This is a genomic window from Actinomadura chokoriensis, assembly GCF_039529475.1.
GTDB lineage: Bacteria > Actinomycetota > Actinomycetes > Streptosporangiales > Streptosporangiaceae > Spirillospora > Spirillospora bangladeshensis.
This window is the reverse complement of record NZ_BAAAMW010000031.1, coordinates 1-83,225: the sequence shown is the minus strand read 5'-3', so window position 1 is coordinate 83,225 and position 83,225 is coordinate 1. Positions and strand designations below refer to the sequence as shown.

The following is an 83,225-nucleotide window of genomic DNA, read 5'->3' as shown; positions in this document are numbered from 1 at the left end:
GGCAGCCTGCTGCACTGGACCCGCAAAATGATCGAGATCCGGCAGCGCCACCCCGTCTTCGGCGTCGGCTCCTACGTCGAACTGTCCGCCTCCAACCCCTCCGTCCTCGCCTTCACCCGCGAGATCAACGGCGGGGACACCAACCAGTGGGGGGGCATGGACACCGTCCTCTGCGTGAACAACCTGTCGCGCTTCCCCCAGCCGGTGGAACTGGACCTGAGGCGCTTCCGGGGCTCCGCGCCGATCGAGTGCATGGGCGGCGTCCAGTTTCCGGCGATCGGCGAACTGCCCTACCTGCTCACGCTCCCCGGGCACGGCTTCTACTGGTTCCTGCTTCCGCCACCGCCCGAGGACGACCCGGGCGAAGGAGTGATGTAGCCGTGCCGCCGCCCGACCCTTCCCTCGTTCGGCTCCTGTCCGACTGGCTGCCCCGGCAGCGGTGGTTCGGCGGCAAGGACGGCCCCATCGACGACCTGTCCATCGGCACCGCCACCGAACTGCGCACCGGCGACCCCGCCCTCCACCACCTCGTCCTCGACGTCCGCCAAAACGGCACCGTCGACCACTACCAGCTGCTCCTCGGCGTCCGGCGCGCGCTGCCCGAGCGGCTGCGGCCCATCGAGATCGGACGGGCGGACGTCGAACCGGGGCTCACCGGGCACGTCTACGACGCCGTCCACGACCCGGACCTGACCGCGATCCTGCTCGACCTCATGGCGGACGAGACCGCGGTCGGGCCGCTGCAGTTCCGCCGCGCCCCCGGCACCGGCATCCGCACCGGCCTGGAGGGCCTGCCGACCTCCGCCGAGCAGAGCAACACCTCGCTGATCTTCGACGACGCCTACATCTGCAAGCTGTTCCGGCGCCTGTCCCCCGGCGTCAACCCCGACCTGGAGGTCAACCTCGCGCTGTCCCGGCAGGGCTGCGAGCACATCCCGGCCGTGCACGGCTGGATCGAGCTGGTCCCCGGCACCGGCGACTCCGGCGAGCCGGTCACGCTCGCCATGCTGTCGGAGTTCCTGCGCACCGGGACCGACGGCTGGCAGCTCGCGCTCACCAGCGTCCGCGACTGGTTCGCGCAGCCGTCGCCGCCGGGACCCGCCGCCGAGTTCACGACCGGCGACGCCGGCGACGCCGGCGGCGACTTCGCCGCCGAGGCCGAGCGGCTCGGCGCGGCCACCGCGCAGGTGCACCGCGACCTCGCCGCCGCGTTCGGCGTGACGCAGACGCCGCCCGAGGTGCTGCGCGACATCGTCTACGGGATGAACGAGCAGCTCGACCAGGTCACCGCCGCCGTCCCCGAGCTGCGCCCGCACGCGCACGCGATCCGCGAGGCGTTCGACCGGGTCGCCGCCGACGCGGCGCCGCTGCCGTTCCAGCGGATCCACGGCGACTACCACCTCGGCCAGGTCATGCGCACCGACGCCGGCTGGTTCCTGCTCGACTTCGAGGGCGAACCGGCCCGCGACCCCGCGGCGCGCCGCGCCCTCGGGCACCCGCTGCGGGACGTCGCCGGGATGCTGCGCTCCTTCGAGTACGCGGCGCGGTTCCTGCTCGCCCGGGACGGCGGCGGCCTGCCCGCCGACACCGCCGGCACGCTGGAGCAGCGCGCGCAGACGTGGGCGGAGCGCAACCGGACGGCGTTCTGCGAGGGCTACGCGGCCGCGGGCGGGCCCGACCCCGCCGCGCACGCGGCGCTGGTGCGGGCCTTCGAGCTCGACAAGGCGGTCTACGAGGTCCGGTACGAGGCGCGCAACCGCCCCGCCTGGCTGCCCGTCCCGCTGCGCTCGCTGGCCCGGCTGGCCGGCTGACCCGCGGCCCCGCCGGGGTCACAGGTCGATCGAGTAGTCGAGGACGACGCGGTCGGCGGGCAGCACGATCTCCCGGCAGACCTCCATCACGCCGTCGCGCGCCAGCATCCGGCGGGTGATGCCGAGGACCGGCACGCCGCCGGTCATCCGGAGCGTCTCCGCCTCCTCGGGCGTCGGCATCCGGGACCGGACCGACTCCTCCACCCGGACCGGCGGATGCCCGAGGTAGGCGAGCTGCGCGAGCGTCCCGCCGGGCCACGGCTCGCGCGCCGGGTCGGACACGGGCGTCTCGCCGACGAGGTCCCACGGCAGGTAGTTGACGGAGATCTGCTGCGGTTCGCCGCGCGCGTGGAAGACGAACCGGCGGCGCAGCAGCTCGGTGCCGGCGGGCAGCTCGAACAGCGCGCCCAGCTCGTCGTCCGCCCGCACCCGGGTGAACTCCTTGTCGAGCCGGTACTCCGCCCAGGTGATCTTCTGGTCGCGGGTGAAGGTCGTCTCGGGGACCGCGAGCGGCCGGGTCACCGCGCGGTACCGGTCCATCGCGACGCGGCGCGCCGGCGGGACGACCTTGACGAGGGTGCCGCCGCCGCGGCGGGTCTCGACGAGCCCCTCACCGCGCAGCAGCGCGACCGCCTGCCGGACGACGATCTCCGAGACGCCGTGGGTCTCGCACAGCTCCGCGATCGTCGGCAGCCGGGACCCCTGCGGCAGGCTGCCGTCCCGGATGCCCCCCCGGAGCGTGTCGGCGATGCGCAGGTAGGCGGGGCGGTCCGGCACCGGCGTCACCTCCCAACTCGGTTACGCCGCGTTCGAACCGCGTTCGACCCGGCGTTCGATCCTGGTTCGTCCCTCCCGGTCATCCATACCTTCCACGCGCTATCCGCGAGGGCACGGTCCGCTTACGGACAGCTTGACACCTCTTAGACCAAGTAAGACTTTTGTATACAGAAGAACGGCCTCGGGGAAGGGACGACCTTGATGGGCGACTTCGAGGACTTGAAGGCGGCCATCGAGGGAGAGTTTCCGGGCTGGCAGGTGTGGCGCAGCGACGCGGGCCGCTGGTACGCGACCCGCAGCGGCGACCTCACCAACGCCGAACTCCAGGCGGGATGTGCGATGACGGTGGCGGCGGACGACTCCGCGGGGCTCCGGGGGCTGCTCGCCGAGCAGGCGCGCGGGGGACGCGAGGAGAGGTGAACGGACGCCATGGGGAACGGCGCGGCCCGGTCCGCGAGCGGGGGCGGACCGGGCCGGGGCGCTCCGGTACGGCAGGTACCTGTGTCGCCCAGGTGACACAGGAATGGATCCCTGGGCGGTGGGGTCGATGTCACCCCTGGGGCGAGGCGGCCGTTCCCCGGAGGGACGGCGCCCGGTAGACGTGGCCGCACGGGCGGCGCCATTCGGTGCGACCCCAACGACGAAATGTCGAACCGCCCGTGCGACCGCAACCCCGTCCTCCAGCCCTCCCCTCGACCACCGCCCGCCACCGTCCACCGGAGGAGCGCTGCTCGGAGGCCAGTGGCGATCTTGAACGTCAAGCTCGTGGAAACAGGTCGGCGCGGTATGTGAGAGCGCCTCGTCTCGGGGCACCTCTACAGAGGTAAAAGCTCAGTGACGGGAGGCCATGAGGTCATGGCACGGGTGACGCGCGCGGAGATCGACCGGCTCGTCGGCGGCGACCACCACGATCCGCACGGCGTCCTCGGGGCGCATCCGGGCAAGGACGGCGTGACGGTGCGGGCCCTGCGGCCCCTGGCGGAGAAGGTCGAGGTCGTCCTGCCCAACGGGGACAGGCACGCGCTCCGGCACTTCCACCAGGGCCTGTTCCGGAGCACGCTCCCGGCGGACGCGTCGTTCGCGGACGGCGACGAGCGGACGGCGCCGCTCGCCGTCCCCGACTACCGCCTCGCCGTCACCTACGGGGACGGCGTCGAGACGATCCAGGACGACCCCTACCGGCACCTGCCGACGCTCGGCGAACTCGACCTGCACCTGATCGGCGAGGGGCGGCACGAGGAGCTGTGGCGGGCGCTCGGCGCGCGGACCCGCTCCTACGCGTCCGCGTTCGGCACCGTCCACGGGACGGGCTTCGCGGTGTGGGCGCCGACGGCGCGCGGCGTGCGCGTGGTCGGCGACTTCAACCACTGGGACGGCCGCGCCCACCCGATGCGGTCGCTCGGCTCCACCGGCATCTGGGAGCTGTTCGTCCCGGGTGTGGGCGACGGCATGTGCTACAAGTACGAGATCCTCGGCGCGGACGGCGTGTGGCGCACCAAGGCCGATCCCATGGCGCAGTGGACGGAACGTCCCCCGGCGACGGCGTCGCGCGTGTTCACCTCGTCCTACGAGTGGGGCGACGGCGAGTGGATGGACGGCCGCAAGGAGCACGACTGGCTGCACGAGCCCATGAGCGTGTACGAGGTGCACCTCGGGTCGTGGCGGCCCGGCCTCGGCTACAGGGAACTGGCGGAAGAACTCACCGAGTACGTGCGCGACATGGGCTTCACGCACGTCGAACTGCTGCCGGTGACCGAGCACCCCTATGGCCCGTCCTGGGGCTACCAGGTCACGTCCTACTACGCGCCGACGTCGCGGTTCGGCGGCCCGGACGACTTCCGCCACCTCATCGACCGCCTCCACCAGGCGGGCATCGGCGTCATCATGGACTGGGTGCCGGCCCACTTCCCCAAGGACGAGTGGGCCCTGGCGCGGTTCGACGGCACCGCCCTGTACGAGCACGACGATCCAACGCGCGGCGAGCACCCCGACTGGGGGACGCTGGTGTTCAACTTCGGGCGCGCCGAAGTCCGCAACTTCCTCGTGGCGAACGCGTCGTTCTGGCTGGAGGAGTTCCACATCGACGGCCTGCGCGTGGACGCCGTGGCCTCGATGCTGTACCTCGACTACTCGCGCAACGAGGGCGAGTGGTCGCCGAACATCTACGGCGGCCGGGAGAACCTGGAGGCCATCTCCTTCCTGCAGGAGATGAACGCGACGGTCTACAAGCGCAACCCCGGCATCATGACGATCGCGGAGGAGTCGACGGCGTGGCCGGGCGTGTCGCGCCCGACCCACCTCGGCGGGCTCGGCTTCGGGTTCAAGTGGAACATGGGCTGGATGCACGACACCCTCGAATACCTGCGCCACGAGCCCGTGTTCCGGCACTACCACCACAACGAGATCACGTTCTCGCTGGTGTACGCGTTCTCGGAGAACTACGTCCTGCCGCTGTCGCACGACGAGGTCGTCCACGGCAAGGGGTCGCTGCTGAGCAAGATGCCGGGCGACGCCTGGCAGCAGTTCGCGGGGCTGCGCGCCCTGCTCGCCTACATGTGGTCGCACCCCGGCAAGCAGCTGCTGTTCATGGGCCAGGAGTTCGGGCAGGGCGCCGAATGGGCCGAGGAGCGCCCGCTCGACTGGTGGCTGCTGGAGAACGCCGCCGAGGGCGCCAACCACCTCGGGCTGCAGAAGCTCGTCCGCGACCTGAACCGCGCCTACCGGGCCGAGCCCGCCCTGTGGACGCGCGACAGCGACCACGAGGGGTTCCGCTGGATCGACGGCAACGACGCGGGCGGCAACACCCTCTCCTACCTCCGCTACGGGACGCCCCAGGGCGACGGTGAACCGCCGGTCATGGCGTGCGTCGTCAACTTCGCCGGGAACCCGCACGAGGGGTACCGGCTGGGCCTCCCCCGCGCGGGCGGCTGGCGCGAGGCCGTCAACACCGACGCCTACGAGTACGGCGGCAGCGGCGTCGGCAACATGGGCCGCGTCGAGGCGTCCGGCGACCCGTGCCACGGGCTGCCCGCGTCGGCGGTGCTGCGCGTCCCGCCGCTGGGCGCGGTCTGGCTCGTCCCCGAGTAGGGGCGGCGGCTGGCTAGGGTGAGCGCATGCAGCGCCTCCACATCGTCCCCGGCCAGTTCACGGTCGAGCACCTGCCGCACGCCACGTTCCCCGAGGACGACGAGTGGATCGCGCTGGTGCGCGCCCCAGAGGGCCTCACCATCGTCCGGGACGCCTCGCCCTACACCGAGGCGGAGCGCTGGGTCGGCTTCTACGGCGACGCGGGCCACGGCCTGGACGTGCCGGGGATGCTGGCCGCGATCGTGGGGCCGCTCGCCGACGCCGGGGTACCCGTCTTCGTCGCGTCGACCTACCACGCCGACCTCGTCCTCGTGCCCGAGCACCGGTCGGAGGACGCGGCGGCGGCGCTGCGCGGCGCCGGCCACCGGGTGGACGTGTAGCGGAGCCGGGCTAGAGGCGTTCGAGCAGCCAGCGCGGGCCGGTCACGGCCGCGCCGGCCTCCTCGCAGCGGGCGCGCAGCTCCCGGTCGGCCGTGACCACCAGGTGCGCGGTGTCGGGCCCCGACCGCCGGACGAGGTCGACGATCTGGTCGTCGCCGCTGCCGGGCGCCGCCACGACCTTCACCCCGTCGGACGGCTCGTCCGCGACCCGGCGCGCCGCGCCCTCCACGACCATGACGACCTCGGGGAAGCAGCGGTCGAACGGGACGACGCCGGCGGGCAGGCTCCGCACGCCGCCGTCCAGTGCCTTCAGGTCGTCGCGGAGCCGCGCGTTGGCGCCCGCGCGGTCCTTCCACCAGCCGTCGGCGCGGGCGCCGACGACGTTCGCCGCGTCCACGACGAGGACGAGCTGCTTCATCGCGTCCTGCAGGAGCGGCCACGACCGGGCGAACGGCTCGAACAGCTTGCGGTCGGTGACCTCTTCCAGCCGCACCCATTCGGCCCTGCGCGTCTCCCGCGACGCGGCGTCCACGGGGACGCGCTCGGACAGCGACCCCATCACCGACGTGTACATCCAGCCGCCGTGGTCCTCGACGCGGGTACCGTGCACGTTCACCACCGCGGTGTCGAGCGTGCACTCCTCGGAGGTCTCGCGGAGCGCGCCCGTGACGGCGTCCTCGTGGCTGTGCAGGGCGCCGCCGAACATGCCCCACGTCCCGCCGCCGATGCCCCACCACGCGCGCTGCTGGAGCAGGATCCACACCTGGCCGGCGGGGTCGCGGTGGTAGGCCAGCAGGCCCGCGGCACCGAACCGTCCCCAGTGCGTGTGGCCCTGCCCGCAGCCGGCCCAGCCGTCGCCGTCACCCATGCCTCCGACCCTAGCGCCGGACGCTCGTGACGAACGGCATAGTGCCCGCCGCCCGCGCACCGAATACCATTCGAAGATCACCGTGACCAGGGAGAGTGAGTTGAGCGTCGACGCGAGCGCGGAGGCCCTGCAGGAGGCCGCCGACCTGTGGAACACGCTGTCCGGCGCCGGCTTCATCCAGGCGATGGTGGACCGGAGGGTCCCGGAGATCTCCGACATCAGCGAGTACATCGGGCAGGCCGTCAGGTCCGTCGAGCCGGGCCGGGTGGAGATCGCCTGGACGCCCGGGGACAAGCTCTGCAACCCCGGCGGCACCGTCCACGGCGGCTACATCGCGATGATCCTCGACAACGCGGTCTGCCTCGCGGCGAGCAGCACGTGCGAGCACTTCATGCCGATGCTCACGCTCAACCTGAACGTCGACTACCTGCGCGGCGTCCAGTCCGGCCGGACCTACACGGTGACGGGGACGTGCCTGCACCCCGGCGGCACCCGGATGGTCTCCAACGCGCTCATCACCGACACGGCCGGGCGCCCGGTCGCGCAGGCGTCCGCGAGCGTGATCCCGAACAAGGCGTTCGCCCGCTAGCCCCTCCCTCCTCCTTTCGTCGGAGAATGGCTGGACTCAGGGCGCAAGAAGGCCCGGGGACGAACACATAGGCTGGTGCCATGGTGGATCCCGGCACAGTCGTCAACATGATCAGGCAGGCCCGCGACCGGCGGACCGCCCCGCTGATCCTCGAACTCGACCTCACCGAGGGCCTCGTGGAGACGCCGCCGTCCGACCCGGTCTCGGCGATCCTGTCCATGCGCCGGACGAACCTGCGGGACGTCCTGGACGGGCTGCGCCGCGCCCGCTCCGACAGCCGGGTGCGCGCCCTCGTCGTGAAGGTGTCCGGGGGCATCGGGCTGGCGCTCGTGCAGGAGCTGCGGGAGGCCGTCCAGGCGCTGCGGGACGCGGGCAAGCTCACCGTCGCGTGGGCCGAGACCTTCGGTGAGGGCGGCCGCGGCACCGTGCCGTACTACCTGGCCACCGCCTTCGACAAGGTCTACCTGCAGCCCACCGGCGAGGTCGGGCTGACCGGCGTCGCCCTGGAGGAGCCGTTCTTCGCGGGCGCCCTGGAGAAGGCGGGCATCCAGCCGCGGTTCGCCAAGCGGTACGAGTACAAGACCATGGCGAACACGTTCATGGAGAAGACCTACACGCCCGAGCACGAGGAGTCGTCCAAGCGCCTCGTCACCTCGCTCGGCGAGCAGATCGCCGCCGGGATCGCCGCCGCCCGCGGCCTGACCGAGGACACGGTCCGCGCACTGGTCGACCGCGGCCCGTTCCTGGCCGGCGAGGCCCTGGAGGAGAACCTCGTCGACCGCCTCGCCTACCGCGACGAGGTCTACGCCGACCTGCGCGCGGAGTTCGGCGGCGAGGCGCAGCTGCGCTTCGTCGCCCGCTACAACCGCGCGCACGGCCTCGCGAGCCGCCTCCCGCAGCCCGGCCGGCAGGACATGGTCGCGCTGATCAACGGGCACGGCCCGATCCGGCTCGGCCGCAGCGGCCGGGGCGGCCCGCTGCCGAACTCCGGGCCCGCGATGGGCTCCGACACGATCGGTGCCGCGTTCCGCGCCGCCGTCAAGGACGAGCGGGTCAAGGCCATCGTGTTCCGGGTCGACAGCCCCGGCGGCTCCGCCGTCGCCTCCGACGCGATCTGGCGCGAGGTCGTCCTCGCCCGCCGCGCCGGCAAGCCGGTCGTCGTCTCCATGGGCAACGTCGCCGCGTCCGGCGGCTACTACGTGTCGATGGCCGCGGACACGATCATCGCGCAGCCGGGCACGCTCACCGGCTCGATCGGCGTCGTCGTCGGCAAGGCCGTGGTGAGCGGCCTGCTCGACCGCGTCGGCATCGGCCTCGGCGCCGTCGCCGACGGCGACCACGCCCGCATGCTCAGCGCCACCAAGGACTTCAGCGACTCCGAGTGGGAGCGCGTCAACGCCTCCCTCGACCGGATCTACGACGACTTCACCGCGAAGGTCGCCGAGGGCCGCGACCTGCCCCGCGAGCGCGTCCACGAACTGGCCCGGGGCCGCGTCTGGACGGGCGCGGACGCCAAGGCCAACGGCCTCGTCGACGAGCTCGGCGGCCTCGACGCCGCGCTCGACCTGGCCCGCAAGAAGGCGGGCCTGGCGTCCGACGCGCCGATCCGCGTCTACCCGCACACCTCGCCGCTGGAGCGGCTGCGCCCGCCGGAGTCCAGCGAGGACCGCACCGCCGCGTCCGCCCGCTTCGACGGCTGGGGCTCCCTCGGCGGCCTCGCCGCCCGCCTCGGCCTGCCGTCCGCGGGCCCGCTGACCCTGCCCGGCACCTGGGAGATCCGCTGAACGCCGACTTCGTCGAGGCCGTCGCCGGCTTCGCCACGGGCGTGGTGGTGCTGACCGTCCGCGACGGCCGCGACGACCTCGGCACCACCGTGACCTCGTTCATGTCGGTCTCGCTGGGCCCGCCCATGGTGCTGGCGAGCGTGGCGGCGTCGTCCTACCTCTGCGAGGTCCTGAACCGCCGCCCGCGCTGGGCCGCGACGATCCTGTCGTCGTCCCAGCGCGCGCTGGCGGGCCGCTTCTCCGCCGAGGGCCGCCCGAGCGCCCGCATCCTCCTCGCCGCCGAACCCCACCACCGCGGCGAGCACTCGGACGCCCTGATCCCCGAGACCGGCGTCTCCGCCCTGGAATGCGAGACCCGCCAGACCATCGAGGCCGGCGACCACACCCTCTTCGTGGCCGAGGCCCTCACCACCGACTACATCGTCCGCGACCGCACCCCTCTGATCAGGGTCAACCGCCGCTACCTCACCCCGCCCTAGCCCACGGCGGCCCGGGCTGTCCGCAACCGGCCGCCGGGCACGTGATCACTCACCGCCGGCTCGATTACCGTCGAACGCATGAGCGAGCGGAAGCGGTCCATCGCCCGGACGCGCGCGCAAGGCGTGCTCCTCGCCGTCCTGGCCGTCGTCCTGGCTTTCGCCGCGGTCGGTTCCGGCTGGCTGTTGTACGAAGTCCACACGTCGGGGATCGAGACCTCCGCAGTGATCGTCGAAGACCCCATGCTGTCGGACAACGTGACCGTCGAGTTCCAGACCGTGGACGGCCGGACGATCCGGACCGAAATACCCGAAGCCGATCTGGGCTGGGGTTCTGGGGACACCGTGCGCGTCCGCTACCTGCGCGACGATCCGTCCGTCGCCACCGGCACGAGCCCCTTCGGCATCGTGATGAACTCCTGCCTGACGGCCATCGCCGCAATGGGGTCGGTGACCGCCGCCAGGGCCGCTCACCGCCGCCTCCGCCGCCGGCCGTCCGGCTGACCCGGGTCAGGTCGTCTTCGGGAGGCGCTCCAGGAGGCCGCGGAGGTCGTCGGCGTGCTCCTCCTCCTGGGCGAGGATGCGCTCGAAGACGCGCTTGGTCGTCGGGTCGCCGTCGCCCAGCCACTGGACGATCTCGGTGTAGGAGGCGATGGCAATGCGCTCGGCGACCAGGTCCTCCTTGATCATCGCGACGAGGTCGAGGCTGGCGTCGTACTCGGCGTGCGCGCGGGTGGTGAGCGTGTCGGGCGAGAAGTCCGGGTCGCCGCCGAGCTGGACGATCCGCTCCGCCAGCATGTCGGCGTGCTGCTGCTCCTCGGCCGCGTGCTCCAGGAACTCGCCCGCGACGGCTTCGGCGTGGATGCCGGTGGCCGTGTAGTAGTGCCGCTTATAGCGCAGCGTGCAGACGATCTCGGTCGCGAGGGCCTCGTTGCACACCTGGATCACGCGGTCGACGTCCGCGCCGTACGCCTCGGTGATCGGTCCTTTGTCGATCTCCTGCCGGGCACGCTCACGCAGGGTCTTGATGTCCGTCAGGAATTCCGCCATAGGGGGCCTCCGCAGTCGATTGATGCGGACCCTCTACCCGGCGGCCCGCCTTCCACACGGCGTGGGTCTGCGGGACGCCGGGGCGGTAGGCGAGGTGGATGTGGGACGGGGCGTCCAGGACGTGGACGTCCGCGCGGGCGCCGACGCCGAGGTGGCCCACGTCGGTGCGGCGGAGGGCGCGGGCGCCGCCGGCGGTGGCGGACCAGACGGCCTCGGCCGGGGTCATGCGCATGTCGCGGACGGCCACGGCGACGCAGAACGCCATGCTGGAGCTGTAGCAGGAGCCCGGGTTGCAGTCGGTCGCGAGTGCGACGGTCGCTCCGGCGTCCAGGAGGCGGCGGGCGTCGGGGTAGGGCTGGCGGGTGGAGAACTCGACGCCGGGCAGGAGGGTCGCGACCGTCTGGGACGCGGCCAGTGCGTCGATGTCGGCGTCGCTCAGGAAGGTGCAGTGGTCGGCTGAGGCGGCGTCCAGTTCGACGGCGAGTTGCACGGCCGGGCCTTGGGTGAGCTGGTTCGCGTGAAGGCGGGGGCTCAGGCCCGCCTTGATGCCCGCTTGGAGGATGTCGCGCGTCTGGTCGGCATCGAACGCGCCCTCCTCGCAGAAGACGTCCACCCAGCGGGCGTGCGGGGCGCAGGCGGCGAGCATGTCGGTCGCGGCCAGGTGCGCGTAGGCGGAGGCGTCGTCCTTGTACTCGGTGGGGACGACGTGGGCGCCGAGGTACGTCACCTCGTCGGCGAGTTCGGCGGCGATGCGCACGGCGCGTTCCTCCTGCTCGACCGTGAGGCCGTAGCCGGATTTGCATTCGACCGTGGTGGTGCCCTGGAGGGCCATCTCGCCGATGAGGCGGCGCAGGTTCGCGCGCAGGTCGTCGTCGGACGCGGCGCGGGTGCGTTCCACGGTGGTCCTGATCCCGCCGGCGGCGTAGGGGCGGCCGCTCATGCGGGCCGCGAACTCCTCGGCGCGCTCGCCGGCGAAGACCAGGTGGGCGTGGGAGTCCACGAAGCCGGGGAGGACGGCCCGTCCGGCGGCGTCGAACGACGCGTCGGCGGCGGGCGCGGACGAGGCCGGGCCCGTCCAGGCGACCCTGCCGCCGTCCATCACCAGGGCGGCGTCGCGGACGATGCCGAGGCCGGCGCCGATGGCGGGGTCGTTGGTGACGAGCTCCCCGATGTTCGTGATGACCGTGCTCAAGCGGGCTCCTCCCGGGTGGCGGCGGTGACGGCCGCGGCGAGGGCCGCCGGGACGTCGTCGATGAGCAGGTGGCGGCCGTCGTGGACGATCGGGCGGCCCGAGACCACGACGTGCCGGACGTCGGCGGCGGTCGCGGCGAAGACCGCCGCCTCGGCGGCGTAGCCGGGCGCGGCCCCGGCGGTGCGGACGGAGCCGAGGTCGACGGTGACCAGGTCCGCGTACGCGCCCGGTTCCAGGCGTCCCGCCTCGGGCCAGCCGAGCCCGTAGTGGCCGTTGGAGGTGGCGGCGGCGAGCAGTTCGCCCGCCGTCCAGTGGCCGCGGGACCGGGTGCGCAGGCGCTCGTCCAGCTCGACGGCGCGGGCCTCCTCGAACAGGTCGATGACGGCGTGCTGGTCGGAGCCGAGGCAGATCGGGACGCCGGCGTCCGCGAGGGCCCGGGCGGGGCCGATGCCGTCGGCGAGGTCGCGTTCGGTGGTCGGGCACATGCACACGCCGGTCAGGGTCGTCCCGAGGAGGCCGATGTCCTCGTCGGTGAGGTGCGTGGCGTGGACGGCGGTGGTGAGCGCGCCGAGCGCCCCCGCCTCGGCGAGCAGGCGGGCGGGCGTCATGCCGTAGGCGTCCCGGCACGCCTCGTTCTCGGCGGGCTGCTCGGACAGGTGGACGTGCAGCGGCGCCCGGTGCTCCTTCGCCCAGGCCGCGACGGCGCTGAGCTGCTCGCGGGGCACCGCCCGGACGGAGTGGATCGCGGCGCCGACGCGGGCGTGCAGCCGGCCCGCCTTGTCCGTCTGCTCGTAGAGGGTGTCGACGCGGCGCGCCCAGTTGCCGGCGGTGCCGTCGCCGAAGCGCAGCTGCGGGCCCGTGAGCGGGCGGCCGATGCCGCCGGTGAGGTAGCAGGTGTCGAGGAGCGTGATCCGGATGCCGGCGTCGGCGGCCGCGGCGATCAGCGCCTCGCCCATCGCGTTCGGGTTGGAATAGGGGGCGCCGCCCGGTTTGTGGTGGAGGTAGTGGAACTCGCCGACGCAGCTGATCCCGGCGAGGGCCATCTCGGCGAACACGGCGGTCGCGAGGGCGCGGTAGGAGTCGGGGTCGAGCCGGTCGGCGACCTTGTACATCTGCTCCCGCCACGTCCAGAACGTCCCGGAGTGGGCCTGGACGCGGGAGCGGAGCGCGCGGTGGAAGGCGTGGGAGTGGGCGTTGGCGAGGCCCGGGAGCGTGAGGCCGGGCAGCCGCTGGGCGTGGGGGGCGGACGGGACGCCGGCCTCGATGCTCGTGATCCGCTCGCCGTCGGCCTCGATGAGCACGTCGGCCGCCACGCCGTCACCGAGCCAGGCGAACTGGGCATGCCACTGCATATCCGGATCCTTACCCGCGCGCCAGGTCGTCCAGTACCGCGGTAAGGGCCTCCACGCCCGCCAGGCAGTCCGCCGGTTCGGCGAACTCGGCGGGCGCGTGCGAGACCCCGGTCGGGTTCCGGACGAACAGCATCGCGGTGGGCAGCCGGGCCGACAGGACGCCCGCGTCGTGCCCGGCGCCGGTCGGCAGGACGGGCACGCCGCCGAGGGCCGTCGCGACCCGGTCGCGCAGCGCGAGGTTGAAGTCGACGATCTCGGTGTAGGACTCCTCGGCGAGGTCGACGCTCACCCGGTGCGGGCGCGCGGCGACGCGGGCGGCCTCGTCGACCTCCTTCACGGTGCGGCGGACGGCGTCGTCGGCCGGGCCCCGGGCGTCCAGCCAGGCGGTGACGGACGAGGCGATCGCGTTCACCCCGCCGGGCACGACGCCGACCTTCCCGATGGTCGCGACCGTGCCGTTGCGCTCGGCGGCCTCGCGGGCGGCGATGACCATCCGGGCGAACGGGAGCATGGGGTCGCGGCGGTCGGCGAGCGCGGTCGTCCCGGCGTGGTTGCCCTCGCCGGTGAACCCGAACCGCCACCGCCCGTGCGGGACGATCGAACTGGCGACCCCGACCGGCACGTCCAGGGCCCTCCCCTGCTCGACGTGGAGTTCGACGTAGCACGCGATGCGTCCGAGGAGGCCGTCGTCGGGGCCGATCGCCTCCGGGTCGAGGCCGGCGTTGTGCATGACCTCGGCGAACGTGTGGCCGTCGCCGTCGGTCAGGGCGCGCGCCCGCGCCGGGTCGATCGCCCCGGCGAGCAGGCGCGACCCCAGGCAGGCGACGCCGAACCTCGCGCCCTCCTCCTCGGCGAACGCCCCGATCCCGATCGGCCGGGCGGGCCGGACGCCCCGCTCCCTCAGCCGGTCGACCGCCGCGAACGCGGACACGATGCCGAGCGGCCCGTCGAACGCTCCCCCGCCGGGGACGGAGTCGAGGTGGCTGCCGGTCAGGACGGCGTTGCCCCGCGTCCCGTCCTCGGGGAGCCACCAGGCGAACATGTTGCCGTTGGCGTCGTGCTCCACGTCGAGGTCGCGGCGGCGCGCCTCGTCCAGGAACCAGGCCCGGCACTCCAGCTCGGGCGGCGTCCAGGCGAACCGGTGGTAGCCGCCGGTCGCCTCGTCCCGCCCGACCGGCAGCAGCGCCGCCCACATCTCCTCGAAACCCACGCCATTCCTCCGTTCACTTGCGGCGTGTTGTTGTTATGCGGGCCCGCATAACAACAACACGCCGCAGCTCAACGCATCGGGATGCGGACGCCGCGGTCGTCGGCGACCTCGGCGGCGCGGTCGTAGCCCGCGTCCACGTGCCGCATGACGCCTGTGCCGGGGTCGTTGGTCAGGACTCGCTGGAGCTTCTCGCCGGCTAGCGCCGTCCCGTCCGCGACGCAGACCTGGCCCGCGTGGATGGACCGGCCGATCCCGACGCCGCCGCCGTGGTGGATCGACACCCACGTCGCGCCGGACGCGGTGTTGAGCATGGCGTTCAGCAGCGGCCAGTCGGCGATCGCGTCCGAGCCGTCCTTCATGCCCTCGGTCTCCCGGTACGGGCTGGCGACGGAGCCGCAGTCGAGGTGGTCGCGGCCGAGCACGATCGGCGCGCTGATCTCGCCGCGCGCGACCAGGTCGTTGAAGACGGCGCCGGCCTTGTCGCGCTCGCCGTAGCCGAGCCAGCAGATCCGGGACGGCAGGCCCTGGAAGTGCACCTTCTCCCCCGCCATCCGGATCCAGCGGGTCAGCGGCTCGTTGTCGGGGAACAGGTCGAGGATCGCCTTGTCGGTGCGGGCGATGTCCTTCGGGTCACCGGACAGCGCCGCCCACCGGAACGGCCCCTTGCCTTCGCAGAACAGCGGCCGGATGTAGGCGGGCACGAACCCGGGGAACTCGAACGCCCGCGCGTACCCGGCGAGCTGCGCCTCGCCGCGGATCGAGTTGCCGTAGTCGAAGACCTCGGCGCCCGCGTCCTGGAACCCGACCATCGCCTCGACGTGCGCGGCCATGGAGGCGCGGGCCTTGGCGATGAAGCCGTCCCGGTCCTTGTCGCGCTCGGCGGCCATGTCCTCGAACGCGACGCCGCTCGGCAGGTACATCAGCGGGTCGTGCGCGCTGGTCTGGTCGGTGACGATGTCGATCGGCGCGCCGCGCCGCAGCAGCTCGGGGACGAGGTCGGCGGCGTTGCCGAGCACGGCGACCGACAGCGGGCGCCGCGCGGCCCTCGCCTCCTCGGCGAGGCGCAGCGCCTCGTCCGGCGAGCCGGCCGCGACGTCGCAGTACCGGTGCGCGACGCGCCGCTCGATCCGGGACGGGTCGCACTCGACGCAGATCGCGACGCCGCCGTTCATCGTGACGGCGAGGGGCTGCGCGCCGCCCATCCCGCCGAGCCCGGCGGTCAGCGTGACGGTCCCCGCGAGGGTGCCGCCGAACCGCTTCTCGGCGACGGCCGCGAACGTCTCGTAGGTGCCCTGGAGGATGCCCTGCGTCCCGATGTAGATCCACGACCCGGCGGTCATCTGCCCGAACATCGTCAGGCCGAGCGACTCCAGCCGGCGGAACTCCTCCCAGGTCGCCCACTGCGGGACGAGGTTGGAGTTCGCGATGAGCACGCGCGGCGCCCACTCGTGCGTCCGGAAGATCCCGACCGGCTTGCCGGACTGGACGAGCAGCGTCTCGTCCCCCTCCAGGTCCGCCAGGGACCGGACGATGCCGTCGAAGGCGTCCCAGCTCCGGGCGGCCTTCCCGGAACCGCCGTAGACGACCAGTTCGTCCGGGTGCTCGGCGACCTCGGGGTCGAGGTTGTTCTGGATCATGCGGAGGGCGGCCTCCTGCGGCCAGCCCTTCGCGGTGAGCGCGGTGCCGCGCGGCGCGCGGACGGGTCGGGGACCGGACATCTCGGGGTGCTCCTTAGGAGAGGGGGCCGGTGACGGCTTCGGCGGCGGCGATGAGGGAGCCGTCCCGCACCAGCGCGGTGGCGGCGGCGATCTCGGGGGCGAGGTAGCGGTCCGGGCCGGGCGGCGGGACGGCCTCGCGCAGCTTCGCGACGACGGCGCCGGTGGCGGGGCCGGGGCGCAGCGGGGTGCGCAGGTCCAGCGCCCGCGCGGCGGTGAGGATCTCGATGGCGATCACCTGCGCGAGGCCGTCCACGGCCCTGCGCAGCTTGCGGGCCGCGTTCCAGCCCATCGAGACGTGGTCCTCCTGCATGGCCGAGCTGGGGATCGAGTCGGCGCTCGCCGGGGCGGCGAGCCGCTTCAGCTCCGACACGATCCCGGCCTGCGTGTACTGGGCGATCATGTGCCCGGAGTCGACGCCGGGGTCGTCGGCGAGGAAGGCGGGCAGCCCGCCGGACCGCCCCTTGTCGAGCATCCGGTCGGTGCGCCGCTCCGACATGGACGCGACGTCGGCGACCGGCACGGCGAGGAAGTCGAGCACGTAGGCGATGGGCGCGCCGTGGAAGTTGCCGTTGGACTCGACGCGCCCGTCCGGCAGCACCACGGGGTTGTCGATGGCGGACGCCATCTCCCGTCCGGCGACCAGCTCGGCGTGCTCCAGTGTGTCGCGGGCCGCGCCGTTCACCTGGGGCGCGCAGCGCAGCGAGTAGGCGTCCTGGACGCGGGTGCAGTCGGGCCCGCGGTGCGATTCCATGATCTCGGACGCGGCGAGCAGCGCCCGCAGGTTCGCGGCGCTCGCGGCCTGCCCGGGGTGGGGCCTGAGGGCCTGCAGGTCGGCGGCGAAGACGCGGTCCGTCCCGAGGAGGGCCTCGACGGTCATGGCGGCGGCGACGTCGGCGGCCCGGAGCAGCCTCCGCAGGTCCTCCATGGCGAGGACGAGCATGCCGAGCATCCCGTCGGTGCCGTTCAGGAGGGCGAGCCCCTCCTTGGCCGCGAGCTTGACCGGCGCGATCCCGGCCGCGCCGAGCGCGTCGGCCGCGGGCTGCAGCTCGCCGCCGGCGTCCCTGACCGACCCTTCGCCGATCAGCGCGAGCGCGACATGGGCGAGCGGCGCGAGGTCCCCGGAGCAGCCGAGGCTGCCGTACTCGAAGACCTGCGGGGTGATGCCGGCGTTGAGCAGGGCGGCGAGCGTGCGGGCCGTCGTGGGCTGGACGCCCGTCCGCCCGGTGGCGAGCGTCCGCAGCCTGAGCAGCATCAGCGCCCGGACGACCTCCCGCTCGACCTCGGGCCCCGACCCGGCGGCGTGCGACCGGACGATGTTGAGCTGCAACTGGTCGCGCATCTCCGGCGCGATGTGCCGCGTGGCGAGCGCCCCGAACCCGGTCGACACGCCGTAGACGGGTGTGGGACGGGCCGACAGCTCCTCGATATGGGCCCGCGCCTCCCCGATCAGCTTCAGCGCCTCGTCGGTCAGCACGACCCGCGCACCGTCCCGCGCGACGGCGACGACCTGCGCGAACGTCAGCGCCTCCGGCCCGACCTCAACCATAGGAACACCCATACCCACCATTGGACCCGGTCGCCGCCGCCGGTCCCACCCCCGTGCGCCGCCATGTGTCTCGGATACGAGACAATGGGCCCATGCCCCAGGTCCCCGCCGCCCGCCGCGCGCTGGCGGTGCTCCGCCTGCTGGCCGCCGCCCCCGGCCCGCTCCCGGCGTCCTCGATCGCCCGCGCGCTGGACCTCCCCCGCTCCAGCACGTACCACCTGCTCACCGCCATGGCGGAGGACGGCTTCGTCACCTCGATCCCGGAGGAGCGGCGCTGGGGGCTGGGCGTGGCGGCCTTCGAGATCGGCTCGGCCTACCTGCGCCACGAGCCCCTGGAACGCCTGGCCCGCCCCCTGCTCCGCCGCCTGGTCGACCAGACCGGCGAGATCGCCCAGCTGGGCGTCCTGCACGGCGCCGAGACCCTCTACCTCCTGAAGGAGCAGCCGCGCCGGCACGCCACCCTGGTCACCGACGTGGGCGTCCGCATGCCCGCCCACCTGACCGCGAGCGGCCTGTCCCTCCTCGCGCACCTGCCGCCCGCGCAGGTGCGCGCCCTGTTCCCGGGCCGCTTCGTGAACCGCACGGGCCTCGGCCCCACGTCCCTGCGCGAACTGCGCCGCACCCTCGCCGACGGCGCCCGCCGCGGATGGTCGGTCGAGGACGGCCACATCACCGAGGGCTTCGCCAGCATCGCCGCCTGCGCCTTCGACCACACCGGCCACCCGACCGCCGCGATAACCGTGACCTTCCGCCGCGAAGACCACCCCCCGGAAAGCTGGCCGGCCCTGGCGGCCCGAATCCAGACCACCGCGACCACCCTCACCACCCGCCTGACCGGCCGCCGCCCCGAACCCCGGTAGAACGCATCGGCCCCCACGGGCCGTCTGATCAGGCCGATGCTGTCGAAAGGCAGGGGTAAGGGGTGGCGTTCGGGCGGTGCGGGCGGGGGTGGCGGGTTTCTAGGTTCGGTCACGTCATGGGCGGACGATCGGGCGGGAGACCCTTTGATCACGTTGCGGGGACTGACGAAGCGGTACGGGGACAAGACCGCGGTGGACGGGCTGACTCTGGAGGTGGCGGCCGGGAAGGTCACCGGGTTCCTCGGGCCGAACGGGGCCGGGAAGTCCACGACGATGCGGATGATCGTCGGGTTGGACCGGCCGAGCGCCGGTGAGGCGCTGGTCGGCGGGCGGCGGTATGCGGGGCTGCCGCGCCCGCTGCGGGAGGTCGGGGCGCTGCTGGACGCCGGGTTCGTCCATCCCGGGCGGCCGGCGCGGGCGCATCTGCTGGCGATGGCGCGCAGCAACGGCATCGACCGGGCGCGGGTCGAGGAGGTCCTCGGCCTGGTCGGGCTGGAGGCGGTCGCGGGCAAGCGGGTCGGGTCGTACTCGCTCGGGATGCGGCAGCGGCTCGGCATCGCGGGCGCGCTGCTCGGCGATCCGCCGGTGCTGATGTTCGACGAGCCGGTGAACGGGCTCGACCCGGACGGGGTGCTGTGGGTGCGCGGGCTGATGCGCGGCCTGGCGGCGGAGGGCCGCACGGTGTTCGTGTCGTCCCATCTCATGAGCGAGATGCAGCTGACCGCGGACCGCCTCGTCGTGATCGGACGGGGCCGCCTGCTCGCGGACGCACCGATGAGCGAGGTCATCGCGGGCGGCTCGGGCAACGCGGTCCGGGTGCGCACGCCGGGCGCGGACGCTCTCGCGGCGCGCCTCACCGCCGTCCGGGCCGACGTCAGGCGGGTGGACGAGGACGAGCTGGAGGTCCGCGGCGTGCCGGTCGACCGGGTCGGGCTCATCGCCTACGAGGCGGGGGTGCCGGTCCTGGGGCTGCGCGCCGTCGAGGCGTCGCTGGAGGAGGCGTACATGGAACTGACCGGGGCGAGCGTGGAGTACGGGGTGGGACGATGAGGCGCGGCGGCTTCCCGGGGGCGCTGGCGGCGGAGTGGACGAAGCTGTGGTCGATCCGCTCCACGTGGTGGGGCCTGGCCGGCGCGGTGCTGCTGATGGCGCTGATGTCGGTGATCCTGGCGCAGGGCACGGTCGCGAACAACACGCACCCGCCCGCGGGCGAGGAGCCTCCCGGCGTGGTGTCGGTGAGCGGGATCGCCACCGGCTCGGTGGACATGGTGCAGTTCGTCGTCCTCGCCCTCGCCATCCTGATGATCACCGGCGAGTACGCGACGGGCAGCATCCGCGCGACGCTCCAGTGGGTGCCGCCGCGCACCCGGATGCTGTCGGCGAAGGCGGCCGTCGCGATGGCGGTCATGTTCCCCGCGGGCGTGGCGCTGGCCCTGATCGGCACGGCGGCCGCCTACCCGATGCTCGGGAAGTGGGGGCGCCTGGACGCCGGCGACGCCGTCCGCGACGCGCTGCTGACGGGCGTGTACCTGGCGGTGATGAGCGCGTTCATCCTGGGCGTCGCGGCGATGCTGCGCAGCACCGCGGCGACGATCACGACGGCGTTCCTGTTCGTCCTCGTGCTGCCGATCACGCTCGCGAACGGGCCGTCGGAGCTGATGAAGGACATCGCCGACGGGCTGCCGAGCACCGCCGGCCGGCACCTGCTGGACGGCGGCGGCCCCTACCCGGCGGCGGTCGCCCTGCTGATCATCGCCGCGTGGACGGCGGCGGCGCTGTGGGGCGGGATCACCGTCCTGCGCCGCCGGGACGCCTGACCCCGGCCGGCCATCGGCCCGGGGCGGGCGTCAGCCGTCCGCCCCGGGCTTGGTGATGGTGCCGTAGTCCAGTCCCCCGTGGCTGTGGGTCGGGACGAGCGGCCACTGCCGCTTCCAGTCCGCGCACTCCGACGACGGGATGATCTGCAGCCACCTCGGGTCGCGCGGCGACGGCGAGGCCAGGGTCTTCTCCTTGACCATCGAGTCGTACTGGTCCAGGGAGTCCTCCAGCGTGTTGGCGTTGAGGACGACCTCGCGCCCGTAGAAGGACGCCTGCTGCCGCACGCCCGGGATCCTCGACAGCTCGGGCTGCCAGTTGTCGGCCGCCATGCCGTTCTCCGACGACACCCAGATCCCGTCCGGGGTGTTGAGGACGAGGGAGTGGTTGCCGTCGGTGTGACCGGGCGTCCACAGCAGGCTGACGCCGACGCCGAGCTCCACGTCGCCGTCGAAGACCTCCAGCCGCTCCGCCGGGACGCCGTCCATGCCGCCGTCGACGTACCAGGCCCACTGCATGGGGTGCATGGACTCGAACGTGCCGAGCTCCTTGCGGTGCACGAGGAGCCTGGCGTTCGGGAAGAGGGGCTCGCTCGGCGCCGTCTCGCCCCCGATCGGCGTGTCGCTTCCCATGATCATGCGCACGTCCTGGACGTGCAGGTGGTCGAAGCTGACGTAGTCGATGTCGGCGTTGCTCAACCCGAGGCCGGGCAGGACCTTGTCCGGGTCGTTGTAGTACTTGACGAACAGGCGTTCGGCGCGCATCCGGCGGGAGAGCGCCTGCAGCTTGCGGTAGAACGGCGCCTCCGCGGAGCCCGCGGCCACGGTCGGCTCCCAGACCAGCGTCTTCATGCGCCCGTCGAAGCCGTCGAACTGGATGACGAACATCCGGTTGATGATCGTGATCAGCGGGTTGAGGTTGACCGAGTAGCCCTGGAAGGCGAACCGCGCGGGATAGGGCGCTGCGGCGATGTCGATGCTCTTGACCGCCCTGACCGTCCCCTGCCCGGCGAACCGCTCGCGGTAGCGCTCGGCGGCCGCGCGGACCGCGTTGAGGCGCTCGCCGCGCGGCCAGATGCCGTGCACCCCCTCCAACTCGGGGATGGGCCGGACGGCCTGCCGCGCCGGCAGCGTGTCAGTCATCGTCTCCTCCGGTCAGGTTGCGTGATTCGTAGGCCCGCCGGGCGGACGTCCCCGACACCGCCCGGACCTGGTCGGGCACCAGGAAGCGGAACAGGAGGTCGCGGGCCCGCTGCGGCAGGACGTCCGCCCAGTCGGCCAGCGGCCCGACGTGGCCGGGCACCGACACCTGGAACCGCGGGCGCTCGATCACCGCGACGACGGCGCGCGCCACGTCGGCGGGCTTCAGCAGCCCGACCGCGCCCGTCGCCGTCCCGGCCGCGAGCTCGGTGTCGACCACGCCCGGCATGACCACCGAGAGCCGGACCCCGGTGCCGCGCAGTTCCGCCCGGACGCCCTTCAGGTAGCCGTACACGCCGTGCTTGGTCGCGGCGTAGGTCGCCTCGCCGGGCGGGGAGAGCTTCGAGGCGGCGGACGCGATCGTGACGATGTGGCCCCGGCCGCGCTCCCGCATCCGGGGCGCGGCCAGCTTCACGCCCCTGATCACGCCGTGCAGGTTGACGTCCAGCTGCCGGGCGGTGGCGGACTCGGGCTCGTCGGCGAACCCGCCGACCCACATCACGCCCGCGTTGTTGACGAGCACGTCGATGCGGCCCCAGCGCTCCTCGACGGCGTCGAGGAAGGCGGCGAACGAGGCGGAGTCGGTGACGTCCAGCACGAACCCGGCCGCGTCGTCCGGCAGCTCGGCCGCCGCCGCCCGCGCCCCGTCGGCGTCGCGGTCGCCGACGGCCACGCGCGCGCCGGCGAGGGCGAGCCGCCGGGCCGTCTCCCGCCCGATCCCGTGCGCGCCTCCGGTCACCGCGACCACCCGGCCGGCGAGCCGTCCCGCCATCGTGCACCTCCATTCTGACACGCCCATATGTCAGATCTTTCCCTAGACTGCCAGGCGGGGAGGGGACGACGCAAATGGTGCAGACGCAGAACGAGGGGCGGCGCTACTCGGGGGTGGCTCCGGCCGAGCGCGCCAGAAGGCGGCACGAGGCGTTCCTCGCCGCCGCCCTGGAGCTGTTCGGCACCGACGGCTACCCGCCGACGCCGGTCAAGAAGATCTGCAAGGAGGCGGGGCTCACCGAGCGGTATTTCTACGCCTCCTTCCGGGACCGCCACGACTGCCTGGTGCAGCTCTACACCGAGCTGACCGGCGGCCTGCGGACCGCGACGCTGGCCGCGATCGACCGGGCCCCCGGCGCCGACCTCGACGCCGTCGCCGAGGCCGGACTCGCCGCCTTCATCGGCCACTTCACCGAGGACCCGCGCCGGGCGCGCGTGGTGCTCGTCGAGGTGGTCGGCGTGTCCGACGAACTGGAGGAGCGCCGCCACGGCGTCCTCCGCGAGTTCGCCGACCTCATCACCACGGTCTGGACGGCGGAGAGCGCACCGACGGAGGCGCAGCGGCTGACGGCCATCGGCCTGGTCGGAGCCGTCAACCACCTGCTGGTCGACTGGCTGCTGAGCGGGCGGAGGACGCCGCCGGAGACCCTCGCCGCCGTCTGCTCCGCCCTGTTCTCCGCGGCGCGCGAGAGGACGATCTGACCGGAGACGATCCCCAGTTCATCTCCGGAACATTTCGACACGACTTCCGGACAAATGGACGCTTGTTTTCGACCCGCCCGCCTCTCTTTCACCGCCGGACTTGACCGCGCGCGGCCGGAACCTGCCGATCTGGACGGACGTCTAACCGTTCCAATCGGGAATCGCTATGATCTTCCGGATATCGACCATGTTTCGGGGAGCGGTCCAGTGCAACCTCCACCTCCGCCGCCTGGCGGTCGTCCGCCCTATGGTCCTCCCGGCGGCCCTCCCGGTCCCCCCGGCCCGCCGGGATGGGGACAGCCGCCGGCAGGCCCTCCGGGATGGGGGCCGCCCGGCCCGCCGCGGCGTTCGGGCGGCAACGGCCCGATCATCGCCATCCTCGCCGTGGTGGCCGTCCTCGTGGTGATCGGCGCCGGCGTCTTCCTGGTGGCGGCCGGCGGCGACGACGATGACCCGCCGATCAGGCCGCTGGCCGCGACGCCCACCGGCGCGGACCTGCCGACCACCACCTACAGCCCGCCGAGCCTGCCCACCTCGGAGCCGACGCTCCCGGAGCCGACCACTCCGGAGCCGACGTACTCGCCGCCGCCGAGGAACTACGGCGCCATCGCCGTCGGCAGCAACGGCGCCATCGGCAAGGCATGGGACTACGACACCGCGGCGGCCGCCAAGCGGCGGGCGCTGAACGAGTGCCCGACCTCCGGCTGCAAGGTCCTCACGACCTTCGTGAACGGGTGCGGCGCGGTCGCGTACAACTCCGCGACCAACAAGTACTGGGGCGGCCACGGGCCCACGAAGGCCGCGGCCCAGCGGAACGCGATCTCCAACGCCGGCGGCGGCCGCTGGATCACCTGGGTCTGCACGACCCGCTAGGCCCACCGCGCATCTCTTCCCCCGCAGCGGACCGGACAGTCGGCTCAGCCGTGCCGGTCCGCACGGGGGAACGTGGCACGGATGGTGCGGGAGCCGGGGGTGCCCGCCCATGACCAGGTGGCGGCGAGGGCGCTCACCGTGAGCAGGCCGCGGCCGCCCTCGGCGAGTTCGGCCAGGTCGCGCAGGCACGGCTCCCCCGGCCCGCCCTGGTCGGTCACGTAGACGATGACGCCGGCGACGTCCATGTTGATGTCGACGGTGAAGCGGCCGCCGTCCTCGCCGGAACGGGTGTGCTGGACGGCGTTGACGGCCAGCTCGTCCAGGACGAGGAGGACGTCGTCCAAAGCCGGGAAGTCGGCCAGCAGATGCGCCGCGAATGCCCGGACGAATCGGACTTCTTCCGGCTTTCCGCGAAACTCGCGACGCCAGTACATCGGGGCCTCGTGCGCCGGTGGGACGCCAACGGCGAGCAGCATTGATCACCTCTCGGAACGGTCTGTCATGAGCCGTTCCATCTTCAGTAACCGCGCGAATCCGGTGGGGAAAAGGACGAGGTCGGCGACCCGTCCGCCACCCCGGCACGCCGCACTCCCGTTCGTCCGCCGGCGCCGACTCGCCACCGAACTCCGGACGCTCCGCGAGCAGAGCGGCATGACCGCCGACGAACTGGCGGGCCGCATCTACCGCTCCCGCATGACCGTGTCCAAACTCGAGAACGCCCGCACCCGTCCCGACGTCCGCGACATCGTGCAGATGCTGCGCATCCTCGGCGTCACCGGCGAGAAGTTCGACGAGATCTTCAAGATCGCCTGCGACGCCGCCGACCGAGGCTGGTGGGACTCCTACGGCGACGCCATGGGCCCCCGCCAGCGCATCTACGCCGACCTCGAATCCGGCGCGGCCACCATCCGCGGCTACAACCAGTTCGTAGTCCCCGGTCTCCTGCAAACCCCGGAGTTCATAAGGGCACTCGTCAGCCTGGACGAAGCTGATGGCCCTTTGAACTACGTCCCGGAACGGATGTTGGAAGCCCGCCTCATACGTCAATCAACCGCTCTCCGTCAGGGTGGCCCAACCTACGAGATCGTCATGGACGAGTTCGTCATACGACGCCTGGCCGTCCCTCCGAAGATCATGTCAAGCCAGCTCCACGAGTTGGTCTCAGCGGTCACAAGAGAGCCGCGACTCAAGATCTATGTTCTGCCAGTCAATGCCCGCATCCAGGGAGGATTCTCCGCCAGGTCCTCTTTCACGATCTACACGTTCCCCGACGCAGAGGATCCGGTGATCGCGCTGGCGGACACGGCGAAGGCCGATGTCGTCCACATCGATCCGGCCGACGTCACGCGCTACGTCGAGATGTACGAGCGCCTTCGAGCTGCCTCTCTCTCAGCCGTCAGGAGCCTTACTCTTCTTGAAGAGACAGCATGCGAACTGGCAAACCTGGCAGGATCGTAGGCATGGGCACCCACTACGTACACTGGCGCAAATCCAGCCACAGCGCTCCCGATGGTGAGTGCGTGGAGATAGGTCGGTCCTCAGTAGGCAACATTGGGGTACGTGACACCAAGCAGCGCGGAACCGGCCCCATCCTCGATTTCACTCCGCGAGAGTGGGCCACCTTCCTACAGGCCGTACGGTCGCGCGGCTGGAAGAGGTGAGGCAAGCCGAGCCTGCTGGGCAGGCTCGGCTTCCAGCCACTACGTGACATGGTCGAACCATGAGCACGAACTTCCAGTCCTGGCGCAAGTCCAGCCACAGCGCCCCGAACGGTGACTGTGTCGAAGTCTGCCGCTTTCCCATTGGTGACATCGGCGTGCGTGATAGCAAGCAGAAGGACACCGGCCCGGTCCTTGTCCTCACGCGGCGTGAGTGGGGCGCGTTCGTGCGGGATCTTCGCTCCAGCACCTAGAAACCCCAGGACCACTGCCAGTGGACGCGCTTCGGGCCGGATGCCCTGCTGATCTCCAGCAGCGACATGGCCGTTCGTCTCCTTCTTCGCGGTGGGGACGAGACCCGGGTCACGCGGGAGGGGCTGGTTTTTCAGTTTTTACTAGTGGACACTGAAAAAACCGAGCCTCCGGGCCGCCGTCATCGTTCGAGGAGGGACGCGATGGCCTACGTCGTCTACGGGGACTACAACTGCCCCTACTCCTACCTTGCGAGCCTGCGCGTGGACGAGCTCGTCCGGCGGGGCGGGTCCGGCGTCGAGTGGCGGGCGGTCGAGCACGATCCGCGGCTGCCGCTGACCGGATCGCCCAGCGGTGCCGCGGCGGACGAGTGGGCCCGTGAGCTGCGGCAGATCGCCGGCCTCGCGCGGCCCGGCGAGGCGGTGCCGGACGCGCCGCCGCCCGTCGTCAGCAACACCGGCGCCGCCGTGGCGGCCTATGCCGAGGCGCTGACCGACGGCCTCGCTCACGAGGTGCGGCGGGCGCTCTTCCGTGCGATCTGGGTGGAGGGGCGGCATGTCGGCAGCCCTTACGAGATCCGCCGCATCGTCGCGGAGCTGATGTACCCGCGGACCCTGCCGGACGGCCACCGGTACGGCCCCGACCTGCCCATGCCGATCGACGCCGGACGGGCCGCCGCCGGAACCGAGCGGCGTTTCGGCGCCACCGTCAGCGTCCTCGGCGGGCCGCTGACCGTGACCGGCCAGCGGCGCGTCGAGCGGTGGCGGGCGGAGTGGCGGGCCCTCACGCCGGTGGTCCCGGCCGTCGTCTGCCCGGACGGCACCGTGCTCCCCGGACTCGACGGGCTGGCCCGGCTCGCCGACCTGCTGGACGGGCCGCTGCCCGCCGCCACCGCGCCCGTCAACGCGGAGCGGGGGCTCGCCCGCGCTGCGTGAAGGCGCCCGCGTCCGTCCGGCCGAACCGGCGGGGCCACCAGTTCCACGCGCCGAGCAGCGCCATCAGGGACGGCAGGACGAACACGCGGATGACCAGCGCGTCGATCAGGATGGCGGCGGCCAGGCCGACGCCGAGCTGCTTGAACTCGACCATGCTGAGCGTCCCGAAGACGGAGAACACGCCGACCATCACGATCGCGGCGCTGGTGACGACGCCCGCCGAGCGGGTGATGCCCTCGCGGACGGCGTCCCTGGTGGGCAGGCCGTGCTCGGCGGCCTCGCGGATGCGGCTGACGACGAACACGTGGTAGTCCATCGACAGCCCGAACAGCATCACGAACAGGAACAGCGGCAGCCACGACACGACCGCGCCCGAGGACGTGAAGTCCAGGAGGTCCTCGGCCCAGGTGTGCTGGAAGACCGCCACCAGCACGCCGAACGCGGCGCCCGCCGACAGCAGGTTGAGCAGCGTGGTGGAGACGGCGATCGCGGGCGAGCGGAAGATGAGGCCCATCGTCGCCAGCGTCAGCAGGAGGACGAAACCCACCACGAGGGGCAGCCGCCGTTCCAGGTGGGCGGTGAAGTCGACGCCTTCGGCGACCTTCCCCGTGACGCCGTACTCCGCGCCGGGGACGGCACCGACCGCCTGCGGCACCCAGGCACGCAGCGTCTCCAGCGAGCGGCGCGCGCCGTCGCTCTTGGGCGTGTGCGGTGTGGCGATGTCGATCACGTGGACCCGGCGGTCGGCCGACGTCTTGACGGCCGGACGCCGGTCGTGCGCGAAGAGGGGGTCGGCGGACGTGCGGCGGGCCAGGGCGGCGAGGGCGTCCTCCACGTCACTCGCCTGGTCGGCCGGCGCGCGTACCGCGACCTGGTGGACGGTCCCCTCGCTCGGGAACGCGCGGGTCAGCCGGTCCATCGACTGGACGACGGCGATGTCGCGCGACAGGTCGTCCGAGCCCGGCTGCTTGAGGCGCATGTCGAGGGCCGGGACGGCGAGCAGGACGAGCAGCCCCGCCGAGACGGCGAGGGTCGCCGCCGGGTGGTCGAGGGCCGGGCGCAGCAGGGCGGGCCACAGCCGCGACTCGCCCGGCCTCATGCTGAGCCGCCACAGCACCGGGACTCTCGGGCGGTCCGTCCAGCGTCCGAGCTTGGCCAGCAGCGCGGGCAGCACGGTGAGGGACGCGAGCACGGCGGCCGCCACCACGATGATCGCCCCGGTGGCGAGGGAGGAGAACGTCGCCTCCCCGGCCAGGTAGAGCCCGGCCAACGCGACGATCACCGTCACGCCCGACACGACGACCGTGTGCCCGGACGTCTCCGCCGCGATCTCGATCGCGTCCGGCCGGCCCCGGCGCCGCTCCTCCCGCTCGCGTTTGAGGTAGAAGAGCGAGTAGTCGACGCCGACCGCCATCCCCATCAGCAGGATCACGTTGCTGATCGCGCTCGTCGCGGGCAGCACGTGCGAGACGAGCGCGGACAGGCCCATCGCGGCGGCCACCGACGACAGCGCCAGCGCCACCGGCACGCCCGCGGCGATCACCGCACCGAACACCACCAGCATGATCAGCAGTGTGAGCGGAAGGCTGATGAACTCGGCCCGCTTGAAGTCGTCGCCGAGCGTCTCGCCGAGCCCCTTGGCCATCGATCCCGTCCCGACCTGCTCCACGCGCAGGCCCGGGTGCGCCGACTGCACCGCCGCGCTCTGCTCCAGCAGCGGGTCCACGCGCCGGTCGGCGGTCTCGGTGTCGCCCTTCATCGTGACCGGCACGAGCACCGCCGTGCGGTCCGGCGACCGGACGGGACGTCCCACCGCCTCGACCTCCGGCAGCGCCTTCATCCGCCGGACGACGTCCGCGGCCGCCGTGCGGGCCGTCCGGGCGTCGAGCCTCCCGCCCTCGGTCCGCGTGATGAGGACGCTCTCCTCGGGCTTCTCGGGGAAGTGCCCGGACGCCGCGATGCGTCCGGCCCGTCCCGACTCCCCGACGCCCGACTCCGCGTCGCTGATCTTGTCGGTGCCGGCCGCACCGCCCAGCACCAGGCACAGCCCGACGAACAGGACCCACAGGCCGATCGCCGTCCAGGGCCGCCGCGCGCTCCACCGCGCCACCCGCACCGTCACCGGTTTCTTGATCTTCACCCGGACGACGCTATTTCCGCGCCGTTCCGCGTCCCATGCGGCAGACCATCGGATTCCGCCGCGTCACCGCACTCCCCGTCCTGGGGAAATCCGCAGGGCTCGCGCCCGCGGATGTCGGAGGCGGGCAGTACGGTGCGGCCATGATCGATGACGGCGCCGAGGTCGAGCGGATCCTGGACGGCCCGCCGGGCAGGCTCGCGTTCCGGGCGCTCTGCGCCGCCGTCGGCCGCGCGGGCGCCTCGGAGAAGCTCGTCTCGTCCTGCGACGAGCGGCTCGCGTCGTGGCCCGACGAGGTTCGCGAGGCGCCGTGGTCCTGGCTCGCCGCGCTGGACGCCGGCCACTCCAGGCCGGGGTGGCCGCTCGTCCGGTCGCTCGCGCCGGGCTCGGCGCGCTGCGGCCTGCGCGATGCCGCCCTGCCCGACCCGCGCCGCCGCCCCGAAGTGCGCGGCGTGACCCACCTCGACCTCGGCCTGTTCGCCACCGACCAGCTCACCGCGCTGGTCGAGACCATCGAGCACTGGGACGGGCTGCGGTCGGTCAAGGTCGGCCACCTCACCGACGGCGACGCGGACCTGGTCGCGAGGCTCGCCGCCGCCCCCGCCGTCGCGCGGCTCGAATCGCTGAGCCTGCTGACCGTCCGGGAAGACATGTGGCATTTCGGGAAGCCGCCGTTCCGCCCGGACGCCGGAGCGCCGTGGCGGCTGCGGCACGCGGGCCTGCGGGCTCCCGACCTGGTCCATCTGATGCGTTCGGGGCTCGTACCCGGCCTGCGCTCCGCCGAGGTGCTCGTCTGCACCACCGAGGAGGCGCGCGACCTCGCCGGCTGCCCGGAGCTGGCCCGGCTCGACCGCCTCGCGATCGGGTTCCGCTGCGGCAAGGACGGCCGCCAGCCGCTCTGGAAGCCGTACTTCGGCAACGTCATCGCGCAGGACGACGAGGCGTGCGAGGAGTTCTTCGCGCGCGCCGATCTCGCGAGCCTGCGCGCCCTCACGGTACGGGGCACGAGCATGGGGCTCGGCCGGGAGGGGCTCGGCGCACGCGGCGTGGACGCCCTCGTCGCCTGCGGCGTGCTGGGCCGGCTGACCGAACTCGTCCTCGAACTGCTGCCGGTCGGCGACGCGACCATCGCGGGAGTCCTCAAAGGCGTCGATCCCGGCCGCATCGAGAAACTGACCCTCGCGGATCTCGTCGCCACGGACAGGACCGCCGAGGCGTTCGCCGCCGCCGGCGCCTTTCCGCGCCTGCGTCACCTCGATCTGAGCAGGAACCGCCTCGGCGCGGCAGGGGCACGGCGGCTGGCGGACGACGTCCGCATGCCCTCGCTCGCGCACCTCGGCCTGAGCGGCCGCGCGGGAGGCTCCCCGTACTACGGGCGGCCCGCCGTCCAGCCGGTCGGGGATGCCGGCGCCGAGGCGTGGGCCTCGTCGGACAACGCCATCCATCTCACCCACCTGGGCATGTGCGCGACCGGGCTCGGCGTGGACGGTCTCGTCGCGCTGATGACGTCCGAGCGGCTGCGGAAGCTCGGCACCCTCGATGTGTCGCACAATCCGGTGGGCGGCTGGCCCGCGCCGCTGAAGGACGCGCCTGTCTGGCGAACGCTGCGGACGTTGAACGCCGATGAGTGCGGCCTCGATGACGACGACATCGCAGCCATGGCGGCGGTGCCCTCCGCGCCCCGCCTGCGCGGCGTCTCACTGGACTACAACGGCGTCGGGTCGCACGGTGCGCGGACGCTGGCCTCGTGGGCGGTGCTGCCGCAGCTCTGGCGGCTGAACCTGCACGACCACGTCATCGGGGACGACGGCCTGATCGACCTGGCCGCGTCCGGTACGGCCCGGCGGCTCCTGGAACTCGACCTCGAACAGGACTGCTGGAACCCGCGCAAGCGCCGGTACGGCGCACCGCTTCCGGACGAGGTCATCGATCCGGCGTCGTTCCCCGGCCTCGACGCGGTGTTCCTCGGCATCGTCGACGAGTACCACGGCGCCCGCTATTCGTGCGGGTTCCCCGAGCACATCTGGACGCACCTCGCGTCGGCGAGCACGACGCGTCCCGAACTGGCCGCCTTCCTCACCCACCTGGACGTGGAAGAACTCGACGACACCGACGACCCCGATCAGGCACCGTCAGCGCTGACCACGACTTCCGCACCGAGCGCACCGCGCACCACGCCGAATACCTGGACGAGGCCAGGGAGTTCGCCCAGCGCATGATCGACGGCGACATCGGCCGGCCCCCACCGGCCTCCTGACCCGCGACCGGGTCAAGCCGAGATGAAGCGGACGCCCCGGGCCGATCAGCGCTTCGCAGCCCGATGATCAAGGACGGGGTGTCGTCCGCCCGGCGGGCGGCGTCCCGGTGAGGGTGGTCGGGCGCCGCCGGACGGCACCGGCGCGCAGGTCAGCGAACCGGTTCCGATCCCGAGGGAAGCATGCGCGTCACCAGCGCGGCGGCGGCCGTCCTCGCCGCCGCGGTCCTGCTCGTCGCCCGGCCCGCGCCCCACGCCGGCGCGCGGGAGGAGGGGACGCCGCTGGGCAAGTCGAACTTCGCCATGGCCCTCGGCGGGCTCGACCCGGAGTCGAGGGACAACTGGGTCCGCCTCGGCGAGTACACCTTCACCGCGGACGGGGACGTGCTGGAGGTCCACTGGACCTGGCGGCAGCCGGTCCGCGTCCGGCGGGCGTCCACCGGGAACCGCGCCTGGGGCTGCACGGGACGGGACTGCACGGTGCTCACCGCGTCCGGCTGGCAGTCGGCCGGTGCGGCACGGGCACTGACGGGCAGGTACAGCGTCCGCGACGGTGAACTCCACATCGCGTGGGACGACGGCCACTGGGAAGACTGGACGCTCACCTCCCTCGCGGGCGGCGAACTCGCCGGCGTCGAACTCGCCGCCACCGACCTCGGTGCCACGCACGGCTTCGGCAACGGCAGCAACGCGCCGTGGACCGCGCGCGTCCCGGCGGCCACCATCGCCGCCGCAGACCATGCCGCGTTCGTCCACCGCTACTACCTGTGGAAGACCCGTTCGGGCTCGCCGTACATCGACCACGGTGACGGCTCGCCCTTCTGGGTCACCCGCTGGAAAGTCTGCGCGGACGGCCGGTGCCTGGGCGCGCGGACGCACCGCGAACGCGACCCGGCGCACACCGTGTACTACATCGCTCCGGCGAACACCGCGCCCGCCCACCGGCGCGACACCCTCTGGCACTGGCGGACCACCCTCGCCGACGGGCGCGGGGAGACCTGCTACACCGGGAACTCGCACGTGAAGCCCATGATCCAGGTCGTGGACGACGACGGCGGATTCCACGGCTGGGTGGGCGTCGAAGCGTCCCTGAACCAGACCACGTCCGAGGGACGCGACGCCGACGACATCGGCGTCTTCCGCATCCTCGGATGACGCCTGCGGGCCGGTGCCCGTATCGAGCGGCCGCACCGCCCATCCGATCGTCCGGGGCCCATGCGGATCGGCCCATTGTCGGGGTCGGGTCGCCGGATTTCGACCGGGAACACCCGGTAGTCCAGCGCACAAGGCGGGCGCGGCGCCGCCTGTTGTGCATGGTCGCGGTGGCACTGCTGGTCGTCGCGGCGGGGTCGTTCGAGATATACCGGTTCGAGTCCGGCCATGATGGCGATCCGGGGTTCCTGTCGATCGTGACCCCGATCGCATGGATTCTCGGGCTGGCCGCCACCGTTGTCCTGAGTTTCCGCTGGCACCAGGAAGACGGCGTCCGCATCGCCGCACAGCCGGCACCGGGCGCAAGGCACGAGTTGCTCCCGTTCGTTCGCTGAGCCGGGCCGGGCCGGAGCGGCCGGCCCAGCCGCAGGAAGCCGGTCTACGTATTTCGTCACGGTTATCCTCTATGCGGCGGGAGGGGAACGATGCTCGGACGCGTCCGACGCCGGCGCTGGTTCTGGCCGCTGGCCGCCGCCGCTGCGGCGGTGCTCGTCTCCGGTTTCCTCCTCGCCGCGCCGAGGGCGGACGACGACGGGACGGTCCGCGTGATGACCTACAACCTGCGCGGCGTGAACGACCCGCCCCCGAGGGACTGGAAGACCCGCCTACCGCTCGTCGAGCACCTCCTGCGCCGCCACCGGCCCGACCTGCTCGGCGTCCAGGAGGCCCGCTGGTACCAGGTGAAGGACCTGGCGCGGGTGCTGACGGACTACGGCTGGGTCGGTCTCGGCAGCCAGGGCGGCACCCGCGATCAGTTCCTGGCGGTCTTCTACCGCCGGGACCGCTTCGAGGTGCTCGACTTCGACCACTTCTGGCTGTCCGACACCCCGTCCGTCATCGGCTCGGCCACCTGGGGGAACCGGTACGTCCGGATGGTGACCTGGGCGAAGCTCCGCGACCGCCGCACCGGGGCCGTCCTCTACCAGGCCAACACGCACCTGGACAACATGTCGGCGGACTCGCGGGTGAAGAGCGCCCGGCTGATCCTCGACCGCGTCCGCGCGTTCGACGCGGGCGTGCCCGTGGTGCTCACCGGCGACTTCAACGCCGCCGCCGGCGCCTCGCCGGTCTACGCGATCCTCACCGGCGCCGACGGCTTCCGCGACACGTGGACGACGGCCGCCCGCCGCGGCCCCCAGTACCGCACCGAGAACCACTGGGAACCGCCGCAACCCGACGGCAAGCGCATCGACTGGATCCTGACGCGCGGCAACATCCGCACGACCTGGACGGAGATCGACCCCTACCGCACCAAGGACGTCTACCCGTCCGACCACGACCCCGTGATCGCCCACCTGAAGATTGCCGCCCGCTGACCTCGCGGAGCGTCAGCGGGTCACGGTCGCCTCGCCCCATGCCGCGCGCCCGGCGTGGCTGCAAAGGCCCATGTCACCTTTCACGAATGACATGCGCATCTCGAGTTCCTGCATGTTCGAGACGTCGAAGTCGACCGGTTCCGACTTGAACTTGGACGTCTTCCGCTCCGGGCCGATCTGCCGGTTGTCCACAAAGAACTTGTAGTAGATCTCCGTATCCGGCTGCGAGTCGCTCGTCACCCCCACCACCGTGTGGAAGCTGCGCCATTCTCGATTCAGCGCGTAGGTGACGGTCGCCTTCTGCTTGCAGCCGCCCACCCTCAGGGTGAGCGAGTTCGTGTAAGTCTGCCCGTTCAGCGTCACCGAGTCCTCAGTGGGAGAGGTGTTCCGAGACGTCGGTTCCATCTCGGACAGATACCGCGTCTCGCCCGCGCCCGACGCCACCGTCACCGGCGGCGAGTCCAGCGGCGAGCCGGGCGGCGAACTCGCAGGCGAACGCGCAGGCGGGTCGGCCGATGCCGAGCCCCCAGCGGACGCCTGTCCCCCTGAGCCGTCCTGCAGAATCGGGACCACGACCTGTACGACGGCGGCCGTGACGCCCCCGATGGCGGTGATCAACGCGGCGATGACCGCCACGTCTTTCCACAACGGCCGCTTTTGCCGGTCGCCCCGATCGCTTTGATCATTCGTGGTCATTCGCCCCGCCGTCCACGTTCGTCCCCGGTCCCGCCGCCGCTGCGGCCAGTGGCGGGAACACTACTCCGCCGCAACCCGAATAGGAGGGGCGCCAAAGAATATTCCGGGTTTCCCCGGTTCCGGGTTTCCCCGGAGAAGCCTGCGGGCGTGGCGTGTGAAAGGCCCGCGCGGCCCCTCCCATTACGGGACGGGCCGCGCGGGCCTTTTCGGGGTGGCGGGTCAGGCGAGGCCGGACTTCTTCAGCCAGTCTTCGGCGACCTTCTCCTGGTCGTCCTTGTCGATGGCGATGCGCTTCATCATGTCCAGGAGGTCCTGGGTGGTGAGCTTGACGGAGACGGCGTTCAGCGCCGCCTTCGCCTGGTCGTTCACCGCCTCCTTGTTGACCAGCGGCGTGACGTTCTGGGCGCTGAAGACGTTCTTCGGGTCTTCCAGGACGACCAGCTTGTTCTGCTGGATGGTCGGGTCGGTGGTGAACAGGTCGGCGGCCTGGATCTTGTTCTCGGTGAGGAGCTTCACCAGGGTGGCCTGCGCGCCGGCGTCGAACGGCTGGAACTTCTTGAACTCCAGGCCGTAGACCTTCTGCAGGCCGACGAGGCCCTGCTGGCGGGTCTTGAACTCCGAGGGGCCGGCGATAGTGAGGTCCTTGGCGACCGGCTTCAGGTCGGCGATGGACTTCAGGTTGTACTTCGCGGCCGTCTGCGGGTTGACGGTGACGGAGTCCTTGTCCTCGGCCGCGGCCGAGTCCAGGATCTCGACGGACGGCGGCAGCTTCGCCTTGAGGGCGGCGTTGATCTCCTCGGTGGTCGCGGCCGTGCTGGCCTTGTCGACGGACGTGGTCAGCAGGGCGCCGTTGTACTCGGGCATCACGCTGATGCCGCCCTTGACGACCTGGTCGTAGTAGATCTCGCGGGCGCCGATGTCGAACTTGCGGGTGACCTTGATGTCCTTGGCCTCAAGGGCCTGGGCGTAGATCTCGGCGAGCAGGTTGCTCTCGGGGAAGTTGGCGCCGCCGACGGTGATCGTGCCGCTCTTGCCGCCGCCGGCGAGCGGGTTCTTGTCGTCGCCGGAGTCCCCGCCGCCGCAGGCCGACAGCGCCAGGGCGGCCACGAGGCCGATCGCCGCGCCACGGATGAGTTTCTTCATGGTCGTTGTCCTTCGGTCAGGAGGAACGGGCGGAGCCGAGCAGGCCCGGCGAGATCACGACGCGGCGCAGCGCCGCGAAGACGAACTGGACGATCAGGGCGAGCAGCACGACGAGCACGGTCCCGCCGATGACGAGCTGGTAGTCGTTGCGGGCGAGCCCGTCGATGATGTAGCGGCCGAGGCCGCCGAAGCCCGGGTAGGCGGCGATGGTCGCGGTGGCGACGACCTGGATCGCGGACGTGCGGAGCCCGAGCAGGATCAGCGGCAGCGCCATCGGCAGCTCCGCGTGCCACAGCACGCCCCAGCCGGTCATGCCCATGCCGCGCGCCGCGTCCTTCGCGTCGGCGTCGACGCCGCGGACGCCCTCGTAGGTGTTCACCAGGATCGGCGGGACGGCCAGCGCCACCAGCGCGATCAGCACCGGCGTGATGCTGTACTCGATCACGACGATGAACAGGATGAGCCCGAAGGTGGGGATGGCGCGGGCGAAGTTCGCGAGGGTGATCGCGAGGAAGCCGCCCCGGCCGGTGTGCCCGATGAGCAGGCCGAGCGCCAGCCCGATCACGGCGGCGGCCAGCAGCGACACGCCGCTGTAGTAGAGGTGCTGGACCAGCCGGTGCGGGATGCCGTCCGCGCCGTGCCACTGGGACGAGGCGGTCAGCCAGCTCCAGAACAGGTCGATCTGGTTCCACAGGCCGTTCACGCGGACGCTCCCCGGGCTCGGGCCCACGGGGTGAGCACGCGCTGGACCAGGACGAGGATCGCGTCCGTGGCGAGGGCCAGCAGGATGATCAGGGCCGTCGCCGCGACGATCTGCGTCTGGAACTGCAGCTGGTAGCCGCGGATGATGTCGGCGCCGAGCCCGCCCTGCCCGATCAGCTGGCCGACGGCGACGAGGCTGATGGACGAGACGGCGGCGACGCGCGTCCCGGCGATGACGATCGGCACCGCGATCGGCAGCTCGACCTGCAGCAGCCGGCGCAGCGGCCCGAAGCCCATCGCGGTGGCCGCCTGCCGGACCGGGTCGGACACCGACGCCAGCCCGTCCACCACGTTCGGGACGAGCACCGACAGGCTGTAGAGGGTCAGCGGGATCATCACCGTGGACGGGTTGAGGCCCGTGTAGTCGATGAACAGCATGAACAGCGCGAGCGACGGGATCGCGTACATGATGTTCGCGACCGTCAGCGCCGGCGGGTACAGCCAGCCCCAGCGGCGGCACGCCACGCCGAGCGGCAGCGAGATGAGCAGCCCGAACAGCACCGGCAGCAGCGCGAGCCGCAGGTGCAGGACGGCGTGCTCGCCGAGCGAGTCGGTGTGCTCGCCGATCCAGCCCCAGTCGATGTCCATCAGCCGCCCTCCTTCGCGAGGGACGGCGCGTCGGCGGCGCCGGGTTCGAGGCCGGGGCCGGAGCGGGCGATGGCGGCGCTCAGGTCGTGCTGGTCGGCGACGCCCACGAGCCGCCCGGCGGCGTCGACGCTCACGGCGCGGCCCGACGGCGACAGGATCGCAGCGTCGAGCGCGGCCCGGACGGAGTCGGACCCGGTGTCGAAGGTGTGCCCGATCGGCGCGAGCCGCGCGTCGCCCAGCACGCCGGACGAGGGCAGGACGTCCGCCGAGGCCCAGCCGAGCGGGCGGCGGTCGCCGTCCACGACCAGGACCCAGCCGTCGGACGGCGCCTCCGACACGGGCGTGTCGGACGGCAGGACGCCGCGCTCGTTCAGCGGCACCGCCGAGGACGGGACGAACGACAGCCGCCGGATGCCGCGGTCGTGCCCGATGAAGCCGGCGACGAAGTCGTTCGCCGGGCGGGCCAGCAGGTCTTCGGGGCTGTCGATCTGGACGAGCTTGCCCCCGGTCTGGAACACCGCGATCCGGTCGCCGAGCTTGATGGCCTCGTCGACGTCGTGGGTGACGAACACGATCGTCTTGTGCAGCTCGTCCTGGAGGCGGAGGAACTCGTCCTGCAGCTCGCCGCGGACGACGGGGTCGACGGCGCTGAACGGCTCGTCCATCAGCATGATCGGCGGGTCGGCGGCGAGCGCCCGCGCGACGCCGACGCGCTGCTGCTGGCCGCCGGACAGCTGGAACGGGTAGCGCCTGGCCATCGACGGCTCCAGCCCGACCCGCTCCATCAGCTCCAGCGCCCGCTCCCGCGCCTTCTTCTTGCTCCACCCGACCAGGTAGGGGACGGTGGCGATGTTGTCCTGGACGGTGCGGTGCGGGAACAGCCCCGCGTGCTGGATGACGTAGCCGATGCCGCGCCGCAGCTCGGCGGGCTTGCGCTCGCGGACGTCCCGCCCGTCGATGAGGACCCGGCCGGAGGTCGGGTCGACCATCCGGTTGATGGTCCGCAGCGCCGTGGTCTTGCCGCCGCCGGACGTGCCCACGAACACGGTGATGCGGCCCGTGGGGCATTCGAGGCTGACATCGTCCAGGGCGACGGTGCCGCCGGGGTAGCGCTTGGTGACGCCCTCAAAGGTGATCAACGATTCACGTCCTCGTTGGGCGCCCGTGACGCCGATGATCGATTTCGGCCTACTACCCAACCGTAACCAATGGGTACGGTCACCTCGGTGTCCCAGCTTGTCCGGAACGTGAGATGTCGAGGATAACTACCGGTAAACCGGGGAAAGTAGCGCCGCCGCGTGGAGAACAGCCGAATCGTTATCGACGGAACCGCGCTCACCTGCGCCCACGTCGTCCGCGCCGCCCGCGAGGATGTGACAGTTGCCATATCTCCGGACGGCACTGAATTCGCCCGCGCCGCCTGGCGGGCCGCCCGCGAGATCGCCGCGTCGCAGCCGGTGTACGGGCGGACCACCGGCGTCGGCGCCAACCGCGTCGTGGACGTGGAGTGGGAGGACGCCGACGCGCACGGCCTGCGCCTGCTGCGCAGCCACGCGGCCGGCGCCGGGCCGCTGGTCGCGCCGGAGATCGTCCGGGCGATGCTGACGGTCCGGCTGAACCAGATCGCGGCGGGCGGGTCGGGGGTGGAGCCGGGCGCGCTGCAGGCCCTCGCGGACGTCCTCAACCTGGGTCTCCTTCCTCCGGTGCCGGTGTACGGGGCGATCGGCACCGGCGACCTGACGGCGCTCGCGTCGACCGCGCTGTGCCTGCTCGGCGAGCGGCCGTGGCTGGCCGAGCAGGAGGAGGCGCCGCCGCGCGGGCCCGGCTACCGGCTGCAGTCCGCCGACGCGCTCGCGTTCATCAGCTCCAACGCCGCGACGCTCGGCGAGGCGGCGCTCGCGGTCGCCGACCTGCGCGAGATGCTGCGCGCGTCCACGGTCGTCGCGGCGCTGTCGCACTTCGCCGTCCGGGGGTCGGGCGAGCCGTACGCGCAGCCGGTGCAGGACGCGTGCCCGCACCCCGGCCAGCAGGACGCGGCGGCGGCGATGCGGGCGCTGCTCGCCTTCGACCAGCCCGTGCCGATGCGCATCCAGGACCCGTACGGGTACCGGGCGTTCCCGCAGGTGCACGGGCCGGCGCTGGAGGCCGCCGGGTACGCCGAGGAGGTCGTCACCCGCGAGATCAACGCCGCCGCCGAGAACCCGCTGGTCGACGCCCCCGGCCGGACGGTCTGGCACAACGGCAACTTCCACACCGCGTACGTCGGCCTCGCCCTGGACTCGGCGCGCGCCGCGCTGTTCCAGACGATGGCGCTCGCCGCCGCCCGGCTCGGGACGCTCGCCGAGCCGTCGTTCACCGGCCTCTACCCCTTCCAGGGCGCCACGGAGGCGTCGTCCGGGATCATGATCCTGGAGTACGTGGCGCATTCGTGCCTCGCCGACGTCCGGCGCCTGGCGACCCCGGCGGCGCTCGGCAGCGCGGTCCTGTCGCGGGGCGTCGAGGAGCACGCGGGCTTCTCCACCCAGTCGGCGCGCGCGACGACCGACGCCGTCGCCGCCTACCGGCTCGGGCTCGGCTGCGAGCTGGTCGCGGCCGTCCGGGCGCTGCGGATGCAGGGGCGCGCGCCGTCCGGCGGGCCGCTGCGCGCGGCGGTCGACCTGGCCGGGACCGTCCTCGACCCGCGCGTCGAGGACCGCCCGCTCGACACCGACATCGCGGCGGCGGCGGACCTCCTGCCCCGGCTGGCCGGGCTGCATCCGTGACGTCCCCTACCCCGGCGCGCCGCCCGTGGACGCGCGGACGCGCAGCGACGGCTCGCGCACCACGCGGCGCTTGCGCGGCTTGCCGTCGATGACGTCGACGATCAGCCGGACGGCGGAGTGGACGATGCCGTCGATGTCCCAGTCGACGGTGGTCAGCGGCGGGGTGAGCAGCGCCGACATCGGATGGTTGTCGTACCCGCAGACCGCGACGTCGCCGGGCACGTCCAGCCCCAGCTCGCGCGTCGCGGCGTAGACGCCGTAGGCGATGGAGTCGGCGAAGCAGAACACCGCGGACGGGCGGCCCGGCCCGCCGAGCACCCGCAGCGCGACCTCGGTGGCCTCGCCGAGGGCCTGCGGGACGACGACGAGGTCGACCCGGAGCCCCAGCCGCTCGGCCTCGGCGTTGACGTGCACGTCGGCGGGGCGGTCGGGGGTGCTCGCCCCCGTCGGGGTGAACACGGTGACGCGCTGGTGCCCGAGGCCGCGCAGGTGCTCCAGCGCGAGCGTGACGCCGCGCCGGTTGTCGAACACGACCTCGCCCTGCGCCTGCCCGCCGTGCAGCGCGTCGCCGATCGACACGACCGGGACCGCCGCGGCGAGCTCCGACCAGAGCGCGGCGGACGGGTCGAGCGGCTGCACGATCAGGCCGTCCACCCGCTGGTCGCGGAGCCGGCGGGCGAGGGCCAGCTCCCGCTCGGGGTCGCCGCCCGCGTCGACGATGAGGGCGTAGCGGTCGCGGGCGAGCAGCGCCCGGCCGATGCCGACCGCGAGGGACTGCTGCCAGTAGTCCTCCAGGGAGCCGCACAGCAGCCCGACCTGGCCGGTGCGGCCGCTGGCGAGGGCGCGCGCGATCGGGTGGGCCTCGTAGCCGAGCTCGTCCGCCGCGGCGCGGACCCGCTCCTGCGTCTCCTCCGAGGTCTGGATGCCGCGCAGCGCGTACGACACCGCGGCAGGCGACAAACCGGTCGCCTGCGCCACTTCCCGGATGGTCGCGCGCTTGCGCTTCTCCGACATCCCTCCAACCCTAGAGGCCGCCGCCGACAGAGCAACGGCCCCGCCCTTGACGGCGCGAGCGCTGAAGCGGTTCACTGAAACGGTTTACTGATGCGGTTCAGTCCCCCCTGCGCTGCGGCTTCGCCGCGCCCGGAACCGCGTCCGGCAACAGAAACGGAAAGGAATGGAACCGTGTCTTCGGAGGTCCTGCCCCGCGCCGCCGGCTTCGAGAACCTGCCCGGCCGCCCCCTCGACGAGCGCGAACTGCGGGAGCTGGTCGACGACCTGGCCGAGCGGCCCGGCCTGTGGCGTCAGCACGTCGCCTTCCCCGAGGGGCGCCGCCACTACGCGTCCCTCCACCGGGACGAGCACGTCGACGTCTGGCTGCTGTGCTGGACACCGGAGAACGACACGGGATGGCACGACCACGACGTCTCCTCGGGCGCCGTCCGGGTCGTCGCCGGGGCCATCGAGGAGAACAACCCGCGCATGGGCGGCGAGCCGCGGCGGACGGTCGTCAGGGAGGGCGAGTCGTTCGCCTTCGGCCCCGACCACATCCACCGGCTCACCGGCGTGGAGGACGCGAGCGTGTCGATCCACGCCTACTCGCCGCCGCTGTGGCGCCTCGGCCAGTACTCGGTCGACGAGTCGGGCGTGATGCGGCGCCTGTCGGTGAGCTACACCGACGAACTGCGTCCGCCGGACGACCCCGCCTGACCCGTTTCCGGCGGGACCGTTCCCGGTCGGGTGCCTCCGGCGGGCCCGACCGGGGGATGCGGGCCCGCCAGAGGGAACGCGTCCGGCCGATGCCCGCTCACACCGGCCGGACGCTCACATTTCCTTCAGCGCCGGACATCCCGGAAGTGTCACACCGACACAACGGCCCGGCGGCGGGCGAGCCACCGGTCGGTCACCGAGCACACGGCGACGGCGGCGGCGAAGGCCGCACCGGCCGCTCTGAGAAGGCCCGCTTCGTAGTAGGCGTCCGTCACGAGCTGGAGGGCGGCGTACCCGGCCGCGGCCCCGGCGAGGAGCGCGACCGCCGCCTGCGCCGCCCACACGGCGGTTCGGGTCGTCCCGGTGCCCGAAAGCGTCTCCCTCAGGGCGAATATCGCGGCGGCCAGGCAGACGGCGAGGCCCGCGGCCGCCGCGAGCAGCGGAGCGCCGAAGTTGACGCCGTACCGGACGGCCAGGGCCGGGACGAAGAAGAGCAGCAGCGCCCACCGCAACCCGGCGACGACGGACGACAGCGCGACGCCGGCCTCACCGTCCGGAAGGCGGGACGACGCCACGCGCGCACCCACGAGGACGCACAGCGCGACCAGCGTGCTTGGCAGACGTCCGCCCACATGGCCCAGGTTGTAGAGCAGCGCGGTCTCGTAGACGAACAGGACGAGGTGCCCCAAGGCCCAGGTGGATACGGCGAAGAGAAGCATCTGCGCGAACGAGGCGCGCTCGGCACCCTCCCCCTCCTGCCTGGCCAGCCACTGGAGAAGAACAGGGGTGAGCAAGGCGGAGCCCACCCGGATCACGATGTCGTCGACCGTGTAGGGGTTGCGCAGCTCCCACTCGACCACGCAGAAGACGAACATGTAGGAGAACGACGCCGCCCACACCAGCCAGGAACTCGCCAGGCGCCGGTACAGGCCGCGATCCAGCCAGCGGACAACCGTCACGTAGGCGAGGAGGGCGAACGGCAGTTCAAGGAGCGCCTGCACCCGCAGCAGGGACGGCGCGAGCAGTTCGGGCTTCGGGAAGTGCTCGGCAAGGCCGCGCATGGCCGAGCCGTCCGCGAGAGCGAAGTACCCCTCCGGCAGGTACTTCGCGATGAAGGACGCGTCCCCGCCGTGGACGCGCAGCCGCCGCGGGGTCAGCTGTGCGCCGCGTCCACCGGGGTGCGGCCGCGAGGCTGATCAGGGTTGAGATCAGGACCGCGCCATCCACCATGATCGGCAAATCTAGACGGTTCCGTCCGGTGTCGCAGGGGCTCCAGCGATGCGCGCAGGCGGGCGCGCATCCACGCCGCCCCCGGGCGCTCGACCAGCCGGTGGACGGCATAGGCGCCCAGCAGCGACGCGGCGACCACCAGGCCCAGCGCCGTCCATCTGCCGGCGGCCGGGTACAGCGCGTCCAGCAGCGGCAGCGCGAGCTGCGAGTGGACGAGGTAGAGCGGATACGTGAGCGCCCCGAGGACCGTCAGCCGGGACCACCGCAGCCGCCGCAGCCGGCCCGTAGCCACCAGGATCATCACCGCGAAGATCCCGGTGATGATGCCGCTGACCGCGATCTCGTCCGCGCCCCGGAACACGTGCTCGGCCCGCCAGGCGCCCCAGTGCAGCGCGATCAGGTAGGACACGGCCACGTACCCCCATAGCAGCAGCGTCGGCCCGAACCGGTGGATCATGTAGAGCGCCATGCCCGCGATGAAGTAGCAGCTCCAGGTCGGGATCAGCATTACCTGGAGCAGATTGTTGCCGGCCTCATCGGCGTACACCCCGGCGAACAGCCACACGGCCATGAAGACGAGGCATGACCGGTAGGTGATGCCGATGCTCGCGAGCACGGCGATGAGCACGTAGAAGTGGAGCTCGACCCAGAGCGTCCAGTAGACGGCGTCCACGTTCTTCAGCCCGAGCCCCCCTTGCAGCATGGTCAGGTTCGGCAGGACGAGGCCCGGCACACCGTTCCCCTGCCGGAACACCGCGTACACGACGGCGCCGAGTAGCACGCTCACCCAGTACGCCGGCATCAGCCGGACGAGCCGCGACACCCCGAACTCGCCCGGTCCGCGCCCCCACGCGCTCATCAGGATCACGAACCCGCTGATCATGAAGAACAGGTCGACGCCGAGGTACCCGAACCGGGTGACCGCCGCGACGCCGGGGAACACCTCGCGCGCGGGCGTGGGCCAGGGCCCGGCTCCGCCGAAGCCCGTGAAGTGGTACAGCACCACCGCCAGCGCCGCCGCGAAGCGCAGCAGGTCGAGTTCGCTCAGCCGTTCCCGCCGGGTCACCGTCACCGCGGCACCCTCCCGCCCCCGGGTGGCCCGCCGCGATCCGCGGGGTGAGCCCGCGGTGAACGGAGGATGGAGACCGCGGCGCGCGGCCGGTGAACCCGCGACGAGCCCCGTCGGGGGCGGCGGATCAGTAAGATGCGGGGTGCATCCCCTGGAACGTTTGGGTGGTCCTCCATGACTTCTCGCCGCGCCCGACGCGGCGCGGCGACTTCGGTGCTGTGCCTCTGCCTGGTGGCGGTCCTGTCGGTCGCCGGCTGCTCCGTGCTCGCGGGGTCGGTGCACAAGCCGGCCGCGGCCGACGGCCCGGGGAAAGGGCCCGCGGCCGGCTCGGTGAAGGGCGCCGCGAAGGACGGCGGGGCGCGCACGCCCCCGCCCGTGGTGATGTTCCTCGGCGACAGCTACACGGTCGGCGACCGGGGCGTCCAGCCGGAGTCGACGTACGCGTCCGCGACCGCGCGGCTGTTCGGCTGGCAGGTCGTCGTCGGCGGCCGCTCCGGCACCGGGTACGTCGTGAAGGGGCGCGGGACGCAGGCGTTCCTCAGCCTGTTCGAGAGCCAGCTCGGCTGGCGGCCCGCGCCGGACATGCTGATCGTGTCCGGCGGCCACAACGACTGGCGGGTCCCGGCGCCGCAGGTCGCGGCGGCGGCGCACCTGCTGCTCGAGCGCGTCCGGCAGCGCTGGCCGGGCACGCGCCTCGTGCTGCTCGGGCCGCTGTGGGGGACGGGCGCCCCGGTGCCGGGCGTGGTCGCGGTCCGGGACGCGCTGAAGGCCCTCGCCGCGCAGCTCGGCATCCCGTTCATCGACCCGATCGGCGAGCAGTGGATCACCGGTGACCGGCCGGCGGGCACCGGCAACGCGGCGTACTTCATCAAGGCCGACCGCACCCACCCGACCCCGGCGGGCCACCGGTACGTGGCGACCCGCCTGGCCGCGGACATCAAGCGGCTGGGCCTCGCCCACCCGGTCCGGACGGGCTGACGCTCAGCCGGCCGGACGGGCGAGGGTGAGGGAGAAGTCGCCGTTCCCGTCCGTCCAGAACTCGGCGATCTCCATGCCGGCCGCGCCGAGCTCGGCCGCGAGGCGGTCGCGGCGGAACTTGGCGGAGATCTCGGTGCGCATCTCCTCCCCCGCCGCGAACGACACGCCGAGGTCGAGTCCGCCGACGCGGACGTCCTGGTCGCGGGTGGACCGCAGCCGCATCTCGATCCACTCCTCCGCCGCGTTCCACACGGCGACGTGCTCGAACGCCTCCGGGTCGAAGTCGGCGTCCAGTTCCCGGTTGATGACGTAGAGGACGTTGCGGTTGAACTCGGCGGTGATGCCGGCCGCGTCGTCGTAGGCGCGGACGAGGCGCCCCTCGTCCTTGACGAGGTCGGCGCCGAGCAGCAGGAAGTCGCCGCCGTCCATGGTGGCGCGGACGCCGCCGAGGAACCCGATCCGCTCGGCGGGCGGCATGTTGCCGATCGTCCCGCCGAGGAAGGCGATGAGCCGGCGCTCGCCGCCGGGCAGCAGCGGCAGGTGCTGCTCGTAGTCGGCGACGACCGCCCGGACGGCGAGGTCCGGGTGGTCGGCGGCGATCCCGGCGGCGGCCTCGTCGAGGAACTCGCCGCTCACGTCCACCGGCACGTAGGACCGGAGCGTGCCGGAGAGCGCGTCGAGCAGCAGGCGCGTCTTCTCCCCCGATCCGGCGCCGAGTTCCAGGAGGGTCTTGGCTCCGGTGGCCGCGGCGATGTCGGGCGCGTGCGCGACGAGGATCTCCCGCTCGCGCCGGGTCGGGTAGTACTCCTCCAGTCTGGTGATCTCCTCGAAGAGCGCGCTGCCGCGCTCGTCGTAGAACCACTTGGGCGGCAGGGTCTTGGGCGTGCCGGTGAGCCCGTCCCGGACGTCCTGGCGGAGCGTCTTGGCGAGGTCGTCGGCGGTCAGGAACCGATCCACGAGTGGTTCTCCTTCACAGGGAGTCGATGTCACAGGGAGTCGATGCGGACGCCGGTGCCGGGTCCGGCGGTGACGAGGGAGCGGTCGGGCACGTGCCGCCAGCCGGGGTCGTCGTCGAGCGGCTCGGACGCGATCAGGACCGCGTCCGCGCCCTCCCGGACGAACAGGGAGTCGCCCCAGGTCGTGGCGGCCAGCGACGTGCCGTCGGAGGCGAGCAGGTTGTAGCGGCCGGGAGCCAGCGCGGTGATCGCGGTGACGGCGGCGGCGAGGCCGTCGCCGAGCGGCAGGCCGTCCCGCCAGTGCCGGACGGCGAGCGCGAAAAGCGGCGCCGAGTCGACCGGGGCGCGGGCGTCGGGCATCCCCTCGCCGAACGACTGGGCGACGTCGCCGGCCAGCTCGCGGAGCTTGGCCTCGACGCCGCCGAAGCCCTCGACGATGCCGTTGTGGCTGAACAGCCAGCGTCCGGCGCGGAACGGCTGCGCGCAGGACTCGTCCACGGGGAACCCGGCCGTCGCCGACCGGATCGCCGCGACCGCGCACGACGCCCGGACGGCGCCGGCGACCTCGCGGAACGACTGGTCGGTCCACAGGGGCTGGGCGCGGCGGAACCGGACGGGCGCGCCGTCCTGGTACCAGCCCACGCCGAACCCGTCGGCGTTCAGCAGGTTGCCCTGCGTCATGCGCGGCGCGTACGCCTGGGTCTCCAGCGAGTGCTCGCCGTCGTAGACGAGCGAGTGGAGGGTCCGCTCAGGCCCGAGGTAGCCGAGATGGCGGCACATTCAGCGGGCCTCCCCCGGCGTGCGGGCGCAGCGGAAACCGGAGAAGATCTGCCGCCGGACGGGGTAGTCCCAGTTGCGGAACGATCCGCGTACGGCGAGCGGGTGCGTCGCCCAGGAGCCGCCCCTCAGCACCTTGTAGTCGGGGCCGAAGAAGACCTCCGAGTACTCCTTGTAGGGGAACGAGCGGAAGCCGGGGTAGCCGTGGAAGTCGGTTGACGTCCACTCCCACACGTCCCCTAGGAGGCGCCTCACGCCGTAGGCCGAGGCGCCCGACGCGTAGGAGCCGGTCTCGGACGGATGCAGCGTGCGCTGTCCGAGGTTGGCGCGCCCCTCCTCGTACACCTCGCCCCAGGGGTAGCGCCGTGAGTGCTGCGCGGCGGGGTCCCAGCGGGCGGCCTTCTCCCACTCGGCCTCGGTCGGCAGGCGCTTGCCCGCCCACCGCGCGTAGGCGTCGGCCTCGTACCAGCACACGTGCTGGACGGGCTCGCCGGGCGGGACGGGCTCCGTCCGTCCGAACCGGCGCCGCACCCACTGCCCTCCTTCGCGCGTCCAGAAGGCGGGGGCGCGTTTGCCGCTGCCGTTGCGCCAGTCCCATCCGGCGGGGTCCCACCAGCGCGGGTCGTCGTAGCCGCCCGCCTCCATGAACGCGATGTAGGCCGCATTGGACACCGGCTCAACGTCGATGTAGTACGCGGGCAGGTCGACGAGGTGCACGGGGCGTTCGTTGTCGTACGCCCACGGGTCGTCGGAGGTGCCCATCAGGAACGGGCCCGCCTCGATGAGCACCTCGTCCGCCACCGCGGCCTCGGCCGGCTCGTGCAGCGGCTCGGCCAGAGGGTCGAGCAGCGCGGGAGCGCCCTTCCGGAGCTGATGGGTGGCGAGCATGGTCTCGTCGTGCATGTGCTCGTGCTGGACGACCATCCCGTAGACGAACCCGCCCGACGTGAGCGGGTTCTCCGTGTCGAACCGCGCGGACGGCAGCGAGTCGAGGACCTTGGCGCGGACCGTGCCGATGTAGGAGCGTGCCTCCTCCGGTGACAGGAGCGGCAGGGTCGGCCGTTCCGCGCGCGGGTGCTCGAAAGCGTCGTACAGGTCGTCGATCTCCGGGCGCATCGCCTCCCGGCCCGCCGCCGCGCGCAGCAGCCACAGCTCCTCGTAGTTGCCGACGTGGGCGAGGTCCCACACGAGCGGCGACATCAGCGGCGACACCTGCGCGGTGAGGTCGTCCGCGGCGAGAACGTCGGTGGTGAGGCCGAAGCTGCGGTCCCGCACCGTGCCGAGTTCATCGGCGATGAGTTCCTTGAGCGCGTCCTCGTCGTGCATGCCGATGGGGACCGGGGAGTTCGTCAGGGCCATGTCTGCTCCTCCTCGGGCAGGGGTGATGGTGCGTCGTCGGCGGGGCTGCGCCCCCGGTCGACGTAGCGGCGGGCGTACTCCTCGACCAGCGGGACGAGCCCGGACGCGCCGAGCCGCGGCAGCGCGTCGAGGGCGGCGGTGAAGCAGGCCCGCGCGGCGGCGGCGAGCGGCGCGTCCGACAGCCCGCACCGGGCCGCCTCCGCCCACCGCGCGGCGACCGGTTCGACGGCGGCCTCGGCGGCGAGGGACGCGGCCGGGTCGTCCAGCAGCGCGGTCGCGACGGCGACGGGGACGGCCCAGTACCGGCCGGGCGGCGCGTCGATCATCCGCAGCTCCAGCCAGCCGCGCGGCCGGACCGGCGGGAACAGCGTGGACAGGTGGTAGGCCAGGTCGTCCTCGCCCGGCTCGCCCTTGGCGAGCCACTCCAGGAACGACATGCCGGGGTCGGACACCCACTCGCCCTCGGCGGTGTGGACGAGCATGACCCGGGCGTCGAGCGCGTACCGCGTCCACGCCTCGGCGGGGTCGCCGTCCGCGCCGTCCCGCAGGACGGGCAGGGTGCGGCAGGGGTCGAGCTCGGTCCAGATGCCCTGCCGGGACGAGCGCATCCCGGTGCGGCGGCCGGCCCGCAGCGGCGAGTTGGCGAACGCGGCGACGAGCACCGGCCCGAGCGCGTGCGCGAGCCGCCAGCGGCGGGACGCGTCCGGGTCGTCGGCGCCGATGTCCAGGTTCACCTGGACGGACGCCGTCGAGCACATCATCGCCAGGCCCGCGTCGGGGAAGCCGCCGGCGCGGAAGTAGTCGCGCATGCACGAGTAGCGGGGATGGTCGGCCTGGAAGCGGGGCCGCCGGACGGGGTCGACGCCGTGCCCGGCGAGCGCCAGCCCGTCGGCGGCGAGCGCGTCCCGCACGTGCGCGATGTCGCGGCCGAGCGCGCCGTGCAGCGGGCCGAGGCCGCGGAACGGCGCGGAGCTGAGCTCGAGCTGCCCGCCCGGCTCGTAGGTGATCTTGCTTCCGCCGGCCGGCGGGCCGGCGCGGTCGACCAGCCCGCGCACCCGTCCGGCGGGGACGTGCGCGGCCGTGTCGGCGGCGTCCACCACGAACCACTCGGTCTCGGCGCCCACCGTCCCGGGCGGGCCGGTCTTGAAGCAGACACCGCGAATGTGCTGGTAGACACCATCAACCGTCAGGCGCGTCACCGTTGACTCCTCGGGTAAATCGATAACGGGTTCGAATCCTTCCCTGCTGAACCGCATCAGGAATCCGCCGAATTTCGGGAACTTCCTTAAATCTCCGTGAACATCACCGTCCGCAGGGGGCCCGGCTACCTTCCGTGCTATTCGACATACCGTCCGATCTCGGACTTCTCAGTCATGGACCTGAGGCGCTAGAGTCCCGTTGATCTGCTGTATGAACCATTTGTCAGCCGATCAGTCGGATGGCCGGACGAGGCGGACGGGAACGGGAGGGCACATGCGCGGGGACCTGGGCTCGCTCTACGACGCGCACGCCGACCGCCTGTACGCCTACTGCTGGTCGCTCGTCGGCGACCAGCTGGCGGCCGCGGCCGTCGGCGACACGTTCAGCGCGGCCGTGCACCAGCCGCCGCGCGGCGACAGCGTGCTCTGGCTGTACTCGCTGTCCCGGACGGCCTGCGCCGAGCGCGGCGCCTTCACCGGCGAGCCCGGCGCCCGGGGCGGCATGCTGTTCGCCGACCCCGACCCGCTGCTGCGCGCCGCCGCCGGGCTGCGCTCCGACCACCGCGAGGTCCTGCTGCTGTGGGCGGGCGAATGGCTCGAACCGCACGACATCGCCCGCGTCCTCGGCATCGCCCCCGACACCGTCCTGCAACTGCTCGCCGCCGCGCGGACGCGGCTGGAGCGGGCCGTCCTCGACATCCTGATGCGCGGCACCGCCCAGCCGCAGCTCGACCTGATCGCCGCGTTCGAGAAGGGCCGGCTGCCGCGGCTGCTGGCCCGCCGCGCCCCGGCGCACGCGCCCGGCTGGCTGCGCGATCGCGTCCTCGCCGCCTGCGAGGAGGAGGCCGCCCGGCCGCTGCCGAGCGTCGCCGCGCCGAGCCCGCTCGTCGTCATCGGCGGGGAGCGCGGGCAGCGCCCGAAGCGCGGCCTCTCGGGCGGCATCTCCAAGGGCCTCGGCGCCGCCGCGGGCGTCGCCGCGTCGGCCGCCGCCGTGATCGGCCTCCTCGCCTCCTGGCCGACGGCCAAGGGCGGGGGCGGCACCGCCTCCATCGTGCCGTCGGCGAGCAAGGGGCAGACGCATCCGGCGTCCGCGCAGACCAGCGGCGTGCCGCAGAACCCGCTGCCCGGCACCACCGGGTCCGAGCGGTCGGCGGGCGTCGCGCCGAGCGCGTCCGGGAACCCGGTGACCAGCGCCTACGACGACCCGCCGCGGCAGGCGGGCGGTACCCCGGGTGGAACGGCCCCCGCGCCGACGCCGCCCTCCGGCAAGCCGTCCCCGGACAAGAAGCCCGTGTCGGACACGCCGTCGCGGCCGGAGAAGCCGTCCACCACGCCGGGCGACCCGGCGACCACTCCCCCGGCGAGCCCACCGCCGTCCACCGACCCGGCGACGCCGCCGGACGACGGTTCGACGCCGCCCGCCACGCCGCCGACGGACACCCCGTCGACCCCGCCCTCGGACGGCTCCGGCACGGCGAGCCCGAGCCCGACCGCCAACCCCGCCCCGGAGCCGGGGCAGGGCTGACCGGAGGTCAGGCGCCCGCGACCCGTCCGGGCCGGGCGATGCCGGCGGCCGCGGGCACCGCGGTGCGGCGGCGCTCCAGCAGCAGGAGCAGCCCGCCGATCAGCGCGCCCGCGAGCATCGCGGTCAGGTGCCCGACGGCGGCGACCTGCAGCGCGAGCAGGCCGTCCAGCAGGACGGGCACGAGCGCGCACCAGCCGGCCAGCGCCAGCAGCCGCCGCACCCGCCCGCGCCCGTACAGGAACGCCGCGACGAGCGCCGCGCACAGCACGTAGGACGGGCCGACGTCCGGGATCGTGCGGACCGAGTCCGACAGCAGGCCGGCCTCCAGCCGCACGAGCGCGATGCCCTGGCTGACCAGGGTGCCGAGGACGTGCGAGGCGGCGACGAGCACCACGGCCCGCAGGTTCCCGAACCGGCGGGTGAGCGGGAACAGCCCGATCGCCGCCGCCACCATCAGCACGCCCTGCGCCCCCTCGGCGACGAACGCCGAGGCGACCATCGTCCCGACCGGGTTGACCGCGAGGTTGGACAGGTTGGTGCTGGCCCAGGCGATCAGCGCGTGCCGGGCGTCCGGCGGCAGGACGAGGGCCTGCACCGTCCACACCGCGGCGAACAGCCCGAGGAACGCCAGCGGCATCGCGTACCGCCGGGCGAACGCGGCCATCGCACCCGCGCGCTTCACGCCCGCACACCTCACGCCCGCACCCCTCACACCGGCAGCCTAACCCCGCCCGCTCAGACGGCCGCGGCGCCGTCGACCGGGGAGTTGCCGCGCCGCACGAGCAGCGCCGCGAGGACCGCGGCGAGCGCGACCGCCGCCGCGACGCTCAGCGACTCCTGGAAGCCGTCCATGAACGCGAGGTGGCTTCCGGTGGTGATGGCGTCCGCGGTTTGACCCGGCGTGCCGGGCGGGACGGGTGCCACGCCCTGCGACACGAGCCCGCCCGCTCCCTCCAACCGCTGGGCCGCCGGCGCCGGGACTCCGGCGTCGGTCAGCCGCCCGAACAGCACGTCGCCGACCTTGGTGGACAGCAGCACCCCGAGCACGGACGTGCCGAGGACGCCGCCGACCTGCGAGGCGGTCTGCTGGAGCCCGCCCGCGACGCCCGCGAGGTGGGCGGGCGCGTTGCCGACGATGGCCTCGGTCCCGGCGACGAGCACCATCCCGAACGCCAGGCCGATGAGGATGAACCACGGCCAGAGCTGCACGTAGGCGGCGTCGACCCCGATGCGGGACAGGCCGAACATCGCGACCGCGGTGAACACCATCCCGAGGACGAGCGGCAGCCGCGGCCCGAACCTGCTGGTCAGCGCGCCCGCGATCGGGGAGGCGACGATGAACACGGCGGTCATCGGCAGCAGCCGGACGCCGGCGTCCACCGGGCTCATGCCGTGCACCTGCTGCAGGTAGAGGGTGAGGAAGAAGATCGTCCCGAACATCGCGAAGAAGCCGAGGACGATGAGGCCGGTCGCCGCCGACAGCGACACCGAGCGGAACAGGCCGAGCGGCAGCAGCGGGCTCTCCGCCCGCTGCTCGTTCCAGACGAACACGGCGAACAGCACGGCGGACACGGCGAAGGAGACCAGCGGGACGGCGTCGCCGAACCCGTGCTCACCGGCCTTGATCAGGCCCCAGACCAGCGCGAACAGCGCACCGCTGAGCAGCGCGACGCCGGGCAGGTCGAACGAGCCGGCGGCCCGCTCGTCCCGCGACTCGCGGATCACCCAGAGGCCGACCAGCAGCGCGACCAGCCCGAGCGGGCCGTTGAGGAAGAACACCGACTCCCAGTTGACGTTCTCGACCAGCAGGCCGGCGACGATCGGGCCGCCCGCGATGGAGACGCCGAGCGTGCCGCCCCAGATGCCGATCGCGGCGTTGAGCCGCTCGGCGGGGAAGGTGTTGCGCAGGATCGCGAGGCTGGCGGGCTGCAGCAGCGCCCCCGCGAAGCCCTGCACGACGCGCCAGAAGATCACCATGCCGAGCCCGCCGGACAGCCCGATCAGCAGCGAGGACACGGCGAACCCGACCACCCCGGCGAGGAACGTCCGCTTGCGCCCGAACCGGTCGGCGATCTTCCCGGCGGGGATCAGCGTGACGGCGAGCGCCAGCAGGTAGGCGTTGGTCACCCACTGCAGCCCGGACAGGCTCGCGTCGAGGTCCCTGGCGATCGCGGGGTTGGCGATGGACACGACGGTCGCGTCCAGGCCGACCATCATCACCCCGAGCGCGACGGCGGCCAGGGTGAGCCATGGATGCCCGTGCCCGCGCCTCGATGGTCGGGCCCGCACCCCGTGGCGCGGCGGGACGTCGGCGGCGCCGTTCTCCAGGATGTCGGCGCCTTGCGAATGAGTCATCTGCGACCTCCGGCTTGGTAGGGGTTCAAAGTGTCATGGCATGACACTTGTCGTCAACTGCCTGAGGTCACACAAGGACAGGATTCAGCTTACGACAGAATTCGTCGTCCGCCACTTGGCGCGCGTTCACCCGCTGGTTACACTGCGCCCATGACCGCGACCGCCCCCGAGACAGGCCCCGAGACAGGCCCAGGGAACCCGCTCTGCCTCGGATCCCGGCCCCCGGGCAGGCGCGAGCGCAAGAAGCAGCGCACCCGCGAGGCGCTCATCGACGCCGCGTTCGCCCTCTTCGCCGAGAAGGGGTTCGACGCCACCACCGTCGAGGAGATCGCCGACGCCGTGGACGTCTCGTCCCGAACCTTCTTCCGCTACTTCGCCTCGAAGGAGGACGTGGCGCTCACCTTCCAGGAGGAGCAGGTCCAGGCCGTGGCGGCGGCGCTGGCCGCGCGACCCGCCGACGAGCCGATCATGACCGCGCTGCGGCGCACCGTGGTGGAGATCGCCCGCGCCTGCGAGGCGGGCGAGCTCGGCTTCGACCCGGGGCGCTTCGAGTGCATGCTGACGCTGGTGAAGGACAGCCCCACCCTGATGGCGGGCAGCCTGGAGCACGCGCAGCGCAAGCAGGCGCTGCTGACCGACGTCGTGGCGCGGCGGATGGGCCTCGACCCCGCGAGCGACCTGCGCCCGCACGTCGTCGCCGCCGCCGCGCACTGCGGCTTCCAGGCCGCCTCCGACGCCGTCGGCCGCATGGACGGGACGTTCACCGCGCTCTCCGACGCGGTCGACCAGGCGTTCGCCATCCTGGAGAACGGCCTCAACGACCCGGTGGACCCGGCCGGCTAGCACCCGGAGGCACCTGCCTCAACGACCCGGTGCACTCCGCCGTGCCGCCCTCCCGCGGCCGCGTGTGGTGCCGGGCGGCGGGGGTAGGTGCGCCGCATGGCCCTGAAGCATCCGCACCGCACCGGGAGCGGCCGCCGCGACCTGGAGGTCAACCCGATCTTCAGCCGCGAGCCGCTGACGATCCCCCGCTACGAGCTGCCCGCCGGGGAGCTGGACCCGGGCACCGCGTACCAGGTCGTCCACGACGAGCTGATGCTGGACGGGAACGCGCGGCTCAACCTCGCCACGTTCGTGTCGACGTGGGCCGAGCCGGAGGCGGCGCGGCTGATGGCCGAGTCCGCCGACAAGAACATGATCGACAAGGACGAGTACCCGCGCACCGCCGAGCTGGAGATGCGCTGCGTGCACATGCTCGCCCGGCTGTGGCACGCCCCGGACCCGCGCCGCGCGGTCGGCTGCTCGACCACCGGGTCCAGCGAGGCGGCGATGCTCGGCGGGCTGGCGCTCAAGCGGCGCTGGCAGCGGCGGCGGCGCGCCGCGGGCGGGCCGGCCGACCGGCCGAACATCGTCATGGGCGTCAACGTGCAGATCTGCTGGGAGAAGTTCGCGAACTACTTCGAGGTCGAGCCCCGCTACGTGCCGATGGAGGGCGACCGCTACCACCTCGGCGCGCGGGAGGCCGTCGAGCTGTGCGACGAGAACACCATCGGGGTCGTCGCCGTCCTCGGGTCGACGTTCGACGGGAGCTACGAGCCCGTCGCGGAGATCGCGGCCACGCTCGACGACCTGGAGCGGCGCACCGGCCTGGACGTGCCGGTCCACGTGGACGGCGCGTCCGGCGCGATGGTGGCGCCGTTCCTCGACCCGGACCTCGTCTGGGACTTCCGGCTGCCGCGCGTCGCGTCCGTCAACACCTCGGGCCACAAGTACGGGCTGGTCATGCCGGGCGTGGGCTGGGCGCTGTGGCGGGACGAGGAGGCCCTGCCGGAGGACCTGGTCTTCCGGGTGAACTACCTCGGCGGCGACATGCCGACGTTCGCGCTGAACTTCTCCCGGCCCGGCGCGCAGGTCGTCGCCCAGTACTACAACTTCCTGCGGCTCGGCTTCGACGGGTACCGCCGCGTCCAGCGGACGTGCCGGGACGTCGCGACGCGGCTGGCGTCCGAGATCGGGCGGCTCGGCCCGTTCGAGCCGATCACCGACGGCGGCGACATCCCGGTGTTCGCGTTCCGGGTGCGGGAGGACGTCCGCGCCTTCACGGTGTTCGACATGTCGGCGGCGCTGCGCGAGGCGGGCTGGCTCGTGCCCGCCTACACCTTCCCCGAGAACCGCACCGACCTCGCCGTCCTGCGCGTGGTGGTGCGCAACGGGTTCGGGCACGACCTCGCCGACCTGTTCCTGGACGACCTCCGCCGCGCCCTGCCCCGGCTGGAGGCCCAGCGGGAGCCGAGGCGGGGCGCGGACGGCACGACCGGTTTCGCGCACGGCGCCGAGCCGAAGAGGACGCCGGCGGCGAAGACCTCCTGACGGTCAGCGCGGGGCCCGCGGCAGGCCGAGGCCGATCATCGCGATCAGCTCGCGCTGGATCTCGTTGACGCCGCCGCCGAACGTGAGCACGAGCGCGCCCTTGGCGAGCCGGTCGAGCGAGGCCGTGAAGGCGGCGGTCTCCGGGTCGCCGGGGTCGCCGTAGCGGGCGAGGACGTCGCCGACGATGCGGCCGACCTCCTGCATCCGCTCCGAGGAGTAGATCTTCGTCGCGGACGCGTCGGCGGCGCCGAGCCAGCCGAGGTCCTGGTTCGCGGCGACCTGCCAGTTGAGGATCTCGTTGACGCGCAGGTAGGCGTGCACCTGGGCGAGCGCGCGGCGGACGGCGGGCTCCTCGATGAGCGGGCGCCCGTCGCGTCCGGGGGTCTCGCGCGCCCAGCGCTCGAACCGGATGCGGGTGTGCCCGATGTTGCCGGCCGGGCCGAGCGTGACCCGCTCGTGGTTGAGCTGGTTGACGATGAGGTCCCAGCCCTTGTTCTCCTCGCCGATGAGCATGTCCGCCGGGACGCGGATGTCCTGGAAGTACGTCGAGTTGGTGTGGTGCGCGCCGTCCATCGTGATGATCGGCGTCCAGGAGAAGCCCGGGTCCTCGCAGTCGACGATGAACATCGAGATGCCCTTGTGCTTCTTCGCGGACGGGTCGGTGCGGGCCGCGAGCCACACGTAGTCGGCGTAGTGCGCGCCGGACGTGAAGATCTTCTGCCCGTTCACGACGTAGTGGTCGCCGTCCTTCACCGCGGTCGTGCGCAGCGCCGCGAGGTCGGTGCCGGCGCCGGGCTCGCTGTAGCCGATCGCGAAGTGGCACTCCCCCGCGAGGATGCGCGGGATGAAGAACTCCTTGTGCGCGTCCGACCCGTACTGCAGGATCGTCGGCGCGACCGAGTTCAGCGTGATCAGCGGGTAGGTGACCTCGGCGCGGGCGATCTCGTTCGCGAAGATCGTCTGCTCGACCGGGCCGTAGCCGCGGCCGCCGTACTCCTTCGGCAGCGCGACGCCGAGCATCCCGTCGCGGCCGAGCCGCTTGCAGTGCTCCATGTAGGCGGTGCCGAACGGGTCCGCGGCGATCGCGGCGCGCTGCTCGCCGGTCAGGCAGTTCTCGAAGTACTCGCGCAGCTCGGCGCGGAGCCTCTTCTGCTCGGCGGTCAGGTCGATGAACATTCAGGCCTCCTGGGCGATGAGCGCGCCGAGCGCGTCGAGCCGGTCTTCCGCGCCGCCGAGCAGGTGGCCGCAGTGCTTGCCCCAGGCGAAGTAGCGGTGCAGCGGGTAGGTGACGTCCAGGCCGATGCCGCCGTGCAGGTGCTGGCAGGTGTAGAGGGCCTTGATGACGGGGTCGCACGCGTTGTAGGACGCGACGGTGAGGACCTCCTCGGCGTCGTCCGCGCCCTGCGCGAGCCGCCACACGCCCGCCCAGACGGCGACGTCCAGCGCGCGCTTGGCGATGTAGACGTCGCCGATCTGCATCGTGACGGCCTGGAACTGCGCGAGCGCCCGGTCGAACTGCTCGCGGGTCTTGGTGTACTCCTTCGTCAGCTCCAGCGCGCCCTCGATGACGCCGGAGGAGATCGCGACGGCGCCGGCGACGGCCGAGCGGCGGAGGGTGTCCCAGGCGGCGCCGTCCGCCGTCCCGCCGAGGAGCGCTCCGGCGCCGACCCGCGCGCCGTCCAGCGCGACCCGCGACAGCGGTTCGCTCGTCGCCGACGGCTGCCCGGTGATCGTCACGGCGCCGGGCTCGACCAGGAAGACCCCGACGCCCTCGCCCTCGACCCGCGCGGGGACGAGGATCAGCGACGCCTCGCGCGCGTACGGGACGAAGGTCTTCACGCCGTCGAGGACGTAGCCGTCGCCGTCCCTGCGCGCCGTCGCGGCGATCTCGCCGGCCGGGCCGACCTCGCGGTAGGCGCCGGTCAGGACCGTCGCGCCCTCGGTGAGCGGGGCGAGCAGGGCGCGCTGCTCCGGGGTGCCGTGCGCGCCGATCGCGACGGCCGCGAGCGCGAGCGAGGCGTACACCGGGACGGGCGCGGCGTGCCGCCCGACCTCGCGCAGGATCACCGCCAGCTCGACCGGGCCGAGCCCGGCGCCGCCGGCGTCCTCGGGCAGGACGATGCCGAGCAGGCCCGCCTGCGCGAGCGCCTTCCACGCCACGTCGTCATAGGGGGCGCCGCTCTTCTCGAACGCCTCCAGCCGCTCCTGCGCGGCCTCGCGCGCGAGCACTCCGGCGGCGAGGCCCTTGATCTCTTGCTGGGTCTCGTCGAGGTTGAAGTCCACTCATCCGCTCCCTTCCAGGAGGTGCAGCCGGCCGCACCGCTCGAACTCGGCCCGCAGGCGGGCGGCGTCCTCGGCGGTCAACCGGCGGTAGGCGAGGTCGCGTCCCGGCCGCCACCACACCGGGTCTTCGGTGCGCCAGCCGTCCCTGGCCAGCCGGCGCTTGAGGATCTTGTTGGACGCGGTCGCGGGCAGGTCCCGCGCCACCCGCACGTAGCGCGGCACCCACTTGGGGCTCAGGTCGGCGCGCCCGCGCAGGTGGTTCGCGAACGCGCCGGGGTCGAAGCCGTCGGCGGCGACGGCGAGCATCACCTGGTCGCCGGACGCCGCGTCCGGGACGCCGTACACGGCGAGCTGCCGGACGCCGGGCAGCTCCGCCAGCACGCGCTCCACCTGGACGGCGCCGAAGTTCTCGCCGTCCACGCGGAGCCGGTCGGCGCTGCGCCCGGCGAAGTAGACGTAGCCGTCGCCGTCGGCGTAGGCGAGGTCGCCGCTCCAGAACCTGCCATCGCGGAGCCGGTCGGGGGCGTCCTCTTTGTAGTAGCCGTCGAACAGGCCGAGGTCGCCGAGCTTGACCAGCTCGCCGATGGCCTCGTCGCCGTTGACCACCCGTCCCGCTCCGTCGAACACGGCGGGCGGGCAGGGCTCGCCGGTCGCCGGGTCGAGGATCGCGACGCCGTCGGGGAGCCTCCCGAGCGCCCCGGACGGCCCGAACGGGTCGGGCGACAGCGAGATCGCGGTCTCGGTCGATCCGTAGCCGTCGATGACGAAACAGCCGAAGCGCTCGCCGAAGCTCTTCTGCTCCAGCGGCGCGGCCTCGTTCCCGAACGCGAATCGCAGCGGGTTGTCGGCGTCGTCCGCTGCGGCCGGGGTGGCCAGCACGTACGACAGCGCCTTGCCGACGTAGTGCAGGTAGGTGCAGCCGTGCGCGCGCACGTCGGGCAGGACGCCGGACGCCGAGAACCGCGCCCGCAGCACCAGCTCGGCGCCGGCCGCGAGCGCGGGCGCGTACGCCGCCATGACCGCGCCGGAGTGGAACAGCGGCATGGGGCAGTAGACGACCGACTCCCCCGACAGCATGCGCTCGGCGAGCATCTCCCCCGGCACGACCATCTTGCGGTGGGTGACGCGGACGGCGCGGGGCCGTCCCGACGTCCCGGACGTGAAGATCAGCATCAGCAGCGAGGCGGGCCCGATCGCCGAGGTGTCCGGCGGCGGCGCCCCCGCGAACGGGGCCAGTTCGGCGGCCAGGGCGTCCGCGTCGTGGACCGGAATCCCGAGGGCGGCGGCCTGCTCGGCATGGCGCGACTGGGCGACGACGAGATCGCAGTCGGCGCGTTCGGCGTCGCCCGCCAGCTCGGCCGCGCTCCGGGTCGGGTTCAGCGCGACGAGCACCGAGCCGGACAGGGCCGCGCCCCCGAGCAGGAAGACCATCTCCGGCAGGTTGTCGAGGAGCACGCCCACGTGGACGGGCCGCTCCGCACCCCTCCGGTCCGCCATCCAGGCGGCGCGGACGGCGCATTCGGCGACGACCTCGCGCCACGTCCAGGCGCGGCCGTCGTCGGCGGAGCGCAGCCCCGGCCGGTCGTCCCCGGCCCGCGCCTCCAGCAGTGCCGCGACGCTCAGCATGACCACCTCCCGGACGCGCCCACGGCGAAAAAGTAGAACAGATTCTAGTCTGTGTCCAGAGGCCCGATCATTGCGATTCACCTGGCCCGTACCCTGCTGGGGCACGGCGGATCGAGCGAACCGGGGACCGCCCGCGCACGGCCGCAGTCGGTCGATCAGATAACACGTTCTCGCAAGGCTGTACGCTGGAGGGCGACGCGTCGGGCGACCGAGCCCGCACAGAAGGGATGACGACCGTGACCGCAGAGCCGACAGTGACCGGGGACGGGACCCGGGGTCAGCCGGCGGGACAGGCGGCCGGCCCCGCGAGCGGGCAGGGCGTGCGCTCCCGCAGCCAGCACCAGCGGCGCAAGCGTATCGTGCAGGCGGCCGCGGCGCTCGCGTCGCGCGGCGGCATCGAGGCGATGCAGATGCGCACCGTCTCCGAGCGGGCCGGGGTCGCGCTCGGGACCCTCTACCGCTACTTCCCGTCCAAGATGGACCTGGTCGTCGCCGTCGTCAGCGAGGAGATCGACCTCCTCGAAGGCAGCATCGAGCGCCGCCCGCCCCGCGGCGGCGCCGCCCCCGAGCGCGCGGTCGAGGTGCTGATGCGCGCCACCCGCGGCCTCATGCGCGAGCCCGAGCTGGCCGAGGCGCTGATCCGCTCGCTGCTGCTGTCGGACGTCAAGACCGACTTCGGCGAGCGGATGAGCGAGCTGCTGCTGCGCGCCGCGTCCGGCCCGCCGGAGGACATCCCCGACGGCGACCCGCGCCGCCTCGCGGCCCGCGCGCTGTCCGGCATCTGGACCATGGAGATGATCGAGATGCTGCGCGGCAACGCCACCGCCGAGGAGATCCAGTCCCGGCTGGAGATCACCGCCGCCCGCCTCCTCATCGATCCCTGACCGTCGCCGGACCGTTCCCCTGTGTCGCGGCCCCGTTCCCCACTAGCCTTGGACCCCGACAGGAGCCGGCGAGAAGAAGGTGTGCCAGTGACCGAGCAGGAACCGATCCTGAGCGACGGGGTCATCATCGAGTTCATCGATGGCAAGGACGTCCCCGTCCAGCACAAGGACTTCGGTGAGCGGGCCGTCGTGATGCGCGACGCCAAGAACCCCGAGGGCCCGATCCTCTACTTCACCGAGGCCGAGTGGGACGCCTTCATCGCGGGCGTCAAGGACGGCGAGTTCGACGACCTCCTGGAAGAGGACCCCACCGAGGCCCCCTGACCCGTGCACGACAGCGCCCCCGACCTCCCGCCGGGGGCGTTCTCGTGTCGCGGTGACCCTCTCGGTCACGGGCGGGACGGCTGCACCACCAGGCGGCTCGGCCGGTAGCGGACGAAGGCCGAGGCGTCCAGGGAGAGGGACGCGGCGGCCCGGTTCAGGGCCGCGGCGCTCGTGCCGGGCCAGCGGCCGGTCTCGACGCGCTTCTCCAGGGCCTGGAGGGACGCCACGTACTCGGACGCCGTGAAGTTGCAGTGCCCGGTGCGGTGCACATAGGACTGGCGCAGGAGATTGGTGCGGCCCGCGGCGCGGACGGCCCTGGCGTACTCGTTCTGGTGCTCGACCGGGACGAGCTGGTCGGAGACCGTGTGGACGGTCAGGGTCGGGACGGCGAGGCGCCCGGTGGGCTCGGAGGTGCGCGTCATCCAGGCGAGGGGGCCCGGCTCGACCTGCTTCGCGGCCGTCCTGGTGAGCGTGGAGAGGTCGTCCTTCAGACTCAGGCCCGCACTCTTGTAGAGGGCGTTGACCTGGCGGAGGTTGGCGGACGTCCGGAGCAGGCGCGAGTAGTCCAGGCCCTTGTTCCAGGCGCTGTCGCCCCCGGCGGCCTGGCCGATGGAGTAGCGGCCGCCGAAGATGAAGCCGAGGACGCCCGAGGTCAGCTATCGGTACTGCTGCACCTCCTGGGCGGCGTAGTCGCGGCGGGGCGGTGCGGTGTCGCCGTCGAACCAGGACGACTGGTTGAGGAAGGCGGAGGCGAGCGCGATGCGGGCGCGGCCCGCGGGGGTCGCCTGGGCGTTCTGCACGGCCAGGGTGAGCTGGGCGCCGGCGACCGCGCCTTCGACGGGTGAGGTGTAGTCGGTGAGCTTGATGTCCTCGGACGGGGCGAGCAGGGTCGCGATGGCGTGGCCCGCGTTGAGCTGGTAGTTGTTCAGGTCGACGCCGCCGCCGACGATGCCGCAGGTGGTGAGGGCGCCGTCCACGGCGCGGGTCTCGGCGAGCTCGGCGCTGACGAGGCCGCCCATGGACTGGCCGAGCGCGAGGGTGCGGCGGGGGCTGCCGATGATCCGCGCGACGGCCGCGCCGGTGCCGATCTGGTCGCGGACGGCGCTGCCGAGCGCCCAGAGGGAGCCGTCCGGGTCGTAGGACGAGCCGGCGAGCGCGTAGCCGCGGTCGAGCAGGGCCTTCCCGGCGGCCTCGCTCGGGCGGTTCGCGGGGCTGAGCGGCCCGAACCCGTGGCTGAACAGGACGAGCGTGCCGTTCCAGCGGGCGGGGACGTCCGCGATCCAGGTCGCGCCGTCGGGGAGCGTCCCGGTGTAGTGCGCGGGGCCCGCGGACGCGTGGGCGGTGGCGGGTGCGAGAGCGACGGGCGCCGCCAGGACGGCGGCGAGGATACCTGCCTGGAGTCGTGTCATGGGGGTCCTCCCGGGCCGGGATTTCAGAATGCCCAAGTCACGGGCGTCATGATTTTGTCGAGCATTGCGGCCTGCCGATGCGCCTCGGGATGGGCGGAGTGCTCAGAATGTAGGCAGATTTCTGGCGACGGTCAATACTTTGCCGAATGTTGAGTGAGGGCGGTGTAGCGGGCGGCCAGCTCCTTGGCGCCGTCCGGGGTCATGTCGCCGAGGAGCCGGAGGCGGGCGATGCCGCCGTCCGGGTGGATGTCCAGCCGGACGTGGGTCACCTCGGGCGTCGTCAGGCGGAACCGGTGCCGGGTGTCGGGCAGGAGGCCGGTGCGCGGCAGGAGGGGGCGCCAGGCGTCGAGGGGGGCGGTGCGGGCGTCGAGGCCCTGCAGCGCCGCGGCGGCGGGCGCGTTGAACTTCAGGTTCGCGGTGTCGATCTCGGCGAGCCTGATCACGCCGGGTGCGGCGAGCCGGATCACCGCCCAGTCGTGGCCGCCGTCGCGGCGGCGGGCCGTCTCCCAGCCCTCGGCCTGGTTGCGGGCGAGGCCGGGGAACAGCATGTTGTCGGGCGAGGAGTAGAACATGTCCGAGCACTCGATGACGCGGGCGCCGTTCTCCAGGGCGGCCAGGTCGACCGTCAGACCGGCCAGGACGCGCGGGTCGGGGACCACCTCGCCGTGGACGCGGAGCCGGGCGATGCCGCCGTCCGGGATCATGTTCAGCCGGACGTGGGTGAACAGCCGTTCCGCTCGGGTCGGGAAGAGATGTGCCGTATCGCCCTTCAAGGGGCTTTCCGGGACGATCTCCACCCAGTCGGCGCCGGAGAGGTCGGACGGGTAGCCCTCCACGGCGCAGGCCTCGACGGACGCGCGCGGCGGGTAGTTGCCCTTGAACCAGGCGGTGTCGATCACGACGCCGCGGACGACGCCGGGCAGGCCGAGCCTGACCAGCGCCCAGTCGTGGCCGCCGGCGCGGCGCCGGGCGGTCTCCCAGCCGTCGTAGACCTGGCCCTTCGGCCCGAAGGTCCCCGGCGCGAACGCCGGCGCCCACGGGTTGACGAGGTTCTCCTTCTCGGCGAAGGACTCGTCGCTCGCCGCGACGACCGAGCCGCCGAGGGTGCGGACGGCCAGGTCGGGCAGGGACGTGAACTCGGTCATCTCGCCTCCCGCGCGAGGAGCCGTCCGGCGGGCCGCTCCCCGACGGGGGCGCCGCGCAGCCATGTGGTCTCGACCGCCCCCGCCAGCGTCCGGCCCGCGTAGGGCGTGACGGGATGCCGGTGGTGGAGGGCCGCCGGGTCGACGGTCAGGGTCGCGTCCGGCGCGAAGGCGACCAGGTCGGCGTCGTTGCCGACGACGATGCCGCCTTTTCCGGGGACGCCGGCCAGGGCGGCGGGCGCCTCGGACATCCACCGGACGACGTCGGCCAGGCCGTGCCCGCGTTCACGCGCGGCCGTCCACACCACCGGCAACCCCAGTTGGAGCGACGAGATACCGCCCCACGCGGTCGCGAAGTCGCCGCGCTTCAGTTCGGGTGTGCAGGGCGAGTGATCGGTGACGACGCACGAGATCACCCCGGAGGCGAGCCCCTCCCAGAGCCGGTCGCGGTTGGCCGCGTCGCGGATGGGCGGGCAGCATTTGCAAGCAGTACTACTGGCGTCTTCGGCGTTGAGCGTCAGGTAGTGGGGGCATGTTTCGGCGGTGACGGGGAGGCCGTCGGCCTGGGCCTTCGCGAGGACGTCCAGGCAGTCGGCGGCGGACAGGTGCAGGATGTGGGCGCGCACGCCGGTCTCCTCCGCCAGCCGGACGACCCGCTCGACGGCCCGGCGCTCGGCGGACGGGGGCCGCGACGCGAGGAACTCCGGGTAGCCGCCGCCGGTGGGCGCGCTCAGCGCGGCCGGGTCCTCGGCGTGGACGATGACCAGCCCGCCGAACGAGGCGATCTCCCGGAACGCCTCCCCCATCTCGCCGTAGGGCAGCGGCGGGAACTCCGGGACACCGGAGTCGGAGGTGAAGCACTTGAACCCGAAGACGCCGAGGTCGTGCAGCGGGCGCAGCTCGGCCCGGTTGCCGGGGACCGCCCCGCCCCAGAAACCGACGTCCACGGCGCACGCGCCCTCGGCGGCCTCCCGCTTCACGGCCAGCGCGGCCGGGTCGACGGTCGGCGGCAGGGAGTTGAGCGGCATGTCGATGAGCGTGGTGACACCGCCCGCCGCGGCGGCGCGGGTCGCGGTGGCGAACCCCTCCCATTCGGTGCGGCCGGGCTCGTTGATGTGGACGTGGGTGTCGACGAGGCCGGGGAGCAGCGCCACGTCGCCGAGGTCGACCGAGGCGGTCGCGGGCCCGCCGCCCGTGTAGCCGGAGATCGCGGCGATGCGGCCGTCCCGGACGGAGACGGCGGCGGGTCGCTCGCCGCCGGGCAGGACGGTCCGGCGCGATCTGATCAGGAGGTCGTCCACCCGAACTCCTCCGCCGACGGGCCCCGCGGGACGTATTCGAGGGAGATCCGGCCGCCGTAGCCGATGTCGTCGAGGACGGCGAAGACGCGGCCGAAGTCGACGGCGCCCGTGCCGGGGCGCCCGCGGCCGGGCGCGTCCGCGATCTGGACGTGGCCGATGTCGGCGGCGTGCTCCCGCGCGGCCTTCTCCAGGTCGTCGCCGTTGGTCGCCAGGTGGAACGTGTCGAACAGGAACCGGACATTGTCGGCTCCCGCCGCCCGGACGCGTCCCAGCACCTCGGCGACGTCGGCCGCGGTCTCCAGCGGGTAGGCGCCGTTGAGGCCGCGTGCCAGCGGCTCGACCAGCAGCGTGCCGCCCAGTTCGCCGACCCGTCCGGCGGCGTGGACGAGGTTCGCGGTCGCGACCCGGTCCTGCTCGGCCGGGTCGGCGCCGTCCAGCCGCTGCCCGTAGAGCGCGTTGAACGACCGGGTGCCGAGCCGCTCGGCGATCCGGACCAGCACGTCGAGGCTGCGGCGGAACTCCTCGACGCGGGACGGGTCGGACAGCACGCCCCGCTCCCCCGCCGCCATGTCCCCCGCGTACAGGTTGAGCGCGATGAGCCGCACGCCGGCGTCCTCGACCGCCCGGCAGAACGCGTCCACGTCCGCGTCGGACGGCACCGGCTCACCGTTCCACGGCCACCAGGACTCCACCTCCCCGAACCCCGCGGCCCGCGCCGCCGCCGGGCGCTCCAGCGGCGGGAACTCGGTGAACAGGATCGAGCAGTTGACCGCGAACCGGCGGGTCACGGCGCTTCCCCGACGATGTGCTCGGGCCGGACCGGGACGCGGGTGAGGGGGCGCCCCGTCGCGTTCCGGATCGCGGCGACGATGGCGGGCGTGGACGACAGGGTCGGCGGCTCGCCCGCACCGCGCAGGCCGTACGGCGCCTCCGGGTCGGGGTTCTCCAGGATGTCCAGTCGCATGGGCGGCATGTCCAGGATGGTAGGGATCAGGTAGTCGGTGAACGACGGGTTCTGGACGAGCCCGTCGGCCACCACGATCTCCTCCATCACGGCGAGGCCGAGCCCCTGCGCGGAGCCGCCGTGGATCTGCCCCTCCAGCGACAGGCGGTTGATGATCCTGCCGACGTCCTGGACGGCGGCCAGCTCGACGACCTTGACGAGGCCGAGGTCCACGTCCACGTCGACGACGGCCCGGTGGACGCACAGCGCGAGCTGGGTGTGGCTGCGGCCCTGCCCGGTGGCCGGGTCCATGCGGGCGGTGGGCCGGTGGTGGTACTCGCGGGTCTGCTCGATCACCTCGGAGCCGAGGACGTCCTCGATGGTGCCGAGGACGCCGTCCGCCCGCGACACGATCTTGCCGCCGGCGACGTTCAGGTCGCGTCGCCCGAGGCGGCGCGCCGCGAGCGCGAGGAGTTCGGCGCGCACCGCCTCGCAGGCCGCCTTCACCGCGCCGCCCGTCATGTACGTCTGGCGGGACGCGCTGGACGAGCCCGCGTCGCCGACCCCGTTGTCCGCCGGAGCGATCACGACCCTCTGGACCCCCAGCTCCGTCCGGGCGACCTGCGCCTGGACGGTGACGAGCCCCTGCCCGACCTCGGCCGCCGCCGTGTGGACGAGCGCGGTCGCCTCGCCGCCGATGACCTCCAGCCGGACCCGGGCCGTGGACAGGTCGTCGAAGCCCTCGGAGAAGCAGATGTTCTTGATGCCGACGCCGTAGCCGACACCGCGCACGACGCCCTCGCCGTGCGTCGTCTGCGACACGCCGCCCGGCAGGTTGCGGAGGTCGGCCGTGTCCGGGCCGGCGGGCATCGGCATCGCCTCCAGCCGCGCCAGCATCGCGGCGAGCGGCGCCGGCGACTCGATGACCTGGCCCGTCGCGAGCCTCGACCCCTGCGAGACGGCGTTGCGGCGGCGGATCTCGACCGGGCCGAGACCGCAGGCGTCGCCCAGCGCGTCCATCATCGACTCGTAGGCGAAGCACGCCTGGACGGCGCCGAACCCGCGCATCGCCCCGCACGGCGGGTTGTTCGTGTAGACGCCGTACCCGTCGATCCTGATGTTGGGGATCTCGTACGGCCCGACGCCGAGCGAGGCCGCGTTGCCGACCACGTTCATGGTGGACGACGTGTACGCGCCGCCGTCGAGGATGATCTCGACGTCGGCGTAGAGGAGGCGGCCGTCCGACGCGGCGCCGTACTCGTACCGCATCTGGGCGGGATGCCGGTGGACGTGCCCGAAGAACGACTCGTACCGGTTGTACGACATCTTCACCGGCCGGCCGGTGTGCAGCGCGAGCATGCCCGCGTGGATCTGCATCGACAGGTCCTCGCGCCCGCCGAACGCGCCGCCGACGCCCGCGAGCGTCATGTGCACCTGGTCCTCGGCGAGGCCCAGGCAGGGCGCGATCTGCTTGAGGTCGTTGTGGATCCACTGCGTCGAGACGTACAGGTCGATGCCGCCGTCCTCGGACGGGATGGCCAGCCCCGACTCGGGCCCGAGGAACGCCTGGTCCTGGATGCCGACCTCGTACTCCCCCGACACGACCACGTCGGCGGCGGCCTTCGCGGCGTCCACGTCCCCGACCCGGACGGGCTGGTACCGGGTGATGCCGCCCCGGTCCTGGACCTTCAGGCGCTCCGGGTCGGCGATCACGGCGCGCGGGTCGGTGATCGGTTCGAGGACCTCGTACGCGACGGCGATCCGCTCCATCGCGCGGCGCGCCGTCTCCGGGTGGTCGGCGGCGACGAGCGCGACCGGCTCGCCCTGGTGCCGGACCTGGTCGACCGCGAGGACGGGCTGGTCCTCGGTGTGGTCGATGCCGAACACCTTGCGGCCCGGCACGTCCTCGTGGGTGAGGACGGCGCGGACGCCGGGCAGCGCCAGCGCAGGCCCGATGTCGATCGACCGGATCAGCGCCCGGGGGTGCGGGCTGCGGAGCGTCGCGCCCCACAGCATCCCGTCCATCCACAGGTCGGACGCGTACGCGAACTCGCCCGCGACCTTGAGCGTCCCGTCCGGGCGCAGCGGGCTCTCCCCGACCCCGCCGATGCCGGGCGCGGCGACATGACCGGGGCTCTTCACCGGCGACGCCCGGTCCAGCGGCGATGTCATCGGAGCACCTCCTCCGCGAGCCGCATGAGGCGGCGGTGGGCGGCGGCGCCGCGCCGCGCGGCCTCGTCCTGCGGGACGGTCGCGAGCGCGTCGCCGTCCACGACGGTGCGCCCGCCGACGAGGAGGCGCTCCAGCGGCGGCACCGGACCGAACGCGAACGCGACGACCGGGTCGTCGATCGCGGCCTGGAAGCCGTCCATGCGCCACAGCGCGATGTCGGCGAGCTTGCCGGGTTCGAGGGAGCCGATCTCGTCCTCGCGGCCGAGGCAGCGGGCGCCGCCGAGGGTCGCCATCTCCAGCGCCTGCCGGGCGGTGAGCGAGGTCGGGCCGTGGCGGGCACGCTGCATGTAGAGGGCCTGCCGCAGCTCCCCGGCGAGCGGGACGAGTTCGGCGGACGCCGGCCCGTCCACCCCGAGGCCGACCGCCGCGCCCTCCGCGAGCAGGTCCGACACGCGGGCGATCCCGGCGCCGAGGCGCGCGTTCGAGCTCGGGCAGTGGGCGGTGCCGGTGCGGGTCTCGGCCAGCCGCTTGACGTCGGTGTCGTGGAGGTGGACGCAGTGCGCGAGCCACACGTCCGGGCCGAGCCAGCCGATCGAGTCCATGTACTCGGCCGGCGTCATCCCGAACTGCTCCCGGGTGTGCTCCTCCTCGTCCAGCGTCTCCGCGAGGTGGGTGTGCAGCCGGACGCCCTTGTCGCGCGCCAGCCGCGCCGACTCCACCAGCAGCTCGCGGGTGACGGAGAACGGCGAGCAGGGCGCGACGGCGACGCGCAGCATCGAGCCGGGCGAGGGGTCGTGGTACCGGTCGATCGCGTCCGCGGTCGCGGCGAGGATCGTGTCGAGGTCCTCGACGACCTCGTCGGGCGGGAGGCCGCCCTGCGACGCGCCGCGGTCCATCGAGCCCCGGCACGGGTGGAAGCGGACGCCGATCTCGCGCGCCGCCTCGATCTCCGCCGCGAACAGGTCGCCGCGCCCGCTCGGGAACAGGTAGTGGTGGTCGGTGGACGTCGTGCAGCCCGACTTGGCGAGCCAGCCCAGGCCGGCGGTGGCCGCGCCCGCGACCACCTCGGCGTCCATCTTCGCCCACGGCTTGTAGAGGGTGCTCAGCCACTCGAAGAGCGTGCCGTCGGTGACCATGCCCTGGCTGGCCCACTGGTACAGGTGGTGGTGGGTGTTGACCAGGCCGGGTGTCGCGAGGCAGCCGCGGGCGTCGACGCGCTCGGAGTCGCCGTCGGGGTCAGGGGCGGGGCCGGGCCCGACGGCCGTGATGCGGTCGCCGCCGATGACGATGTGGCCGTCCGGGTACTCGTTCCCGGCGACGGTGACGACGTGCGCGTTCTCGATGATCATGTGGCGGCCCTCCGGCGGGCGGCGAGGCGCACCGCGTCCAGGATCTTCTCGTAGCCGGTGCAGCGGCACAGGTTGCCGGCGAGCGCCTCGCGGATCTCGGCGTCCGTCGGCGCCGGGTTCCGCGCGAGCAGGTCGTGCGACTGGACGATCAGGCCGGGCGTGCAGAACCCGCACTGGACGGCGCCCGCCTCCACGAACGCCTCCTGGACGGGATCGAGCCGCTCCGCACCGGGCGGCCCCTCGGCGAGGCCCTCGACGGTGACGACGTCCCGGCCCTCGGCCTGGCCCGCCGCGACCAGGCACGCGCACACCGGAACGCCGTCCAGGTAGACGGTGCACGAACCGCATTCGCCCTGTTCGCAGGCGTTCTTGGAGCCGGGGAGGCCCATCCGCTCGCGCAGCATGTAGAGGAGGCTCTCGCCCTCCCACACGTCGTCCACGGTTTCGGCGGAACCGTTCACGGTCACGTTCACGCGCATCACGACGCCCTCCTTCCGGACGTTCCGGTCCTGTAGTCGTCCCATGCCCAGGTCAGCGTGCGGCGCGCCATCACCGACAGCGCGTGCCGGCGGTAGCCGCCCGTGCCCCGGACGTCGTCGATCGGGGACGCGGCCTCCCCGACCAGGTCCGCGAAGCGCCGTACGGCGGTGTCGGCGAGCGGGCCGCGGCCGTCCCAGTCGAGTTCGTGCGAGATGAACGTCTCGGCCTCGGCGGCGCGGCGCGGGGTCGGCGCGGCGGAGCCGAGGCCCGTGCCGACGCGGCGCTCCTCCGGGTGGAGGGCGAGCGCGAACGAGCAGACGGCGATCACCATCGCGTTCCTGGTGCCGATCTTGGAGAAGTACTGGGGGCCGGACGCGGGGACCGCCCAGAACGCGCGGATCAGCTCGTCCGGCGCGAGCGCGTTGCTCTTGACGCCGGTGAAGAAGTCGGCGGCCCGGATCATCCGCACGCCGCGCGCGGCGGACTCGGCCTCGATGACCGCGTCCCCGGCGAGCAGCGGCGGGTGGGCGTCCCCGGCGGGCGAGGCGGCGCCGAGGTTGCCGCCGACCGTGCCCCGGTTGCGGATCTGCGGCGAGCCGACCGTCCGGGACGCCTGCGCGAGGCCCGGCAGGTGCTCGCCCAGCTCGGTGATGAGGCGCGCGTAGGGGACGCCGGCGCCGACGCGGAGGCGCCCGTCCGCCATGTCCCATTCTGCGAGCGCGGCGATCCCGGTGAGGTCGAGCAGCGCCTCGGGCCGGTCCCGGTCGAAGTTCATCTCGACCATGACGTCGGTGCCGCCCTGGACGGGCCGCGCGCCCGGCCGCTCCGCCTTGGCGCCGAGGGCGTCCTGCCAGGTCGTGGGTCGGAGGAAGTCCATGGCTGCTGAGTCCTCAGTTCCAGGCGGACGGTGCGTCGGGCGCGTCGTCGGTGAGGACGGTGCCCTCGATGAGCCCGTACGGGCGGTCCGCCGCGAAGTAGACCTCGTCGTCGTTCTTCAGGCCGAACGGCTCCAGATCGACCAGGAAGTGGTGCTTGTTGGGCATCGACAGCCTGACCTCGCAGATCTCGCCGCGTTCGGCCAGCACGCGGCGTCCCATCTGGAAGAGCGTCTGCTGGAGCGACAGGCTGTGCGTCTCGGCGAACGCCCGGAGGAGGGCGTCGCGGGCGGCGCGGTACGAGTCGTCCCAAGGCGCCTCCGTCGTCCTGTGCCGCCATTGGGCGGTCACGGCCGTCGCGAGGATGCGGTCGTCGGTCGGTTCGAGCGTCGTGTACTCGTCCTGCGCGAAGCCGTGGAACTCGCTGCCGGTCGAGTTCAGGACGACCAGGTCGGTGAGGCCGGACACGACCGTCTCCGCCTCCGCGCCGCTGTGGACCAGCGCCGTCCTGACCTCGCCGCCGTCCCGGACGAACGAGTGCCCGCCCGTGATCCGGCTCCAGCCGTACTCGCGGATCTCGACGCGGGCGTGGGTGATCGCGGGCTGCGAGGCGACGAAGTGCCGGGCGAGCAGGAGCCCGAAGTCCTCGATCGCGCCGATGCCGTGCTTCTTGGCGAACGCGAACACGGTGTTCTTCTGGCTGTCGGTCGGCAGGACGGCCGCGTTGTCGCCGGTCAGGTGCACGTCGTGCATCGCACCGGACAGGGAGACGCTGACGTTGACGTCCTTGAGCCGGTGCGTGGCGCCGTCGCGGGCCACGCGGACGACGCGGGTCTCCGCCTTCCCGTAGCGGTTGGGTCCGAGCACGATGGCCATCGCCGCTAGCTCCCCCGGTAGGTCGAGTACGCGAACGGGCTGATCAGTAGCGGGACGTGGTAGTGGCGCCCGGGATCGTCGATCGTGAAGGCCACGGTGACCTCGGGGTAGAAGTCCGACAAGCCACTGGTCTCGAACGTCAGCCGGTGCACGCCCCTTCCGGGGTCCGCGCCCCACTCCTTGATCCGGCCGTCGGCGTCGGTGCGGGCCTCGGCCAGCGTCGTCCAGCCGTCTCCGTCCCCGTCTCCGTCGCCGTCGCGCCGGTCGAGCCGGACGGCCACGCCCGCGGCCGGCAGCCCCTTCGCCGCGTCCAGCACGTGCGTCGACAGGCTCATCCGCCGTTCTCCCTCGCCAGTCGCGCCAGCCGCAGGTCGACGATCGCGGCCAGCTCCCTCCGGACGACGTCCCGTTCGGTCTCCACGTCATTCCCCAGCCGCTCCCGAAGATCCGCGAGCATCTCCGGGCCCGACCGCCCGGACGCGCAGATCAGGAACACATGCCCGAAACGCTCCTCGTAAGCCCGGTTGTCGTCGGCGAGCGCGTCCCTCAGCTCCGCCGCCGCGCCGTCCATCCCGGACTGCTCGCCCCGGGACCAGCCGGCCTCCCGGCCCTGCCCGCGCGCCCGCTCCCCGATGCGCGGGTGCGCCGCGAGCGCCTCCTCGACGTCGGGCCACTCCAGCTCGTCCAGCACGCGCTTCGACGCGGCCAGCAGCGCGCCGAGGTCGCCGTGCCCGGAGACGGCCGCGACCCAGCGCCGGGACGCGCAGCACGCCAGGAGATCGGCCTCGCTCAGCTCCACATCTGCCAGTAGACACAGCCGCTCCAGGGCGGGTCGAGGCACAGGACGTCCGAACTGTGGTCCCGGTCACGCACGTCCTTTTGTAGCTTTCTCCATATGAGGTTGCGTTCCCTGCTCGCCATGCCCGAACTGCGACTGGAGGTCGTCACCGGGGCGGACGAACTGGACCGCGCGATCAGATGGGTCGTCACCACCGACCTGCTGGACCCGGGCCGCTACCTGCGCGGCGGGGAACTCGTGCTGACCGGCCTCGTCTGGCGGACCCGCCCCGCCGACTCCGAGGCGTTCGTGCGCGCCCTCGCCGAAGCGGGCGTGTCGGGCCTCGCCGCCTGGGACCTGACGCTCGGCACCATCCCGGGCGACCTCGTCGACGCCTGCCGGCGCCACCGGCTCCCCCTGTTCAAGGTCCCGGAGGACGTGGCGTTCGCGACCGTCACCGAGGAGGTCGTCCGGAACCTGTCCGGCGCCCGCGCCGCCGACCTCGCCGCCGTCCTGGACCGGCACCGCCGCCTCGTCGAGGGCACCGGGCTGGGCGCCGTCCTCGACCTGGTCGGCCACTGCCACGTCCTCACCCCGACCGGCCGCGTGGTCGCGGGCCCGCCCCCGCCCGACCCGGCCGCCCTCGCCCGCGCCTTCCTCACCGCGCCGAACCTGCCGCACCACGTCCCCGCCCTCGGCGCATCGCTCTTCCCGGTCGCCGCGGGCACCCCCCGGATCGCCGACTGGTTCATCGCCTTCGAGGGCGACTTCACCGACTGGCCCGCCGAGCGCCGCGCCCTCACCGCCGAACTCGCCGCGATCACCGCGCTGGAGCGGGCCCGCCTGGACGCGCCGCGCACCACCGACCTCCGCACCGCCTCCCCGGAGGACCTCGGCCTGCCCGCCGGCGCCCCCCTCGTCGCCGTCGCCGCGTCCGGCCGGGGCACGCTGCGCCCGGCCGACGTGCGCGCCGTCCTCATCGAGATCCTCCCGTCCCCGGTGATCGGCCCGCTGGAGGACGAGCTGCTCGCACTCGTGCCGTCCGCCGGGAACGACGTCGCCGCCGAGATCCAGGCCGCACTGGACTTCCTGGCCCCCGGACTGTCCGGAGGCGGACTCGCGGTCGGCGTCAGTGACGCGGTCGCGGGCAGCGGCCTGCGCGGCGCCGTCGAAGAGGCCCGCCACGCCCGCCGCCTCGCCGCCGCCCGCCCCGCGCCCGTCTGCGTCGTCCGGCACGACGAACTGGCCACCCACGTGCTCCTGCTGGCGAGCGTCCCGGACGACGTCCGCCGGATGTTCAAGGTGCGCCTCCTCGACCCGCTGCACGACTACGACAGGACCCACGGCGCCGACCTCGTCCGCACTCTGGAGACGTTCCTGCGGAACTCCGGCAGTTGGACGCGCTGCGCCGAACAGCTCCATCTGCACGTGAACTCCGTCCGCTACCGGATCCAGCGGATCGAGGACCTGACCGGGCGGGATCTCTCCCGCCTGGAAGACCAGGTCGACTTCTTCCTCGCGCTTCGCCTGCCCTGATCCCCGCGCGCCGGGATCAGGGGGCCAGGGCGGGGGGTTCGCCGGAGAGCGGGGCAGGGCCGGGGCGGCGCAGTCCGTCCAGGACGATCTGGAGGTTGCGCTCCCACTGGCGGGCGCCCGCCCGGAGGCCCAGGGTGTGGGGGCCGGTCGAGGACGCGGCGACCATGAGGAACGCCACGTCCTCCCAGGTCGCGTCCGTACGCATGGCACCGGCCCGCTGGGCCCGCTCCACCAGGTTCCGGATGCGGTCCCGCAGTTCGGCTCGGGAGGGTCCGAGGACGTCGCCGAGGCGCTGGTTGACGTCGCACAACTCGTTGCGAAGGCGGATGTAGGAGAAGGCGAAGGCCGTGAACCCCGCCCAGGGGTCGGGATCGGCCATCCCCTCGTCGCCCTTGGCGGTGATCTCCTTCCTCAGCTTCGCCGCGCTGCTGATGCTGGGCGGCGGGCTGGCGACCCGGTTGGGCGCGAGGCGGGTCTACCTGTGCGGCATGGGAGTCTTCGGTTTCGCGTCGCTGGCCTCCGCGCTGGCACCCGGCATCGACGTGCTGATCGCGGCGCGGCTCCTGCAGGGGGCCGGAGCGGCGCTGTTCATGCCGAGTTCGCTCGCGCTGCTGGTGCGGGCCTTCCCCGACGCCCGGGAACGCGCGAAGGTGCTCGGCGTCTGGTCGGCGGTCGTCTCGTCGTCCATGGCGCTGGGTCCGACGGTCGGCGGCATCATGGTCGGCGCGTTCCGGTGGCCGAGCGTCTTCCTGATCAACGTGCCGATCGGCGTGGCGGGCATGCTCCTCACCCGCCGGCACATCGCCGCCGCGGAGGGCGACGCGCTGCCCCTGGCGGTCGCCGGGCACAGCGCCGTCATCGTGCCGTCCAGCAGGTCCGCGGGGCGACCCCGCTCCAGGCCGGGCTGCAGCTCCTGCCGCTCACGGTCTTCATCCCGATCGGCAACATCGTCTTCGCCCGCATCTCCGGACGCGTCGCGGCCGGTCCGCTCCTCACCCTCTCCCTGCTGGTCGCGGGCGCGGCCTCGCTCTGCCTCATCGCCCTCTCCCCCTCGACCCCGTGGTGGCTGCCGGCCGTCGCGTTCGGCCTCGTCGGCGCCGCCTACCTTGCCGGGGCGCTGGTCGCCTGGCGCCTCATCCGCGGCGTGGAGGCCGTCCCGCCGCCCCGTCCCCGTTCACCGGTCCCGCTCAGGAGGTGTGGCGGAGCAGGGCGGGGATGACCGTGTCCCAGGTTCGGCTCGGGAGCCCGCCGCCGCCCGTGCGGGGCAGGACCAGCAGTTCGGCCTTGGGGATCTCGGCGGCCAGGGCCTCGGCGTTGCCGACGGGGAAGAACGGGTCGTCCTCGCCGTGGACGACGAGGGTCGGGGCCGTGAGGCCGGGGAGGCGTTCGCGCCAGCGGGGGCCGCAGTCCAGGGCGGCGAACTGGACGCCCATCTGGTCGACGCGGTGGGTCGCGCCGTCGTCGCTCGGGAGGGTGCGGTCGTGGACGCGCCCGATGTTCGCGCGGGCCTCGTCCTCGTCGAAGTCGCGGCCGCCCATGTGCCGGGCGTTGTTCACCTGGAACGCGACGATGGACTCGCGGTCCGTCCAGTCCACCTCCGGCGGGCTCATGAAGTGCTCCATGAGCTCGGGCGCGTGGTCGGGGAGGTCGGGGTCGGCGGGGCCGGGGGCGGTGGGCCGGGTGCCGACCAGGGTGAGGGTGGCGACGCGGCCGGGGTGGTCGAGGGCGAGGAGCTGGGCGATCCAGCCGCCGGGGCCGGCGCCGACGACGTGCGCCCGGGGCAGGCCGAGCGCGTCGAGCAGGGCGGCGGCGTCCGCCACCAGGTCGCGGAGGGTGTAGGACGGTGCCTCCGGGTCGCCGGCCGCCGAGCGGCCGGTGCCGCGCAGGTCGTAGCGGACGACGAAGCGGCGCAGTGCCGCGAGGCGCTCGCAGAGGGCGTCGGGCCAGGTGAGCATCGTGTTCCCGATCAGCAGCACCGGGACGTCGGCGGGGTCGCCGAAGGTCTCGGCGCAGAGGTCGACGCCGTTGGCGGTGATGAGCTTCTCCATGCCCCTACCGACTCCGGCGGCGCCCGGAACTCATCGGGCGCCGCCGTTCGGGCGTTCAGCCGTTCTGTCCGGCGGTCAGCGCGGCCAGGGCCGCGGTGATGTCCGCTTCGGCGGCCGCCTTGTCTATGCCGGCCTCGGAGAGGATGCCGGTGCCGTTCTCGTGTTCGAGGAGCGCGAGGAGGATGTGCTCCGTTCCGATGTAGTTGTGGCCGAGGCGGAGGGCCTCGCGGAAGGTGAGTTCGAGGGCCTTCTTGGCGTCCTGGTCGAAGGGGATGAGCGCCGGGAGGTCGTCGGACTCCGGCGGCAGCGCGGCGGTGGCGGCCTGCCGGACGGTGTCCAGCAGGACGTCCTGCCCGGTGATCGCCTTGGCCGCGAGCGCCTCGGGCTCGGAGAGCAGGCCGAGGACGAGGTGGGCGGGGGTGATCTGCGCGCTGCCGGCGGCGCGGGCCTCGTTCTGCGAGGCGATGACGACGTTGCGGGCGCGGGTGGTGTACCGGGAGAAGCCCTGGGACGGGTCGAGGTCCGGAGAGGCGTCCTTGGGGACGAAGCGCTTCTGCGCGGCCTGCTTGCTGACGCCCATGCTCGTGCCGATGTCGGTCCAGGACGCGCCGGAGCGGCGGGCCTGGTCGACGAAGTGGCCGATGAGGTGGTCGGCGACCTCGCCGAGGTGCTCCGCGGCGATCACCGCGCTGCTGAGCCGCTCGAGGGCGTCGGTGTGGACCTTCTTGATGGCGTTGATCAGCTCGTCCAACCGGACCTGGCCGACCGCCTGGGTGGGTTCCGTCATGCGTCAACCTTAGGTTGACGATTCACGATCGTCAACCCGAGGTTGACGATTACCAGCCGGCGGCTCCGGCGAAGGTCGTCGCGTGCGGGTCGAAGCCGAGGGCCGTGCGCGCCGCCTCGATGTCGAGGGTGCGCTCCACGGCGAGATGGCTGATCGCGTACCGGGTGATGCGCGGGGGTTCGGGACGGCGGGCCAGGAGGAACGCGCCCTCGGCCGCGGCGGCGAGCGGGCGGGCGACGGCGGCCGGGATGTAGACGGGCCTCGCCTCGATGCGGCGCTCGCGGAGGATCTCCCGGAACGCGTCGTCGATCACCACCGGGGCGGCGTCGGCGATGTTGAAGACGCCCGAGGCCACCGGGCCCGCGGCGGCCAGCAGGCAGGCCTGGACGAGGTTGCCGACCGAGGTCAGGCTGATGCGCTGGCGGCCCGTCCCGACGGCGGGCAGCAGCGGGCCCCGGACGGCCGAGAGGACGCGCGGCAGCAGGGTCGTGTCGCCCGGCCCGTAGACCGCGTGGGGCCGGAGGACGATCGCGCCGCGGTCCAGGGCCAGGCGTTCGGCGGCGGCCTTCGAGGCGCCGTAGGCGTTCATGTAGCGGGACACCGGGGCCTCGTCCTCGCGGGCCATGACGCTCGGGCGGAACGGGTCGTACACGCTGGCCGTGCTGACGTGGACGAACCGGGCGTCCGGGAAGGCGGCGAGGGCGTTGCGGGTGCCGGTGAGGTTGGCGGCGAAGATCATGCGGGCGGGTCCCCAGTCGGTGGCGCTGCCCGCGCAGTGGACGACGGCGTCGACGCGGGGGGCGTCCGGGACCGGGCCGCGGGTGAGGTCCCATGACCGGTAGAGAGCCCCGCCCACATGGGCCTCGGGTGTGGACGGACGGCGGCCGAACGCGTACGTCGTGACGCCCTGGGCCGCCAGTGCCCGGCACACCGCGCCGCCGACGAAGCCGGATGCCCCGGTCACGGCGATCCTCACGGCGTCACCAGGGCGCGGAGCCGGTCGCGGTCGAGCTTGCGGGTCCGGCCGGCGCGCGGCAGTTCGTCCAGGACGACGATGCGGTCGGGCAGGGCGTCGTGGTCGATCACGTCCGGGAGGGTGCGGTGCAGGCGCGCGTCGAGTCCGGGCGGGCCGACCACCGCGAGGACGACCTCCTCGTCCCCGGTCCGCGGGTCGGGGACGCCGACGATGGCCGCTTCGGCGACGCCGGGGAGCGCGGCGACCGACGGTTCGTACAGGCCGGGGTACAGGTTGAACTTGCCCCTGATCAGCATGTCCTTCTTGCGTCCCATGAGGACGAGGCGTCCGCCGTCCAGGCGGGCCAGGTCGCCGGTCGGGAGCTCGGTGCGGGGGTCCGCGCCGAGGTAACCGCGGCACAGGTTGGGGCCGGACAGCAGGAGTTCGCCGTCCTGCGCCAGGCGCACGCCCACTCCGGGCAAGGGCGCGCCCAGGAGGTCGCCCGCCCCCGACTCCGTGTGCGCGAGCTTCTCCTCGGCCGACGCGATCGCCACCGGGAGGATCTCCGTCATCGCGTACACGGACAGGACCTCGGCGGACGGCGCCGCCGCGATCGCCCTCCGCAGGATCGGCGCGGGCGCGGGCGCCGCACCGAGCAGGACATGCCGGACGGACGGCGGCAGCTCCGGGACGGCGTCCAGGATCTCCGCCAGATGGACGGGGACGCAGAACGTGTGCGTGGCGCCGCGCTCGCGCATCAGCCGGGCGAAGCCGGCCGGCGAGCAGAACAGCGGCGGCATCGACCAGCGGGCGCCCGCGATCAGCGTGGGCAGGCCGAGCATGAGCTGGTCGGTGTGCACGACGTCGCCGGGGCCGAGGGGCAGCCGGGCCCGGAACAGGTCGAGCGCCGCGGCGAGCGACGCCTGGGTGTGGACCACCGCGCGCGGGTCCGCCGTCGTCCCCGAGGTGAAGATGACGGCGGCGGGGGCGTCCGGATCGGTGTCCCGGTCCGGCTCGGGAGCCGCGCCCCGGACCAGGCGGGCGAAGGACAGCGCGCCGCGCGGGACGCCCGGCAGGCGGCGGCCCACGTGGACGTGCCGCATCGGGCCCTCGCCGGGGATCCGCAGGTCGGCGAGGTTCGGCAGGAGCAGCCCGCGCCGCCGGGCGTACGCCCGGACGGGCCGCAGCCGGCTGCCCGCGTACAGCACCGACTCCGCCGCCGACCAGCGCGGACGCGCCAGCCGCAGCCGCGCGGTGAACATCTCGGGCCCGGCTCCCGGGTCGGCGAAGACGACCACTCCCCCGGCCGCGACCACGCCCAGCGCCAGGACGAGCGACTCCGGCGACGGGCGCACCGAGAACAGCACCCCGTCGCCCGCCGCGAGACCGCTCGACAGCAGCCCGTGCCGGACGGCGAGGACCTGCCGCCGGAGGTCGCCGTACGTCAGTTCCGCCCCGTCCCCGGCGATCAGCGCGACGGCGCCGGGGGTCTCGGCCGCCTGGTCGAGCAGCCTCCGGACGAGCGTCATGCCGCCGCCTCCGATCGGACGGCCAGGTACCGGTAGGTCGGGATCAGCACGCCGCGCGCCGCCGCCCGCCGCGTGACGGCCAGGGGCGCGGCGGTGAGGAGGGTCCGGGCGGCCAGCCGGATCTGCGCCATCGCCAGCGGGTAGCCGATGCAGAAGTGCGGCCCCGCACCGAACCAGAGGCGGCGCAGCTCGGGTGGGTGCGGGCGGTCGAGGTCGAACGGGCCGTACGCGCGGCAGCAGGTGTGCGTGGCGATCAGCACCCGGTCGCCGGGGCGGATCGCGACGCCCGCGACGGCGGCGGGCCGGTGCACGCTGCGCAGCATGACCGGTGTCGGCGTCGTCACGCGCATGGCCTCCTCGATGGCCCGGTCGAGCAGGGAGAGGTCTCCCGCGACGCGCGCCAGCTGCCCGTGGTCGGCGAGGAGCGCGATCAGGCGGGGCAGCAGCGTCGCGACGGTCTCGGTGCCGGTCAGGAAGAACGCGCCGGCCGCGCCGCGCGCCTCGTCCTCGGACAGGCCGAGCGCCCGCATCCGTCCCATGACCGTGGACTCGTCGCCGGCCAGGTACGCCTTCGCCGCGATGTCGCCGAGCGGGTCGAGGACGCCGCGGGCGCGCCGCACCTGCGCCGGGGAGAGGCGGCGCGTCCGCAGCGACACCATCGCGACGATCCGCTCGCCCTGCTCGAACAGGTCGCGGTAGGCCGCCTCGCCGCCGCCCTCCAGGCCGATGACCTCGCCGATCACCGTGCCGGCCATGACGCGCGCGAAATCGACGAGGTCGACGGTCGCGCCGCGCGCGAGGCGGTCGGCGAGCCGGTCCAGGGGGCCGGCCAGCACCCGTGCGCACAGCGCCTCGGTGTAGGACGGGACGAACAGGTCGGTGAGGCGGCGCCGGAGCGCCCGGTGCGCCTCGCCCTCCATGTTGAGCAGGACGGACGGGCCCAGCACCGGCGTCCACAGTTCGCCGGGCGAGCCGGGGCCGTCCTTGCGGAACGTCTCGCCGTCCATCAGGACCTCGCGGGCCGCGCGGGCGTCGTTCACCACCACGCCGACGCCGGGCACGCGGACGACGGGGCCGCGCCGGGCGACGGCGCGCAGCAGCGGGTACGCGAACGGATGCGCGGTCGTGTAGAGCCGCTCCTCCCAGTTCACCGGATGTCCACGACGGCCGGGCGGTAGCGGTGGTCGGCGTACCAGCCGAGCGTCCTGACCAGGCCGAACGCGCGCAGCCGCCGCACCGACCCGTAGACGGTCACGTCCTTGCGCAGGCCGTAGGCGTCGGTGAGGTAGCGGACGCGGTTGACGAGCGCGCGGTCCTCGTGGACGTCCTCGATGCGGGTGCGCGGGAAGCCGCCCGACCGCTCGTACAGGTCGGCGGTGATGGCGACGTTGCAGCCCGGCATCATCACGTACGGGCCGAGGTAGAGCGGGTCCTGGTTGCCGGGGCGGAAGCGTCCGAAGAGGGCGGCGAGGTCGATGACGGCGGGCAGCAGGCGCCGCTCCCAGAACTTTAGCGCGAACTCGTCGGTGCGGGGCAGCAGCGGCCCGGACACCATCTCCAGCCCGTCGCCGAACGCGCGCTTGACCGCCGCGATCCAGCCGCGGTGGGGCAGGCAGTCGGCGTCGGTGCGGGCGACGTGCGTGGCGCCGGCGCGGATGGCGTGCCGGAAGCCGGTGTCGGCGGCGGCGCCCGTCCCCTTCTCCGGCTCGTGGACGATCCGGACGTTGAACGCGGGGTTCCCGGCGGCGAACTCCTTGACGACCTGCACCGTCCCGTCGGTGCTGGCGTTGTCGACGACGACCAGGGAGAACGCGGTGTCGGTCTGCTCGGCGAGGCGGCGCAGCGTCGCGCCGACCGACCGCTCCTCGTCGTAGGCGGGGATGACGACCCAGAGGTCCATGGTCACAGCTCCGCGAACATGACGCCGAGGCTGACGCCGCCGGCGAGGCCGATGAGCGCGACGCGGTCGCCGGGGCCGCAGCGCCCCTGCGCGCGGGCGGTCGCGATCTGCAGCGGCAGGCTCGCGGACGCGACGTTGCCGTGCTCGGGGAGCGTCACGACGAGCCGGTCGGCCGGGATGCCGAGGATCGAGCGCAGCACCTCCAGATACGGCAGCGTCACCTGGTGGACGGCGACGACCGCGAAGTCGTCCCAGGTCAGGCCGGTCTTCTCCAGGGCGGTCGTGAAGATCTCCGGGCCGTTGGCGACGAACGCGTCCTTGAGCCGCCGCCCGTCGCCGCTGAAGTAGGTGTAGTCGGGGTCGCGGGGGTGCATCGAGCCGCCCGCCGGGAGCGTCCCGACCTGCCAGGCGCTGGAGACGGCGGCGAAGTCGCGGTAGAAGATCCCGCCGTCGGGGGCGGCCTCGACGAGCATCGCGGCGCCGCCGTCGGAGAGCGTGTAGCCGGCGAACGCGTCCACGAACTGGGCCCGGTCGCGGACGTTCCAGCGGATCGCGCGGGACGGGCTCTCGCCGGTGCAGACCAGCACGCGCTCGTGCTGCCCGGTGCGGATCAGCGCGTCCGCCATCTGCAGGCCGTTGAGGAAGCTGTTGCAGGCGTTCTTCACGTCGAACACCGGGCAGGCCGCGCCGAGCTTGGCGGCGACGATGTGCGCGGTGGCGGGCTCGATGAGGTCCTGCGACGCCGAGCCGAAGACCAGCAGGTCGACGCCGGCCGGCGCGACGGCGCGCTCGGCGAGGACGCGGCGGGCTGCGGCGACGGCCAGGTCCGACGCCTGCTCGTCGTCGCGCATGACGTGCCGGGCGCGGATGCCGGTCATCCGCTCCACGATCGTGGGGTGCGGCCGGTACCCGGCGCTCTCGGCCGCGACGCGGGCCTCGACCTCGGCACTGGTGACCGTCCGCTCCGGCAGGTGCGCCGCGACGGCGGTGATGCGGGCTCTCATGGGCTGGGGTCCCCCGGTTCCTCGTGCTCGGTGTCCGGCAAGCCTCGCCGGGGCCGGGCGCCTCCGGTGAGGGGAACCCTACGGAACAACCGCCGGGCGTTGTACCCGGTTCGCCGTGAGTACCGCCACTCACCCGGATTGAGTAGTACCGCCTTTTCGTCCAGATTCCCAACCCGGCACAATCACGGCATGACCAGCACAAAGATCCCCGCACCGGCCCGTATGGCCGCACGGTACGCGGCGCGGCATGAGGCACGGCTGCTGTGGGAGGCGAACCCGTGGCTGTTCGCGCTGCTGGAGGCCGCGCGGCACACCGGGCCGATCGCGCGGGTCCCCCGGCTCGGCTGGGTGGTGACCGATCCCGTGCTGGCCCGGCAGGTCCTCAACGACCACGCCGCGTTCGGCATGAACGGCGAGGGCGGCGTCGGCCACCTGTGGACGCAGTTGTTCGGGGACGAGATGGGGCAGTTCTTCGGCGGCGCGCGGCACGCCGAGGTCCGCACCCGCGCCCGCGACCTGTTCACCGAGGACGCCGCGCGGGCCCTCGTCGAGCGCTCCCAGGGCCGGTACCACGCCGCGCTGGCCCACCGGCTCGCCGACGGCGGGGCCGTGGACGTCGCCGACGCCGCCCGCGTCCTCGCCGGGCGGATGGTCGCCGACCTGCTCGGCCTGCCCGCCGACCGGGGCGACGCCGCCTACCGCGAGCTGTTCGGCGCCGGGGAGCGGCTCGCCCGGCTGGCGCTCGGCACCACCGCGTCCACCGGCCTCGACGCGGCGGTCGTCGCGCGGGCCCGCGGCATCGTGGACGAGATCACCGCCGGCGTCCCGCACGCCTACCGGACCGCCGGGCCGGACACCCTGCTCGGCCGCTGCCGCGGGATGGACCTCGGCCTGCCGCTCGCCCGCGGCCTCGCGACCCTGCTGGTCATCGCGGGGACGGAGACCGGCGCGTCCGGGACGGTCCGGACGGCGGCGCTGCTGCACGACACCGGCCGGCAGCGGGCGCTGCTGGACGACCCGTCCCTCATGGACAACGCCGTGCGCGAGGGCCTGCGCGTCGCGGCCCCGGCGCCGGTGATCGGGCGGCACGTCAGCCGGGACGCGACCGTCGGCGGGCGGCGGCTCCGCGCGGGCGAGCGGGTGCTGCTGCTGACCTACCGGGCGACGAACGGCGCGGGACCGTTCGACATCCACCGGGAGTACGTCCCCGAGACGCGGCAGCTGTGGTTCGGCGGGGGCCGCCACCTGTGCCTCGGCGCGTCCGTCGCGCGCACGCAGGTGGCGCGGATGCTGGCGACGCTGCTGTCCGGCGGGCGCCCGTACCGGGTGGTGTCGCGGCGCGCGGCCCGCCGCGTCCTCGTCCCCGCCTACGCGGAACTGGCGGTGCGGCTCGCCTAGGGAGGACTCGCCCAAGGCCCGCCCAGGCACGGCTCGCTCAGGGGCGGCTCGCCTAGACCTCGGGGATCACGACGGTCGGGGGCGCCTGCGTGGCGGGGGCCGTCGGGGTCGGGGCGGGCTCCGGGGAGTGCGTGATCGTCGGGCTGACCGGGCGGACCGGCTCGGCGTCGCGCGGCGCCGAGTTCCACCACCAGAGCCCGAAGGAGATCGCGAACAGCACCAGCACGCCGCCGATCAGCTGGAGCACCGCCCGGCGGTGGCTCGGCTCGCGGTCGCGGCGGCGCCGCGCGCCGGCCCCGTCGCCCCGCGCCCGGCGGGCGGCG

The 83,225-nt window shown here is 73.3% G+C and carries 81 protein-coding genes and 2 pseudogenes; 33 read left to right on the top strand and 50 right to left on the bottom strand.

Features of this window, described 5'->3' with window-relative positions; translation table 11 throughout:
* Window positions 1-378 (top strand): alpha-glucosidase C-terminal domain-containing protein (locus tag ABFX46_RS38815; protein ID WP_346048994.1); only part of this gene is annotated, 378 nt, incomplete at its 5' end.
* 2 nt (window positions 379-380) lie between these two features.
* On the top strand, window positions 381-1,811 hold the full coding sequence (locus tag ABFX46_RS38810) for a maltokinase N-terminal cap-like domain-containing protein (RefSeq protein WP_346048993.1): 1,431 nt from the start codon (window positions 381-383) through the stop codon (window positions 1,809-1,811).
* An 18-nt stretch (window positions 1,812-1,829) separates the two neighbouring features.
* On the opposite strand, the gene ABFX46_RS38805 is transcribed toward ABFX46_RS38810, so the two are convergent.
* Window positions 1,830-2,588 carry a GntR family transcriptional regulator gene (locus tag ABFX46_RS38805; protein ID WP_346048992.1) on the bottom strand — a complete coding sequence of 253 codons (759 nt, stop codon included), beginning with the start codon at window positions 2,586-2,588 and terminating at the stop codon, window positions 1,830-1,832.
* 201 nt (window positions 2,589-2,789) lie between these two features.
* Here ABFX46_RS38805 and ABFX46_RS38800 point away from each other — a divergent pair, with 201 nt between their 5' ends.
* The 3 genes from ABFX46_RS38800 to ABFX46_RS38790 all read left to right on the top strand — a co-directional run bounded on the left by ABFX46_RS38800 (window position 2,790) and on the right by ABFX46_RS38790 (window position 6,055).
* On the top strand, window positions 2,790-3,008 hold the full coding sequence (locus tag ABFX46_RS38800) for a hypothetical protein (RefSeq protein ID WP_346048991.1): 219 nt from the start codon (window positions 2,790-2,792) through the stop codon (window positions 3,006-3,008).
* A gap of 435 nt (window positions 3,009-3,443) precedes the next feature.
* Complete coding sequence (glgB, locus tag ABFX46_RS38795) at window positions 3,444-5,675, top strand: 1,4-alpha-glucan branching protein GlgB (RefSeq protein WP_346048990.1); 2,232 nt, start codon at window positions 3,444-3,446, stop codon at window positions 5,673-5,675.
* Between the two features lie 26 nt (window positions 5,676-5,701).
* A complete protein-coding gene (locus ABFX46_RS38790; RefSeq protein ID WP_346048989.1) occupies window positions 5,702-6,055 on the top strand; it encodes an ACT domain-containing protein in 354 nt (117 codons plus the stop codon).
* A 10-nt stretch (window positions 6,056-6,065) separates the two neighbouring features.
* Here ABFX46_RS38790 and ABFX46_RS38785 read toward each other — a convergent pair whose 3' ends face one another.
* A complete protein-coding gene (locus ABFX46_RS38785; RefSeq protein WP_346048988.1) occupies window positions 6,066-6,923 on the bottom strand; it encodes an NUDIX domain-containing protein in 858 nt (285 codons plus the stop codon).
* Between the two features lie 82 nt (window positions 6,924-7,005).
* Here ABFX46_RS38785 and ABFX46_RS38780 point away from each other — a divergent pair, with 82 nt between their 5' ends.
* From ABFX46_RS38780 to ABFX46_RS38765, 4 genes are all read left to right on the top strand, one after another.
* The gene (locus ABFX46_RS38780; RefSeq protein WP_346048987.1) at window positions 7,006-7,512 is read left to right on the top strand and encodes a PaaI family thioesterase; all 507 of its coding nucleotides are present in this window, start codon (window positions 7,006-7,008) and stop codon (window positions 7,510-7,512) included.
* Between the two features lie 80 nt (window positions 7,513-7,592).
* Entirely contained in the window at window positions 7,593-9,296 is a 1,704-nt protein-coding gene (gene sppA / locus ABFX46_RS38775; RefSeq protein ID WP_346048986.1) for a signal peptide peptidase SppA, read from the top strand.
* Window positions 9,281-9,775 (top strand): flavin reductase family protein, encoded by a 495-nt coding sequence (locus ABFX46_RS38770; RefSeq protein WP_346048998.1) that lies wholly within the window; start codon window positions 9,281-9,283, stop codon window positions 9,773-9,775. Before sppA ends, ABFX46_RS38770 begins: the two co-directional genes overlap by 16 nt.
* A gap of 78 nt (window positions 9,776-9,853) precedes the next feature.
* Window positions 9,854-10,276, top strand: coding sequence for a hypothetical protein (locus tag ABFX46_RS38765; RefSeq protein WP_346048985.1), 423 nt, complete (start codon window positions 9,854-9,856; stop codon window positions 10,274-10,276).
* Between the two features lie 6 nt (window positions 10,277-10,282).
* Here the strand turns inward: ABFX46_RS38765 and ABFX46_RS38760 are convergent, their stop codons facing one another.
* The 6 genes from ABFX46_RS38760 to hutH all read right to left on the bottom strand — a co-directional run bounded on the left by ABFX46_RS38760 (window position 10,283) and on the right by hutH (window position 17,852).
* A complete protein-coding gene (locus tag ABFX46_RS38760) occupies window positions 10,283-10,822 on the bottom strand; it encodes a ferritin-like domain-containing protein (protein WP_163063834.1) in 540 nt (179 codons plus the stop codon).
* A complete protein-coding gene (gene hutI, locus ABFX46_RS38755; protein ID WP_346048984.1) occupies window positions 10,785-12,014 on the bottom strand; it encodes an imidazolonepropionase in 1,230 nt (409 codons plus the stop codon). Before hutI ends, ABFX46_RS38760 begins: the two co-directional genes overlap by 38 nt.
* Window positions 12,011-13,366 (bottom strand): formimidoylglutamate deiminase, encoded by a 1,356-nt coding sequence (locus tag ABFX46_RS38750; RefSeq protein WP_346048983.1) that lies wholly within the window; start codon window positions 13,364-13,366, stop codon window positions 12,011-12,013. Before ABFX46_RS38750 ends, hutI begins: the two co-directional genes overlap by 4 nt.
* A gap of 10 nt (window positions 13,367-13,376) precedes the next feature.
* A complete protein-coding gene (locus ABFX46_RS38745; protein WP_346048982.1) occupies window positions 13,377-14,576 on the bottom strand; it encodes an allantoate amidohydrolase in 1,200 nt (399 codons plus the stop codon).
* 68 nt (window positions 14,577-14,644) lie between these two features.
* Window positions 14,645-16,294: a urocanate hydratase gene (gene hutU / locus ABFX46_RS38740; protein ID WP_346048981.1), complete on the bottom strand. Its 1,650-nt coding sequence runs from the start codon at window positions 16,292-16,294 to the stop codon at window positions 14,645-14,647.
* Between the two features lie 13 nt (window positions 16,295-16,307).
* Window positions 16,308-17,852 (bottom strand): histidine ammonia-lyase, encoded by a 1,545-nt coding sequence (gene hutH / locus ABFX46_RS38735; protein ID WP_346048980.1) that lies wholly within the window; start codon window positions 17,850-17,852, stop codon window positions 16,308-16,310.
* Between the two features lie 80 nt (window positions 17,853-17,932).
* Here hutH and ABFX46_RS38730 point away from each other — a divergent pair, with 80 nt between their 5' ends.
* From ABFX46_RS38730 to ABFX46_RS38720, 3 genes are all read left to right on the top strand, one after another.
* The gene (locus ABFX46_RS38730; RefSeq protein WP_346048979.1) at window positions 17,933-18,700 is read left to right on the top strand and encodes an IclR family transcriptional regulator; all 768 of its coding nucleotides are present in this window, start codon (window positions 17,933-17,935) and stop codon (window positions 18,698-18,700) included.
* Window positions 18,701-18,844: 144 nt separating this feature from the next.
* Window positions 18,845-19,750: an ABC transporter ATP-binding protein gene (locus tag ABFX46_RS38725; protein WP_346048978.1), complete on the top strand. Its 906-nt coding sequence runs from the start codon at window positions 18,845-18,847 to the stop codon at window positions 19,748-19,750.
* A complete protein-coding gene (locus ABFX46_RS38720; protein WP_346048977.1) occupies window positions 19,747-20,517 on the top strand; it encodes an ABC transporter permease subunit in 771 nt (256 codons plus the stop codon). Before ABFX46_RS38725 ends, ABFX46_RS38720 begins: the two co-directional genes overlap by 4 nt.
* A gap of 30 nt (window positions 20,518-20,547) precedes the next feature.
* On the opposite strand, the gene ABFX46_RS38715 is transcribed toward ABFX46_RS38720, so the two are convergent.
* A complete protein-coding gene (locus tag ABFX46_RS38715; protein WP_346048976.1) occupies window positions 20,548-21,657 on the bottom strand; it encodes an MBL fold metallo-hydrolase in 1,110 nt (369 codons plus the stop codon).
* A complete protein-coding gene (locus tag ABFX46_RS38710) occupies window positions 21,650-22,486 on the bottom strand; it encodes an SDR family oxidoreductase (protein ID WP_346048975.1) in 837 nt (278 codons plus the stop codon). The genes ABFX46_RS38715 and ABFX46_RS38710 overlap by 8 nt, the downstream gene beginning before the upstream one ends.
* 74 nt (window positions 22,487-22,560) lie before the next feature.
* Here ABFX46_RS38710 and ABFX46_RS38705 point away from each other — a divergent pair, with 74 nt between their 5' ends.
* Complete coding sequence (locus tag ABFX46_RS38705; RefSeq protein WP_346048974.1) at window positions 22,561-23,187, top strand: TetR/AcrR family transcriptional regulator; 627 nt, start codon at window positions 22,561-22,563, stop codon at window positions 23,185-23,187.
* Between the two features lie 387 nt (window positions 23,188-23,574).
* Window positions 23,575-24,060 carry a DUF4189 domain-containing protein gene (locus ABFX46_RS38700; RefSeq protein ID WP_346048973.1) on the top strand — a complete coding sequence of 162 codons (486 nt, stop codon included), beginning with the start codon at window positions 23,575-23,577 and terminating at the stop codon, window positions 24,058-24,060.
* A 44-nt stretch (window positions 24,061-24,104) separates the two neighbouring features.
* Here the strand turns inward: ABFX46_RS38700 and ABFX46_RS38695 are convergent, their stop codons facing one another.
* Window positions 24,105-24,536 carry an ATP-binding protein gene (locus tag ABFX46_RS38695; protein WP_346048972.1) on the bottom strand — a complete coding sequence of 144 codons (432 nt, stop codon included), beginning with the start codon at window positions 24,534-24,536 and terminating at the stop codon, window positions 24,105-24,107.
* Between the two features lie 61 nt (window positions 24,537-24,597).
* Between ABFX46_RS38695 and ABFX46_RS38690 the strand changes: the two genes are divergently transcribed.
* From ABFX46_RS38690 to ABFX46_RS38675, 4 genes are all read left to right on the top strand, one after another.
* Entirely contained in the window at window positions 24,598-25,518 is a 921-nt protein-coding gene (locus ABFX46_RS38690) for a helix-turn-helix domain-containing protein (RefSeq protein WP_346048997.1), read from the top strand.
* A complete protein-coding gene (locus ABFX46_RS38685; protein WP_346048971.1) occupies window positions 25,488-25,721 on the top strand; it encodes a DUF397 domain-containing protein in 234 nt (77 codons plus the stop codon). Before ABFX46_RS38690 ends, ABFX46_RS38685 begins: the two co-directional genes overlap by 31 nt.
* 59 nt (window positions 25,722-25,780) lie before the next feature.
* Window positions 25,781-25,972 (top strand): DUF397 domain-containing protein, encoded by a 192-nt coding sequence (locus ABFX46_RS38680; protein ID WP_346048970.1) that lies wholly within the window; start codon window positions 25,781-25,783, stop codon window positions 25,970-25,972.
* A 201-nt stretch (window positions 25,973-26,173) separates the two neighbouring features.
* Complete coding sequence (locus ABFX46_RS38675; RefSeq protein WP_346048969.1) at window positions 26,174-26,905, top strand: DsbA family oxidoreductase; 732 nt, start codon at window positions 26,174-26,176, stop codon at window positions 26,903-26,905.
* Here the strand turns inward: ABFX46_RS38675 and ABFX46_RS38670 are convergent.
* A complete protein-coding gene (locus ABFX46_RS38670; RefSeq protein WP_346048968.1) occupies window positions 26,871-29,045 on the bottom strand; it encodes an MMPL family transporter in 2,175 nt (724 codons plus the stop codon). The genes ABFX46_RS38675 and ABFX46_RS38670 overlap by 35 nt on opposite strands.
* Before the next feature lie 140 nt (window positions 29,046-29,185).
* Here ABFX46_RS38670 and ABFX46_RS38665 point away from each other — a divergent pair, with 140 nt between their 5' ends.
* The 4 genes from ABFX46_RS38665 to ABFX46_RS38650 all read left to right on the top strand — a co-directional run bounded on the left by ABFX46_RS38665 (window position 29,186) and on the right by ABFX46_RS38650 (window position 33,824).
* Entirely contained in the window at window positions 29,186-31,261 is a 2,076-nt protein-coding gene (locus tag ABFX46_RS38665; protein WP_346048967.1) for a leucine-rich repeat domain-containing protein, read from the top strand.
* A 218-nt stretch (window positions 31,262-31,479) separates the two neighbouring features.
* Complete coding sequence (locus ABFX46_RS38660) at window positions 31,480-32,451, top strand: hypothetical protein (protein ID WP_346048966.1); 972 nt, start codon at window positions 31,480-31,482, stop codon at window positions 32,449-32,451.
* Window positions 32,452-32,618: 167 nt separating this feature from the next.
* Window positions 32,619-32,843 (top strand): hypothetical protein, encoded by a 225-nt coding sequence (locus ABFX46_RS38655; RefSeq protein WP_346048965.1) that lies wholly within the window; start codon window positions 32,619-32,621, stop codon window positions 32,841-32,843.
* Between the two features lie 90 nt (window positions 32,844-32,933).
* On the top strand, window positions 32,934-33,824 hold the full coding sequence (locus ABFX46_RS38650; protein WP_346048964.1) for an endonuclease/exonuclease/phosphatase family protein: 891 nt from the start codon (window positions 32,934-32,936) through the stop codon (window positions 33,822-33,824).
* A gap of 12 nt (window positions 33,825-33,836) precedes the next feature.
* Here the strand turns inward: ABFX46_RS38650 and ABFX46_RS38645 are convergent, their stop codons facing one another.
* The 5 genes from ABFX46_RS38645 to ABFX46_RS38625 form a co-directional block, all read right to left on the bottom strand.
* Window positions 33,837-34,520 carry an NPCBM/NEW2 domain-containing protein gene (locus ABFX46_RS38645; protein ID WP_346048963.1) on the bottom strand — a complete coding sequence of 228 codons (684 nt, stop codon included), beginning with the start codon at window positions 34,518-34,520 and terminating at the stop codon, window positions 33,837-33,839.
* A 219-nt stretch (window positions 34,521-34,739) separates the two neighbouring features.
* Window positions 34,740-35,663, bottom strand: a complete 924-nt coding sequence (locus ABFX46_RS38640; RefSeq protein ID WP_346048962.1) for an ABC transporter substrate-binding protein — start codon at window positions 35,661-35,663, stop codon at window positions 34,740-34,742.
* Window positions 35,664-35,679: 16 nt separating this feature from the next.
* Complete coding sequence (locus ABFX46_RS38635; RefSeq protein WP_131938551.1) at window positions 35,680-36,366, bottom strand: ABC transporter permease; 687 nt, start codon at window positions 36,364-36,366, stop codon at window positions 35,680-35,682.
* The gene (locus ABFX46_RS38630; RefSeq protein ID WP_346048961.1) at window positions 36,363-37,013 is read right to left on the bottom strand and encodes an ABC transporter permease; all 651 of its coding nucleotides are present in this window, start codon (window positions 37,011-37,013) and stop codon (window positions 36,363-36,365) included. Before ABFX46_RS38630 ends, ABFX46_RS38635 begins: the two co-directional genes overlap by 4 nt.
* Complete coding sequence (locus ABFX46_RS38625) at window positions 37,013-38,152, bottom strand: ABC transporter ATP-binding protein (RefSeq protein ID WP_346048960.1); 1,140 nt, start codon at window positions 38,150-38,152, stop codon at window positions 37,013-37,015. Before ABFX46_RS38625 ends, ABFX46_RS38630 begins: the two co-directional genes overlap by 1 nt.
* A gap of 159 nt (window positions 38,153-38,311) precedes the next feature.
* Between ABFX46_RS38625 and ABFX46_RS38620 the strand changes: the two genes are divergently transcribed.
* A complete protein-coding gene (locus ABFX46_RS38620; protein ID WP_346048959.1) occupies window positions 38,312-39,775 on the top strand; it encodes an aromatic amino acid ammonia-lyase in 1,464 nt (487 codons plus the stop codon).
* 6 nt (window positions 39,776-39,781) lie between these two features.
* Here the strand turns inward: ABFX46_RS38620 and ABFX46_RS38615 are convergent, their stop codons facing one another.
* On the bottom strand, window positions 39,782-40,789 hold the full coding sequence (locus ABFX46_RS38615) for a LacI family DNA-binding transcriptional regulator (protein WP_346048958.1): 1,008 nt from the start codon (window positions 40,787-40,789) through the stop codon (window positions 39,782-39,784).
* 171 nt (window positions 40,790-40,960) lie between these two features.
* On the opposite strand from ABFX46_RS38615, the gene ABFX46_RS38610 reads away from it, so the two are divergent.
* Entirely contained in the window at window positions 40,961-41,485 is a 525-nt protein-coding gene (locus ABFX46_RS38610) for a cysteine dioxygenase (protein WP_346048957.1), read from the top strand.
* A 149-nt stretch (window positions 41,486-41,634) separates the two neighbouring features.
* Here the strand turns inward: ABFX46_RS38610 and ABFX46_RS38605 are convergent, their stop codons facing one another.
* Both ABFX46_RS38605 and ABFX46_RS38600 read right to left on the bottom strand, forming a co-directional pair.
* On the bottom strand, window positions 41,635-42,546 hold the full coding sequence (locus ABFX46_RS38605; protein ID WP_346048956.1) for a hypothetical protein: 912 nt from the start codon (window positions 42,544-42,546) through the stop codon (window positions 41,635-41,637).
* Between the two features lie 92 nt (window positions 42,547-42,638).
* A complete protein-coding gene (locus tag ABFX46_RS38600; RefSeq protein WP_346048955.1) occupies window positions 42,639-43,787 on the bottom strand; it encodes an acyltransferase family protein in 1,149 nt (382 codons plus the stop codon).
* A gap of 171 nt (window positions 43,788-43,958) precedes the next feature.
* Here ABFX46_RS38600 and ABFX46_RS38595 point away from each other — a divergent pair, with 171 nt between their 5' ends.
* A complete protein-coding gene (locus ABFX46_RS38595; RefSeq protein ID WP_346048954.1) occupies window positions 43,959-44,762 on the top strand; it encodes an SGNH/GDSL hydrolase family protein in 804 nt (267 codons plus the stop codon).
* A 3-nt stretch (window positions 44,763-44,765) separates the two neighbouring features.
* Here ABFX46_RS38595 and egtD read toward each other — a convergent pair whose 3' ends face one another.
* The 4 genes from egtD to egtA are packed head-to-tail and all read right to left on the bottom strand — an operon-like array spanning window position 44,766 to window position 49,053.
* The gene (gene egtD / locus ABFX46_RS38590) at window positions 44,766-45,719 is read right to left on the bottom strand and encodes an L-histidine N(alpha)-methyltransferase (protein ID WP_346048953.1); all 954 of its coding nucleotides are present in this window, start codon (window positions 45,717-45,719) and stop codon (window positions 44,766-44,768) included.
* A 29-nt stretch (window positions 45,720-45,748) separates the two neighbouring features.
* Entirely contained in the window at window positions 45,749-46,498 is a 750-nt protein-coding gene (gene egtC / locus ABFX46_RS38585; protein ID WP_346048952.1) for an ergothioneine biosynthesis protein EgtC, read from the bottom strand.
* On the bottom strand, window positions 46,499-47,854 hold the full coding sequence (gene egtB, locus ABFX46_RS38580; protein ID WP_346048951.1) for an ergothioneine biosynthesis protein EgtB: 1,356 nt from the start codon (window positions 47,852-47,854) through the stop codon (window positions 46,499-46,501).
* Window positions 47,845-49,053: an ergothioneine biosynthesis glutamate--cysteine ligase EgtA gene (egtA, locus tag ABFX46_RS38575; protein WP_346048950.1), complete on the bottom strand. Its 1,209-nt coding sequence runs from the start codon at window positions 49,051-49,053 to the stop codon at window positions 47,845-47,847. The genes egtB and egtA overlap by 10 nt, the downstream gene beginning before the upstream one ends.
* Window positions 49,054-49,327: 274 nt before the next feature.
* On the opposite strand from egtA, the gene ABFX46_RS38570 reads away from it, so the two are divergent.
* Window positions 49,328-50,578, top strand: a complete 1,251-nt coding sequence (locus tag ABFX46_RS38570; RefSeq protein WP_346048949.1) for an RNA polymerase sigma factor — start codon at window positions 49,328-49,330, stop codon at window positions 50,576-50,578.
* A gap of 7 nt (window positions 50,579-50,585) precedes the next feature.
* On the opposite strand, the gene ABFX46_RS38565 is transcribed toward ABFX46_RS38570, so the two are convergent.
* Together ABFX46_RS38565 and ABFX46_RS38560 are read right to left on the bottom strand one after the other, a co-directional pair.
* Window positions 50,586-51,260, bottom strand: coding sequence for a rhomboid-like protein (locus ABFX46_RS38565; protein WP_346048948.1), 675 nt, complete (start codon window positions 51,258-51,260; stop codon window positions 50,586-50,588).
* 37 nt (window positions 51,261-51,297) lie between these two features.
* Window positions 51,298-52,906, bottom strand: a pseudogene (locus tag ABFX46_RS38560) (MFS transporter); the annotation flags it as partial.
* 177 nt (window positions 52,907-53,083) lie between these two features.
* Here ABFX46_RS38560 and ABFX46_RS38555 point away from each other — a divergent pair.
* Window positions 53,084-53,776, top strand: a complete 693-nt coding sequence (locus ABFX46_RS38555; protein WP_346048946.1) for a TetR family transcriptional regulator — start codon at window positions 53,084-53,086, stop codon at window positions 53,774-53,776.
* A 96-nt stretch (window positions 53,777-53,872) separates the two neighbouring features.
* Window positions 53,873-55,303, top strand: a complete 1,431-nt coding sequence (gad, locus tag ABFX46_RS38550) for a glutamate decarboxylase (RefSeq protein WP_346048945.1) — start codon at window positions 53,873-53,875, stop codon at window positions 55,301-55,303.
* 3 nt (window positions 55,304-55,306) lie between these two features.
* Here gad and ABFX46_RS38545 read toward each other — a convergent pair whose 3' ends face one another.
* From ABFX46_RS38545 to ABFX46_RS38535, 3 genes are read right to left on the bottom strand one after another with little or no spacing between them, the layout of a single operon-like run.
* Complete coding sequence (locus ABFX46_RS38545; protein ID WP_346048944.1) at window positions 55,307-56,479, bottom strand: acyl-CoA dehydrogenase family protein; 1,173 nt, start codon at window positions 56,477-56,479, stop codon at window positions 55,307-55,309.
* Window positions 56,480-57,586: an acyl-CoA dehydrogenase family protein gene (locus ABFX46_RS38540; RefSeq protein ID WP_346048943.1), complete on the bottom strand. Its 1,107-nt coding sequence runs from the start codon at window positions 57,584-57,586 to the stop codon at window positions 56,480-56,482.
* Complete coding sequence (locus ABFX46_RS38535) at window positions 57,587-59,212, bottom strand: AMP-binding protein (protein WP_346048942.1); 1,626 nt, start codon at window positions 59,210-59,212, stop codon at window positions 57,587-57,589.
* Window positions 59,213-59,448: 236 nt separating this feature from the next.
* Between ABFX46_RS38535 and ABFX46_RS38530 the strand changes: the two genes are divergently transcribed.
* Both ABFX46_RS38530 and ABFX46_RS38525 read left to right on the top strand, forming a co-directional pair.
* The gene (locus ABFX46_RS38530) at window positions 59,449-60,096 is read left to right on the top strand and encodes a TetR family transcriptional regulator (protein ID WP_428831361.1); all 648 of its coding nucleotides are present in this window, start codon (window positions 59,449-59,451) and stop codon (window positions 60,094-60,096) included.
* An 87-nt stretch (window positions 60,097-60,183) separates the two neighbouring features.
* Window positions 60,184-60,420 carry a DUF397 domain-containing protein gene (locus ABFX46_RS38525; protein WP_067633630.1) on the top strand — a complete coding sequence of 79 codons (237 nt, stop codon included), beginning with the start codon at window positions 60,184-60,186 and terminating at the stop codon, window positions 60,418-60,420.
* 65 nt (window positions 60,421-60,485) lie between these two features.
* Here ABFX46_RS38525 and ABFX46_RS38520 read toward each other — a convergent pair whose 3' ends face one another.
* From ABFX46_RS38520 to uraD, 12 genes are all read right to left on the bottom strand, one after another.
* The gene (locus ABFX46_RS38520) at window positions 60,486-60,842 is read right to left on the bottom strand and encodes a hypothetical protein (protein WP_346048941.1); all 357 of its coding nucleotides are present in this window, start codon (window positions 60,840-60,842) and stop codon (window positions 60,486-60,488) included.
* A gap of 234 nt (window positions 60,843-61,076) precedes the next feature.
* Entirely contained in the window at window positions 61,077-61,829 is a 753-nt protein-coding gene (locus ABFX46_RS38515; protein WP_346048940.1) for an alpha/beta fold hydrolase, read from the bottom strand.
* A gap of 131 nt (window positions 61,830-61,960) precedes the next feature.
* The gene (gene alc, locus ABFX46_RS38510) at window positions 61,961-62,974 is read right to left on the bottom strand and encodes an allantoicase (protein ID WP_346048939.1); all 1,014 of its coding nucleotides are present in this window, start codon (window positions 62,972-62,974) and stop codon (window positions 61,961-61,963) included.
* Window positions 62,971-64,272, bottom strand: coding sequence for an allantoinase AllB (allB, locus tag ABFX46_RS38505; protein WP_346048938.1), 1,302 nt, complete (start codon window positions 64,270-64,272; stop codon window positions 62,971-62,973). Before allB ends, alc begins: the two co-directional genes overlap by 4 nt.
* A complete protein-coding gene (locus ABFX46_RS38500) occupies window positions 64,257-65,060 on the bottom strand; it encodes a hydroxypyruvate isomerase family protein (protein WP_346048937.1) in 804 nt (267 codons plus the stop codon). Before ABFX46_RS38500 ends, allB begins: the two co-directional genes overlap by 16 nt.
* Window positions 65,057-67,387 carry a xanthine dehydrogenase subunit D gene (gene pucD, locus ABFX46_RS38495; RefSeq protein WP_346048936.1) on the bottom strand — a complete coding sequence of 777 codons (2,331 nt, stop codon included), beginning with the start codon at window positions 67,385-67,387 and terminating at the stop codon, window positions 65,057-65,059. Before pucD ends, ABFX46_RS38500 begins: the two co-directional genes overlap by 4 nt.
* Window positions 67,384-68,736, bottom strand: a complete 1,353-nt coding sequence (locus ABFX46_RS38490; protein WP_346048935.1) for an 8-oxoguanine deaminase — start codon at window positions 68,734-68,736, stop codon at window positions 67,384-67,386. Before ABFX46_RS38490 ends, pucD begins: the two co-directional genes overlap by 4 nt.
* Complete coding sequence (locus ABFX46_RS38485) at window positions 68,733-69,215, bottom strand: (2Fe-2S)-binding protein (RefSeq protein ID WP_346048995.1); 483 nt, start codon at window positions 69,213-69,215, stop codon at window positions 68,733-68,735. The genes ABFX46_RS38490 and ABFX46_RS38485 overlap by 4 nt, the downstream gene beginning before the upstream one ends.
* Complete coding sequence (locus tag ABFX46_RS38480; RefSeq protein ID WP_346048934.1) at window positions 69,215-70,093, bottom strand: FAD binding domain-containing protein; 879 nt, start codon at window positions 70,091-70,093, stop codon at window positions 69,215-69,217. The genes ABFX46_RS38485 and ABFX46_RS38480 overlap by 1 nt, the downstream gene beginning before the upstream one ends.
* Before the next feature lie 13 nt (window positions 70,094-70,106).
* Window positions 70,107-70,967: a factor-independent urate hydroxylase gene (gene pucL, locus ABFX46_RS38475; protein WP_346048933.1), complete on the bottom strand. Its 861-nt coding sequence runs from the start codon at window positions 70,965-70,967 to the stop codon at window positions 70,107-70,109.
* 5 nt (window positions 70,968-70,972) lie between these two features.
* Window positions 70,973-71,302, bottom strand: coding sequence for a hydroxyisourate hydrolase (gene uraH, locus ABFX46_RS38470; protein ID WP_346048932.1), 330 nt, complete (start codon window positions 71,300-71,302; stop codon window positions 70,973-70,975).
* Window positions 71,299-71,808, bottom strand: coding sequence for a 2-oxo-4-hydroxy-4-carboxy-5-ureidoimidazoline decarboxylase (uraD, locus tag ABFX46_RS38465; RefSeq protein ID WP_346048931.1), 510 nt, complete (start codon window positions 71,806-71,808; stop codon window positions 71,299-71,301). The genes uraH and uraD overlap by 4 nt, the downstream gene beginning before the upstream one ends.
* A gap of 54 nt (window positions 71,809-71,862) precedes the next feature.
* On the opposite strand from uraD, the gene ABFX46_RS38460 reads away from it, so the two are divergent.
* Entirely contained in the window at window positions 71,863-73,281 is a 1,419-nt protein-coding gene (locus ABFX46_RS38460; RefSeq protein WP_346048930.1) for a PucR family transcriptional regulator, read from the top strand.
* A gap of 16 nt (window positions 73,282-73,297) precedes the next feature.
* Here the strand turns inward: ABFX46_RS38460 and ABFX46_RS38455 are convergent, their stop codons facing one another.
* Window positions 73,298-73,660 (bottom strand): SbtR family transcriptional regulator, encoded by a 363-nt coding sequence (locus ABFX46_RS38455; RefSeq protein ID WP_346048929.1) that lies wholly within the window; start codon window positions 73,658-73,660, stop codon window positions 73,298-73,300.
* Between the two features lie 52 nt (window positions 73,661-73,712).
* On the opposite strand from ABFX46_RS38455, the pseudogene ABFX46_RS43655 reads away from it, so the two are divergent.
* Window positions 73,713-74,009: pseudogene (locus ABFX46_RS43655) on the top strand (MFS transporter); the annotation flags it as partial.
* Between the two features lie 459 nt (window positions 74,010-74,468).
* Here the strand turns inward: ABFX46_RS43655 and ABFX46_RS38445 are convergent.
* From ABFX46_RS38445 to ABFX46_RS38415, 7 genes are read right to left on the bottom strand one after another with little or no spacing between them, the layout of a single operon-like run.
* Window positions 74,469-75,329: an alpha/beta fold hydrolase gene (locus tag ABFX46_RS38445; RefSeq protein ID WP_346048927.1), complete on the bottom strand. Its 861-nt coding sequence runs from the start codon at window positions 75,327-75,329 to the stop codon at window positions 74,469-74,471.
* A gap of 55 nt (window positions 75,330-75,384) precedes the next feature.
* Entirely contained in the window at window positions 75,385-76,116 is a 732-nt protein-coding gene (locus ABFX46_RS38440) for a Clp protease N-terminal domain-containing protein (RefSeq protein ID WP_346048926.1), read from the bottom strand.
* A 49-nt stretch (window positions 76,117-76,165) separates the two neighbouring features.
* Window positions 76,166-77,080 carry an NAD-dependent epimerase/dehydratase family protein gene (locus ABFX46_RS38435; protein ID WP_346048925.1) on the bottom strand — a complete coding sequence of 305 codons (915 nt, stop codon included), beginning with the start codon at window positions 77,078-77,080 and terminating at the stop codon, window positions 76,166-76,168.
* Window positions 77,081-77,088: 8 nt separating this feature from the next.
* Window positions 77,089-78,600, bottom strand: a complete 1,512-nt coding sequence (locus ABFX46_RS38430; protein WP_346048924.1) for a class I adenylate-forming enzyme family protein — start codon at window positions 78,598-78,600, stop codon at window positions 77,089-77,091.
* Window positions 78,597-79,751, bottom strand: a complete 1,155-nt coding sequence (locus ABFX46_RS38425; protein WP_346048923.1) for a cytochrome P450 — start codon at window positions 79,749-79,751, stop codon at window positions 78,597-78,599. The genes ABFX46_RS38430 and ABFX46_RS38425 overlap by 4 nt, the downstream gene beginning before the upstream one ends.
* Complete coding sequence (locus tag ABFX46_RS38420) at window positions 79,748-80,500, bottom strand: glycosyltransferase family 2 protein (protein ID WP_346048922.1); 753 nt, start codon at window positions 80,498-80,500, stop codon at window positions 79,748-79,750. The genes ABFX46_RS38425 and ABFX46_RS38420 overlap by 4 nt, the downstream gene beginning before the upstream one ends.
* 2 nt (window positions 80,501-80,502) lie before the next feature.
* Window positions 80,503-81,504 (bottom strand): 3-oxoacyl-ACP synthase III family protein, encoded by a 1,002-nt coding sequence (locus ABFX46_RS38415; RefSeq protein WP_346048921.1) that lies wholly within the window; start codon window positions 81,502-81,504, stop codon window positions 80,503-80,505.
* 189 nt (window positions 81,505-81,693) lie between these two features.
* Between ABFX46_RS38415 and ABFX46_RS38410 the strand changes: the two genes are divergently transcribed.
* A complete protein-coding gene (locus ABFX46_RS38410; protein ID WP_346048920.1) occupies window positions 81,694-82,902 on the top strand; it encodes a cytochrome P450 in 1,209 nt (402 codons plus the stop codon).
* A 52-nt stretch (window positions 82,903-82,954) separates the two neighbouring features.
* Here the strand turns inward: ABFX46_RS38410 and ABFX46_RS38405 are convergent.
* A partial coding sequence (locus ABFX46_RS38405; RefSeq protein ID WP_346048919.1) for a hypothetical protein occupies window positions 82,955-83,225 on the bottom strand: 271 nt, incomplete at its 5' end.

Coding starts and splice junctions, on each gene's coding strand:
- ABFX46_RS38445 (WP_346048927.1), bottom strand. CDS start 75,329: ATGGAGAAGCTCATCACCGCCAACGGCGTCGACCTCTGCGCCGAGACC.
- ABFX46_RS38630 (WP_346048961.1), bottom strand. CDS start 37,013: ATGGACATCGACTGGGGCTGGATCGGCGAGCACACCGACTCGCTCGGC.
- ABFX46_RS38705 (WP_346048974.1), top strand. CDS start 22,561: ATGGTGCAGACGCAGAACGAGGGGCGGCGCTACTCGGGGGTGGCTCCG.
- glgB (WP_346048990.1), top strand. CDS start 3,444: ATGGCACGGGTGACGCGCGCGGAGATCGACCGGCTCGTCGGCGGCGAC.
- ABFX46_RS38420 (WP_346048922.1), bottom strand. CDS start 80,500: ATGGACCTCTGGGTCGTCATCCCCGCCTACGACGAGGAGCGGTCGGTC.
- ABFX46_RS38675 (WP_346048969.1), top strand. CDS start 26,174: ATGGCCTACGTCGTCTACGGGGACTACAACTGCCCCTACTCCTACCTT.
- ABFX46_RS38490 (WP_346048935.1), bottom strand. CDS start 68,736: ATGATCATCGAGAACGCGCACGTCGTCACCGTCGCCGGGAACGAGTAC.
- ABFX46_RS38515 (WP_346048940.1), bottom strand. CDS start 61,829: ATGACACGACTCCAGGCAGGTATCCTCGCCGCCGTCCTGGCGGCGCCC.
- sppA (WP_346048986.1), top strand. CDS start 7,593: ATGGTGGATCCCGGCACAGTCGTCAACATGATCAGGCAGGCCCGCGAC.
- ABFX46_RS38615 (WP_346048958.1), bottom strand. CDS start 40,789: ATGTCGGAGAAGCGCAAGCGCGCGACCATCCGGGAAGTGGCGCAGGCG.
- ABFX46_RS38710 (WP_346048975.1), bottom strand. CDS start 22,486: ATGGCGGGACGGCTCGCCGGCCGGGTGGTCGCGGTGACCGGAGGCGCG.
- ABFX46_RS38520 (WP_346048941.1), bottom strand. CDS start 60,842: ATGACGCGCACCTCCGAGCCCACCGGGCGCCTCGCCGTCCCGACCCTG.
- egtC (WP_346048952.1), bottom strand. CDS start 46,498: ATGTGCCGCCATCTCGGCTACCTCGGGCCTGAGCGGACCCTCCACTCG.
- gad (WP_346048945.1), top strand. CDS start 53,873: ATGGCCCTGAAGCATCCGCACCGCACCGGGAGCGGCCGCCGCGACCTG.
- ABFX46_RS38460 (WP_346048930.1), top strand. CDS start 71,863: ATGAGGTTGCGTTCCCTGCTCGCCATGCCCGAACTGCGACTGGAGGTC.
- ABFX46_RS38535 (WP_346048942.1), bottom strand. CDS start 59,212: ATGCTGAGCGTCGCGGCACTGCTGGAGGCGCGGGCCGGGGACGACCGG.
- pucD (WP_346048936.1), bottom strand. CDS start 67,387: ATGACATCGCCGCTGGACCGGGCGTCGCCGGTGAAGAGCCCCGGTCAT.
- ABFX46_RS38720 (WP_346048977.1), top strand. CDS start 19,747: ATGAGGCGCGGCGGCTTCCCGGGGGCGCTGGCGGCGGAGTGGACGAAG.
- ABFX46_RS38440 (WP_346048926.1), bottom strand. CDS start 76,116: ATGACGGAACCCACCCAGGCGGTCGGCCAGGTCCGGTTGGACGAGCTG.
- ABFX46_RS38485 (WP_346048995.1), bottom strand. CDS start 69,215: ATGCGCGTGAACGTGACCGTGAACGGTTCCGCCGAAACCGTGGACGAC.
- ABFX46_RS38455 (WP_346048929.1), bottom strand. CDS start 73,660: ATGGCCGATCCCGACCCCTGGGCGGGGTTCACGGCCTTCGCCTTCTCC.
- ABFX46_RS38650 (WP_346048964.1), top strand. CDS start 32,934: ATGCTCGGACGCGTCCGACGCCGGCGCTGGTTCTGGCCGCTGGCCGCC.
- hutU (WP_346048981.1), bottom strand. CDS start 16,294: ATGTCCGGTCCCCGACCCGTCCGCGCGCCGCGCGGCACCGCGCTCACC.
- ABFX46_RS38665 (WP_346048967.1), top strand. CDS start 29,186: ATGATCGATGACGGCGCCGAGGTCGAGCGGATCCTGGACGGCCCGCCG.
- ABFX46_RS38410 (WP_346048920.1), top strand. CDS start 81,694: ATGACCAGCACAAAGATCCCCGCACCGGCCCGTATGGCCGCACGGTAC.
- ABFX46_RS38790 (WP_346048989.1), top strand. CDS start 5,702: ATGCAGCGCCTCCACATCGTCCCCGGCCAGTTCACGGTCGAGCACCTG.
- ABFX46_RS38645 (WP_346048963.1), bottom strand. CDS start 34,520: ATGACCACGAATGATCAAAGCGATCGGGGCGACCGGCAAAAGCGGCCG.
- ABFX46_RS38570 (WP_346048949.1), top strand. CDS start 49,328: ATGCGCGGGGACCTGGGCTCGCTCTACGACGCGCACGCCGACCGCCTG.
- ABFX46_RS38605 (WP_346048956.1), bottom strand. CDS start 42,546: ATGCGCGGCCTTGCCGAGCACTTCCCGAAGCCCGAACTGCTCGCGCCG.
- ABFX46_RS38430 (WP_346048924.1), bottom strand. CDS start 78,600: ATGACGCTCGTCCGGAGGCTGCTCGACCAGGCGGCCGAGACCCCCGGC.
- egtB (WP_346048951.1), bottom strand. CDS start 47,854: ATGGCCCTGACGAACTCCCCGGTCCCCATCGGCATGCACGACGAGGAC.
- ABFX46_RS38730 (WP_346048979.1), top strand. CDS start 17,933: ATGCCCCAGGTCCCCGCCGCCCGCCGCGCGCTGGCGGTGCTCCGCCTG.
- ABFX46_RS38760 (WP_163063834.1), bottom strand. CDS start 10,822: ATGGCGGAATTCCTGACGGACATCAAGACCCTGCGTGAGCGTGCCCGG.
- ABFX46_RS38695 (WP_346048972.1), bottom strand. CDS start 24,536: ATGCTGCTCGCCGTTGGCGTCCCACCGGCGCACGAGGCCCCGATGTAC.
- ABFX46_RS38750 (WP_346048983.1), bottom strand. CDS start 13,366: ATGCAGTGGCATGCCCAGTTCGCCTGGCTCGGTGACGGCGTGGCGGCC.
- ABFX46_RS38555 (WP_346048946.1), top strand. CDS start 53,084: ATGACCGCGACCGCCCCCGAGACAGGCCCCGAGACAGGCCCAGGGAAC.
- ABFX46_RS38680 (WP_346048970.1), top strand. CDS start 25,781: ATGAGCACGAACTTCCAGTCCTGGCGCAAGTCCAGCCACAGCGCCCCG.
- alc (WP_346048939.1), bottom strand. CDS start 62,974: ATGACCGAGTTCACGTCCCTGCCCGACCTGGCCGTCCGCACCCTCGGC.
- ABFX46_RS38595 (WP_346048954.1), top strand. CDS start 43,959: ATGACTTCTCGCCGCGCCCGACGCGGCGCGGCGACTTCGGTGCTGTGC.
- ABFX46_RS38545 (WP_346048944.1), bottom strand. CDS start 56,479: ATGTTCATCGACCTGACCGCCGAGCAGAAGAGGCTCCGCGCCGAGCTG.
- pucL (WP_346048933.1), bottom strand. CDS start 70,967: ATGGCCATCGTGCTCGGACCCAACCGCTACGGGAAGGCGGAGACCCGC.
- ABFX46_RS38415 (WP_346048921.1), bottom strand. CDS start 81,504: ATGAGAGCCCGCATCACCGCCGTCGCGGCGCACCTGCCGGAGCGGACG.
- ABFX46_RS38715 (WP_346048976.1), bottom strand. CDS start 21,657: ATGACTGACACGCTGCCGGCGCGGCAGGCCGTCCGGCCCATCCCCGAG.
- uraH (WP_346048932.1), bottom strand. CDS start 71,302: ATGAGCCTGTCGACGCACGTGCTGGACGCGGCGAAGGGGCTGCCGGCC.
- ABFX46_RS38640 (WP_346048962.1), bottom strand. CDS start 35,663: ATGAAGAAACTCATCCGTGGCGCGGCGATCGGCCTCGTGGCCGCCCTG.
- hutH (WP_346048980.1), bottom strand. CDS start 17,852: ATGGGTGTTCCTATGGTTGAGGTCGGGCCGGAGGCGCTGACGTTCGCG.
- ABFX46_RS38480 (WP_346048934.1), bottom strand. CDS start 70,093: ATGGACTTCCTCCGACCCACGACCTGGCAGGACGCCCTCGGCGCCAAG.
- ABFX46_RS38685 (WP_346048971.1), top strand. CDS start 25,488: ATGCGAACTGGCAAACCTGGCAGGATCGTAGGCATGGGCACCCACTAC.
- ABFX46_RS38765 (WP_346048985.1), top strand. CDS start 9,854: ATGAGCGAGCGGAAGCGGTCCATCGCCCGGACGCGCGCGCAAGGCGTG.
- ABFX46_RS38800 (WP_346048991.1), top strand. CDS start 2,790: ATGGGCGACTTCGAGGACTTGAAGGCGGCCATCGAGGGAGAGTTTCCG.
- ABFX46_RS38785 (WP_346048988.1), bottom strand. CDS start 6,923: ATGGGTGACGGCGACGGCTGGGCCGGCTGCGGGCAGGGCCACACGCAC.
- ABFX46_RS38660 (WP_346048966.1), top strand. CDS start 31,480: ATGCGCGTCACCAGCGCGGCGGCGGCCGTCCTCGCCGCCGCGGTCCTG.